Annotated in this window: 104 protein-coding genes and 1 pseudogene; 46 read left to right on the top strand and 59 right to left on the bottom strand. The window is 53.1% G+C overall.

What is annotated here, in order from left to right; genetic code table 11:
• A partial coding sequence (locus tag ACNKIB_RS13495) for a transposase (RefSeq protein WP_417911092.1) occupies positions 1-178 on the bottom strand: 178 nt, incomplete at its 3' end.
• Between the two features lie 20 nt (positions 179-198).
• Positions 199-666 carry a hypothetical protein gene (locus ACNKIB_RS13490; RefSeq protein WP_417911091.1) on the bottom strand — a complete coding sequence of 156 codons (468 nt, stop codon included), beginning with the start codon at positions 664-666 and terminating at the stop codon, positions 199-201.
• Positions 667-770: 104 nt separating this feature from the next.
• On the opposite strand from ACNKIB_RS13490, the pseudogene ACNKIB_RS13485 reads away from it, so the two are divergent.
• From ACNKIB_RS13485 to ACNKIB_RS13455, 7 genes and pseudogenes are all read left to right on the top strand, one after another.
• Positions 771-860: pseudogene (locus tag ACNKIB_RS13485) on the top strand (3-isopropylmalate dehydratase small subunit); the annotation flags it as partial.
• Positions 861-997: 137 nt separating this feature from the next.
• Positions 998-1,984: a biotin synthase BioB gene (bioB, locus tag ACNKIB_RS13480; RefSeq protein WP_417911090.1), complete on the top strand. Its 987-nt coding sequence runs from the start codon at positions 998-1,000 to the stop codon at positions 1,982-1,984.
• Entirely contained in the window at positions 1,971-2,828 is an 858-nt protein-coding gene (locus ACNKIB_RS13475) for an SAM hydrolase/SAM-dependent halogenase family protein (RefSeq protein ID WP_417911089.1), read from the top strand. Before bioB ends, ACNKIB_RS13475 begins: the two co-directional genes overlap by 14 nt.
• Positions 2,825-4,870: a penicillin-binding protein 1C gene (pbpC, locus tag ACNKIB_RS13470; RefSeq protein WP_417911088.1), complete on the top strand. Its 2,046-nt coding sequence runs from the start codon at positions 2,825-2,827 to the stop codon at positions 4,868-4,870. The genes ACNKIB_RS13475 and pbpC overlap by 4 nt, the downstream gene beginning before the upstream one ends.
• A 564-nt stretch (positions 4,871-5,434) precedes the next feature.
• A complete protein-coding gene (locus ACNKIB_RS13465) occupies positions 5,435-6,349 on the top strand; it encodes an endonuclease (RefSeq protein ID WP_417911087.1) in 915 nt (304 codons plus the stop codon).
• A gap of 75 nt (positions 6,350-6,424) precedes the next feature.
• Entirely contained in the window at positions 6,425-7,717 is a 1,293-nt protein-coding gene (locus tag ACNKIB_RS13460; protein WP_417911086.1) for an MFS transporter, read from the top strand.
• A 183-nt stretch (positions 7,718-7,900) separates the two neighbouring features.
• Complete coding sequence (locus tag ACNKIB_RS13455; RefSeq protein WP_417911085.1) at positions 7,901-10,525, top strand: AMP-binding protein; 2,625 nt, start codon at positions 7,901-7,903, stop codon at positions 10,523-10,525.
• A gap of 217 nt (positions 10,526-10,742) precedes the next feature.
• Here ACNKIB_RS13455 and ACNKIB_RS13450 read toward each other — a convergent pair whose 3' ends face one another.
• From ACNKIB_RS13450 to ACNKIB_RS13375, 16 genes are all read right to left on the bottom strand, one after another.
• Complete coding sequence (locus tag ACNKIB_RS13450; protein WP_417911084.1) at positions 10,743-12,479, bottom strand: radical SAM protein; 1,737 nt, start codon at positions 12,477-12,479, stop codon at positions 10,743-10,745.
• A 30-nt stretch (positions 12,480-12,509) separates the two neighbouring features.
• Positions 12,510-13,718 (bottom strand): cell division protein FtsZ, encoded by a 1,209-nt coding sequence (ftsZ, locus tag ACNKIB_RS13445; RefSeq protein WP_417911083.1) that lies wholly within the window; start codon positions 13,716-13,718, stop codon positions 12,510-12,512.
• Between the two features lie 74 nt (positions 13,719-13,792).
• Positions 13,793-15,070: a cell division protein FtsA gene (ftsA, locus tag ACNKIB_RS13440; protein WP_417911082.1), complete on the bottom strand. Its 1,278-nt coding sequence runs from the start codon at positions 15,068-15,070 to the stop codon at positions 13,793-13,795.
• 12 nt (positions 15,071-15,082) lie between these two features.
• The gene (locus ACNKIB_RS13435; RefSeq protein WP_417911081.1) at positions 15,083-16,021 is read right to left on the bottom strand and encodes a cell division protein FtsQ/DivIB; all 939 of its coding nucleotides are present in this window, start codon (positions 16,019-16,021) and stop codon (positions 15,083-15,085) included.
• Positions 16,021-16,959, bottom strand: coding sequence for a UDP-N-acetylmuramate dehydrogenase (gene murB / locus ACNKIB_RS13430; protein WP_417911080.1), 939 nt, complete (start codon positions 16,957-16,959; stop codon positions 16,021-16,023). Before murB ends, ACNKIB_RS13435 begins: the two co-directional genes overlap by 1 nt.
• A 129-nt stretch (positions 16,960-17,088) precedes the next feature.
• On the bottom strand, positions 17,089-17,220 hold the full coding sequence (locus ACNKIB_RS13425) for a hypothetical protein (protein ID WP_417911079.1): 132 nt from the start codon (positions 17,218-17,220) through the stop codon (positions 17,089-17,091).
• A gap of 141 nt (positions 17,221-17,361) precedes the next feature.
• Positions 17,362-18,759 (bottom strand): UDP-N-acetylmuramate--L-alanine ligase, encoded by a 1,398-nt coding sequence (murC, locus tag ACNKIB_RS13420; RefSeq protein ID WP_417911078.1) that lies wholly within the window; start codon positions 18,757-18,759, stop codon positions 17,362-17,364.
• A gap of 42 nt (positions 18,760-18,801) precedes the next feature.
• On the bottom strand, positions 18,802-19,899 hold the full coding sequence (gene murG, locus ACNKIB_RS13415; RefSeq protein WP_417911077.1) for an undecaprenyldiphospho-muramoylpentapeptide beta-N-acetylglucosaminyltransferase: 1,098 nt from the start codon (positions 19,897-19,899) through the stop codon (positions 18,802-18,804).
• A 51-nt stretch (positions 19,900-19,950) separates the two neighbouring features.
• The gene (locus tag ACNKIB_RS13410; RefSeq protein ID WP_417911076.1) at positions 19,951-20,187 is read right to left on the bottom strand and encodes a DUF4911 domain-containing protein; all 237 of its coding nucleotides are present in this window, start codon (positions 20,185-20,187) and stop codon (positions 19,951-19,953) included.
• Between the two features lie 248 nt (positions 20,188-20,435).
• A complete protein-coding gene (locus ACNKIB_RS13405; protein ID WP_417911075.1) occupies positions 20,436-20,777 on the bottom strand; it encodes an IscA/HesB family protein in 342 nt (113 codons plus the stop codon).
• A gap of 357 nt (positions 20,778-21,134) precedes the next feature.
• The gene (locus ACNKIB_RS13400; protein ID WP_417911074.1) at positions 21,135-22,583 is read right to left on the bottom strand and encodes a TolC family protein; all 1,449 of its coding nucleotides are present in this window, start codon (positions 22,581-22,583) and stop codon (positions 21,135-21,137) included.
• A gap of 347 nt (positions 22,584-22,930) precedes the next feature.
• Positions 22,931-23,254 (bottom strand): hypothetical protein, encoded by a 324-nt coding sequence (locus ACNKIB_RS13395; RefSeq protein WP_417911073.1) that lies wholly within the window; start codon positions 23,252-23,254, stop codon positions 22,931-22,933.
• 527 nt (positions 23,255-23,781) lie between these two features.
• Positions 23,782-25,977 carry a DNA translocase FtsK 4TM domain-containing protein gene (locus tag ACNKIB_RS13390; protein ID WP_417911072.1) on the bottom strand — a complete coding sequence of 732 codons (2,196 nt, stop codon included), beginning with the start codon at positions 25,975-25,977 and terminating at the stop codon, positions 23,782-23,784.
• 51 nt (positions 25,978-26,028) lie between these two features.
• Entirely contained in the window at positions 26,029-26,964 is a 936-nt protein-coding gene (locus ACNKIB_RS13385) for a D-alanine--D-alanine ligase family protein (RefSeq protein ID WP_417911071.1), read from the bottom strand.
• A gap of 228 nt (positions 26,965-27,192) precedes the next feature.
• On the bottom strand, positions 27,193-28,146 hold the full coding sequence (locus tag ACNKIB_RS13380; RefSeq protein ID WP_417911070.1) for a GDP-mannose 4,6-dehydratase: 954 nt from the start codon (positions 28,144-28,146) through the stop codon (positions 27,193-27,195).
• A 144-nt stretch (positions 28,147-28,290) separates the two neighbouring features.
• Entirely contained in the window at positions 28,291-29,436 is a 1,146-nt protein-coding gene (locus ACNKIB_RS13375) for a glycosyltransferase family 4 protein (RefSeq protein WP_417911069.1), read from the bottom strand.
• A gap of 117 nt (positions 29,437-29,553) precedes the next feature.
• On the opposite strand from ACNKIB_RS13375, the gene cmoA reads away from it, so the two are divergent.
• On the top strand, positions 29,554-30,285 hold the full coding sequence (gene cmoA, locus ACNKIB_RS13370) for a carboxy-S-adenosyl-L-methionine synthase CmoA (RefSeq protein WP_417911068.1): 732 nt from the start codon (positions 29,554-29,556) through the stop codon (positions 30,283-30,285).
• 60 nt (positions 30,286-30,345) lie between these two features.
• Here the strand turns inward: cmoA and ACNKIB_RS13365 are convergent, their stop codons facing one another.
• A complete protein-coding gene (locus ACNKIB_RS13365; RefSeq protein WP_417911067.1) occupies positions 30,346-30,537 on the bottom strand; it encodes a hypothetical protein in 192 nt (63 codons plus the stop codon).
• A 33-nt stretch (positions 30,538-30,570) separates the two neighbouring features.
• On the opposite strand from ACNKIB_RS13365, the gene ACNKIB_RS13360 reads away from it, so the two are divergent.
• Positions 30,571-31,284 carry a pseudouridine synthase gene (locus ACNKIB_RS13360; protein WP_417911066.1) on the top strand — a complete coding sequence of 238 codons (714 nt, stop codon included), beginning with the start codon at positions 30,571-30,573 and terminating at the stop codon, positions 31,282-31,284.
• A 150-nt stretch (positions 31,285-31,434) separates the two neighbouring features.
• Positions 31,435-31,737: an HU family DNA-binding protein gene (locus ACNKIB_RS13355; protein ID WP_417911065.1), complete on the top strand. Its 303-nt coding sequence runs from the start codon at positions 31,435-31,437 to the stop codon at positions 31,735-31,737.
• 24 nt (positions 31,738-31,761) lie between these two features.
• Here ACNKIB_RS13355 and rimO read toward each other — a convergent pair whose 3' ends face one another.
• The 19 genes from rimO to ACNKIB_RS13260 form a co-directional block, all read right to left on the bottom strand.
• A complete protein-coding gene (gene rimO / locus ACNKIB_RS13350) occupies positions 31,762-33,090 on the bottom strand; it encodes a 30S ribosomal protein S12 methylthiotransferase RimO (RefSeq protein WP_417911064.1) in 1,329 nt (442 codons plus the stop codon).
• Positions 33,091-33,333: 243 nt separating this feature from the next.
• Positions 33,334-34,719 (bottom strand): chemotaxis protein CheB, encoded by a 1,386-nt coding sequence (locus tag ACNKIB_RS13345; protein WP_417911063.1) that lies wholly within the window; start codon positions 34,717-34,719, stop codon positions 33,334-33,336.
• Between the two features lie 6 nt (positions 34,720-34,725).
• The gene (locus tag ACNKIB_RS13340; protein WP_417911062.1) at positions 34,726-35,481 is read right to left on the bottom strand and encodes a sulfite exporter TauE/SafE family protein; all 756 of its coding nucleotides are present in this window, start codon (positions 35,479-35,481) and stop codon (positions 34,726-34,728) included.
• Positions 35,481-35,990 (bottom strand): HAMP domain-containing protein, encoded by a 510-nt coding sequence (locus ACNKIB_RS13335; RefSeq protein ID WP_417911061.1) that lies wholly within the window; start codon positions 35,988-35,990, stop codon positions 35,481-35,483. The genes ACNKIB_RS13340 and ACNKIB_RS13335 overlap by 1 nt, the downstream gene beginning before the upstream one ends.
• Before the next feature lie 48 nt (positions 35,991-36,038).
• Positions 36,039-36,452, bottom strand: coding sequence for a PilZ domain-containing protein (locus ACNKIB_RS13330; RefSeq protein WP_417911060.1), 414 nt, complete (start codon positions 36,450-36,452; stop codon positions 36,039-36,041).
• A 135-nt stretch (positions 36,453-36,587) separates the two neighbouring features.
• Entirely contained in the window at positions 36,588-36,893 is a 306-nt protein-coding gene (locus ACNKIB_RS13325; protein ID WP_417911059.1) for a hypothetical protein, read from the bottom strand.
• 39 nt (positions 36,894-36,932) lie between these two features.
• Positions 36,933-37,946, bottom strand: a complete 1,014-nt coding sequence (locus ACNKIB_RS13320) for an ABC transporter substrate-binding protein (protein ID WP_417911058.1) — start codon at positions 37,944-37,946, stop codon at positions 36,933-36,935.
• Positions 37,936-38,730: an ABC transporter ATP-binding protein gene (locus ACNKIB_RS13315; RefSeq protein ID WP_417911057.1), complete on the bottom strand. Its 795-nt coding sequence runs from the start codon at positions 38,728-38,730 to the stop codon at positions 37,936-37,938. The genes ACNKIB_RS13320 and ACNKIB_RS13315 overlap by 11 nt, the downstream gene beginning before the upstream one ends.
• Positions 38,731-38,742: 12 nt before the next feature.
• The gene (locus ACNKIB_RS13310) at positions 38,743-39,510 is read right to left on the bottom strand and encodes an ABC transporter permease (protein WP_417911056.1); all 768 of its coding nucleotides are present in this window, start codon (positions 39,508-39,510) and stop codon (positions 38,743-38,745) included.
• A 21-nt stretch (positions 39,511-39,531) separates the two neighbouring features.
• Positions 39,532-40,446 (bottom strand): AAA family ATPase, encoded by a 915-nt coding sequence (locus tag ACNKIB_RS13305; RefSeq protein ID WP_417911055.1) that lies wholly within the window; start codon positions 40,444-40,446, stop codon positions 39,532-39,534.
• Between the two features lie 51 nt (positions 40,447-40,497).
• Complete coding sequence (locus tag ACNKIB_RS13300; RefSeq protein WP_417911054.1) at positions 40,498-41,529, bottom strand: chemotaxis protein CheB; 1,032 nt, start codon at positions 41,527-41,529, stop codon at positions 40,498-40,500.
• Positions 41,530-41,613: 84 nt separating this feature from the next.
• On the bottom strand, positions 41,614-44,997 hold the full coding sequence (locus ACNKIB_RS13295; protein WP_417911053.1) for a chemotaxis protein CheW: 3,384 nt from the start codon (positions 44,995-44,997) through the stop codon (positions 41,614-41,616).
• 90 nt (positions 44,998-45,087) lie between these two features.
• Entirely contained in the window at positions 45,088-45,675 is a 588-nt protein-coding gene (locus ACNKIB_RS13290) for a HAMP domain-containing protein (protein ID WP_417911052.1), read from the bottom strand.
• A gap of 114 nt (positions 45,676-45,789) precedes the next feature.
• Positions 45,790-46,179: a response regulator gene (locus tag ACNKIB_RS13285; protein ID WP_417911051.1), complete on the bottom strand. Its 390-nt coding sequence runs from the start codon at positions 46,177-46,179 to the stop codon at positions 45,790-45,792.
• Positions 46,180-46,182: 3 nt separating this feature from the next.
• Positions 46,183-46,698, bottom strand: coding sequence for a chemotaxis protein CheW (locus ACNKIB_RS13280; protein WP_417911050.1), 516 nt, complete (start codon positions 46,696-46,698; stop codon positions 46,183-46,185).
• Between the two features lie 111 nt (positions 46,699-46,809).
• Positions 46,810-50,007: a methyl-accepting chemotaxis protein gene (locus ACNKIB_RS13275; RefSeq protein ID WP_417911049.1), complete on the bottom strand. Its 3,198-nt coding sequence runs from the start codon at positions 50,005-50,007 to the stop codon at positions 46,810-46,812.
• A 485-nt stretch (positions 50,008-50,492) separates the two neighbouring features.
• On the bottom strand, positions 50,493-50,819 hold the full coding sequence (locus ACNKIB_RS13270) for a type II toxin-antitoxin system PemK/MazF family toxin (protein ID WP_417911048.1): 327 nt from the start codon (positions 50,817-50,819) through the stop codon (positions 50,493-50,495).
• Positions 50,816-51,079 carry an AbrB/MazE/SpoVT family DNA-binding domain-containing protein gene (locus ACNKIB_RS13265; protein ID WP_417911047.1) on the bottom strand — a complete coding sequence of 88 codons (264 nt, stop codon included), beginning with the start codon at positions 51,077-51,079 and terminating at the stop codon, positions 50,816-50,818. The genes ACNKIB_RS13270 and ACNKIB_RS13265 overlap by 4 nt, the downstream gene beginning before the upstream one ends.
• A 21-nt stretch (positions 51,080-51,100) precedes the next feature.
• Positions 51,101-52,864 carry a chemotaxis protein CheB gene (locus ACNKIB_RS13260; protein WP_417911046.1) on the bottom strand — a complete coding sequence of 588 codons (1,764 nt, stop codon included), beginning with the start codon at positions 52,862-52,864 and terminating at the stop codon, positions 51,101-51,103.
• Between the two features lie 408 nt (positions 52,865-53,272).
• On the opposite strand from ACNKIB_RS13260, the gene ACNKIB_RS13255 reads away from it, so the two are divergent.
• On the top strand, positions 53,273-54,175 hold the full coding sequence (locus ACNKIB_RS13255) for a phosphate/phosphite/phosphonate ABC transporter substrate-binding protein (protein WP_417911045.1): 903 nt from the start codon (positions 53,273-53,275) through the stop codon (positions 54,173-54,175).
• Positions 54,176-54,211: 36 nt separating this feature from the next.
• On the opposite strand, the gene rfaE2 is transcribed toward ACNKIB_RS13255, so the two are convergent.
• On the bottom strand, positions 54,212-55,495 hold the full coding sequence (gene rfaE2 / locus ACNKIB_RS13250; protein WP_417911044.1) for a D-glycero-beta-D-manno-heptose 1-phosphate adenylyltransferase: 1,284 nt from the start codon (positions 55,493-55,495) through the stop codon (positions 54,212-54,214).
• Between rfaE2 and ACNKIB_RS13245 the strand changes: the two genes are divergently transcribed.
• Positions 55,485-55,631, top strand: coding sequence for a hypothetical protein (locus ACNKIB_RS13245; RefSeq protein ID WP_417911043.1), 147 nt, complete (start codon positions 55,485-55,487; stop codon positions 55,629-55,631). The two genes, rfaE2 and ACNKIB_RS13245, sit on opposite strands and share 11 nt — an antisense overlap.
• Before the next feature lie 231 nt (positions 55,632-55,862).
• Here the strand turns inward: ACNKIB_RS13245 and ACNKIB_RS13240 are convergent, their stop codons facing one another.
• Together ACNKIB_RS13240 and ACNKIB_RS13235 are read right to left on the bottom strand one after the other, a co-directional pair.
• The gene (locus tag ACNKIB_RS13240) at positions 55,863-56,564 is read right to left on the bottom strand and encodes a DVU0298 family protein (RefSeq protein ID WP_417911042.1); all 702 of its coding nucleotides are present in this window, start codon (positions 56,562-56,564) and stop codon (positions 55,863-55,865) included.
• Positions 56,565-57,071 carry a ferritin gene (locus ACNKIB_RS13235; protein ID WP_417911041.1) on the bottom strand — a complete coding sequence of 169 codons (507 nt, stop codon included), beginning with the start codon at positions 57,069-57,071 and terminating at the stop codon, positions 56,565-56,567. It abuts the gene before it with no gap.
• Between the two features lie 177 nt (positions 57,072-57,248).
• Between ACNKIB_RS13235 and fabB the strand changes: the two genes are divergently transcribed.
• Complete coding sequence (fabB, locus tag ACNKIB_RS13230) at positions 57,249-58,457, top strand: beta-ketoacyl-ACP synthase I (protein WP_417911040.1); 1,209 nt, start codon at positions 57,249-57,251, stop codon at positions 58,455-58,457.
• A gap of 5 nt (positions 58,458-58,462) precedes the next feature.
• Here fabB and ACNKIB_RS13225 read toward each other — a convergent pair whose 3' ends face one another.
• From ACNKIB_RS13225 to ACNKIB_RS13210, 4 genes are all read right to left on the bottom strand, one after another.
• On the bottom strand, positions 58,463-59,548 hold the full coding sequence (locus ACNKIB_RS13225) for a cyclic nucleotide-binding domain-containing protein (RefSeq protein ID WP_417911039.1): 1,086 nt from the start codon (positions 59,546-59,548) through the stop codon (positions 58,463-58,465).
• A gap of 39 nt (positions 59,549-59,587) precedes the next feature.
• On the bottom strand, positions 59,588-60,721 hold the full coding sequence (locus ACNKIB_RS13220; protein ID WP_417911038.1) for a cyclic nucleotide-binding domain-containing protein: 1,134 nt from the start codon (positions 60,719-60,721) through the stop codon (positions 59,588-59,590).
• Positions 60,722-60,757: 36 nt separating this feature from the next.
• Positions 60,758-61,102 (bottom strand): hypothetical protein, encoded by a 345-nt coding sequence (locus ACNKIB_RS13215; protein WP_417911037.1) that lies wholly within the window; start codon positions 61,100-61,102, stop codon positions 60,758-60,760.
• Positions 61,103-61,258: 156 nt separating this feature from the next.
• On the bottom strand, positions 61,259-61,540 hold the full coding sequence (locus ACNKIB_RS13210; protein ID WP_417911036.1) for an FmdB family zinc ribbon protein: 282 nt from the start codon (positions 61,538-61,540) through the stop codon (positions 61,259-61,261).
• Between the two features lie 599 nt (positions 61,541-62,139).
• Between ACNKIB_RS13210 and ACNKIB_RS13205 the strand changes: the two genes are divergently transcribed.
• From ACNKIB_RS13205 to ACNKIB_RS13150, 12 genes are all read left to right on the top strand, one after another.
• On the top strand, positions 62,140-62,580 hold the full coding sequence (locus ACNKIB_RS13205; RefSeq protein WP_417911035.1) for a MucR family transcriptional regulator: 441 nt from the start codon (positions 62,140-62,142) through the stop codon (positions 62,578-62,580).
• A gap of 22 nt (positions 62,581-62,602) precedes the next feature.
• Entirely contained in the window at positions 62,603-63,391 is a 789-nt protein-coding gene (gene murI / locus ACNKIB_RS13200) for a glutamate racemase (protein ID WP_417911034.1), read from the top strand.
• On the top strand, positions 63,384-64,103 hold the full coding sequence (locus tag ACNKIB_RS13195) for a LolA family protein (RefSeq protein WP_417911033.1): 720 nt from the start codon (positions 63,384-63,386) through the stop codon (positions 64,101-64,103). Before murI ends, ACNKIB_RS13195 begins: the two co-directional genes overlap by 8 nt.
• A 4-nt stretch (positions 64,104-64,107) precedes the next feature.
• Positions 64,108-64,899 carry a S1 family peptidase gene (locus tag ACNKIB_RS13190; protein ID WP_417911032.1) on the top strand — a complete coding sequence of 264 codons (792 nt, stop codon included), beginning with the start codon at positions 64,108-64,110 and terminating at the stop codon, positions 64,897-64,899.
• A 42-nt stretch (positions 64,900-64,941) separates the two neighbouring features.
• Positions 64,942-66,099, top strand: a complete 1,158-nt coding sequence (gene rpsA / locus ACNKIB_RS13185) for a 30S ribosomal protein S1 (RefSeq protein WP_417911031.1) — start codon at positions 64,942-64,944, stop codon at positions 66,097-66,099.
• Between the two features lie 86 nt (positions 66,100-66,185).
• Positions 66,186-66,407, top strand: a complete 222-nt coding sequence (locus tag ACNKIB_RS13180) for a hypothetical protein (RefSeq protein ID WP_417911030.1) — start codon at positions 66,186-66,188, stop codon at positions 66,405-66,407.
• A gap of 4 nt (positions 66,408-66,411) precedes the next feature.
• Complete coding sequence (locus ACNKIB_RS13175) at positions 66,412-66,699, top strand: type II toxin-antitoxin system YafQ family toxin (RefSeq protein WP_417911029.1); 288 nt, start codon at positions 66,412-66,414, stop codon at positions 66,697-66,699.
• Positions 66,700-66,741: 42 nt separating this feature from the next.
• Entirely contained in the window at positions 66,742-66,864 is a 123-nt protein-coding gene (locus tag ACNKIB_RS13170) for a hypothetical protein (protein WP_417911028.1), read from the top strand.
• A 309-nt stretch (positions 66,865-67,173) separates the two neighbouring features.
• Positions 67,174-68,436, top strand: a complete 1,263-nt coding sequence (locus ACNKIB_RS13165; RefSeq protein ID WP_417911027.1) for an AAA family ATPase — start codon at positions 67,174-67,176, stop codon at positions 68,434-68,436.
• Positions 68,433-70,445, top strand: coding sequence for a formylglycine-generating enzyme family protein (locus ACNKIB_RS13160; RefSeq protein ID WP_417911026.1), 2,013 nt, complete (start codon positions 68,433-68,435; stop codon positions 70,443-70,445). The genes ACNKIB_RS13165 and ACNKIB_RS13160 overlap by 4 nt, the downstream gene beginning before the upstream one ends.
• A 2-nt stretch (positions 70,446-70,447) precedes the next feature.
• On the top strand, positions 70,448-71,239 hold the full coding sequence (locus ACNKIB_RS13155; RefSeq protein WP_417911025.1) for a formylglycine-generating enzyme family protein: 792 nt from the start codon (positions 70,448-70,450) through the stop codon (positions 71,237-71,239).
• Positions 71,240-71,405: 166 nt separating this feature from the next.
• The gene (locus tag ACNKIB_RS13150) at positions 71,406-72,857 is read left to right on the top strand and encodes a tetratricopeptide repeat protein (protein WP_417911024.1); all 1,452 of its coding nucleotides are present in this window, start codon (positions 71,406-71,408) and stop codon (positions 72,855-72,857) included.
• A gap of 76 nt (positions 72,858-72,933) precedes the next feature.
• Here the strand turns inward: ACNKIB_RS13150 and ACNKIB_RS13145 are convergent, their stop codons facing one another.
• Entirely contained in the window at positions 72,934-73,560 is a 627-nt protein-coding gene (locus ACNKIB_RS13145) for a DUF4145 domain-containing protein (protein WP_417911023.1), read from the bottom strand.
• 291 nt (positions 73,561-73,851) lie between these two features.
• Between ACNKIB_RS13145 and ACNKIB_RS13140 the strand changes: the two genes are divergently transcribed.
• The 7 genes from ACNKIB_RS13140 to secB all read left to right on the top strand — a co-directional run bounded on the left by ACNKIB_RS13140 (position 73,852) and on the right by secB (position 80,602).
• Positions 73,852-75,975, top strand: coding sequence for an HAD hydrolase-like protein (locus tag ACNKIB_RS13140; protein ID WP_417911022.1), 2,124 nt, complete (start codon positions 73,852-73,854; stop codon positions 75,973-75,975).
• A gap of 332 nt (positions 75,976-76,307) precedes the next feature.
• On the top strand, positions 76,308-76,700 hold the full coding sequence (locus ACNKIB_RS13135) for a DUF3892 domain-containing protein (protein WP_417911021.1): 393 nt from the start codon (positions 76,308-76,310) through the stop codon (positions 76,698-76,700).
• Between the two features lie 367 nt (positions 76,701-77,067).
• Positions 77,068-77,847 carry a TIGR04255 family protein gene (locus ACNKIB_RS13130; RefSeq protein WP_417911020.1) on the top strand — a complete coding sequence of 260 codons (780 nt, stop codon included), beginning with the start codon at positions 77,068-77,070 and terminating at the stop codon, positions 77,845-77,847.
• Complete coding sequence (locus tag ACNKIB_RS13125) at positions 77,840-78,226, top strand: hypothetical protein (protein ID WP_417911019.1); 387 nt, start codon at positions 77,840-77,842, stop codon at positions 78,224-78,226. The genes ACNKIB_RS13130 and ACNKIB_RS13125 overlap by 8 nt, the downstream gene beginning before the upstream one ends.
• Positions 78,223-78,849: a hypothetical protein gene (locus tag ACNKIB_RS13120; RefSeq protein ID WP_417911018.1), complete on the top strand. Its 627-nt coding sequence runs from the start codon at positions 78,223-78,225 to the stop codon at positions 78,847-78,849. Before ACNKIB_RS13125 ends, ACNKIB_RS13120 begins: the two co-directional genes overlap by 4 nt.
• A 101-nt stretch (positions 78,850-78,950) precedes the next feature.
• The gene (locus tag ACNKIB_RS13115) at positions 78,951-80,027 is read left to right on the top strand and encodes a hypothetical protein (protein ID WP_417911017.1); all 1,077 of its coding nucleotides are present in this window, start codon (positions 78,951-78,953) and stop codon (positions 80,025-80,027) included.
• A 113-nt stretch (positions 80,028-80,140) separates the two neighbouring features.
• Positions 80,141-80,602 carry a protein-export chaperone SecB gene (gene secB / locus ACNKIB_RS13110; protein ID WP_417911016.1) on the top strand — a complete coding sequence of 154 codons (462 nt, stop codon included), beginning with the start codon at positions 80,141-80,143 and terminating at the stop codon, positions 80,600-80,602.
• A gap of 61 nt (positions 80,603-80,663) precedes the next feature.
• Here the strand turns inward: secB and ACNKIB_RS13105 are convergent, their stop codons facing one another.
• The 12 genes from ACNKIB_RS13105 to ACNKIB_RS13050 form a co-directional block, all read right to left on the bottom strand.
• Entirely contained in the window at positions 80,664-81,713 is a 1,050-nt protein-coding gene (locus ACNKIB_RS13105) for a hypothetical protein (RefSeq protein ID WP_417911015.1), read from the bottom strand.
• 18 nt (positions 81,714-81,731) lie between these two features.
• Positions 81,732-83,726 carry a hypothetical protein gene (locus tag ACNKIB_RS13100; RefSeq protein WP_417911014.1) on the bottom strand — a complete coding sequence of 665 codons (1,995 nt, stop codon included), beginning with the start codon at positions 83,724-83,726 and terminating at the stop codon, positions 81,732-81,734.
• 20 nt (positions 83,727-83,746) lie between these two features.
• Positions 83,747-85,444: a hypothetical protein gene (locus tag ACNKIB_RS13095; protein ID WP_417911013.1), complete on the bottom strand. Its 1,698-nt coding sequence runs from the start codon at positions 85,442-85,444 to the stop codon at positions 83,747-83,749.
• Between the two features lie 4 nt (positions 85,445-85,448).
• Complete coding sequence (locus ACNKIB_RS13090; RefSeq protein WP_417911012.1) at positions 85,449-85,931, bottom strand: hypothetical protein; 483 nt, start codon at positions 85,929-85,931, stop codon at positions 85,449-85,451.
• Between the two features lie 42 nt (positions 85,932-85,973).
• Positions 85,974-86,504, bottom strand: coding sequence for a pilus assembly protein PilP (locus ACNKIB_RS13085; protein WP_417911011.1), 531 nt, complete (start codon positions 86,502-86,504; stop codon positions 85,974-85,976).
• A 9-nt stretch (positions 86,505-86,513) separates the two neighbouring features.
• Positions 86,514-87,167, bottom strand: coding sequence for a type 4a pilus biogenesis protein PilO (locus ACNKIB_RS13080; protein WP_417911010.1), 654 nt, complete (start codon positions 87,165-87,167; stop codon positions 86,514-86,516).
• A gap of 26 nt (positions 87,168-87,193) precedes the next feature.
• Positions 87,194-87,799, bottom strand: a complete 606-nt coding sequence (locus ACNKIB_RS13075; protein ID WP_417911009.1) for a PilN domain-containing protein — start codon at positions 87,797-87,799, stop codon at positions 87,194-87,196.
• A gap of 3 nt (positions 87,800-87,802) precedes the next feature.
• Positions 87,803-88,852, bottom strand: a complete 1,050-nt coding sequence (gene pilM / locus ACNKIB_RS13070) for a type IV pilus assembly protein PilM (RefSeq protein ID WP_417911008.1) — start codon at positions 88,850-88,852, stop codon at positions 87,803-87,805.
• 158 nt (positions 88,853-89,010) lie between these two features.
• A complete protein-coding gene (locus ACNKIB_RS13065; RefSeq protein WP_417911007.1) occupies positions 89,011-89,730 on the bottom strand; it encodes a transglycosylase SLT domain-containing protein in 720 nt (239 codons plus the stop codon).
• A 21-nt stretch (positions 89,731-89,751) separates the two neighbouring features.
• Positions 89,752-90,396, bottom strand: a complete 645-nt coding sequence (gene fsa / locus ACNKIB_RS13060; protein WP_417911006.1) for a fructose-6-phosphate aldolase — start codon at positions 90,394-90,396, stop codon at positions 89,752-89,754.
• On the bottom strand, positions 90,393-90,677 hold the full coding sequence (locus ACNKIB_RS13055; RefSeq protein WP_417911005.1) for a YHS domain-containing protein: 285 nt from the start codon (positions 90,675-90,677) through the stop codon (positions 90,393-90,395). Before ACNKIB_RS13055 ends, fsa begins: the two co-directional genes overlap by 4 nt.
• A 336-nt stretch (positions 90,678-91,013) precedes the next feature.
• Positions 91,014-91,184 carry a hypothetical protein gene (locus tag ACNKIB_RS13050; RefSeq protein WP_417911004.1) on the bottom strand — a complete coding sequence of 57 codons (171 nt, stop codon included), beginning with the start codon at positions 91,182-91,184 and terminating at the stop codon, positions 91,014-91,016.
• A 96-nt stretch (positions 91,185-91,280) separates the two neighbouring features.
• Between ACNKIB_RS13050 and ACNKIB_RS13045 the strand changes: the two genes are divergently transcribed.
• From ACNKIB_RS13045 to ACNKIB_RS12980, 14 genes are all read left to right on the top strand, one after another.
• A complete protein-coding gene (locus tag ACNKIB_RS13045) occupies positions 91,281-91,712 on the top strand; it encodes an ATP synthase F0 subunit B (protein WP_417911003.1) in 432 nt (143 codons plus the stop codon).
• Entirely contained in the window at positions 91,709-92,401 is a 693-nt protein-coding gene (locus ACNKIB_RS13040) for a hypothetical protein (RefSeq protein WP_417911002.1), read from the top strand. Before ACNKIB_RS13045 ends, ACNKIB_RS13040 begins: the two co-directional genes overlap by 4 nt.
• Complete coding sequence (locus ACNKIB_RS13035) at positions 92,401-92,949, top strand: F0F1 ATP synthase subunit delta (RefSeq protein WP_417911001.1); 549 nt, start codon at positions 92,401-92,403, stop codon at positions 92,947-92,949. Before ACNKIB_RS13040 ends, ACNKIB_RS13035 begins: the two co-directional genes overlap by 1 nt.
• Positions 92,950-92,954: 5 nt before the next feature.
• Entirely contained in the window at positions 92,955-94,478 is a 1,524-nt protein-coding gene (gene atpA, locus ACNKIB_RS13030; protein WP_417911000.1) for a F0F1 ATP synthase subunit alpha, read from the top strand.
• A 30-nt stretch (positions 94,479-94,508) separates the two neighbouring features.
• A complete protein-coding gene (gene atpG, locus ACNKIB_RS13025) occupies positions 94,509-95,375 on the top strand; it encodes an ATP synthase F1 subunit gamma (RefSeq protein WP_417910999.1) in 867 nt (288 codons plus the stop codon).
• 55 nt (positions 95,376-95,430) lie between these two features.
• Complete coding sequence (atpD, locus tag ACNKIB_RS13020) at positions 95,431-96,873, top strand: F0F1 ATP synthase subunit beta (protein WP_417910998.1); 1,443 nt, start codon at positions 95,431-95,433, stop codon at positions 96,871-96,873.
• A gap of 36 nt (positions 96,874-96,909) precedes the next feature.
• Entirely contained in the window at positions 96,910-97,332 is a 423-nt protein-coding gene (locus tag ACNKIB_RS13015; protein ID WP_417910997.1) for a F0F1 ATP synthase subunit epsilon, read from the top strand.
• Positions 97,333-97,424: 92 nt separating this feature from the next.
• On the top strand, positions 97,425-98,036 hold the full coding sequence (locus ACNKIB_RS13010) for a hypothetical protein (RefSeq protein ID WP_417910996.1): 612 nt from the start codon (positions 97,425-97,427) through the stop codon (positions 98,034-98,036).
• The gene (locus tag ACNKIB_RS13005) at positions 98,033-99,424 is read left to right on the top strand and encodes a DUF1566 domain-containing protein (RefSeq protein ID WP_417910995.1); all 1,392 of its coding nucleotides are present in this window, start codon (positions 98,033-98,035) and stop codon (positions 99,422-99,424) included. The genes ACNKIB_RS13010 and ACNKIB_RS13005 overlap by 4 nt, the downstream gene beginning before the upstream one ends.
• Positions 99,425-99,971: 547 nt before the next feature.
• Positions 99,972-100,880, top strand: a complete 909-nt coding sequence (locus ACNKIB_RS13000) for a rhomboid family intramembrane serine protease (protein WP_417910994.1) — start codon at positions 99,972-99,974, stop codon at positions 100,878-100,880.
• Between the two features lie 72 nt (positions 100,881-100,952).
• Positions 100,953-102,113, top strand: a complete 1,161-nt coding sequence (gene hflK, locus ACNKIB_RS12995; RefSeq protein ID WP_417910993.1) for an FtsH protease activity modulator HflK — start codon at positions 100,953-100,955, stop codon at positions 102,111-102,113.
• Complete coding sequence (gene hflC, locus ACNKIB_RS12990; protein WP_417910992.1) at positions 102,110-103,069, top strand: protease modulator HflC; 960 nt, start codon at positions 102,110-102,112, stop codon at positions 103,067-103,069. The genes hflK and hflC overlap by 4 nt, the downstream gene beginning before the upstream one ends.
• A gap of 27 nt (positions 103,070-103,096) precedes the next feature.
• Positions 103,097-104,074: a P-loop NTPase gene (locus ACNKIB_RS12985; protein ID WP_417910991.1), complete on the top strand. Its 978-nt coding sequence runs from the start codon at positions 103,097-103,099 to the stop codon at positions 104,072-104,074.
• A 63-nt stretch (positions 104,075-104,137) separates the two neighbouring features.
• On the top strand, positions 104,138-104,764 hold the full coding sequence (locus ACNKIB_RS12980) for an MBL fold metallo-hydrolase (protein ID WP_417910990.1): 627 nt from the start codon (positions 104,138-104,140) through the stop codon (positions 104,762-104,764).
• A 165-nt stretch (positions 104,765-104,929) separates the two neighbouring features.
• Here the strand turns inward: ACNKIB_RS12980 and ACNKIB_RS12975 are convergent, their stop codons facing one another.
• Positions 104,930-105,382: a hypothetical protein gene (locus ACNKIB_RS12975; protein WP_417910989.1), complete on the bottom strand. Its 453-nt coding sequence runs from the start codon at positions 105,380-105,382 to the stop codon at positions 104,930-104,932.
• Between the last annotated feature and the right edge of the window lie 107 nt (positions 105,383-105,489).

Here is a 105,489-nt window from a genome sequence, read left to right as displayed (position 1 = left end):
GAATAAGCCGCCCTGCAAACGCGGCATCCTGATGCTCTCGGTGCTTCTCCACCCAGCCCTTCAAGACTCCAAAGGTGATGCTGAGGCTTCGTTCAACCTCGCGAATACCAACTCCCTCTTCAACAACCATGCGCACGGCTTTTCGCTTGAAATCGGAATCGTACCTGCGATAGCCCATAAACACACCTCCTGTTCCTGTCAGGGTAATTGGTGTGTCCGGTAAAGTGAAGATAGCTCAAGCAACGCCTTCCTGCCTGCGAGGGCATCTTCCACGGCAATCTCAAGGCTCGGCTTTGCCTCAATGCCGAACGCCTTGGCAATGCGTTGCAGGGCTTGTTCTATTCTGGGATGTTCGTAGAATCTGTGGAGGATGATGCCGTCCGGGAAACGGGCTGACTCCAGCCGCGACACCGCCTGCGCCGCCAACGCGCTCTTGCCCATGCCACCCGGCCCGCATACCGCAACGACCTTGCCGGGATACAGTTTATCAAGCAGCCAGTCACACTCCCTGTCGCGGCCAAGGAAGCAGGTATCGAGGGAAGGGGGAAAGTGGGGGATGGGAGGCGGCGCAGGCGGCAGGCTGTTGTAGTAGTTGTTCTGCTGACCGATGGAGTGATCACCCTGCGCAATGTTCTGATCACCGCCCTTGCTGTTGAACTGGTTCATGACTCCTCCTCCTTCTGAATTTATGGTGCAAAAACAGAAGGCACTATGGTACTCTGCGTTTTCTGACAGAACAAGGGGAAAAGGGGCTGAAGCAATTCGGCGGCCACGCGGTCTGGGCCTTGGAAGTCAACGGCATCAATGTGGTGATCGGCGAGAGCTTCGCCCGCATCTTCCGCCAGAACATGTTCCTATGTAGCTCTACCAACTGAATGCGCATTCCTTTCCCAGAGGGATTGTACTTCCTTTAGGAAAGGGATTAGAATACCTTTCACCTAGCTTTTCTCCTCTCCCCTGCCAAGGATCAAATATGCCACCTCGTGGAGGATAGATTATGGCCGATTTGCTCAGAGATACCTTCAGTATGATCACTGAGGGCACGGTACTCAGCCGGGAAACCGCCTTGCTGCTTGCCCGCTACCCTGATCAGCCTAAGCTTTGGTCTGCGGCTGACCGCCTACGCCGACGCTTTCTCGGGGATCATTTCCACCTCTGTTCGATCATCAACGCGCGCAGTGGCGGCTGCACTGAGGATTGCCGTTTCTGTGCCCAGTCAGCTCACCATGCTACAGCTAACGTACCAGAGTACAGCATGATCGACTACGAGGAGGCTATGCGTATTGCTCGGAGTAATGAAGCGCATGGCGTACATCGGATCTCGCTCGTGACCAGTGGTCGTGCTGTTGATACGCGGGCCTTGAATCAGTTCAGTGCCCTTTATAGTGAAATCCAGCGAGAAACCACTATGCAACTCTGTGCCTCCATGGGGTTGCTGGAGCAGAAGCACGCCGAGCAACTGAAGGCGATGAACGTAAGCCGTTACCACTGCAACCTGGAAACCAATGCCCGCCGCTTTCCAGAGGTTTGCACTACCCATACCTGGCAGGAAAAGGTCGCCACCCTTAAGGTCGCCGCAGCAGCAGGTCTGTCTGTCTGCTCTGGTGGTATTATTGGCATGGGTGAGACTATGGAAGATCGGATTGATCTGGCCTTAGAACTGCGACAGCTCGGCATCGTTGGTTCCATTCCCATTAATATCCTTACGCCGTTACCAGGGACACCTTTAGGGCACCTAACACCCCTGCCTCTTGAGGAAGTATTAACTACCATAGCCCTGTTCCGCTTCCTGCATCCCACAGCGGTGATTCGCATTGCTGGTGGCCGTCAGCAATTTGGGAGTAATCAATACCGCTGCTTTGCTGCTGGGGCGAACGGGGCCATAGTCGGTGACTATCTGACCACCACTGGGTCGCAGATTGAGGAGGATTTAGCACGGCTGCGGGAGATGGACTTTATTGTTAGATGGAATGGCCCCAACTGAGATCACTGTGTTCCAAGCCAATAACCTCGTCACCCTGCTTACTGATTTCGGCCTGGACGATCCCTATGTCGGCCAGCTTAAGGGTGCTATGCTCTGCCGAAATCCAACGGTACGGATCCTTGACCTCTGTCATAGTCTGCCAGTCCAAGATATTCTCGCTGCTGCCCGGACCCTTCATGCCAGTTATTCCTACTTCCCCCCTGGTAGCATTCATCTGACCATTGTCGATCCAGGGGTGGGCAGTCAGAGACGACTGTTGGCTGCCCGCTCTGACGCGCAGCTGTTTATTGCCCCGGACAACGGTATACTCTCACTGCTCCTCAGAGAGCAGGTAATTAAGAGCGTTCGCCTGCTGGGAAATCCGTCCCTCTTTGCTCAGAACATTAGTCCAACCTTTCATGGTAGGGATATTATGGCCCCTGCGGCTGCGGCCTTGGCAGGCGGCTTTCCTTATAAGGATATCGGACGACAAATGGAGATGGCTTCTTGTCTCCAGTTACCTTTGCCCAGACCAACCTTTACAGCAAGTCATATTAAGGGACAGGTTGTCCAGATTGATCACTTCGGTAATCTCCAGACCAATATTACCCGGGCAGATGTGGAATGGCTTGTTCACTCAGGTAATGTTACGGTGGGTATCCGAGACCAGAAGGTAAGCCTGGGCCGAATTTATGCGGAAGCTGATCCGGGTTGTCTGCTGGCCTTGATTGACAGTGCAGGGTATTTGGAACTGGCCGTGAACCAGGGTAGTGCAGCCAAGTTTCTTGGTTGCGCAGTGGGTGAACCAGTACTAGTCTCGTGCATAGGCTGGAGTAAAGGATACCCGAAGAGCACCTCTGCATGAAGCTCAAGAGCCTTGCAATCCTGATCGCTGCTGCGGTCAGTATGGGATGCGGTGCGCTGTTCTTCCTGCTTATCCCCTCGCTGGCAGACAAGTTGCCAGTCCCCTGTTCAACCCAAGTGCTTGACCGCCAGGGTAGGCTACTCCATCTCTTCACCACCAGCAAGGGCAGCTACTGGCGATTGCCTGCCCAGCTTGAGCGCATAGACCATGAGTTCATCCGTCTCCTCCTAGCTTGCGAAGACCGGCGCTTCTGGTCGCATCATGGCGTTGATCCTTTAGCCCTGGGCCGCGCCTTGGTACAGTTGCTTGGCCAGGGCAAGATTGTCTCTGGTGCCTCAACCATTACGATGCAGACCGCGCGTTTGCTTCAGCCGCATCCTCGCACTGTTGTTGGTAAGCTGGTGGAAATGGCCCAAGCCCTGCGCTTGGAATGGTATCTGAGTAAGCAGGAGATCCTCGAAACCTATCTCACCTTAGCTCCTTATGGCGGGAATATTGAAGGGATTGAGGCTGCCTGCCGCTTCTATTTTCAGAAAGGCCCGGCGCAACTCACGCCTTCTGAGGCGGCATTGCTGATCAGCCTGCCTCAGTCACCAGAAAGGCGGCGGCCTGATCGTCATACTGCGCAGGCAGTCCTAGCTCGGAACCGAGTGCTGGCCCGCCTGGTTGAGAACGGCCTGCTGAGTGCGGAACAAGCAGCCCTAGCACGGTTACAGCCGGTTCCCAACAAACGGTACTCCAGGCCATTCCTTGCCCCACATCTCAGCCGTCAGCTCCATGCTGCCGACCCTGAGCAGAAGCTGATTATCACCTCCCTAGATCGCCCACTCCAGGAGAAGCTGGAAGCTATTGCGACCCAAGCCCAGCAGCGGTTACGTGAAGAGGGCAAAAGAACATTGGCCCTGCTGGCGGTTGATAACCGCAGCCGCCAGGTAGTAGCCCATGTCGGTTCAGGCGATTACAGGATCAGTAGCCTCGATCTTACTAAGGCCCGACGGTCTCCAGGCTCGGCACTCAAGCCCTTTATCTATGGCTTGGCCTTTGAGCAGGGTATCCTTCACCCTGAAACCCTGATCCTCGACCGCCCAGAGCGGTTTGGGAGTTATGGCCCAGATAACTTTGACCGCACCCACCACGGTTGGGTCTCGGTACGCGAGGCCCTGCAACGGTCGTTGAACCTGCCTGCGGTCCAGGTATTGGAGCGGGTTGGCCCACAGCAGCTGCTGACTCGCTTTGCCTATGTTGGGATCTTCATGGGCCGTAATCCAGAAGAGCAAGGGTTATCCTTAGCCTTGGGCGGCACCGCCGTCAATCTGCGCGATCTGCTCACCCTCTATGCTGCTCTGGCTGATAGAGGACAGTGCCGCCCGATTTCCTTTCAGCCGAGCAGCTCTCCCTCTAGCGCGAACAAGCTCCTCTCTTCAGCCGCAGCCTGGCAAGTCGATGATATCCTCCGGGCCATGCCCTTAACCGCTGGCTCCACAGCAGTGAGTAGAAGTGGCATCCGCTATAAGACTGGCACCTCCTATGGCTTCCGGGATGCGTGGGCCTTAGGCTATACTCGACAGCATACTGTCGGCGTTTGGGTAGGGCGGCCTGATGGTGGTTACGGTAAGCGCACCACTGGTGCAGAGCTGGCTGTGCCTGTGCTGCTCCAAGCCTTTGCTGCCTTACCTGCGCCAGCAGGAGAGAGTACAGAAGGCCCGCCCGCTGGCGTAAGGCGGCTGAGTCACAGCCAGTTACCACCGCATCTCCAGTACTTCACCCGCTCGGCAGAGCCAGGTCAGCAGGCAAAGCCCCGCATCTATTTCCCTGTCGATAGCAGCAGTCTTGATCTAGGCAGTAATCCTGTCCTTGTCCTCAAAGCCTATGGCGGTACTCCACCCTTTCATTGGCTGATCAATGGTCAGCCTCTAGGCCGTGAGCAGCAGAATGCCATTGCCTCATGCGCTCCACCAGGGCCAGGCTTACATGAGATCGTCCTGGTGGATAGCCGTGGTCAGCGAGACAGGGTTTCGGTATGGGTGGAGCAAGGTAACTAAGGCGAGAATGCAGGCTAAAAAGCAGATGCGCCCTTTGCAAGCCCAGGACAGATCGAGTAGTATTCTCTTATCCGCTGCTGCGGCAGCGTACTTGTTTCTTACTCGCTGATAAAGGAGTTGGGCCGAGTACCTCATGGAGGTATTGACTTTCCCGCAATATACATTAGGGTTCAGTCTCAGTATGTATCAGGGGTTGGTCTCAATACTGATTGAGGGTTGGCAACAGTATGTACTGTTGGTTGGCAACAGTACTGTTAGTTGATTGGCAACAGTATGTACTGTTGGTTGGCAACAGTACTGTTAGTTGATTGGCAACAGTACTGTTAGATGATTGGCCTCAATATGGATTGGGATTTAACAGGAAAGAAGTTGAGCCAAGCCGAACGCTTCTTATGCCGAGTAGAGCTGGGCCATCATACAATGATTCCCTTACCCTGCGCCAGGTTGTCCATCTCGTAGGGGCGAACCCCTGTGTTCGCCCTGGAATGAGAAGGGCAGATTATCAGCGTGATCGCCAGGTGCGATCATTAACGCCTAACCGTATCTACTAGGAGAAACCCTATTATGGCCGCCCGGAAGAAGAACGCCCCTCCGTTGAAGAAACTCGTTACCGTGCTCGTCATAGCTGCTGCGGCGGGCTTCTTGGTCTTCACTGGCAGTGCGCCAGCTTTACTCCGGGAGCACATTCCAGCATCGCTGCGCTCTCTCTTGTATCCTGAAGACAAGGGTGCGCCTAAACCGAGTAAGAGCAAAACTACGCCTACAGATAAAGCTGTTGACCTGCCCAGGACTGAGGGGAATACCCAAATCACGTCCTTTGATAAAGCCAAAAACCTGCTGGAGAAGATGTATATCTCTGCCCAGCACTTCACCACCTTCTATTGCGGCAGTACCTTTGATGAGGACTTCAAGCTCGATCATAGCAAGAGCGGTTTTCATTTCCGTAAGAATGAAGCCAGGGCTAATCGTATCGAATGGGAGCATATCGTGGCCGCAGAGTCCTTTGGCCAGAGTTTCCCTGAATGGCGCGATGGGCATCCTGACTGTGTCGATAGCAAGGGCAAGGCCTACAAGGGACGGAAATGCGCGGCCAAGGCCAGTCCGCAGTTTGAGCTGATGGAAGCAGATATGTACAACCTCGTACCGGCAATTGGCGAGGTCAATGGCGATCGGAGTAACTACAGCTTCGGGATGCTTGAGGGAGAGAAGCGCGAGTACGGGGCCTGTAACATGGAGATCGAGGATCAGAAGGCCGAGCCGCCCGATGATAAGTTCGGTGACATAGCCAGAACATATATGTACATGGAAGCGGCTTACGGGCGCGGTGTGATTGCGGAGAAGAACATCAAACTCTTCGAAGCATGGAACAAGCTGGATCCGGTTGATAAGTGGGAGTGCAAGCGTGCCCGGCTGATCGAGAAACTCCAAGGCAACAAGAACATGATCTTAGAAAAGGCCTGCAAGCAGGCAGGACTGTGAGCATGGAGACCACTGTGCTGCCTGATGCCATCCGCTCATCAACACCAACCCACGTTCTCCCTACCGGTGACAGACATGGACAACAAGCCTGATTACGACCGCAAGAAGGTCATCTCCTGGGCCTTGTATGACTGGGCCAACTCCGCCTTTGCGACCACGGTGATGGCCGGTTTCTTTCCGGTCTTCTTCAAGCAATACTGGAGCGCAGGTAGCTCTGCCGTGGAGAGCACCTTCCGGCTAGGCGCAGCCAACTCCATTTCCAGCCTGCTTATCGTGGTTGCCGCTCCAGTGCTGGGGGCCATCGCCGATCGGGGCAGCGCGAAGAAACGCTTCCTGTTCTTCTTCTCCTTCCTTGGTATTGTGATGACCGCCGCGCTGTATCTGGTCAGCAAGGGCGACTGGCAGTTGGCCGCCTGCCTCTATGTGCTCGCGACAATCGGCTTCTCTGGTGGTAACATCTTCTACGACGCGCTTTTGGTTGATGTGGCCGGGCCAAGGAAGGTAGATCTCGTCTCCGCTTTGGGCTTTGCCTTCGGCTATCTGGGCGGTGGCATCCTCTTCGCCTTCAACATCTTCATGACACAGCAGCCGCAGCTCTTCGGCCTCACCGACGCGGCAGAGGCGGTGCGCTGGTCATATGTGGTCGTCGCTCTCTGGTGGGCGGTCTTCTCGCTGCCGGTACTGCTCTTTGTGGATGAAGCTCAAGGCCAGCAAGAGCGGCCCGGCTTGGGCATGGTCACGGATGGCTTCAGGCAGCTGGCCCGCTCCTTTGCAGAGATCCGCAAGCTGAAGGAGGTGCTGCTGTTCCTCGCAGGCTACTGGCTGTACATCGATGCTCTGGACACCATTGTCCGCATGGCAGTGGATTACGGCATGGCCATAGGCTTGAAGCCGACCGGTTTGATGACTGCGCTGCTGATCACTCAGTTTGTTGGCTTTCCAGCGGCCATCGCCTTTGGCAAGCTCGGTGAGCGGCTGGGCGCGAAGACTGGCATCCTGATCGGCATAGGGGTGTACATCCTGATCACGTTCTGGGCCTACTTCATGCGGCAGCAGAGCGAATTCTACATCCTCGCTGTGGGCATCGGCCTAGTACAGGGCGGTGTGCAATCCCTCAGTCGCTCCCTCTACACCCGTATCATCCCGCAGAACAAGGCCGCAGAGTTCTTCGGCTTCTACAACATGCTCGGCAAGTTCGCCGCCGTCATCGGCCCGCTGCTGATGGGCTGGGTGGGTGTGATCTCAGGCGACCCGCGCACGGGCATCCTGTCCCTGATTGCGCTGTTCATCATCGGAGCCGGGCTGCTCTTCTATGTCGATGTGGCGCAAGGAATGCGGATGGCCCAGGAGCTGGAGCAGAATCATTGAGGTGGACAGCCCCACTCCAAGAGGCCAGCGTTTTTGCCGCTGTTCAGCTTGATCACGGCGTTCCTACCTGGTGCGAAGGCGCGATTGACATTGCGCCAGAGAAACTGTGTCAGGACGGTGTGCTAGAAGACTGTGCTGACGGAGATCAACCACTCTGTTCCCACTTTTCCTTGAGGACATACAATGAAGATCCTGCTTAATCTCCTCTTTGCCCTCTTACTTCGTCTCCGTTACCGCATCCGCGTGGAGGGTATGGCTGCCATCAAGCAGAAGAGCCGCGACGATCATCGCCCGATTCTCTTCCTGCCCAATCATCAGGCCTTGATTGATCCGGTGATCATCATGAGCCTGCTTTATAACCGCTATGCCCCGCGCCCGCTGGCCGATGCCGACCAAACGTCCCATCCTCTGTTTCGCTGGTTGATGGACGAAATGCGGGTGATCCGCATCCCTGACCTGAATACCAGTGGCCAACAGGTCAAGGAGCAGGTTTATGCAGGCTTGGAGGAAATCATTGCCTCCTTGAAGCGAGGTGACAACGTCCTTCTTTATCCCTCAGGCCGGATTAGCCGAGGCCAGCTTGAGGTGATTGGCGGCAACAGCGGTGCGGTCTCAATTATTCATGCGGTGCCAGAAGTGCGCATCGTCTTGCTGCGCGTTCGCGGCCTGTGGGGTAGTCATTACAGCCGGGCGCGGGGCATTCCCGCGCTGTTGAAGGATGTGGGCAAGCTGACCTTGGCTGTGCTTGCCAACGGGATCTTCTTCATGCCTCGGCGGAAGGTGGTAATTGAGCTGGTCGAGCCAGATAAATTCCCGCGCCGGGCAGAAAAGAAGGAGCTGAACCGCTGGTTGGAGGAGTTCTACAATCGCCATCCTGACCGGAACACCGAAGTGCCGCTCTATTGGTGGCAAGGTTACAGCCCGATCTACCACGATGAAGCGCAGCCAGAATTTGCCGAAACAGACCTAGCCAAAATCCCTGCGTCCACGCACAAACTGGTTCTGGATAAACTGCAAGAGCTGGCTGGGGCAGCCATAGTTCATGAACAGGATAGTTTAGCCGCTGATCTTGGCTTAGACAGCTTAGTGCTGGCAGAGTTTGGCGCATGGCTTCAGCAGGAATTTGGGGTGGCAGCGGATAATCTCGAAGCCCTGAAGACGGTCGCGGATTGCATCCTGGCCGCAGGCGGAATCATGCCGACCTTAGCTGGGGTAGAGCTGAAACCAGTTTCCGCGCAATGGTTCAAGACTGTGCAGCAAAGGCCCCTGATCTTCCCGGAAGGCGCAACCATTGCGGAACTGTTTCTCCAGCAAGCAAAGCAAGCTCCTGATCAGGTGATTCTGTCTGATCAACTCAGGGGCGATAAAACCTGGCGGCAGTTGATTATGTCGATCTACGCGCTGCTGCCAGAAATCGAACAATTGCCTGGCAAGCGCGTCGGAATCATGCTCCCAGGCTCAGTGAGCGCGGTTATCACCTGGCTGACCGTCGTGTTCAGCGGCAAGGAGCCAGTAATGGTCAACTGGACGAGCGGTGTCGCCAATATGCAGCACTCGCTCAACGTAGTTGGCGCAAGTCAGGTGATCACGGCCAAGGCGTTGACCAGTAAGCTGACTGGCCAAGGCATCGATTTAGAGCAAGTAGGCGTGCAGTGGCTTTATTTAGAGGAAATGGCCGCGAATATCACCCCGAAACGCAAGCTCAGTGCCTTGCTGAAAAGCTATTTTTCCTGGCAGCAGCTCCGCGAAGCCAAGATTGCCAACAACGCCGCTATTCTGTTTACCTCTGGTTCTGAGGCGCGACCCAAAGCAGTGCCGCTGACGCACAGCAATTTCTTATCCAATCTCCGCGACTTTGCCCAGGTGCTGTCCTTGACCTCAAATGACCGGCTCTTAGGCATCCTGCCGATCTTTCATTCGCTGGGGTTGGCTGGCACCGTGATTCTGCCGCTCTGTTCTGGCCTGCGCACGGTCTATTGGCCCAATCCGACGGAAGGCGCAATGTTAGCGCGCATGACCGGGGCCTACGAGGCCACGACCTTAATTACTACGCCGACCTTTTTACAGGGAATGCTGCGGGCTGGTAAGCCAGAATTGCTGCAATCCTTGCGGCTGATTGGCTCTGGCGCGGAAAAGTGCCCAGAGCATGTCTTTACGGCCCTGCGCGAGAAGTGTCCACGGGCCGTCATCTGCGAAGGATATGGGGTTACTGAGTGTTCGCCGATGGTGTCGATCAATAATGCGCTTGCTGATCCTTGGCCAGGCTCAATTGGCAAGGTTCTGCCGTCCATGCAGTATGTTCTTCTCAATGTAGAAACCGGCCAGCCGGTAGAACCGGGCAAAAATGGCCGCTTGCTGGTGCGCGGGCCGAATGTCTTTGCCGGTTATCTTGGGGAAGCTAAGTCGCCGTTTGTCCAATTTAGGGGTGAGTCTTGGTATGATACCGGCGATCTGGTTTATGAACAGAATGGGGTGCTATTTTTTGCTGGACGGCTGAAGCGTTTTGTCAAACTGGGCGGGGAAATGATTTCTCTACCGGCTATTGAGCAGGTTTTGGAGACCCATTATCCAGCTGGAGACGGGCCAGTGCTGGCTGTGGCGGTTGCTGGTGAGGAACAGCACCCTGAATTGGTGCTGATGACGACCTTGGTTATTGACCGGCAAGAGGTCAACCAAGTGATTCGGGCCGCTGGCCTGTCGCCGCTGCATAATATCCGCGCGGTGCTGCGGGTAGAAGCCATTCCGCTGCTTGGCAGTGGCAAGACAGACTATACCAAGATCAACAAAATGGTGCGAGAAGCCTCTTAACGGTGCCCTGAAGTCAGTGTGCAGGAGGGAAAAACGTCTGTGCAGCTCTGTAGGATGACTTTTACCCGCTGCACGGTCATTTTTCCCCCTTGCAGAACGATTTTGCTCCGCTGCATTATGACTTTTCACTGCTGCATTGTCATTTTTCACCGTTGCAGAATGATTTTTCCTCGCTGCACGACCATTTTTCACCGCTGCACTATGATTTTTCCCCGTCTCAGCTGCCGCAAACCCCGCAGCGGCGGCAGTGCGCGGTCTCGCAGGGCGCAGTTGCTTCTGCCCGCAAGGCCTTTTCTAGCTCGCGCTGGAGATACTCCTTCTTGATCCCCTGATCCAGCACCTCCCAGCAGAACAGCTCATCCGTTGCTCTTGGTCTGACTGCATACTGCCAGGCCGTCAAACCCTGCGCCTTCATGGCCTGCTTCAACGAGGCCTTGCCGCTGCCCATTGCCAGCAGGACTGGGGCAATCCGGCGGTCTGCCCGGGCAAACACCGCCTGCGGCAACACGGTTTCAGGCCGATCTGCCTTAAACTGCACGTTGTCTATGCCTGCCAGCGCGATTTTGAGATACTTAATGCTGTTGCTCAGATGCAGCAAGGCGGTTTTTTCACTCTGATCGCGCCCTGCTGCGTCTGCATCTAAGCCGCCGAACGAGAGATATTGAAAAGGAGTCCACGGTTTGGGTACAAAACTGTTGACCGACAAGACGATTTCACAGACCCGCCCTTTTTTTCTGCCTATCGGCAGGATGCAGTCCCGCACCTTGCGCACCAAGTCGGCCAATTCAGCCAAATCGTCCTGGGTTTCTGTGGGCAAACCGATCATCACATACAGCTTGAGGGTAAAAATCCCAGCTTCAATCAACGCGCCAGCTGCCCGCAGCAGATCTTCTTCTGCTAACCCCTTGTTAATGACCTGGCGCAGGCGTTGCGAGCAGCCATCCGGGGCGATAGCTGCTGATTTCAGCTTGGAGTGGGCAAGCAACTCAAGAAGGCGCGGGGAAATCCGGTCAGCGCGCAAGGAAGAAAAAGAGAGCGAGCAGTTGCTGGCACTCAGAAAGGCCGCGATCTGATCCAGGGTGTCTGCGTCAGCCATTTCCATGCCGAGCAAGCCAGCCCGATCAACGCCATTAGGCCGCGCCGCCAAACCAGCTAAGACCGCCTCGGCATCCCAGAGCCGAGGTGGGCGATAGATGAAGCCGGCGGCGCAGAAACGACAGCCTCGGCTACAGCCCCGGCCTAGCTCGGTCATATACATGCCGAGTTCAGCGTCTGGCGAGAGTAATTCAGAATGCGCAGCCTGGTTGCTGGTCTGCAACACGGCGCGGCGGACGCGCTGCGGCAAACCCGGCGCGGCAACAATCTCCCGTACCCGGCCTACATCATCATACGTGAATTTGTAACCGCTCGGCACATAGCAGCCAGGCAGCGTTGCGCCAATGCGGTGCAGCAGGGCGTGGCGGTCGTTGGTTTCAGCAAGTTCTGCCAGCAGCTGCGGCAGGATTGCCTCTGCCTCACCGATCACCATCAGGTCGGCAAAAAGGGCGAGCGGCTCCGGGTTCATAAACACCCCTACCCCGCCGAAAATGACTAGCGGATTGCCAGCAGCAACTAGCTTACTGCGGTCAGCCGCATAAGGCGCAATCCCGCCCGCAGCCAGCATTGCTGCGAGCCGGGGATAATCGTGTTCAAAACTAATGGAAGCAAAGACGAGGGGGAAATCAGACAGGGGGCGACCAGATTCCAGCGAGCGGAACACCTGCTCCTCAGCCTGCGGATACACAAAACGTTCGCAGACAAGGTGGTCAACTTGGTTCAGCAAGCGGTACACCAGCTGAAAACCAAGGTTAGAAACAGCTACGGCATAGGTATGCGGATACAGCAAAGCAGCCGCCAGGCGGCCCTTCCACTTTTTGCGGACAGTGCCGGTCTCTGCTGCGAGCAGGGCGTGCAAAAGGAAATCGTTGCGCCAGCGAACAGCGGCTTAGTTGGCCTTTTTGCGGATATAGGCCGGTTCATCCCATTCTGCCAAATCGTTCTGATCGTCAAAGACTGGCGTAGGCATGGGCCGCATCATGCCCTTGGGGGTTGGGTTGGGGCGAGCAAAGCTGACTGCGCGGTGTTCCAGGGGCCGCTCTGGCTCCTGGAGGATTTTCTCCTGCTCTAACTTGGCAGTAGCACCCTTTCTGCCTGCCCGTCCCACTGCATCCAGCTCTGAGATGGTGTCCGATTCCTCTTTTTTAGAGATACCTGTGGCAATTACCGTTACCCGCAGCTCATCGCCCATGTTCTCGTCAAAGAGCGCACCAATGATGATGTTAGCATCCTCGTGTGCCTTGTCTTGAATCAAGGCCGAAGCCTCCATGAACTCGTTCATAGTCATCGAGCTGGTGGCCGAGATGTTGATCAAGATACCCAGTGCACCATCAATGCCCACGTCTTCGAGCAGTTGGTTGTCAATGGCCCGCTTGGCGGCCTCCGCAGCTCGGTTTTCCCCAGACGCAGAGCCAGAACCCATGATCGCTGGGCCGACTTCCTTCATCACCGTTTTCAGGTCGGCAAAATCAACGTTGATGTGACCGGGCAGGTTGATCAGGTCCGTGATTCCCTTGACAGCCTGGAGGAGCACATCGTCAACCATCTTCATCATCTCCACCAAAGTGGAGTTCTTCTGCATCAGACCAAGGAGTCGGTCATTCGGCACCGTGATGATGGTGTCGGCGTTCTTCTTCAGCTCTTCCCAGCCAGCCTCAGCATTGCGCATCCGCTTCTTGGCTTCAAAGTAAAAAGGCTTTGTGACCACCGCGACGGTCAGCGCACCTTTTTCCTTGCTCAGTTTAGCAATCACTGGTGCCGCCCCGGTGCCTGTGCCACCGCCCAACCCGGCAGTAACAAACACCATGTCAGCATCGGCAATGGCATTACTCAAATCTTCCAGGCTTTCCTCAGCGGCCTTCCGCCCAACTTCAGGTTCAGCCCCAGCCCCCATGCCTTTGGTCACAGTCGGCCCGAGCTGGATGCGGATATCCGCCCTGGACTTCTCCAGTGCCTGCATGTCGGTGTTGGCAACAATAAATTGCACCCCGGCCAGTCGATGTTCGACCATCGTATTGATGGCATTGCCACCGCCGCCGCCGACTCCAATCACCTTGATTGTCGCCACTGCCTTTTCTTCCGCCATTCTGTATGACATACTTCCCTCTTTAAGCATTTTCGCCTACATCAGCCCGATCCATTGTACAGCTGCGCAGTCCGCCGCTCAATGCTTTAAATGATATTTTTCAAAAAATTTTTCACTCTACTGATCACGCTGCTGCTTTCCGGCAGCTGGATACTACGGGCGGTGCTGCCGTACAGCACCAGTCCGACTGCGGTAGTACAACGCGGGGATTCAATATCCTCCACCCTGCCGCCTACGCCTTGCGGGCAGCTAATTCGTACTGGCATGTCAAAGACCTGCTCGGCCAGCTCGACAATGTTGGCCAGCAGAGCTGTACCGCCAGTGATGACCATGCCCGCGTTAATCCGATTCCGGTAACCGGAACCGCACAGCTTCTTGTTCACCACCTGCAAAATTTCTTCAATCCGGGCCTCCAGGATTTCCACCAGCACCCGCTGAGAAACCTTGCGGGCCTTGCGATCACCCACGGTCGGCACTTCGATGATGTGGTTTTCCTTGATGAGAGAAGAAAGTGCGCCGCCATAGCGGTACTTGAGCAATTCAGCTTCCTGGAGCGGCGTGCGCAGGCCAACCGAGAGATCATTGGTCAGGTTATTACCACCAAGGGCCAGCTCCCAGGTATATTTGATCGTGCCGTTACAAAACACGGCCAAGTCAGTAGTACCGCCGCCAATATCGAGCAGAGCCACGCCCAATTCCATCTCATCTGGGGTAAGCACGGCCTTGGAAGAGGCTACAGACTCCAGCACCACTTCAGCTACATTTAGCCCGGCCCGGTTGCAGCTGGTGATCAGATTATGCAACGAGGTGATGTCAGCAGTAACGATATGAACATTAGTGGCCAGCCGCACCCCAGTCATGCCCATCGGATTCTGAATGCCGGTGTGGTCGTCAACCATGTATTCCTGGGGCAGGACATGGATGATTTGCTGGTTGTCAGAAACTTTGACGGTCTGCGCAGCCTGAATAACTGCGTCGATCTCGCGCTGGCGGATCTGCTGGTTGTTGATGGCGATAATGCCAGGCGAGTTGAAGCCCTTGACATGGGTGCCGGCAATGCCCACATAGACGGTTTCGATGTCACAGCCGGCCATGTCTGAGGCACTATCAATGGCCTGCCGGATCGCTCGGACTGTGGATTCAATATTGACCACCACGCCCTTCTTCATGCCTGAAGAAGCAGCTGTACCTACGCCGATGATGTTCAGGCAGCCGTCTGGAAAGACTTCCCCGATCACCGCGCAAATCTTGGTCGTACCGATATCCAGCCCAGCGACCAACTCGCCAGAACCGGTTTCCCGGACCACTGGCGTGACCGCTTCGGTTACCTCAGGTACCGCCTCTTTTATCTCCAGCTCTTCCATTTCGCACTCCGCCTATGGCTCCAAGCTGGCCACCAGAATGCGGCCAAGCTGGTAATCCATGCGAATTTCTCTGATATGATCAATCTTCTCTTTGCGATACAACCGCTCGAGCAGCCTGACGAGCTGATAATATCTGGGTTTGATATTACCACATCCTATATAAATAGGAAAGGGCCGTTCGGCAAGATAGGCAATAATTCCCTGCTCCCTGCTCACTCGTACCTCAGAAAGAGCCTGCATCGGCAGGATAGGATTACCCTGGGCAGTCAGTTGGAGAAACTGCACTGCGTCCGCTGCTGCGCCCTCGCGCAGGCTAAAGCCGGGCGGTATTCTAGGCAAGCTGATACCGGTGATCACGGGAAAATCCAAATCTTGGCCTGCCTCGACCGGAGCAAAGACAATGCCGTTCTGATCTACATAATGCAGTCCCTGCCCGCCCTCTAAATTGATCAGGGCCAGAGGTCGCCGCTCCTGAACCTTAATCAGAAGGGTATCCGGCCAGGATCGCTGAATGTTGACCCGGTCGATCCACGGATGCTGCCGGATGCGCTGCTTTGCCTCAGATAAATTAAAGCCAAGCAACGGCGCACCCTGCCGGATTTCGGCCAGGGCCAGCAGCTGCTCTTCGCGCACCGTTCGGCAGCCCTGCACCGTAATCTGTCGCACTCGGAACGCCCCTGAGTTTTCCAGCACCTGATAGCCGCGCAAGGCAGTCACGCCGAGCAGCACTGCCAATAACCCAGCAAGTAGTGCTGACCTGGACAAATATTCCCGCGCACTGCCGCGTTCTGTGCTATCCTTTCGATACGGGCCATTGTTGACTGGCGGTACAGACCATTTGGAACCAGCAATTGTTGCCCGGAAATTACGAAAGGTGCTGGAATGCCCTGGTCGGTGCCGCCGGTACCGCCGCCGGTTCGAGCCAAGCAGCGGGCTTTGCGATTTTGCCACTACGCATTCGCCTCCTGAATGATCTGCACTTCCGGCTCCAGCCAGATGCCGAAGCGGGCGAAAACCTCAGCCCGCGCCTGTTCGGCTAGGGCGAGGATGTCGGTCGCTGTCGCGCCGCCGGTGTTGACAAGGAAGTTGGCATGAACCGGCGAGATCATCGCCCTGCCGCAGCTCGCGCCTTTGAGACCAGCTGCCTCAATCAGCCTGCCCGCGAAATCGCCAGGTGGATTTTTGAAGAACGAGCCTGCCGAAGCTGCACCTGCTGGCTGCTTGCCTTTTCTCTGTACCAGATAAGCGGCACAGCGGCTACGGATTTTCTCTTCTTGATCATAATTCAGACCAAACCAAGCTGCCGTGATGGCTGTCTTGCCGATCTCTCCTTCCACAAGGGCCAAGTTGCGATAGCTCAGACGCAACTCCGCTGCCGAACTGTGCCGGATATTTCCCTCTTTGTCAACAAATTCTATGGCCAGTAGTCTCTCACCGACCTCACTGCCCCAGGCACCAGCGTTCATCCGCACTGCGCCACCGACAGAACCAGGGATGCCGACTAAAAATTCCAGCCCGGCCAAGCCTTGACCGCTGCACCAAGAAACCAATTTGCCCAAGGCGCAGCCTGCCCCAGCCTTGACGACAGTAAAATCCGGGCCGCGTTCCTGCACAGCAAAGGCGTTGAATTCTCCTTTAAGGCGGATGATGACACCAGAATACCCACTATCGGTCACGAGGAGATTGGAGCCGCGCCCGATGACGAAAAATTTAATTTCCTCTTCGGCGAGTAATACCAACAGGCGGCGCAGTTCTTCCGTCGATTGGACATCAACCAAAGCCGCTGCGTTGCCGCCTGCCCGCAAGGTGCAGTATTCGGCCATCGGCGCATCAAAGCGAAGTTGAGCCAAACCCGCTGTTGCCAGCAGCCTGCGCTGTTGCTCGTTCATAAGATCTCCTGCATAAATCAACAAGCCAGGGAAGAATACTGCTCATTTGCCAAGGAGTTTGACTCGGTAAGAAAGGAGTTCGGCTTGGCCAAACTGCTTTCCTAGTCGGCAATAAAGGAGTTTTGCCGATTAAAACTCCTTTCCTAGTCGGCAGAACTCCTCTACAGCCCACTCAAACTCCTTTGCTCCTCGGCCAGACTCCTTTTCTGTTGAGCAAAACTCCTTTCCTAGTCGACAAAACTCCTCTGCTGCCGAGTACAACTCCTTTGCAAATCGCTAGAACTCCTCTTTTGCCAAGCCGAACTGCTTTGCCAGCGAGCAAGAAAGGAACAATAATTCAGAGGGATGAAAAAAATACCGCCACAAAAGAAGCCGGTTCGCTCTCTGCTGCAATCTGATTGGTTAGGGCTTTGCGAGATCTTTTCGCTCCAGCAGCTCCAAGAGCTGCTCGCCGATCTGGACGATATTGCCTGCGCCCAAAGTCAGCACCAGATCGCCCGGCTCAATGAAATCACAGAGATCAGCCGAGAGCGTGGTCAGATTGCTGTGATGATGCGCCTGCCGCTGGCCGTGCCGCTTGATTGCCTCCAGCAAAGACGCGCTGCTCACGCCCTCGATGGGCTGTTCGCTGGCCGCGTAAATGTCGGTTAAGATGAGCACATCGGCCCGATAGAAGGCCGTGGCGAATTCATTGAACAAGCCCTTGGTGCGGGTGTAGCGGTGCGGCTGAAAAACCACCACCAAACGGCGATCAGGCCAGCCGTCACGGATGGCATCGAGCGTGGCGCGGATTTCGGTTGGATGATGACCGTAGTCATCGACCACGAGAATGCCCTGTTTCTCGCCCTTGATTTGCAGCCGCCGCTGCACACCCTCGAATTTCTCCAAGGCATGGGCGATAACCGGAAATTCAATCTCCAGCTCCAATGCCACGGCGATGGCGGCAAGCGAGTTGAGAATCACATGCCGACCTGGTGAATTGCGCCGCACCCGGCCCAGCTCTTTGCCCCGGAAATAGACGGAGAACTCGCTGCTCAGGCCCTTGCGCTCGATCTTGGCAGCGTGCAAATCCGCCTGCTCAGTGAGTCCATAGGTGATTTTACGCCGTTGAATGCGCGGCAGCAGGCTGGCAATGTTGGCATCGTCCAAGCAGAGCACCACCGCGCCGTAAAAAGGAATGCGGCTGATGAATTCGAGAAAGGTCTCTTTGATGTGGTCGAGATCGCGGTAGTAATCAACGTGCTCCAGATCAATGTTGGTCACGACCTCAATCACTGGCGAGAGCTTGAGGAAGGAGCCATCGCTCTCGTCCGCCTCAGCCACAAGGAATTCTCCCTCGCCAAGGTGCGCGTTACTGCCGCCAAAGCAGTCCACTTTGCCGCCAACGGCCACAGTCGGGTCAAGACCTGCCTCGTGCAGCACGGCTGCGGTCAGCGAGGAGGTCGAAGTCTTGCCATGACTGCCTGCAATGGCGATGCCATACTTTTTCAGGCGCATTAGCTCGGCTAGCATCTCGGCCCGCTGAATCACCGGAATCTGCTGCTCGCGGGCAGCCTGCACTTCAGGGTTATCTGCCGCCACTGCTGAGGAGACCACCACCACGTCCGCGCCCTCGACCCAGTCTGCCTGATGACCTTGGTGGATAATACCGCCGATAAGCTGGAGGCGGCGGGTGATATCTGAGCCGCGCAGGTCGGAACCGCTGACTTTACAGCCGAGATAGAGCAACAACTCGGCGATGCCAGACATGCCGATGCCGCCAATGCCGACGAAATGAATGTGCTTGTTCTTTTTGTACATGAAATCTTGCTGTCAAGAAAGGGCAGGCACAGCGACCTGTTCCTATGGGTTCTTTTCCATCAATGCCATGCAGTCAGCGAGAATCCGCTCCGCTGCGTCCGGGACAGCCATGCGCCGCATCTTCGCACCGAGCTGCGCCCGCTTGCTGCTGTCTTCCGCCAACTCCACAACTACCGAGGCCAGCTGCGCGGCAGTTAGTCCTGCTTCCCTATACATCAGCGCGCCACCGCCTGCAACATAATAGCTTGCGTTGGCCGCTTGATGATCATCTGCTGCGTGGGGATAGGGGATGAGAATGGCAGGCAAACCCATGACCGCCAGCTCGGCCAGCGAGGTTGCCCCGGCCCGCGCTACGGCCAAATCTGCTTGAGCGTAAATTGCTGCCATGTCTTTGATGAAAGGAAAAACTTCGGCTTCTTTAACACCTGCGGCAGCATAGTCTGCCCGCACCTGCTCGGCATCAGCTACCCCGGTCTGGTGAATTAGCCGGAAGGGTCGGTTCAGTTTTTCCTTGATGATGACCGCTGCCTCGATCATCAATACATTGATTCGATGCGCACCGAGACTGCCACCCATGACCAACAGGGTGAAAGGCTGGTTGCTTTCCTGCTGGCTCTGCTTTTTTTCCGCAGCAGCGAGAATTTCTTCCCGCACCGGATTGCCAGAGACCACGGTTTTCTGTAGCGGAAAAGGATAATCCCCAGGAATAGAGACGAAAACCTTGTTGACAAAACGGGCGGTCAGGCGGTTGGCGAGACCAGGGATGGCATTCTGCTCGTGGATGCAGGCCGGAATGCCGAGCAGCTTGGCTGCGAGCAGCACTGGCCCGGTAACATAGCCGCCCACACCAAAGACCAGCACAGGCTGAAACTGCCGAATCAGGCGGGCCGCCTCTAACACGGCCTTGGGTAGGCTGGCCAGGCTTCGCAGTCGGTGCGCCAAGCCCATACCTTTGAGGCCCATGCAGCTAATGGCCTTCTGCTGGAAATTCAGTCCGGCCAGTGCGTCGCGGTCGAGCTGCCGCTGCGTGCCAATGAACATAATCTCGCAGCTAGGAAACCGCCGCCGCAATGCGGCGGCCAAGGCGATGCCGGGAAAAAGGTGGCCACCGGTGCCGCCGCCAGTGATGATAATACGCATGGACTTTTTATCTCAAAATCAGCAGTTCAGCAGGAGAACTCTCTGGCTTGTTCAATCATGTTCCTGCGCAGGCAGGCCAAGTGCCTTTGTGCTTTTCTGGGTCAACTCATCGCATATCGCTGCCAGCAGCTGCCACAGTTCTGTATATCTGGATTTCGGCACGATGAGTCTGACCAATCCCTGCTGAACATCAACGGTGGAGAGGACAGCCAGGCCGTCATACCCTTCGAGGAGGAAGCGGAAGAGACTGATGCGGTCGGTTCTGATTTTTAGGAAAAAGGTGTGCATGGTAGTAGGACTTCCGCAATGAACTGATACATACGCCTCGATGATGCGCTAGATACTTTCCAGCAGTGCTGTCGTTTTTTCCTCTCTGCCAATATACACGATCCAAAAATTATGAACAGACTCTTGTAAGGCAATTTTGCGGCCCATTGTAAGCGACCATTTCTCGTCTTTTTCTCGGCAGCAGAAAACAAAAAGCCCCTGCCCTAAGAGCAGAGGCTTGCATAGAACAACCGCTATTGCTTTCTCAATCAATGGCCGCAGCCACCAGTGCTGCACGAGCCAGAACTGCATCCACCGCCTTTACCACCAAGCGGCTTGGCGGAGGTGACAGAGAAACCAGAGCGATAACCTGCATCCATAAAGTCCACCTTAATTGCTCCGCAGGTGGTCAGCAGGCTTTGTTCGACCAAAAACTGCACGCCGTCTTCCTCAAAGGTCTTGTCGTTGTCCTTTGGCTCATCCAGAGCCAATCCCAATGAAGGGCCTGCTCAACCGCCCTGCATCAGCGCGATGCGGACAGCCGAGTCAATGTTGTTCTGCGCGAGATATGACTTCAGATTCTCGACCGCAGAGATTGTTACCTCTAGCATGATAACCTCCTGTTGTTAATAAACCGATCTGATGTCCGGGCAGGATATCAGAGAATGTTTTTTGCAGAAACCGCAAATGCCTCGTGATAAAAAATTCCCCCTGCTTGGCTAGAACAGGGGGAACGGTCAAAGGAGGATTTGTGGCTTAACTATATGGTATGCGAGCGAGCCAGGGAAGTCAATGGTGCGCAGTACCTTTTTAATGAGATTTATTCCTACTGCCTCAAGTGCAGGCCAAACTAAGGCGTTGCGGATTAAGGGCGAAGCCACTGCTACGCCCCTCGCTGCAACTGCACCTACCTCATTTTCATCTGCTCAGTTCAGCGCGTGCAGCCCGCGTCCGTATCCAAGAAAAATTTACTTCCCCTGCTCTACCTTGGGTTCCTTCACTTCTGCGGCCAGCAGATCGGCAAACGGTTCCAGGTTCTTACCAGCTGCTGCGAGTAACTGGTGCTGGGCCTGATGGTAGCCGACAATGGCTTGGGCCAGCCGCCCATAGGTGGCAGTTAAATCGCGCTGGGCTTCATTGAGCCGGGTAAGCGAGGCAGCCCCGGCCTCATACTCGCTTTCTGCCAGCTTACGGTTCTCTTTGACCAAATCAACGCTTTCTTGTTGCAAGCGGACTTGTCTGGCCGCTGCCGCCAGCAAAGCAGCATCCTGCCGGATCTCTGCGGCAATGCTGTTACGCAGATCAGCGTAGCCGTAAGCGGCTTCTCGCTTCATTTGCCGGGCTTCTGTGGCTGCGGCTTCAATTGCGCCACCCGAATACAGGTTCCAGCTCAGATTCAGAGCAAGTGATGCGCCAATGTCATCGCTTTCCGGGAACAATTTTTTTTGGTTGGCCAACCCAGCCTGGCCGGTAAGTCGCGCTTTGGGGGAATTCTGCGCCTCAGCGACCTGAATCCCAGCCTCTGCAACCTTCATCTGCAAGGCCAACCGCTTGGCATCTGGCCGATTCTTCAAGGCTGCTTTGATCAGGGCCTCGGTGTCTGAAGCCGCGTTCTCGTCTGACGGCACAAAATCTTTTTCTAACTCGGCCAACTCCGGCAGAGCTGAATTCTCAAGGCCAAGCAGCGCGGCCAAACCATAACGAACCGCCTCGTGCTGCCGTTGGGCGACAATCGCGCTGTTTTTTGCCGAATTGACCTGCACTTTAATGTTCAATACATCGCCCCAAGAGCCAGTGCCAGCCTCAAAACGGTGCTGCGCATCCTTGAGTTGTTGATCGTAAAACTCCTGATCGCCAGCCGCAATGTCTATAGAGGCTTTGGCAAGCTGGGCATTAAAGAAGGCATCGGCCACAGCCGCGACTAACAGCCGTTGACTGTTCCGCTTGGCTTCTGCGGAAGACTTCTCGCCGTATTCTGCTTGATCTTGCTGAAATTGGCGGGCATAGCCATCAAACAGGAGCCAAGCACCTTGCAGACCAAGGGCACTGTTTTCGGTCAGCTCGCCCTCGTTATCCCCTGATACGCCAAAATTAGCCAGGGCATCAACGCTCGGCTGCTGTGTCGCCATGATCTGTTTGATTTTGGCCTTGGCCTGCTCAATTCTGGCTTGGGCTGCGCCGATGCCTGGATTCCCCTTCAAGGCCAGCCGCTGGGCAGTCTCCAAATCTAAGGCTTTGGCTTTGACTTCAACAACAGCAGGCACGGGTGCAGGGGCCTCTGGTGCGGCCACAACTTCTTTTTTCTCTGCCACAATCTCTTTTTTTTCCTCAGCAGGCTTCTGCGTTTTTTCTTCAGCCCAAGCAGAGGTGATGGTTAAACAAACCGCAAGGGCTGTCAGTAACATCTGGTTCTTCATGAAGTTCTCCTGTTGGAATCCTATTCATCGTCGAGAGAGAGCAAGGTGCTTCGTGACGACAGAAGCACTGGTGAAATCCTGGCTTGCTCTCCAGCAGAGAAATAAAGAGACGACGACAAGCATTCTCCTTTCTTCCCCACTCGCCAAGAATACCTCTCCTTCCTCTTCCTGTCTATCCAGTTTTTCCCCGCTCTCCCCTCCTTCCTGTTCTATTTCAGGAGGCTGCGTGGGTCGCAAATAAAAATAAATGAGGCGTTACCCAGAGCTGTTGGATAACGCCTTCCATATATTTATGCAGGACGCAGCCAGAGAGCCACGCCTGCTTGTTGTCCTTTTGCGGTACTAAATCATGAACGTTGCGGCATCGGGGATAAAATCCCAGCTAATGCCCCAATAGCTGCGGAACCCAGAGCTGTAACGACATCTGGCACATCACTTTCCAGATATATTGCACCAAGAACAGAGAAGAGTGCAATTGCGCCTAAGAAGCCCACCACTGTTCGATAGATACACTTATCTTGTTCCAAAGCACGGGGAGATAGATTCTGCTTAGTTTGCGCAAGCATCTTTTTAAGAACTTCTTCAGGATGATCTCGGAATTCATCCAGGACACCTGGTGTTTCCATGATAGTTTTCACCAGCACATCTGCTGATCTGAGCTTCTCTTCCATGATAATCTCCTCCTTAGGGTTTGGATGTCGTACACCATCCTTTCCTGTATCGCGGAATGCAACGATCTGTCAAGGAAATAGCTCATGGCTTCGTGCCACTAAGTTGCGCCCGACTAGGAGTTGGTTGCGGCGAAATGGCCAGGGCTGCTTGCTTGCTCGCACAAGGTTGCTGGCGAATTACCAAGAAGTTTGACTGGGTAACAGAAGGTTCTTGCTCGGCAACAAAAGGTTTCTGCCGAGCAAGAGAAGGTTGTTGTTAAGCAGAAGAAGGTTGTGGCCAAACAACAACTCTTTGTTGCCGAGCCAGAGAATGTTCTTGTTAAGCAAGAACTCTCTTCTGCTCGGCCAGAACCTTGTGTTGTTAAGCAAGAGAATGTTGTTGCTTGGCCACAACTCTTTGTTACTCGACAACAACCTTTTGTTACCAAGCCAGAACCTTGTATTACTCGGCAAGAGAAGGTTGTTACTCAGCCAAAAATCTTTGTTGCTCGGCAAGAACCTTTTGTTATTCGGCAAAAAAAGGTGTTTCAGTCCTGCGGGGCGAGCACTTCTCGAGGCCGAGAGCCATCAGATGGGCCAACAAGCCCGTCACGCTCCATCATCTCGATCATCCGGGCCGCGCGATTGTAGCCAACCCGCAATTTACGCTGAAGCATCGAGATCGAAGCCTGGCGAGTTTCCTTGACCACGGCCACTGCCTGATCATAAAACTCGTCATAGTCCTCCTCACCGTTTTCGCCGCCATCTGCATCCTCTTCAGCAATCTTCAGCATGGATTCATCGTACTCTGCCCCGCCTTGTTCTTTGAGGAAATTGATGATTCGCTCCGTTTCTACCTCGGAAATATAGGCCCCATGAATGCGTTTGAGCTTGGCTGCGCCGGGTGGGAGGAAGAGCATGTCGCCAAGCCCCAATAAATGCTCGGCCCCTGAGCTATCGAGAATGGTGCGCGAATCCACCTTCGATGAAACCTTGAAGGAAATCCGGGTGGGGAAGTTGGATTTAATCAGACCGGTTAGCACATCGACCGAAGGCCGCTGGGTAGCGAGAATAATGTGCATTCCAGCGGCTCGCGCCATCTGCGCCAAGCGAGCAATCGAGGTTTCTACGTCTTTGGAGGCCACCATCATCAAATCAGCCAGCTCATCCACAATGATGACAATGTAGGGGAGCGGGTCTTCGGCAGTTTCGTTGTAGGTAGCAAACGATTTAACCCGTGCTTCCTCGAGCAACTTGTAGCGCCGCTCCATTTCTCGCACTGCCCAGAGCAGAGCACGGCTGGCCATCTTCGGCTCAACCACTACCGGGTGCAACAAATGGGGAATACCCTCATACACAGACAGTTCAATCCGCTTGGGATCGATCATCAGCAGGCGCACTTTGTCGGGCGTGGCTTTATACAGGATTGAGCAGATAAAGGCATTGATCGCCACGGACTTACCTGCGCCTGTGGCTCCGGCAATCAGCAGATGCGGCATCCGCGCTAGGTCTGCAACGGTCGGATGCCCGACTGAATCAAAGCCCAAGGCAATGGTGAGGAAGGAAAATGAGTTGAGATATGCACCATCAAGCAGAATATCGCGGAGAAAAACCGTCTTGCGCTTGGGATTAGGGATTTCAATGCCGATAGCAGCCTTGCCAGGTATCGAACCCACGACCCGCACCCGATCTACCTTCAAAACCATGGCCAGATCATCGGCCAGATTAACGATCTTATTGATTTTGATCCCGGCAGCAGGGGCGAATTCGTAGGTCGTAACCACTGGCCCTGGCGAAACCCCGATTACTTCCCCTTCCACAGCAAAGTCAAGCAGCTTGGCCACCAGAATTTCACTGACCTCATAGTAGTGCTGCCGGTCAATGGCAATGTCTTCCTGCTTATTCTCCTCTAACAAGGTCAAGGGCGGCAGTTGAAAGTCCTTTTTCATGACCGGCTTTTTCTTGGGAAGAGGTTCTGGCTTTTCTGGCTTGACAGGCGGGGGCGTTGTCTCTGCTTTTACTGGCTCACGGACAAAGGGCAGCTTTTGCACAATGACCGATAAGCCGGGCAATTGTTTGCTGGTTGCGGCTGGTTCAGCGGGCAGCGGCGGCGGCAAGGCTTTGCGCTGCTCGCGTTCGTCCTTCCAGGTGGCCAGCTTTTCCCGCAGCGGCTCCTCTAGCTCAGAGACCTTCTCGCCAGCGGCCAGCAGTTGCTGCCACAGCCAAAGAGCAAAGGCAAAAGGGGAAAAACGCACCGCTGCCATCAGCGAAACCACGAGCAGCAGGAGCAGCAGTAGGGCCGAGCCAACTGCTCCCAGCGCATTTTCGAGGAGACTGTGGATCAGGTGGCCGAGAAAGCCGCCGGGCTGGATGAATTGAGACGGAAAAAGCAGCTGGCCTGCGCCTGCCAGCAGTCCAGCTGCCGCGAGAAGAATACCTGTCAGGCCAACAACTAGAAACGGCAGGCGGTCAAAGATACGCCGCGCAGCCAAGATAGCCGTCGCAAGATAGAAAAGCAGCAGGGTGAGAAAAAACGGGATGATGCCGAGAAAGGAAAGTAGGTAGCGGGCGGTGTAATAGCCAAAATGGCCGCACCAGTTCTCTGCTGGGAGTTGGAGAACGGGTGCTGGGCCAAGTAAAGGCAGGCTATAGCTGATTAGACTGAGGAGAAGGACAAGGCCGAGGAAGAGACAGGTGACAGCAACGGCTTCTTGCGGCAAACGGGCATGTTTTTGCTGGGGCATAAGGAAGAGGGCCAAAGCTGTTCGGTTGCACAAAACTGTTGGGCAAAGCTTTTACCGCTCCGCTGCCAGTGCCAGCTCAATCAGCCGATCAAGAAGAGCAGGAAAATCCAATCCTGCCTGCGCCGCAGCTTGCGGCAGGAGGCTGGTTGGTGTCATGCCAGGGATGGTATTGGTTTCCAAGAGATAAATTTCCTCCCCTTGGATGATCATGTCGGTGCGACTGCACCCCCGCAGCTGTAAAGCCTGGTGCGCCCGGATCGCATAGTCCTGCGCTTTCTCGCGGATGCGGTCATCGACCTCTGCTGGGCAGACCTCACGGGTTGCGCCGGGCGTGTATTTGGCTTCATAGTCAAAGAAATCGTAGCGACTGTCCGGGATGATCTCGACCAGCGGCAAGGCAATGAGTTGTTTGTTGCCCAATACGCCGACCGTGATTTCCCGGCCTTTGATAAACTCTTCGACCATAACTTGGCTATCGTGTGCAAAGGCTTGCGCCAGAGCCGCAGCCAGCTGCTCTGCTTGGCGAACAATCGACATGCCCAATGAAGAACCTTGCCGCACTGGTTTGACCACTAATGGCAGCTTGAGTTTGGCCAGCAACGGCGCAGGCTCGCTGATATGCTCCTTGGTTGCCATTTCCCAGGCTGCTACGGGCAAACCGTGCAGTCGGTACATGGTTTTGGCCAGATGCTTGTCCATTGCCAGGGCACTACCCAGCACTCCAGACCCCTGATAGGGAATGCCAAGCAGCTCCAGCAGCCCCTGAACTGTGCCGTCCTCGCCATGAATGCCGTGCAGCAGGATGAAGGCTACGTCTATCTGCTTTGCATCAGCGACCAACTGGGCAAGGTCTGTGGCCGGATCGTAGCGCACAACCTCGTATTTCTCCTTATTCAAGGCCTGTTCCACCCCTACCGCGCCGCGCAGGGAGACTTCTCGTTCCCCGGACGTGCCGCCAGCGATTAAGGCGAGTCGTAGTTTGTTCATTATGTTGGTTCTCTGGGTTATTTCAACCTACCAGACCTCCCAGAAAATCTGGGGTCTTGGCAGCTCTTAGCGTCCCGTCATCATAGCGCACATTTCGATCTGTTTCATCTTTTTCATGGCTGGCAGAACCTGTTGATCGGCTTTGACGGAAGGTTGGGCAGAGTTTATAACCTGCGGTATGCCAGCTGGCTAAAAAATACCCGGTAGATTTTCCAGGTACTCCTGGTGTTACCGCAGCATCTCCTTCATCATCTCCCGCACCACGTCTTCCAGCTGAAAACCAGCCTTCCAGCCCAGCTCGCGTTCGGCTTTAGCTGGATTGCCACAGCCTTTGCGGATGTCAGTCGGGCGCAAGAGCTTTTTATCTGCCACTACATGCTCGTGCCAGTCAAGGCCAAGCTCCTGAAAGGCCAGGGCAACAAACTCCTCCAACGAGCGACTGCGGCCTGTAGCGATGACGTAATCCTGTGGCCTTTCCTGTTGGAGCATCAGGTGCATGGCTTGCACGTATTCTGGTGCCCAACCCCAGTCGCGGCGGATGTCCATGTTGCCTAAATACAGCTTTTCCTGGCTGCCGCTGGCAATCCGACAGGCAGCAGCGATAATTTTAGCGGTGACAAAGCGTTCAGGCCGCAGGGGAGATTCGTGGTTAAAGAGAATTCCGGTGCAGGCAAAAAGATTGTAGGCTTCGCGGTAGTTGGCCACAAGCCAGTGGGCAGATGCTTTGGCCACAGCATAGGGGCTACGGGGCCGAAAGGGAGTTTCTTCGTCTGCCTTTACGCCACCAGTATCGCCAAAACATTCGCTGGAGCCAGCATTGTAGAACTTGATCTTTCTGCCGATAAAACGGATGGCTTCGAGAAAATTGAGGGCAGCTGTACTGATGCTCTCTAGTGTCTCTACTGGCTGCTCAAAAGACAAACCAACCGAACTTTGCCCTGCCAGATTATAGACCTCATCCGGCTCAACCTCCTGCAAGGTGTGGAGTACGCTGCGAAAATCGTTGACTGCTAAGGATAGCGTATGCACCTGCTCCCGGATGCCAAGCCGCTGGAGATTGGCAAAAGAACAGGTCTGGGCATCGCGGGATGCACCATAGACTCCATAGCCTTTTGCCAGCAGGAGCTGGGCAAGATAGGCCCCGTCCTGACCAGAAGCTCCGCTAATCAACACTTTTTTCATGAGACCTGTTGCGTAAGATTTAACGGTAGTAGTTTAGACAAAAGTACTACCGTAGTTTAGATCACTTTACGAGCGTACTTTTAAAAAAGAACGGTAGTACTTTTTTCGGGGCAGCAGCCTGAACAGTTGTGATTGCGGACTGTCCTAGCTTTGCGGCTTGGCGATAGAGCGAAGCACCTGGAGAGTCTGCGCGGCTGTCCGCACCCATGTGAAGGTGCTTGCCCATTTCTGGCCTTGCTCGGCAAGGCGGCGGAGTTCTTGTTGAGGAAGACGCAGCACCTCGCTGATCTTCTCAGCCAACAGTTTTGGTTCCGGTTCAGGTACGTAAAAGGCCGCCTTGCCGCCTACTTCGGGCAAAGAAGCTGCCTGTACCGTCACTACCGGCAAGCCGACTTGCAGAGCCTCGATCACTGGCAGGCCAAAACCTTCGTAGGTGGAGGGTAAAACAAACATCTCCGCTGCTTGATAGAGCGTTCGTAACTCCTGCTCCGACAAACCTTGCAGGCGCAGCACCCGCTCTGGTTGGGTGATCTTGAGGAGGCTTTTCCTGACAGCCTCCTCGCCCCGGCGGCCCTTGCCTACCAAGACTAACTGATGTGGGATTTCCCCTTGCAGCAAGGCAAAGGCCTCAATCAGCTTGTCGATATTTTTATGCGGATAGCTGTGGGCAACGCAGAGCAGAAAAGGTCTGTGCACACCCAGTCTACGCAGGATGTTCTCGGCCTGATCCTCTGGCCAGTTCTGGGCAAAATCATTGCTCACGCCCAGAAGCGTGGCGTGAACCTTTGCTGCTTTGGCAAAGTCGTAGCGGATGACTTCTTGCCGGGAAAACTCTGAGATAGTCAGCACAGCCTGACAGCAACGGCAGGCGATTTGGACGAGCACATCGAGTGCAGTGCGCTCTAGCCAGCCCATGTCTTCGGGATAGCTTTTATATTGCAAATCACAGACGGTCACGGCCTGCGGCGAAAAGCAGACTGCCGGAGCGGTGTAGCCAGGCGACCACAGCACGTCAACGCGCACGTTCCTAGCAGTGAAGGGCAGCAGGCACTGTTCGACGAGAATCCGCAGCGGACGTGTTGCTGCTTGGCAGGGCAGCTGGTGAAATTCCACCTGCGGAAAGGCAGCTAGATCAGCTCGCAGTAGATCGTCATTCTCGCGGTTGGTGAACACGACTAAGGTGTCGCCACTGGCAAGCGCGGCCATTGCCTTCAGTGTCTCACGCAGATAGACCTCGGTGCCGCCCACATCAGAGGGTACAAGGAAAAGGGTATTAATGCCTATACGCATAGGCGCGCTCCTTTTTTTATTTACAAAGAGATATAGCCCTTGTATATATACATATTTTATATCTTTAGCAACAAAAACAGTCTGTCACAGGAGCATAATATTCTTCTCGGAGTGACGATGAGCAGCGACAAACTGTACAGCAGCGGTCGCGTGACAGAAGATTTCTCCTTCAACGAACAGGTGGCGGAAGTCTTTGACGACATGCTCGACCGTTCTGTCCCCTTGTATCGCACGGTGATTAAAACCACGGCCTCGCTGATCCGGCAGTTGGCTGTGCCTGGCAGCACGATCTTTGACCTTGGTTGTTCTACCGGTTCCACCTTGCTGGAGCTTTCCCGTCTGCTACCGGACATGCAGCTGCGTTTCGTTGGCTTGGACAGCGCGTCTGCCATGCTCGATAAGGCCCGGCGCAAGGCAGAGATGTTCAGCAAGAACATCGAATTCCGGCAGCAGGATATCACCGCGCCTGATCTGGCCGACCAGCTGGCCGAAGGCGCGGATATTATCCTCTGTAACTACACCATGCAGTTTATCCGGCCTCTACTTCGGCAGGAATTTATCAGCAGGCTTTACCAGGCGTTGCCAGAGGGTGGGCTGTTGTTTCTCAGCGAGAAGATTGTTGGCAGCCATAGCCGCATGAACCGGCATTTTATCAACGTCTATCATGAATTTAAACGGGAGCAAGGGTATTCTGAGCTGGAGATTGCAGCCAAGCGCGAGGCTTTGGAGAATATCCTCATCCCTTTCACGGCAGAAGAGAACCTCAGTCTTCTGCAACAGAGCGGCTTTGACTGGGCAGAGATGTATTTTCGTTGGATCAACTTTGCCTCATTCATTGCGCTGAAATAAGCGAAGGACGAGTACAGCTCGTTTGTAAAGGAGTTTGGCTTGGCCAGAAAGGAGTTCTACTTAGCCGCAGAGGAGTTCAGCTTGGCCAAACTGCTTTCCTAGTCGGCCAGAAAGGAGTTTTGCCGACTCAAACTCCTTTGCAAGTCGGCAAAACTCCTCTGCAGCTAAGTAGAACTCCTTTGGTACTCGGCCAGACTCCTTTTTTGCCGAGTACAACTCCTTTGCAAGTCGGCAGAATTCCTTTCTGGCCAAGCCAAACTCCTTTACAAACGAGCAAGAAATCTCATGGAACGTCTGCAAAAAATCATTGCCCAGGCAGGCATCTGTTCGCGTCGCCGGGCAGAACAGCTCATCGTTGCTGGTCGGGTGACGGTGGACGGTCAGATCGTCACAGAGCTGGGCAGTAAGATTGACCCGGCCCAGGCGGTCATCACTGTTGATGGTAAACTGCTCCGGCGGGAGGAAAAAAAGATCTGCCTCCTGCTGAATAAGCCGCGCGGTTATGTTACCACGCTGTCTGATCCCCAAGGCCGCCCGATTGTCACCGATTTACTGCCACCGGACATGAAAGTGCGCTTGTTTCCGGTAGGCCGTCTTGATTTGGACAGCGAGGGCGCGCTGCTTATGACCAATGACGGCGAACTAGCCAACAAAATTCTTCATCCCAAATTTGAGGTGAACAAGACCTACGAGGCGACAGTCCGAGACCTGCCCAAAGAGAGCGAGCTGCGGAGGTTGGCGCAAGGCATTATCGTGGATGGTCAGAAGACCTGGCCCGCTCAAGTCCGGGTGCTGCGCCAGGAACAAGATCGGACGACTGTTGTGGAAATTGTCATCCATGAAGGGAAAAAACGACAGGTGCGCAAGATGTTTCAAGCTGTCGGCCACCCGGTGTTGCGGCTGAAACGGACGGCTTATGGCGGCCTCCGGCTAGGTGAGCAGGGCTTAGGCAGCTGCCGTTTTTTAGGAGAAAATGATCTTGCCAAGATATTTTCCTAAATACTTCCGAAAACCCCTTTACAATCAGAACTATACCTGCTTTAATAGTATTGATGATGATTATTCGCCCAGTCTGCCATGTTATCATAATCAGGCGACTGCAAACACAAAAGAAGACCGGTCCAGTTCCGGGAACGAGAGAGCTGATACATGAATAAATCAGAACTGATTGAAACGTTGGCCGAAAAGGTTAACCTACCGGTGCGCGAGACTGCGTCGGTCGCCAAGACCATCATCGACACTATGAGCGAGGCTTTGGTCAAGGGCGACTCCATCGAAATCCGTGGCTTTGGCAGCTTTACAGTCAAAAAGTATGGCTCCTACACGGGTCGTAACCCCAAATCCGGGGAGAAGATTGACGTGGCCCCGAAAAAGCTGCCTTTCTTCAAAGTGGGCAAAGACCTGCGCGAACGGGTGGATGAGGCAGCACAGCCAAAACTGGGCAAAAAGTAACGCTAGCCTGAAAATTGGCTGGGATCAGCTCATGATGCCACCCACTAAATCGTAGGTATGGGCCTCGGCGATGCGGACTTTGACGATATCGCCGGGGCTGGCTGTGCCTTCGTTAATATACACGCAGCCGTCGATCTCTGGGGCCTGAAAGCGGGTGCGCCCCTCGAGCAGGAGATCGGTCTCATTGCTCAAACCTTCCACGAGCACCTCCTCTTTCCTGCCCACATGGCGTTGCAGCTGCTCGCTACTGATTTTTGCTTGCAACTCCATCACCCGTTCAAAACGTGCCTGCTTCTCCTCCTCCGGTACCTTGGGCATGAAGTCCGCCGCTGGTGCGCCATCCTCATCCTCATAGGGAAACACGCCAACATGATCAAGCTGCCAGCGTTCCAGGCAGTCCAGCAGCACCTGTACATCCTGCTCGGTCTCGCCAGGAAAACCGATCATCATTGTTGTACGCAAAGCACAATCAGGCAACAGGCTGCGGATCCGACTGATCAGCTGGTCCAAATCCTTTTGCCCATAGCGGCGGTTCATCCGTTGCAGCACCCGGTCGCTGACATGCTGAAAAGGGATGTCGAGATACGGCACGATGCGCGGCTGGGCTGCCATCAGTTCCAGTAACTCGTTGCTAACTGAGGTAGGATAAAGATAGAGCAGGCGCAGCCAGGGTATGCTGGTCTCAGTCAGCAGCAAGCGGAGCAAGCTCGCCAGATTAGCCGCATCTAAATCGCTGCCATAGGCTGTCAAGTCCTGGGCAATCAGCGACAGTTCCTTGACTCCGGCTTGTTCTAAGGCCCTGGCCTCTGTGGCCAGGTCAGCGGCAGGCCTACTACGCAGGTCGCCTCGGATGGAGGGAATCATACAATACGTGCAACGGTTGTTGCAGCCCTCAGTGATCTTCAGCCAGCTGCGGAAAGGCGGTGTAGAAAGGCGGCGCGGCATTGCGCTGCTGATCAGCGAACGAGAAGGCTGGCTAAGGACAAGCTCGCCGCTGTTGCCCGGCAGGTGGCTGATCAGCTCTGGCAACCGCTGCTGGTCGTCAATACCGATAAAAAGATCAACTTCTGGCAGCTCCTTTTGTAGTTCTGCGCCGTATCGCTGCACCAAACAGCCAGTCACGACCAATTTTTTCGCGGGATCGGCGTGCTTGTATTCGGCCAAGCGGAGGATTTCATCCACTGCCTCTTCCACTGCTGGACGGATGAAGCCACAGGTGTTGACTAACAGCAGGTCTGCCTCTCCAGGGTCTTCAATCGCCTGCCAGCCGCAGAGTTCTAGAGAGCCGAGCATCATCTCGGAATCAACCAAATTTTTGGCACAACCGAGACTGATGAGGCGAAGTGTTTTCATGAGGTACTCAAGGTGTATTTTGTAAACAACGCCTCGTTCCTCGTTGTCCTTAAGGCCAAGTCGATTTGATTTGAGGTAGGTCAAGCTTCACCTGAGGCGAGTCTTGTTTGACATGAGGAAAGTAAAGATTAACTTGAGGCGAGTTAGGTGTGACTTGAGGTAGGTAAAGCATAACCTGAAGCATGTCAACATTCACCTGTGTCAGGGAAAGCGTGACTTGTCTCAGGATAAACTGTACATGCGTCAAATATGCCCGGCCAGATAGAGCGGAATGTCTTCTGGTTTTAGGCAGCATTCCTCTAACGCCAGCGACTTGATGCCTTCCAGCGGGCCAGGCAGGAGGCAGGATTCCGGTTCCTGGATAATAACCCGACCTCCTTTGCGCACCACGGCTTCCATGCCGATTTTCAAATCCACATCTACGCCGCTCAACAGCACCACCGACAGCTTAGAGCCAAAAACCTCAGCTGCGGAATGGAGCAGATTGTCAGCATCCAAGGACATCTTGTTCAGCTCGTCCTCGCGGCCTGAGATGAGGGCTGTTCCTTCACGAAGAACAATCTGCCGCTTGCCGTGGCAGTTGCCAATCCGGCACTGGCCGCCGAGCAGCCCTTCGCCGAGATCAAGACAGGTGACAGAGTACGGTGTAAAGGCATCAAAATAGGAGGCTAAATATTTGGCAATACCAGGATACATGTTCTGGAGGACCATCACGGCCATGTCTTCCTTGTATTCGAGGGCAGGGATGATTTTTTGCAGCTCCAGCATTCCGCCTAACCCACCAAGAATCAGCAGTAGGCTTTCCGCAGGCTTGAGCAGCGCAGGTTTCTTCTCCGCAGGCTTAGGCGACTTAGCCCGGCTGACATTATCAACGCAGAACTCATGCACGTTCATCAAAATGTACTGAAGACGCTCGCTAATCAGCTTCCAGGACTCTGGGTTAACCGGCTTGGCCACCACATCGACTGCCCCGTAGCGCATGAAGTCCATCATTTTGAAGTACATCTGCTCGTTGAAGTTGCTGACCAGGACTACTGGTGCAGGTGAGCGGATCATAATGTGCTTAAGTGCCACATCGCCGCTCATTACTGGCATGGTCATGTCCAACGTGACGAGATCAGGTACCTGCACTTCGAGAAACTTCACTGCTTCCTTGCCGTTGGTGGCTGTACCAACCACTTTTGCCTTGATCTGGTCTTCAAAGAGTTTAACAAAGGCCTTGGTAAAGAAGCGGGAGTCATCAACCACCAGGATCTTGGGCAGGCCTGGCTCATCGCTCTCAACAGGTTGGGCCGCAGGCCGGTTTTGTTCGTCGATGCGACGGGCTGCTTCTAAGAGGAGAAAATTCCACGAGGCATCAATGGTACGTTGGTTGGTCTTGGCAAAAAGCATACTAAAGGTGCCAGAAGGCCAACTCATAATCCGATAAAAAGCCTCTTCGCCGATCAGCTCACCAAACTCAGCATGAATGATCTCGTTGTCGGAAAAATACAGCACCCCGAGATTGTCCTCGCTGAGAACGCTCAACTTCCGATTGTCGCCGGAGAGACAGGCAAACTGCACGATATCGACCAGGCCGAGGCCTTCGATTTCGCCGACAAAACCGTTCTTGCCGCCGTTTTTTTTCATGGCCAATTAGACGGCGTTGAAGGTGACATGGGTGGCGATAAAGACCAGCATGAGGACAAACAGCTCCTTAAAGCGGGTCTCTGGCATCCGCTGCAGCAGCCGTGAACCAAACTGCGCACCGAGCAGCACACCGATGACCGCAGGCAGGGCTACCTGCCAGGCTACAGCCCGACCAAAAAAGAGGAGCTGGGCAGAAACAGCAGTTACAGAAAGGAGGAGCATTAAAGCAATGCAGGTAGCCACAGCCCGGGTCATGGCCAAGCCACAGCGCATGTTGAGAAAGGGTACTAGCCAGTCACCCACGCCCACACCGAGAAAACCGGTCAATACACTGGCAGCCGCAGCGATAGGCCGACCCCGGCGACGGGCGATATCCAGGTCTGCTTGGTCTGAGCCTTTGACAAAGAAGTCGTCGCCGCGCATGAAGGCATAGGCAATGAAGAAGATCACTAAACCGAGGAACAATTTGATAAACACCGGGTGGAGGACAAAAGACAGCATCGAGCCGACAAGCACCCCAATAAAACCGAGCGGCACCAGCATCTTGACCAAAGGCCAGCTAATCAACCCAGCCCGGTTGTTGCTTACCGTGGCACTGAATTGACCGAAGGTTTGGATGACAATGGTACAGAGCAGGGCCTCGTCTGGGCGCAGCGTGGTGGCTGTAAGTAACACCGGCATCCAAAGCACGCCGCCACCCAGCCCAAAAAACAGGGCCACCGTGGCGATTATCATGCCCAAAGGGAGCATTAGCCAATTCATCAGCGATAAAAGCTCCTGCCAAACTCGGCTAAGGTCTCTTCCAGCTCGTCAATGAGCTGCACAGCTTCTTCAATTTTCGTTGCCTCGTCGCCTTCCGTCAAGGTCTGCCGCAGCTGTTCCGCCATGTTTTTTGCCAACAGGATTAATTCCTGCTCATTGGCGTTCAGGTCGTTGATGTGGCGGGCCAGCTCGCCCAGCTCATCCTTACTCTCCTCAGATAGGGCGACAGAAAAGTCACCGGCACTCATTGCCCGCGTTCGCTCAATGATTTGCTCCAACGGAAACATAATCCGTTTGATAAAGAGCATCATCACTAAGCCAATGGCGAGCAACAGGGTGCTCAACATCACTCTGAATTTCACGAGAATGCGGCCAACAAGGTCTATGGGCAGCGTGCCGCCAAGCTGCTCCCGCAGCAGGCCCAATACTTCCTTGCCCCGCAGGAAAAGCTCCATCTCCACCGCCATAGTCAGGAAGACAATGCCGATAAAAACGATATAAAAACCCATTTGGCGCTGAAGGCCACTCTTTGGTAGGAAACGCATAACTAGCACTGTTCAGGGAGTTCTGAACAGTTTTTCCAAATATTTCTTGAAGGCCCGCAGGTCATCCACGTAGATATCCTTGAAGCGCACGCCAATGTCATACTTTTCCTCATCTTGCAGCTGCTGCGCCCAGACTACCTCGGCAATTGCGGTCAGCGGCTTAGATGCCGTGCCTGCGTCAAGGATCGCGATGATGTTGTTCAGATAATGCTGCCAACCATGCAGATGCACTGAGAGTTGGAGGATGGTGCCTGGCTCGTACAGTTCCTCAGCCGTGAAGCAAAGGCCGTTCTCAGCCAGATTTTTCGTGGTTGCGGGCTTGGCCTCCAGATTAGTCATCGGATACTGGAGCTTCGTCACCATGAGAGCTGCCTGCCGATCAAGTCTCGGGCATTCCCGCCTACAGTGTGCTGTTGCCTCTACCATGTTCTGAGCGTTCCTTCGATTCGGTTACTCGACCTCTTGCAGAGGTCAACAAGTCAATAAGAAGCGTTGCGTGCCAGGTTGCAGCGGAGAGCGAACCGTTTGCTCCGGCTGTGGTACTTTTTGCCTAACTCCTAGTTAATATTCCTTTCTTGCTCGCTTGTCAAGCAGTTTAGCTTGGTAACAGAGGAGTTTTGCCGACTTGGAGAGGAGTTCTACTCGGTAGAAAAGGAGTCTGGCCGAGTATGAAAGGAGTTTTGCCAAGCCACAGAGGAGTTTTGCCGACTCAAACTCCTTTGCAAGTCGGCAAAACTCCTCTGTGGCTAAACAGGAAAGGAGTTCGGCCAAGCCAAACTCCTCTGCTGCCGACTCCAACTCCTTTCTGGCCGAGCCAAACTCCTTGGCAAGCGAGCCACACTTTTGCCTGGCGGAGTTGAACTGCAACCTGGATTACTCCCCTTCTTGTTGACTTAAGCAGAAGAACTATTGCAAAATATCCGTTACTTCTTGGATGGGTTCAACTTTCACTGCTGCGGCAAACTGATCGTCCACCAGCCCTTCAATTTTGTTATCAACAATCAGGCCATGCTTGGCCATCAGGTCGGCGATATGCTGCATCTCTTCCTGTTTGGGAAGAAACTGGTCAAAGACCACCTTGCGGCTACTGAGGGCAAATTTTGCTACATCAGGTGGCTGCGACCAGTACTTGGCCGCAATTTCGACGGCCTGCACCTGATGCGTTTTTGCCCAGAGACTGGCGCGAGCTGCGCCTTGGACAAATTTCCGCACAGTTTTTGGGTCTTGCGCAATGGTGTTCTGCTTGACAATGACCAAGTTGCAGATGAAATTCGGCCACACATCCTCGACATGTAACACCAGATCAGCAGAACCGCCCTTCAGACTCTTGGCGGCAAAAGGCTCGCCAACATAATAGGCATCCAAGGAGCCTGCGGCCAAAGCTGAAGCCATGTCCGGCGGATTCAGCTCAACAATGTTCACCCGGCCCTGCATTCCTTTTTGGTCCATCAGCTCGAGCAGGCTCAGGTTATGGCCGGAATAGCGGATCGGCACGGCCACAGTCTTGCCGCCGAGATCCTCGAACGAGCGGATATTGAGGCTTTTCTTGGCCACCAAGGTGCTTTCATGCCGGTTGCCGATATAAACCACCTTGACATCAACACCTTGTTGCCGCAAAACGACAGACAGCGGCGCAATAATAAAGGCCGCCTGAATCTTGTCGCTGCGCAGTGCCGAGGCCATCTCAGCAAAGGAGCTGAACTTCAGGGCCTTGAAATAGACATCGTTGCTGTCTTTACTCACATGATCGAGCAGCGGGGCAGACATGTTGGTGATCACCGGCATATAGCCCATTGTGAACACTTTTTTCTGGCCGTAATCAAAGTTCAACCAAAGATGCAGGCCAGAAATCAAGACTAACCAGCTCGCCACGCCTATCGCCAGCTGCCAACTTTTCGACAATTTGAGATCAAACCGCATAGTTCACTCCCAACATGAAGAACAACTCGTCCCGGAGTTTGGCCAGCTCGGTGTCCTTTTTGAAAAAGTTGCGCGGATGGGAGAAATCAAGTTTGCGGTTGAGTTTGATCTGCGAGGGTCTGCGACTAAAGACGACGATCCGGTCGCCCATAACCAAGGCATCGTCAATATCGTGGGTGACAATCAGAATGGTCTTGCCGAGGAACTGGTGCATGTTGACCACTTCCTCGCGCAGCTTCATGTGGGTGAGGAAGTCTAAGCCGCTGAACGGTTCATCCATGATCAGGATGTCTGGATTGACCACCAAGGCGCGGGCTAACTCGGCGCGCCGCAGCATTCCACCGGACAGCTGGTGAGGATAGTGATCCTCAAAGCCTTCCAGCTCGACCATTTCGATGTATTCTTGGATTTTTTCGCACTTCTCATCCTGATTCTCCATCTTGCGCAGGCCTAGCTCGACATTCTGCCAGACGGTCATCCACGGCAGCAGGCCGCTGTGCTGAAAAACAAAGATGTTATCCGAACTTGGCCCGGTAATTTCCTTGTGATCGATCATCACAGAGCCGGAACTCTGCTTGTCAAAGCCTGCAACGATGCGCATCAGGGTTGATTTGCCGCAGCCAGAAGGTCCGAGGAAGCAGACCATCTCGCCATCCTCGATATCGATATTAATATCCTCCAGCACCGGCACTACTTGGCCAAAAGGAGCAAGGTCGTCCTCCCGCCTGGTTTTCCGGCGATTGACAAACTCCTTGTTTAGGCCGCTGATCTGAATATGCCCCATGGTATCTCTCTCCTATGGCTGGCGGATGCCCCAGGCAGCCGAATCAATTCGGCCCAGCCGCCGCATGATGGAGTCGAGCAGGATGCCGATCAGCCCGATAACGATCATGCCATCCATAACTTGATCCAAGCGCAGACCGTTCCGGGCATCCAGAATCAGATAGCCTAGCCCAGACTGGACAGCAATCATCTCAGCAGCCACGACAACGATCCAGGCAATGGTTACGGTCAAACGCAGGGCGGTGATGATCGCGGGAATAATCGCCGGAACAACGATCTTCTGGATTACTTCCACCCGACTGAAATTAAAGTTGGCCGCAACATGAAAAAAGGTTGGGTTAATTGACTGTACCGCCACCATTGTTGCGACGACAATGGGGAAAAAACTGGCCAGGAAAATCAGGAACACCGCTGGTTTGTCGCCAATACCAAACCAAAGCATGGCCAAAGGGATCCAGGCCAAGGGCGAAATAGGTCGCAGAAAGCTGATGATCGGATGAAACAGGAGGGCGGCAATTTGGCTGCGCCCCAGAATAATCCCTAATGGAATACCCAGGATGGCAGCCAAATAAAAGCCGACTGTGACTCGAAACAGGCTGGCTACGGTGTGTTTGAAGATGGCCCCGTTCCTGATCAACTCGATCATACTGAAGAAAACCTGGCTGGGGCCAGGTAGTACATGCGCGTCCAACCCGACCACGCGCACTGCGGCCTCCCAGATCAGCACCAAGACGGTGAAGGACAAAAAAGGTGCAAGCTTATGGAGAAGAGCAGAATTCATGCGATATTTACCTCGTTGAGATCATCCAGCGATCTCGTCGGCCAGCTGCATATACTGCACCGCTGCCCGGCTCTTTTCGTCGTAGTAATTGATCGGCGCGTTGACAATGTGCGACTCTTGCATCTTGTCGTCCTTGTCAATCACCGTTCTGAACAGATTGTCTCGGTAGGTTTGCCGCAGTTTGTCGTAGATTACCTTTTCTGAAGTGTTTTTGGCATCGTACATGGTGATCAACACCTTGCACTCCACCTCCCGATTGATGTTTTTTTTCAGCACATTGATGATATCGTGAATTTGGCTGACCCCGTGCATGGAAAGATATTCACAGGTCGATGGGATCACGACGAGATTGGCAGACACCAAGGCATTCAGGGTGAAAAATTCTATCGACGGCGGGGTGTCAATGATCACGTGGTCGTAGTTATCCTGAATAGCCTTGAGCTTGTCCCGCAGCAGGTACTCAAAATTATGCTGACTCAGGTATTTCTTCTTAAGCAGGGCCATTTTGCTGCTCGACGGTAACAGTGAGAGATTGGCATATTTGGTCTTCACCACTGCCTCGCCAATGCTTTTCACCCCGCCGGTCAGCACCTCGTAAAAAGATCTGGTCTTGCGAAATCCAAGGAGGATGGTCAGGTTGGCCTGTACGTCAAAGTCTATCAGCAGTACCCGCTTGCCCATCTTGGCCAAGGCTGCGCCGAGATTGAGGCAGGTTGTGGTCTTGGCCACCCCGCCTTTCTGGTTGCTCACCGCGATCACCCGGCTGTAGTCGGGATGCAGCTCGTCCTGAAGTAGAAAAGCATCCTCTACTGCCGTCGCCCTACGCACGATAAACCGGTGGCTGCATTTGTGACACCGGACCTTTAGCTCCGGCTTGTCCAGAATCTCGTCAGCAATCCTGTATTTGGTTCTACATTTTTCACATGTGATAATCATAGGATTCTTCTCTGCTGTCTCAGATTGTTGTCGTCAGCCGGGGAGCTGGGATCATCTTTTTATCAGCGAGGCAATGGCCTCGGCAAGATTGCTTTCATCTGCAATCATGTCCACCCGTTTCCGTTTGATGGCCGAGTCGGTCAGATTGGGATAGACGCAGCTCTCTACGCTCTGGGCGATAGTTTTTCCACCCCGCTCTTGAATTCTGGCAAAGCCCTCTGAACCGTCATCGCCGTAGCCGGTAAGCAGCACACCCACTGTCCTTTCCCGGAAGGCTTCAGCCGCAGAAATGAACAGGGTGTTGAGCGGGTTGTCAGTTGGCTCGCCCATCTTAAAGCAGGGTTCACCGTACTCGCTGAAATCGACGGTCACGGACAACATATTCGACTGGATGTAACAGACTCCCTGCTCCAGCACTTTGCCGTCTTCGGCGATGGCAATCTTCCAGCTAGCAAACTCATTAAATTTCTCGACAAAGGCGGGTAGTATTTTGGGCGAGATTTCCAGTAGGATTACCGCTGCCGCGTGCAGACCAGACTCGAGCCGGGTCATCAGGCGGATGAAGGAGTTTGGCCCGGTAAGCGAGGTGCCGATGACCACCAGAGAACTCGGTGTACTTGCGTTCAGATGCCCTGCCCTGCCCTGTCCCCTCTTGACCCTGACCCGACGGATGTTTTGAAAATTGACAGCGGTAGCCAGCTTGATCCGATCTACGATCTGCTGTTTGGCCACGTGGATGTCGCTGGAGATCGCACCAGAAGGCTTGGCAACAAAATCAACCACGCCTAGACGCAAGGCCTCAAAGGTGATGGAGCCATCGCTGAATAGGGAGCTAAGAACAACGATAGGCACTGGGGCCTCGATCATGATGTGTCGGATGGCCTGGAGACCGTCCATCACTGGCATGTCGATGTCGAGCGTGATTACGTCCGGGTGCAGCTCCTTAATCTTCTTCAGGCCTTCCAATCCGTTGCGTGCCACGCCAATCACCTCAATCTCAGCATCTGACTCCAGCAGATCGCTGATCGCCTTGGTCATGAAGGTGGCATCGTCAACTACAAGAACCTTATATTTTTTGTCCATGCCTACTGTTCAGCCTCCGTGCTGGAATAGCCCCCTAAGCCTGGGTTGGAAATGTTGCCCCTTTTCCCTCTTCCTTTGCCACGCTCAGTGGACAACCTGCGGCTGCTCTTCCTCTGTACCGCGCCGCCGTTTCCGCTTGAAGCTCAAGGTCCGTCGAGCCTGCTTTTCAGCCTGATCTTCCCCTGCGATCTTGACCAACTCTGGAATATCGAGAATCAACGAGATACCTCCGTCGCCGAGGATGGTGGCTCCGCCAAAGCCACTACCTGCCCGTAGATAGTCGGCCAAGGGTTTGATAACGACCTCCTCCTGGCCAAGCAGCTCATCAACCACCAGTCCTACCTCCTGAGTGCCGGTACTGACCACGACCACGAACATCTTTTCCTCGTCCTCCATTGAGCGGTCGATGCTGTAAATTTTTGCCAGCCGGAAGATAGGCATGGTGGTATCGCGAATGTAGATGACATCTACGCCCTCAATCTGGGAGATATCATGACGGAAGATGCGCAGGGTTTCCTCCACCGAAGTTAACGGAATGGTGAATTTCTCTTTGCCTACCCGCACCATCAAAGCCTGAATAATGGCCATCGTCAATGGAATCTTGATCCGCATCCGAGTGCCTTGCCCTACTTTCGAGCTAATCTCAATCATGCCGTTCAGGCGTTCGACATTCTTGCGCACCACGTCCATGCCCACGCCACGGCCTGAAGTCTCGGTGGTTTTTTCGGCGGTACTAAAGCCCGGCTCCATAATAATGCGGATAATGTCCTCCTCGGACATCCGGTCTAGCTCCTCTTTATCGAACAGATCCTTTTCCAACGCCTTGGCCCGGATGCGCTTGGGATCAATGCCCCTGCCGTCATCAGTGATCTCCACCACGATATGGTCGCTCTCATGGTAGGCTTCCAAGGTGAGTGAACCCTGCGGCACTTTGCCAAGACGTTTTCGCTCTGAGATGGTCTCAATGCCGTGATCAACCGCATTGCGGATGATGTGGATGAGCGGGTCAGAGATGGATTCAATAACCATCTTGTCCAGCTCGGTCTCCTCGCCTTTGGTGATCAGACGGATATCTTTGTCAGTGCGATGCGTTAGGTCACGCACTAAGCGGGGATAGCGTTTGAAGAGCTGATCAATCGGCAGCATCCTGATCTTCATCACGCCTTCTTGCAGCTCGTTGGAAACGCGGCCCAGATGTACGCCTGCCTCGCTCAGGCGGAAGGCGAACTCGTGCAGCGGCTTCATCTCTGCCTTGGTCAGCTTGGCCCGCTCCTGAAGAAGAAGCTGGAGGCCGCGCATCTCGTTGACCAGCTGGGCAAAATAAGCGCGGCTGACGACCAGCTCTCCGACCTGATTCATCAGATAGTCGATCTTTTCCGCATCCACCCGGATGCTGCTGCGGGCGGCGGGCTTTTTTACCTCGGTCTTTCTTGGCGCGTCAGTATCCTCATCCTCAGCAATTTCCTGCGAAGGCTCTTCCTCGGTGATAGGCAGCGATTCTGCCGCGTTCTGCATCTCTATAGGTGAAGGCTGAGGCTCGGCAGACCACTCTGGCTCTACTGCGGCGATGACTACGGGTTTTTCCGCATAGCTTTTCTTCTCAGAGGCCGCAACAAACGCAGGCTTGGGCGGTTCCTCATCTAGGGTGACTTCAGTTTTTTCCGCCTCCGGCTTGTCCATGATCCTTTCGATCACATTGTCCATCTGATACTCAGCAGCATCATCCTGCGGGGACATGGACAATTCAAGCGCATTGCTGAGGCGAGTAAACAACTCACTGTCATCTACTTTTTCCTCCACTTCGACAGTGGCGGTTGGCAGCGGTGGTTCTGGCGCGGCCTCCTTGATAATCAGGGCCGTAGGCTTTGGCAACGCGGTTGTTTTTTTCTCCTCAACGACAGACGGCGGACTCAAGAAGGATTCAATAATGTCTGCCGCGCCATCAAATTCCGCTGCATCGGCAGCAGCAGTAACTGCCGCAGGCGCAGAGGGCTGCGGTGGAGCCTGAGTCTGTCCCGCTTCCACCTCAACGGCTTGAGGATAAATTTTGACTATTTCCTCCATAAAACGGCGCAGAGCACTATCGGCATCCGGGCTACGGCCAGCAACCAGCGCATCAGCATGTTCTTGGAGTACCTGCTGCCATTCTCGACAGAAGGCGGCCAGACTGTGATACTCCATGTAGTTGGCCGAAGAGGCCAGCCGTGCCACTGCCTCGCGGCAGCGTTCAAGCACCTCCTTTTTATCAGCGGCGACAGACATCTCTTCGGCCTGCTCGCGCAAGAACCGCATATCGGTCTGGAGTTTTTTTAGGAAGATGGCGACCAGCTCCTGGTCGTACTCATCCTCAGACAACTCATATTCGAGCTGGAGCGACTTCTTCCGCTCCGGTGCGGCAAAGGTTGCTGCTGCAACTAGCTGCGGCTTTTCTTCTTCCTCTGGTTCCTCATCGTCCTCGTCAACAGCAGCCGAACCCTGGGCAGCCACTGGTCCGTCTTCCTCCTCGTCATCATCGGAGAAAATGTCGTTCAGCACATCGTCCAGATCATTGACCTGGGTCGTCTCTTTTCGCTTCTCCTCCTCATGCGGCCCAGCGGAGAAGATGTCATCCAACACGGCGGCATTGGATTTCTGTTTTTTCGCTACCTGCGCCGCGTCCTCTTGGGAGTAGCCTTCCATCGCCTGAGGAAAGGAGCGGATGATCTCGTCGATGTAATTCTGCATGAAGCCGAGATTTGGCATCTTGCCTGCTGAGAGCTGCTCGACAGCAGTGCTAATCTCTTTCTGCCAGTCAGTGTAATGCTTGGTCAGCTTCTCGTACCCCATGTAGTTGGCCGAGGATTTCAGGCTTTTGATCGAGTCGCTGCACCGGTAAAGCACGTCCTGCTTGTCAACCGAGATGGACAACTCGACCGTCTGGGCGTAAAGGAACGGAATGTTTTCTTTAAGTTGCTGAAGGAAGATACTGTACAGCTCCTCGTCATACTCTTCCGTCATGCTCTCTTCGGCCAGACTGCCTTTGCGCGGTTCCTCATAGGGCTGCGGCACTTCGGTCTGGGGCGGAGCAGCACTTTCCTCGCCGCCACCTTCAACGATATTTTTTATCCGGGCCAGTAGATCATCAACCTCGGATTCCTCAGCTTGCGAACGCTCCAGCTCCTCGACCAGCAGAGCGAGACGATCCTTGCCCTCGATGAGCAAGTCAGTAACTGCTGGCGTGAGCGGCTGACTGCCCTTACGGATGAGGTCAAGCAGGTTCTCTAATTTATGGGACAGCCCGGCTACTCGGTCAATGCCAACGAACTGGGCTGCACCTTTGATGGTATGGACGGCACGAAACAGCTCGTCCATGACCTCCCTGTTCTCTTTGCCCTTGCCCTGCTCCAGTTTAAGCAGGCTGTTCTCTAATTCTTCAAGATGTTCCGCCGCTTCAACGATGAAATCCGGCAGCATGGATGTATCTATCATATTGCTCACCCTGGCGCAGTCTGATCAAGCAGGCTGTCAAGTTGTTGCAGCTTTTCCGGCCCTTCCGCCGGACATGTTCCCTTGTTTCGTTCAGGCGGTCGGATACTTGCAGGCAGCTCCCCCGCCGCAGCAACGTCCGTTTTTGCCGCAGTCTGATTCGGCCAGCATCCGCTCGTGCTCCAGTCTGATTTCAAAATAGCTGAACGACGTGACAATGTCCTTCAGACTCTCATTTTCTTCCCGCATTTTCTCAATATCCTCGCTGAGTCCAGAGTCAGGCAGCGCGTTCACCTGCTCCGCGACCCGCTCCAGGATCTCACGGCTCTCCTGGCTGTGGTTCCAGACAAAAAGGAGTACCTCTTGCATGTTGACCGCCAGATCGTTGATGGTCTCGCCCAGCCGTCCGATCTCGTCAGCCCTGCTGATCCGGTTGAGATGGTCAAAATGACCGTCGGTCATCTGCCGGGTGGCGACCTGGACATCCGTCAGTGGTTTCAGCACCTGCGCCTGAAAGATAAACCAAGCAGCAATCTGGGCGCAGAGCAACAAACCCAGCACGGTAAGAGCGGCGACCGACGACAGCCCCTTGCCGCCTCCGCACATAACCAAGGCGATGGCAAGTAGGGTGAGGAGAACGGTCAGAGCAAAGAAAGACAAGGCCTTGCTTTTTAGGCTCATGCCTTCCGCTTCCTGGGACGAGGTTGACATAGGCGACAAATCCGTGTTGAAGATATTCTGTGCGGCAATGCCCGCATTACCGGACTGCTCCCCGAGGACATAGCCGCCGCACGGTCAGACGGCGGAATCCTGGCCTTCGTCCTGCTGCTTTTCCTCCTCCTCGATCATATCCAGAATCTCCTTGGCCTTGTGCTTGCTGGCAAAGCCGCGCGCACCGAGCTTCTCCACCTCGGCCCGATACACTTCCTCATCGAGGTTGGAGAGAAAGATAATATGGGCGGACTTGTCGTAGCGCAGGATCTCCTTGGCCGCAGCCAGCCCGTCCATATCGCGCATGGTAATGTCCATGGTGACGATGTCGGGCTTCAGCTCCTTGTACAGCTCGATGGCCTCAAGGCCGTTCTTGGCCTGCCCCACTACGATGTGTCCCGGCGGCTGAAGCAGCTTGACGATCATCTTGCGCATCATAGAGGAGTCATCGACAACCAGAACCCGTTTACTCATCTGTTATTCTCCGCTGATTGAACTGAGCTGCTTCAGCTCATCCGCCATCAGGATACGGTTGAAGTCAAGCAGGATGAGCAAGGTACCACCGATATCGCAAACCCCTTTGATATAGCGGTTGGCCAGTCCGGCCATAACCACGTCTGGCGGCGGCTCAATGGTGCTTTCCATAATTTTAAGAACTTTGGTAACTGAATCGACGATGAAGCCAGTGACGCGGCCTCCAATATCGAGGATCAGGATCCAGGCATCTTTGGCAGCACTTTCTTTCCGATACAAGTTCAGGCGCTTGCGCAGCTCGATGACTGGAATGATGTTGCCGCGCAGGTTGATGACTCCTTCGATGAAGTCTGGCGAGTTAGGCACGGAGGTGATCGGTGCCGAGCGAATAATCTCCTGCACCATGAGTATGTCCACGCCGAACTGCTCCTTGCCGATGGTGAAGCCGACCAGCTGCATGAGCTGCTCTTTTTCTTCCTGGCTAGCGAACCTCCTTTCGGCTGCAAATCCTTCTGCCATGAATGGTCTCCTTGTTGCGCGCGGTCTCCCGCGTTGTCATTGAAAGCGGACTGCTCTGCGTCTGCCAGAGAGCACAGACGCAGAGCAGCGGACAGGAGGCTGTCCGGCGGATTACAGCTTGAACTGCTCAACCTGCTCCCGCAGCCTTGCGGAAGCGGCGGTCAACTCGTTGGTGATCGACACAACCGTACCAGCTCCCTCCACGGTCTTCTTCGCGCCTTCAAAGGACTGTTGGGCGATCTTGACCGCGTTCTGGGAACGCTGGCCCTGGGCAGCAACCAGCTCGTTGAGTACTTCAGTACGGCGCACAATCTCGCGCATCTCGCCGTCGATGGTGGTCGAACCAGCGGTAGCTTCGGCAACCAGGGCACTGATGATCTGAGACTGCTGAACCATGGACGCGAGGGCATCCTCCGCAGCTTTACGGCGGACACCCTGCTCACCGGCCATTGTCGCGATCTGCTGGGCCAGTTTGTTCAGCTCTTGAACTAGGTGCTGGACGCTCTGGATGTCTTTCTCGACAACCTGGGCAACCGACGCGATTTCCTCAATCGACTTCATGTTGTTACGACCGCTCGCGTCAATCAACGCGAGCGCGCTCTGGAGCTGCTCGGAGTACCGCGCACCCTCGTCCACTTTGGCGGTGGAGTCTTTGATCAGCTGGGTGATCTCCTTAGCAGCTTCAGAGGAACGCTGGGCCAGCTTACCAACCTCGTCGGCAACGACCGCGAAACCTTTACCGTGCGCACCGGCACGGGCAGCCTCGATTGCGGCGTTCAGAGCCAGCAAGTTGGTCTGTTCCGCGATTTCGGTGATAACGCTGATGATTTCCGAGATCTGGCCTGAAGACTCAGCAATGGCGCGCATACCGGCAACCGTGTTCTCAACAGCGGTACGACCGGCGTTAGCAGCCTTCAGAGATTCTTGACCTTGCTGGGTGGCGTTGCTGATCGCCTGACCCATGTTCCGTACAGCGGCGGTGATCTCGTTCATCGAGGCCGTCACCTGCATAACCATCTTACCTTGTTCGTTCGACGTGGCCACAACCATTGCACCGGTCTGACCCATGTCGCCTACGCGGTTGGTAACGGTTTCAGCTTCTTTTGATTGCTTGATAACCGCGCTACTAACCGTGTTCATCGACTGGAGCAGCTCGGCAATGGTACGCTGGGATTTCAGAGCGGAGTCCTGCTGGGCTTTTGCGCCCTCAGCGACCTGACCAGCGGTCGCACCCATGGTCTCCAGCAGCTCCTGGGTCTTTTCTGACTGCTTTACCTCGATCTCAGCACGGTCACGGTTCGCAGAAGCGCGGCCTGCCACGTCTTTCGCGTTGGTCGCAACCTTCTGGGAAACCTGCTCAACCTCTTTAAACGATCTGTTTAACTCGACGAGCATCGAGTTAAACTCGGCGGCCATCTGTCCTACCTCATCACCCGAAGCAACCGGCACGTTCAGGGTTAGATCCCGCTCCGAAGCAACCTGGCGGACAACCTCGGCGATGGATACAATCGGTTTCGCGAACACACCTCCGACGATCCAGGCCATGATAGCAATGGCGATCAAGATGCCGATACCGATGAGGATAGCGCGGTTACGAATCTCGGTTACAGCGGTAAGAGCCTCAGCACGGTGGATCTTGGAGATCAACACCCATTCAAAATCTGCGCCCAGCTCTTTCTGCAAACCAACCTTAACGCCTGTACCGATGATCACGTTCTGCTTATAGTCGAGAGCTTGGGCAACCAGTACCGCCTTGTCCTCAGCGAAGGTTCTTTTTACCAGCTCGGTTTCCAGCTTGGAGTCCTGATCGAACAGCTTCAAACCAAGACGGGAGTTGGTGCGGGGCAGATAGTCAGCACCTACGAGGAAGGTCTCACCGGTGTCACCGAGACCTGTTTTCTCATCCATCAGGGCCTGGAGAGAGGCGTTAGTGATACGCACCACAACCATGAACTTCAGCTCGCCCTTTTCCATAACCGGGGCACCAAGGAAGGAGACCGGCTTATTCTCATCCGCCGAATACTCGGCGTGGTCAACCATCGCGGCTTCCTTGCGGTCAGCAACCCGGCGGGCTAAACGGGCGATGTTGGTGTCCTTGTATGGACCATTGAACAGGTTGGTGTGATAGGACTTACCTTTTTTAACCGTGTGGAAGACATAGCCGTCCGGGGCAATCAGGTAAATGTCGTAATGGCCGTAGGCTTTCTGGTACTTGCTCAACAGGTCGTCGGTCTCGCCTGCGGCCTGCGGAACCAGTACGTCCGTCAGGGTACCGGTGGTGATCAAACCCCAGTTAACGCCTGGCACAGCAAGGGGCTGGAAGGTGGTCAACTCGAACAGACCCGTCGGGCCGACCTGGAAGAAGTCACCGCTCTGGCCGGAAAGCACCAACTCAGAGTTCTTACCAGGCTTGGCCTCGCCGATTTTACCTTCTTTAACAGTACGGTCAGAAGCCAGCTTAGGATTGTCTTTCGTACCTGTGACCATGAAGGACTCGAACGAAGCAGCCAGACCTTCGCGCTCCTGCACGATGTCGTTGATCTCTTTTGAGGACAGCTGGGTGATGGATACGCCGATTACCTTGTTGTCAGACTTAATCGGGGTGCCGATGAACAGGGCCTGCTGGTTGTTGGAGGGTGCGTAGGGGGCATAGTCCTCCAAGGCAGTCTCTTTCAGGGCCTTGGCGAACACGCGGCCTGCAGCACTGTCTTTCAGCGAGCCTCTTACCACGTTCTGGCCTAAGTCAGACTCCTCGCTCGAGGAGTACACGATATCGCCTTCCAGCGAGACCAACATGGTGTCGTAATAGCCGTACTCTTTAACGTAGTTGGTCAGCATCGGGCCATATTTCTCCTTGTGGCCGTTCCAGATGCTGCCGCCAACCTTTTGCCCTTCCTCATTAAAGGCTGCCGCGAAATCCTGCATGGCACTGACCGTACCCAAGTTACTGGCCAACGCCCTGATATCTGCGAAACGCTTGCCCAGGAAGCGCTCAATAGCTTGCTTCTTGGCCGCCTCGAAGCCTTTCATCTTGTCGAGGGCCTCGGAGTGCAGTGACTGCATGATCTCGGCCAGCATCTGCACGTCGCTGTAACGCTCGCGGACGTAACCGAGTACCTGGTTCTTTTTCAGCTCGCGGATGGACTCGAGCTGGAACTGAGCGCGGTCCTCAAGAGCCTGGGAGGCGTAATACTGGTCAAGCAACGCGTTGGCCAGATAGGGGATAAGACCAACCAGGAGTAGCAGAGCCATCAGCTTCCACCGGAGTCCCCAGCTCTTTTTGTAGGTTTTGACCTCTTGTTTTCTCATTCCCTTTTCCCCTCCTGTCTCTGTTCGGATTCCGGGACTGCGGGTTGGCAAAACCGCCAGCCCGCTGCCTCTTGCCTGCGGTTTCCTGCGGAAACCGGGTTCAGCCACGCTCTAAGGATGATGCCCATGTCTTCACAACCCTCCTGTTGAAAAAAATTACCGCGCTCTTTTGTTTATATGGATATATTTCTTCTTTTGCAACCTTTATCCTGCTGTGCTCTTGATTTTTTTTATATCAGGTCGCGCTTTCCCCGCCACAGGTGAAGCCTACTTTGCCTCGTATCAGGCTTAACATGCGGCAGAGAAGACCAGCTTTACTGCATGTTAGGTTGAATATGGCTCATGTCGGGCCGCACATGCCTCATATACGACCTGCTTTGCCTCATGTCAGGCCTTACCTGGCACATATACGGCCTGACATACGGCATGTGAGACCCGCTTTGCCGCGCATGTCGGGCTTGCTTTGCCTGAGAGTAAGGACACCTCTACTCGCCATACATTTCAGTGATAAGCTGCCGCAGCTGAGAGGCATCCAATTCGGACAGCCGGTCGATTTTCTGTTTCAGTCGGCTTTTGCTGATCGTCCGTATCTGATCGACAGCTATTTCAGCCCGCTTGTCAGCGCACTGAATTTGTAGCCGGGTTCTCCAGGTTGGATGCAGCTTGGAGGTCAGCGGACAGACAACAATTGTTTCGAGATATTTGTTCACTTCATCCAAACTGACCACAACTACAGGTCGCGTCTTGCATATCTCGCTGCCGACAGTCGGGTCGAGATCAGCGCAGTAAATTTCGTACCGTCTGACGTTCAACCGTTTTCCTCCAGCCCGTCTGAGATAACCGAATCAAAATCGCTCCAGTCCTCGCCCTCTTCCGCCATTGCCTTGCACGTGTCAGCCCAAGACAGCTTTTCATCTTTCTGCTTTCTCAGGAGCAAACCCGCAGCTGTTTCTTCCAAGATGAGCGAATCAGCAAAACCATATCGCTGTAAAACCGCTTTCGGTAGCCGGATTCCGAGCGAATTACCCATCGGAACAATTTTAATCTGCTGCGTCTTGATCTGTTTTTCCATAACGCCTTTTCCTTTTCTCTCTCACGCCGACAAAATCCCGTGAATGGTCTCTGGGATATCCGCGTCAGGCAGCACTGCTGCTTCGCGACAATGCGCAGACACGGACCAAGGCATGTCACGATACAGACAGCCTGCTGGATCTTGCACAATACCTGCCCCGCCAACGCGGAGGATCTCTGCCATGCCCTCAGTGCCATCCTCGCCAACACCGGAAAGAATGACCGCAACTGCGTCATCCTGCATCAACTCGGCCACTGAGAAGAACATCATGTTGATTGAGCCGCGCTGGGTGGCAAAAGGCGCGGTGGACAGATGCAAGGCCAAGCCTTCTTCGCGTTCATGTACGGTCAGATATTCTTCGCCGGAAGCGAAATAGCAATAGCCCGGCTCTATCGGGGCATTGTTCACTGCACGCATGATCTTGAGCGGCGAGAACCGATCTAAATATTCGACAAAGGAGTCGAGATGCTTGGAGGGAGCGTAAAACATGACCAGATATGCGGCAGGATGTTCAGAGGAAAGATGCGGGAGGAGTTTGAGCAAGGCCCCATAGCCGCCCTCGGCGGCCCCAATGGCCACGATTTTCTCGCAGCGGGCACCGGTCGGAAATTTAGCCTGCTTGTCTTTGCTCACTGACCGGACATAGCGCACCGCATCCAACTCCACCTCAGCAGCAAGATGCACCTTGCGGGCGATTTCCCTGGTCTGTTCCTGAAGATCCGTGTCTGCATTGCGGGAAGGCTTGGCAACGAAATCTACGGCTCCGTATTTCAGCGCGTCAAAGGTCACTTGCGCGCCGTCCTGGGTCATAGAACTGAGCATAACCGTCGGTGTAGGGGCCTGAATCATCAAATGCTTGATGGTTTTCAGGCCGTCCATCACGGGCATCTCCACGTCCAGGGTAATCACATCCGGCTTGAGCTGAGGAATCAGCTGGAGGGCCTCTTCGCCGTTCTCAGCCTCGCCTACCACTTGGACAAAGGGGTCGTCTTTGAAGATGCTCGCGATTACCTTGCGCATCATCTTGGAATCATCGACTATGAACAGGCTGATTTTCTGTTCCGCAGTTTGGTTGCCGCCATTAATCACGTTCTTCGCTGCCTCCCTTTTCAGCCGTGAGGTCACGCGGATGGTCTCCAGATCATTCGCATTGATGGTGCGCTCCGCTGCAAGCTCCTCGGATTCGATGAGGAAGCCCAGCGGTGGCCAGTCAAAGATTTCTAACGCTGCCTCAGTGCCCTGTTTTTTCTCGCAAGCGGCATTGATCAGCACACCTTTGTCAAAATCAAGCAGACCATGCTTCTTGCTGCCGAAGCGGACGGAAATTCTCGCTGTCCTATGGGCTGCCTCGAAGAAAGCCACGATTTTGGCCACAGAGATGCCTGGTTCGTAGTCGTTCTCATCCAACCGCTGGAGGCTTTCGAGAATCGCGCAGCCAATGACTTCCAAATTTGAGGGTTTAACCAGATAGCGATACACCGAATCCTTGCAGGGGCAATTGGTCACAGCCTTGAGCGAGGGGTGCTCACCGCTGATCATGACAATGCACTGGATGTGGCGGTAGGAGGTGGAGACTAAAGACAGCATCTCCAGGCCGTCAAAACTCCCTGCATGGAGGTTGACCACCAGCACGGCGATCTTTTCCTGCTTCAGATGGAACAGCTCTTCCCCCCGGCTGGTGGCGGTCAGCACCTTGTACTGGCGGAAGTTGTCTAAAACTTCAAAAAGATCGTTAACGAAGAGCAGATCGTCGTCAGCGATGAGGATTTTCGATATATCAGACATGGATGACCGCTCGTCTGATGCTCATAACATTCAAAGGATAAATGAAAAGTTCTGCTTAAGGCTGCTTACTAGCCGGACAAACCATACCACAGGCGGCTTAACTTTCGCCATTACCAAGAATAGCACATTTGGGGGTGAAATCAAAATTTTTCTTTTAACCCCCTGCCTCGCTTGCCGTTTTTCTGTCTTGATGGATTGAGTGCAGCGGATTGCCGCTTGACTCCTCTGGTAAGCGGTAATCCGCCTTGACATTGCTGCTCTATATGCGATAATTCTTTTAATACCTTCAAGTTGAAAGACTCAGTCCAATTTCTTGATGGCGAAATTATATACCACTGTGTTGCGCTCTTGCAAGCAATGACTGCGGAGAAAAGCAGATTCTCCGCTGCAAAAAAGGGGGGAGAGAAAATGAAAGGAAGATTTTTGTTCATAGCTGGTGTTTTTTGGCTTGCATTTGCCGCTTCTTGCCAGGCGGCTGAGGATAAATTTGCTAAGATCACTCTTGGTTTCCTTACCTGGAACGGACCGTTCAAGGGCCAGCAGCAGTGGGAGGCCACTGGCGAGTATCTTGCGAAAAAATTAGAGCGGCCAGTGGAAGTGCTGCCTTTGGAATTCAAGGAGGTACTGCCTGCGGTAGAGGCGGGTAAGGTTGATTTCTTCACTGCTGACCCCTCGATGTTTGCTGCGGCCAAAGTCAACTACGGCGCAGTGGCTGTAGCAACGATGAAGAACGCTGTCACTGGTACTGACCTCATCGGCGGAGTCATTTTTACCACAGCGAACAACAAGAGCATCAATGGGCTGACCAATTTAAAAGGCAAAAAGTTCGGTGCTGTGCGGCGCTGGTCGTTTGCTGGCTGGCAGATGACGGAAAAAGAGTTCCAAGATGCGGGGATTGATGCCTACACCTTTGTGTCAACGCTTCGCTTCTTTGAAACACCCCAGGCCGTGATCAAGGCAGTGCTTGCCAAGCAGGTTGATGCAGGCACGGTGCCCACTGGCTTTCTGGAGCAGGCAGAAGCCAACGGAGAAATCAAAATGGATGATGTCAAAATCTTAGAAAAAAAACACCACCGCGACTTCCCCTATCTCTGTTCGACCGTGCTGTATCCTGGTTTCCCTTTAGCCAAGACCGCCAGCGTGGATAAAAAGCTGGCTGCCCAAGTAACTGCCGCACTCAAGGCCCTGACACCTGAAGACCAGGCACTTAAGGATTCTGGGCTGTTGGGCTGGATTAATCCGCTCGACTATTCAGGCATAGAAATCGTGCGAACACAGCTCAGAGGCGGGGGATACGCAAGCAACAAGTGAGGAAACCATCCTCCAAACCTTTCACGGTGCGTTCTCTCAGCTCGGTTTTTTCTGTGAAGCCAAGGGATACTGCTGGATATTCTCGATGATCGCGCTGGTGGAGCAGTTGCGGCGGAAAGCTATCCGCTGCACCTCGCCGCCAGCGGCCTTCACTTCCACTGCGCCGACAATCTGCTCTTCCGACCAGTCCGCGCCTTTAACCAGCACATCCGGCAACAGGGCGGTGATCAACTTGAGCGGGGTTTCTTCGGCAAAGACAACGACAAAATCCACGCAGCCCAGGGCCGCCAACACCCTTGCTCGCTCTTGCTCGCAGTTTACAGGGCGAGAAGGCCCTTTCAATTGCCGTACTGAGCTGTCCGCATTCAGGCCAACCACCAGGCAATCGCCGCAAGCGCGGGCCTGCTCCAAATAATCGACATGCCCAGCGTGCAGCAGGTCAAAGCAGCCGTTGGTAAAGACGATTTTGCTCTTTTGTTGTCGGATCAAGGCCAGCCGCTCTTGCAAGGTCTCCAAATCAACGATCTTGCTTGCATCGCGACGTAACCAAGGCTGCTCGCCGCCCGTGCAGAAGCGGTTGCGCACGGCCTCCAAATCTTCCTCATTGAGCGCAGACTGAATGCACGCGGTCTCCTCCCCGGTTTCGGCCAAAATCCGCCCGGTCGGATCAACGATCAGCGAATGTCCGGCCAACTTGCCTTCCTTGACCAGGCCGCAACCATTGCAGGCCACCACAAAGGCCTGATTCTCCACCGCCCTGGCCTGCACGAGCAGCCGCCAGTGATCAAGCCGCAGCAGCGGCCATTGCGCGGCAATCGCAATCAGCTTGCTGCCCGCAAAGACCTGTTGGCGGCAAAGCTCCGGGAAACGGAGATCATAGCAGATCAGCCCGCCGAGCAGTCCAAAAGGTGTGTTGATTGGCAGCGGTTCTTGCCCAGCTTGCAGATACTGCTCTTCTTGCCAGAAACGGAACAGATGCTGCTTCTGATATTTGCCAAGCACACCCTCTGGCCCGACCAGAAAAAGGGTGTTATACGGTTTGCCGCCTGCTTGTGGTTCGAGCAAAGAGCCTGCAAACCAGAGGCCATGTTCCGCTGCCTCGCGCTGAAGCAGTTTCAGAATGGTTGGAGTTTGCTCGGCAAAAAACGCAGCCTGGGGCAAAGCAAAACCAGAGGCCCAGAGTTCCGGTAGCACTACCAGGGTATTCTTTGGCAACTGTGCAGTAGCCAACAGAGCCTGGAACCGCTGCAAATTGATCTCGATCTCACCCGGACAAACTTCAATTTGGAGGCAGGCAGCAAAGGGAAACATGTTATTCATCAATGTTGGCGAGCAAGCACGCCTCTTCTGCGATATTGGGCAGCTTCCGCAGTGCTTGGCAGAGGAGTCCGGCTCGTTTATCAAGGAGTTTGGCTCGGCAACAGAGGAGTTCTGCCGACTAGGAAAGGAGTTGTAGTCGGCAACAAAGGAGTTTGGCCAAGCCAGACTCCTTTGCGGCTTAACAGGAAAGGAGTTCTGCCGAGCTAAACTCCTTTCCTAGTCGGCAGAACTCCTCTGCAAGTCGGCAAAACTCCTTTCTGGCCAAACAGAACTCCTTTGTTGCCGACTACAACTCCTTTCTTGCCGAGCCAAACTCCTTTGCCAGCGAGCAAGAAAGCAGTCCTGTCCACAAATTTTCGCCAAGAAATCACTGCAAATTGGCTACAGCTTGGCTCGCCAGTTCCCCTACCGTGACGGTGTTGAGACAGCCTTGGTCATACACACGCAAGGTTGCCTGATCTGCGGTTAATTGGCGCAATTTTTCGAGGCAGGGGCAGCTGCCCAGCAAGCCTATTGCCCTGGCTGCCAAGCCGCGCACTGTCGCGTCCGGCGAATCTAAATACTGCGGCAGATCATCGGCCATGCCTTTGGCCAAAACTAAGTCCTGCTGGCCTTGCGCCAACCGCCCAGCCGCCCAAAGCAGGCCGCGTTGCAGGGCTTCGTGCTCCAAGAAATTACCATCCTGATGCGCTTCTTCGCCATCGGGCCGCATGTAGGAAAGCAGCATGTGGACATACTCCTCGGCAAGGCCGTGATGCTGGCAGAGGATTTCTGCCAAGGCCTCGGGCGCACCCCAACCAATGCCGCCCGACTCCTCATTCAGGCTCCAGAGTAAGCGACGGATGATAATCCGCGCTTCTTCCCTGTCTTGCTCGGCCAACTGGCTGACTGTCCAGCCCATAGCTGCGATGGCGTGCCAGCGCAGCTGTTCTTCGCTCCGGCAGATCGCGGCAAACAGGGTGTTAACGACTTCTTTGGCGGCAAATTTGGCCAGGGCCTGCTGCATCTCCGCCAGATTGTCGTTGTGCAGCAGATCAAGGATCTGTTGCTTATCTTTGCGGGCACTCATTTACGGCGCAGGCGGGACAAAAACCCGCTTTCCCAGCTCGGCATCCAGCATAAACAGGCCAGAAGAATCGCTGCGGATCAGGCGCAGCTTGCTGAGGATCTCACTCACGCCTGCCTCTTCCTCAACCTGCTCAGAAACAAACCACTGGAGGAAAATTTTGGTCGCGTGATCCTGCTCGCTCGCCGCAATATCCATCAGATTGTTGATCCGGGCGGTGATGCCCTCTTCGTGCCGAAGTACGTGCGCAAAGGCAGCGAGTGGACTTTCCCAATCTGCATCTGGCTTGGCAATGGCCTCCAACACCACCCGGCCACCCCGGCTGCCAACAAAGTCGTACAGCTTCATGGCATGAAGCAGCTCTTCTTGTACCTGCACGCGCATCCAGGTGGCAAAACCAGATAGGCTGACGGAGTGAAAATACGACTCCATCGAGAGATACAGACAGCTTGAATACAGCTCGGCATTGATCTGACTGTTGAGAGACTCAGCGACTTTGGTTTTCAGCATCTTGGTTCTCCGGGTTGATTCTCCGCGCGTTCCAGGCTCAGGAAGGGAAATGAAACCGATAAGTTTGGCATCTGCTGAGAAATTGATTGTTCTTTCTGAAAAAATCTGCTTTTCTTAGCGTGCGGGCAGATCCCGCGCCTCATTCTTACAAAAAAACACGGAAAACAGCAAGAAGGAATGCGTAGAGCGGTCATCACAGGCATGGGCATCGTCTCGCCACTAGGTAACAACCTGGCAGAAGTACTAGAGTCGTTGCAAAAAGACAAATCCGGGATCCGATACTGGCCGCCCTACGAGGAGATGGGCTTTCGCGCGCGAATTGGTGCGTTTACTCAAATTCGCTGCGAGCAGTTGATTGACAAAAAGAGCCTTCGTTTTATGGGCAAGGCCGCTGCCTATGCGTACATCGCCATGCAACAGGCTATCACTGATAGCGGGCTGCATGAGAACGAGGTTTCCTCGCCTCGTACTGGCCTGATCATCGGTTCTGGCGGCACTTCAGCGGAGAATGTAGTCATTACTGCCGATATCATCCGCAGTAAAGGGCTACGCCGCCTGAGTCCCTTCATGGTACCCCGAACTATGGCCAGTACAGTCTCAGCTGGACTGACCGCGCCATTCAAAATTCTCGGTACCTGCTACTCTCTCTCCTCTGCCTGCGCCACTGGTGCGCATTGCATTGGCGCAGCCTTCGAGCAGATTCTCCTTGGCAAGCAGGATATCGTCTTTGCCGGCGGCAGCGACGAGGAACATTGGACGCAGACAGCGATGTTTGACGCGATGGGCGCGCTGTCCACCGGTTTTAACGACCGGCCCGAACAGGCCTCCCGCCCCTGGGACAAGAATAGGGACGGTTTTGTCGTGGCCAACGGTGCTGGCGTGGTTGTGGTGGAAGAGCTGGAACATGCTCGCCAGCGGGGAGCACAAATTTATGCGGAACTCATTGGTTATGGAGCTACTGCCGATGGTTTTGACATGGTTTTCCCTTCAGGTGAAGGAGCGGCCCGTTGTATGCAAATGGCTTTAACTATGGCTGACTGTCCGGTTGATTATATCAATGCGCATGGCACTTCAACTCCTGTTGGTGACATGATAGAGCTGCGGGCAGTGCGACAAGCCTTTGGCACTGCGAGACCACCGATAAGTTCGACCAAATCCTTGTCAGGTCATTCGTTAGGCGCAGCAGGGGTGCATGAAACGATCTATAGTCTGCTGATGCTGAAACACGGCTTCATCACTGCCACGGCTAACCTTGACAACTTGGAGCCAGAAGCCGAACAGATGAATATTATCCGGGAAACCAGGTCAGCCAGCCTGCAAACTGTGATGTCAAACAGCTACGGCTTTGGCGGCACCAATGCCTGCTTGATCTTCCGCAGGCTTTAAAAGACTTACTCCTCGCCGATGTCTTGTTCCTCGTCAATGCGTTGCAATCCTTCCATGACTAGACCCATGAAACCGCCGAGCACCTGCAATTTCTTCTCCTCCACGGTCAGTCCTTTGATATAGGTAAAGCGGCCATTTTGTTGCACGAGAAGATCGAAGAAGGCATCTTTGCCTTCTAGTCCGCGATAGTTACAGGCGACTATCTCTCCTTCGTTGAACAAGGCTATGCCCTCACCCCCATCCAAGGTAAAGATGACCCGGCCTGACTTACCACCAGAGTTGATCATCTGAAACAAATCCACTGGATTGATTTCAGTCAGATCACCGCTCATGCCAGAGCTGATTTGGCCCGCCCGCAGCGTGTTTTCCTGGGCGCGACTGACTAAGACTCGATAGAAGAAAATCTGCAGGATAGGATACTTGGAAAGAACGTGTTTGAAATCCTTCGCGTTCAGGGTAGCAAGCTGGCAGGCAGTGCGGGAATAGACTGAAGGATAGGTCAGCTCACCGGAAAGCAAGCTCATCTCGCCGAACATGCCACCTGGCCCGATTTCGGCGATGATCTCGCTGTCCTTCCGTACCACGGCCACCTTGCCAGACAGCACCACATAAAAGGCAGTACCCCGCTCTCCTTCCTCAATGATAATTTTGTTCGGCGGATAGCTCTTCATCTTCATCAGAAGAGCCAAGTCCTGAAGGTCAAAATCGCTCAATGGCTCAAACAGGTCCATTTCGCGGAGGATACCAAAAAACTGCGAAATGATCTGCTGTTTCGCGCGCTGTTCTGCTGCCTTGAGCAGATTCATCTGGAGGGTGGAGTAGGCTTTTTCCTTCTTGTACTCGAAGCGGATCAGCCCGGTACAGCCACCGCATTCAAATTTGGCGCGCTGTACCCCTTGGCGGGTGATTCGCTGCTCCAGCGGCCTGGTGTCAGCCAGGACTTTAAGCAGCTCTCGGACTAAGAGCAAGCAGATATGCTTGTCCCTTTCCACAGTGAGGGCGGAATTCTGCACAGCGAACTCCTCTCCCACATTATACAGAGGACAAGAGCATTCTTCAGTCACCACAAAGACAGCGTTGCGGAATTCCATTTACTCAAGTCCTGGAGCACTGCGGAAAATCAGAGAGGGTTATTCGTCTTCGTCCATGTCGAATTCTGGATCTGCTGAAGCCGGATCAGCGGCTGTCCCTCCGCTAGCCTGTTGCTCATCCAAATGCTGGAGGCCTTCCATCAGGAGGCCCATGAAGCCGCCCAGCGGTTGGAGTTTGTGATACTTGCCTGCAAGATGCGTGTTGTAGGAAAAGGAGCCTTTTTTCTTGCCCATCACTGAGAACAAAGCCTCTTTCCCCTCCAGCTCGCCAAAGGAGGCGTAAACGATCTCGCCCTCGTTGAACAGGATGACGGCATGGCCGTCAGGAAAGATGAGATCCACCTTGCCTGACTTGCCGCCAGAGTTGATCAGCTGGAACAACTCCACTGGGCTGATATAGATCAGTTCGCCGCTCATCCCAGAGCTAATTTTGCCGGAACGGGCCATGTTCATCTGTGCCCGGTTCACCAAGAGGCGGTAGAAGAAGATCTGGAGAACTGGATAGCGATTCAGGATGAACTTGAGATCCTTGCCATTGATGGTCCCGAATTTAACTACCGTGCGCGAATAGACCGAACTGCTGGCAGGCTCGCCAGAGAGTAGGCTCATCTCGCCGAAGATTTCGCCCCGACCGATCTCAGCAATCACCTCTTTCTCGCCTTTGATAATCGCCACTTTGCCAGACAGGATGATGTACAGGTGTGTACCTCTAGTGCCTTCGGCGATGATCACTTTATTGGGGTCGAACTGTTTCAGCTTGAGCATGGAAATCAGATCGAGCAGATCGTGGTCTTCTAGCAGCTCGAAAACTTCCATCGTGCGCAGATGTTTAAACAAAGCCTCAACATGCCGTTTGCGGGCCTTTTTGTCCGCAATGCGCAGGAGATTCATCTGGAGCGTAGAAAAGCCCTTCTCCTTTTTGTACTCAAAGCGCATTGAGCCAGTACAGCCCGGGCATTTGAACGAGGCCCGCTGCATGGACATCTGGGTGAAACGCTGTTCACCTGGTTTTTTGATCAGAGCCTTGTGCAGCTCCTGCACTAAGAGCATACAAACCGGCTTCTCAAAATCAGCACTGACAGCTCCATCCTGCACCTGGAGTTCCTCGCCTGTGTTGTAGATGGGGCAGGAATCCTCCGAGGTGACGACAAAAACAGCGTTACGGTAATCCATGCTGGTCGGCCCGGTTTAATAAAAGAAGTAAATTGGTCATGACCGACCAAAAAAAAGATAAATAATGAAGCCAAGGATGGCCGAGGCACCGGCCAGCACCGGCAGAATCTTTTTGATTTGCACATGGCCGTCCACGACTAAGGTCTGCATGTACTCGGTTCCCGACACCCACCAGAGACCAATGAAAATTACAACGATGATCAGCTCGTTGAAGGACTGCTTCCAGATCAAGTAACCGACCAAGGCGACAAAAGGCACCATGAACCACGGGTTGGTGAAGAGACCGGCAAAATCAACATCCTTGATCTGCGTCGGAACATTGGTGCTCTGGAGCCAAGTCACTATTTTGGTGAAAAAACCGTCCGCTGCTGCGCTCGCCATTTTTCCGCTCCTTCTTGGGACATTCCGCCGTTCGGCAGAGCTGCCCCTGCCGCATGATTAATTATAGTTTCAGAGTACCAGCAGAGACAAAAGCCTGTCAATTAAAAAACTTGTCCGCCGCCTGCGATAACCCTTCAGGCGGCGGACATAACGCTGTCAGGAAACTACCGGACAGCTTGCACAACCGCCTCCTTCGCCGCCCCCTGTACAGGCCTGACCTGTCTTGCTTTCCCCGGCCTTAGTCTTGTTGCTACAGCCGCCAGAGCTGTAACCGTCCGCATACCAGCCCCCACCTTTCAGATGAAAAGCACTTGCGGAGACTAGCTTTTTCATCGCACCACCGCACTCAGAGCAGACAGTCAGTGGCGGGTCGCTGATTTTTTGCTGCATTTCAAACACCCTGTCACAGGTTGAACACTTGTACTCGTATACAGGCATTTGTCACCTCGTCATTTAGCATCAACTGATTAGTATCATTGCCGCAATCTGTATTCTACTTTGTTGGCCGACACAGTAATGCTGCTTCGGCGAGCTGTCAACAGCGAAAGAGCGGAACTTCAGGACGAGGGCGTTTAGCCCATTTGCCCGATCATGTCCTGCATGAGCTGACATGGCAGCTTCATCCCCCTGTTTTTTACAGAAATCCATGCGTATCCTTTTCCGTTTCCATGTTATATCTGGTAGGAGAAATTCAAAATATTTTTCTTTTCTGCGTAATACTATTGCCATGAAAAAATAAATCAGATACATTAAACATCATCTGACTGATATATCATCGGCAGCGGATAACAGGCTGGTCACACATGGCCAGATGGTAGCTGTTACAGATTTCATCCTGTCAACGCCAGGAAAACAAAAACTTAGATTAAGACATCTGCGCCACTGCTTTTTTGAGAAAAAAAACAGTGGTTATGAGTAGTACGACAGTCGTCGATTGCTACTATTTTTTGTCTTTTTCCGCGAGCAAGACAGGCTATACGGTACTTCTGTTTTCATCCGCAGCCAGCTCTTAACCATCCATTTACAAGGAGTGCAGCATGAGCAAGACCTTAGTTGAAATGACCGCAGAAATCATCCAATCCCAGATCAGCGGCTCCAACATGAATACGGACGAGATTAAAGCCGCCCTCCATCACACCTATCAGACCCTGAAAGAATTACAGGAAGCTGAGGCCGTGGGTGGAGGTATTGAGGAGAAAGAGGCCGTCCCCTCTGTGGATCCCAAACGCTCAATTCGTAAGAACGAAATCGTCTGCTTAGAGTGCGGCCAGGCCTTTAAGATGCTGACCAAGCATCTGAAGTCCCACAACATGACTGCCCGTGAGTACCGTAAGAAGTACGGTTTCACTAGCCGTCAGTCTCTCTGCGCCAAGGCTCTGTCTGACGAGCGTTCGGCAGCGAGCAAGGAGCGCGGTATCCATCCTAACCTGCGCAAGTCTATCGCGGAACGGGCAGGAAAGAGCAAAAAGAACAAATAGTCGTTGCTCGTTGTTTTTGTCTATGATTGGCATTTTTGACTCCGGGGTCGGCGGGATGACTGTAGCCAAGGCGATTGAGGATATCTGTCCTGATTTGCCGCTACTGTATTTCGGCGACATTGCCCGCAGCCCCTACGGCTCTAAAAGCCCCGAAGTCATCACCGATTGCTGCCGCCGCAACACCGACTTCCTGCTGAGTCAGGGAGCGGCGGCAGTGGTGATCGCCTGCAACTCAGCGGCGGCCACCGCTGCCGAAACCCTGCGGCAGCAGTATTCGGTGCCAATTATTGACGTGGTCGCTGCCACTGTGGAAAAAGCGGCGGCAGTGACTATCAGCGGCAGAATCGGCATCATTGGCACCAGAGCCACCGTGCGTTCGCAGGTTTACGAGCAGCGGCTGGAAGTAGTGCAGCCTGGCTGCAAGATTTTCAGCCAAGCCTGCCCGCTGCTGGTTCCTCTTGTCGAGGAAGATTGGCTCGATCAGCGCGAGACCAAAATGATCCTGCGCCGTTATTTGCAACCGCTGCGCCAGCAGCAAGTTGACACCCTGATTCTTGGCTGTACGCACTATCCCTTACTCGGCAAGTTGATTCAGACTCGGATTGGCAGGCGAGTGCGGCTGATTGACTCTTCAGCAGAAGCAGCCCGGCACCTGAAAGAATTTCTTGATAAACATCCCGATATCGCTTTAAATAGGGCGGAGCGCGGGCGGCAGAGCCGCTTTTTTGTTTCTGACTCCACCGGCCCGGTACAGCAGCTCGCTGATCGCATCTTTGGCCGACCTATTCATTTGGAAAAAGTAGATGTCTAATCTGGCATTCCGCAATTTTTTTATCCTACCCCTCCTGCTTCTTGTTCTGCTGGCCGCCGATTTGCGCGGAGTCAGAGCCGCCTCCGAGACGGGGCTACTCCAGCAGGTCGAAAAAATTCAGCAGCTGTACCGCAGCCAAACCAGCTTCAGCTTCGATTTCCGGCAAATCGTCCGCAGCGGCAGACGCGACCGACACGGCACAGGCAGTAGCGTGTTTTACCGGCCCGGCAACGGCAAGCCGGGCATTATGCGTTGGAATTACACTGAACCGGACAAGCAAATTATTCTTAATGACGGCAAGCAGCTTTCTGTCTATACGGAAAAAGACAAGCAGGTGCTTGTTTCCTCAGCAGCAGAGCTGGAATCTGACATCACCGCCTCGCTTTTTGCAGGCAGCCGCAATCTAACCGATGATTTCAACGTCCAGCCTGCGGAGAGCCGCTTTGCTTCCGGCATTGGTGCGGCTGGCCAGGATGTTCAGATCGTGCAACTTGTGCCCAAAAAGCCGCACGGGCAGATTAAAACGGTGCATGTCTGGTTTGACAACAAGTCCATGATCCGCAAGCTGGTTATGGAAGACCATTTCGACACGCTGACCGAGCTGGTGTTCAACAACATCAAGTTTAACGAGCTGCCTGCCGGTTCTTCCAAGGTCACTGAGGAGCTTGTCCGGCTGAATTTGCCGCCGGGAACGGAAATTGTGAAGCAGTAAAAATATGAATGAAGTAAAGATGATAAACCATTTTAGCGTATCTTCGCTTTTTGTTGAGATAATGTTCAATGAGGTGATTCTTGCATGTGGAACCGCCTTTTATTACTGTTGTGACGGTACAATTTATCTAGTATCAAACTGGCACAATTTTTCTGGCCGTCATCCAGAAACAAAAAAACCGCTTCATTCGCAGTTAGCTGTCCCAAATAAAATTAAAGTCTACGGACATAATCTAACCGATCTTAGTATTCCAGAACTTCATATATATAACCTGTTAGATGATGAGAATGGCTGTACTTGGTTTGAACATCCGATATTTAAAAGTTTAATAGATGTTGCTGTCCTTCCTGTTCCAAAAAGTAATCTTAACACCTTTGATATTTCCTCAGCAATCAATGCGATAGATCCATACGGAAATTCACCAGTCGAAGTTGGTGATAGCTTGTTTGTTTTAGGATTTCCGTTTGGAATATCAGGAACGTATAATTTTCCAATATGGAAGGCTGCTAGCCTTGCAAGTGAACCTGCCCTTGATCAAGAGAATTTACCATTACTCTATATTGACACTGCTACGCGACAAGGCATGTCTGGCTCTCCAGTTATATCTTACCGAAGAAGAACTATTATGTGTGGAGATGGACAGCGTTGTTGGAGTAAATTTCATTCAACTTTTGTTGGGGTGTATTCTGGACGTATAACTCCAAAGGATCAACTCGAAGCACAACTTGGAAAAGTCTGGAAGGCGCATTGCATTGAAGAAATTATTAAGGGTGCTTCTTCTCCTGTTTTTCTATGAGATATAATTTACTGTTATAACCAACAAGAAATTTCCATAACCATGACCCAAGAATTATTTGCAGACCTGTTCCAGGAAAAAACCGTCACTGGCCAGCAGCTCCGGCCTGGCGACAAGATAGAGGCAATCATTGCCGACATCAGCGGCGAGAACATATTCCTTGATCTCGGCGGCAAAAGCGAAGGTCTTCTCAGTGCCGCTGAATGCCGCAATGAGAATGGCGAGCTGACTGTCAGTGTTGGCGATAAAGTCACCGTCTTTTTTCTGGCCCAACGCGGCGGCGAGCTGGTTTTCACCACCCGCATCGGCTCTGGCCGGGTAGGCAGCGCAGAGCTGGAGCAGGCCTTCGCGTCAGGCATTCCGGTCAAGGGCAAGGTGGTCGGCGAAATCAAAGGCGGCTTTCAGGTGACGGTTGCCGGACAGCGTGCCTTCTGCCCCTACTCGCAGATGGGCCTGCACCGCACCGAGTCAGCAGAGGCCTATCTGAATCAGGAGATGGTCTTCAAGATCATCGAGTTTGGCAAAAAAGGCCGCAATATCATTCTCTCCGCCCGCGCCTTGCTGGAAGAGGAACGCGAGCAGCGCAGACAGCAGCTTCGCGAGAACCTGCACGAGGGCGACCAGGTGGAAGGCACAGTTAGCTCCATCCGGGAGTTCGGGGCCTTTGTTGATCTTGGCGGCGCAGACGGCCTGATTCCAATCTCCGAGCTGGCTTGGGGTCAAACAGCGAAAGTCGAGGATGTTCTCAGCATTGGCCAGCAGGTGGTCGTGATCGTCAAAAAGATCGACTGGGACAAGGAGCGCATCTCCCTCAGTCTGCGCGATACGCTGGAAAATCCTTGGGATCGGGTCGAGGAAAAGTACGCGCCCGACAGTGTTCACAACGGTACGGTCTCGCGCCTGACCGCTTTCGGGGCGTTTGTCACCTTGGAGCCAGGCGTTGACGGCCTGTTGCACATCTCCAAACTCGGCTCAGGCCGCCGCATCAACCATCCCCGCGAGGTACTGGCTGAAGGCCAGGCAGTGACGGTAAAGGTGGACAGCCTGGACAAGAGCCAGCAGCGCATTTCTCTCGTACCAGAGGACTACGTGCCCAAAGTTGAGGAGGACAAAAACTGGACTCCGCCGCCCAAAGACGCTACGCCCAAGTCAATGGGCACTTTCGCGGACTTGTTGAATAAGGCAAAGAAGAAGCGGTAACTCAGGCAGGGGGCAAAAAGAGTCTCCGGGGTATCCGCTGGATTATGACTGGATAGGCAAAAAATGCGCAAAGGAGAACAGGCTCAATGAGTATGACTTTTGAGCAGGTGGTAGAAACAGCCAAGCGATTTCCAGTTCAGCAGCAGGAAATGCTGGCGGATCTGATTCGGGGGTGGCTTCTTGATGCGCGCCGCAAGGAAATTGCCCATGATGCCAAAAAATCCCTGGCAGACTTCCGCTGCGGACAATTTGCAGCCCAGTCAGCAGAGAGCGTTATCGCCGAACTTCGGGCATTGTCAGTAGATTGACACAATGCAGCGACAGCTGATTTTAACCGAAAAATTCAAGCGAGCTTTCCGCAAGTTTGTCCGTCGCGACGCAAGGTTGCGAAAACACATCGAAGACACCTTGATGCAGATGCAGGAAGATGTGTTTTCCGCATCATTGGGCACACATAAGTTGAGCGGCATTCTCGAAGGACTCCGTGCGTGTAGCTGCGGTTATGATTGCCGGATTGTTTTTTCGCTTGAGCCGAAACCTGACAATGAAGGTGAACTTATCGTGCTGCTCGACATCGGCACCCACAGGGAAGTTTATTAGACCTCTTGCGTAAGCCCCCTGACACGAGGAGAGTTAAACCTCTTGCGATTCCTTTCTTACTCGCTGGCAAAGGAGTTTGGCTTGGCAACAGAGGAGTTATACCTACCTGAAAAGGAGTCTGGCTCGGCAGAAGAGGAGTTCGGCTTGGCCAAACTCCTTTGCTAGTCGGCCACAAACGAGTTTGGCAGACTAAAACTCCTTTGTAAGTCGGCAAAACTCCTCTGTTGCCTAGCCAAACTGCTTTGCTACTTGGCCAGACTCCTTTCCTGGCGAGTACAACTCCTTTGCCAGCGAATTGCTCTCTTCATTACCGGCTGCGCAGTTTTCCTTCCTCTGCCACTCTTCCTCCCAGCGCAGGCGTTTTCCCTGCCCTTTCCTTTGATAAACCTGCGGCGGCGTGCTACAATCTTTTTTCAGGCAGCTGCACAGACAGCGCAGCCCTGCCCTTAGGAAGATTTTTAATCACGACTAGATATGAACAGCAGTCAGCAGAATCTGCGGAAAATCCGGGTTGAGCAGCGGCTTAAACTGGAGCGGTACCAGGCATGGGAGGAGAGTTTCCACGTCTTTGATGAGGAGTCTGCCTTAGCCGTGGAGATGGCTTTGGCCGCAGGCAGGCCTTTGTTGGTACGAGGCGAGCCAGGCAGCGGCAAAAGTCAGCTTGCCCGGGCGGCTGCCCAAGAGCTGAACCGGACGTTTATCGCTGAGGTCATCACTGCCACCACCGACGGCCAGGATTTGCTCTGGCATTACGATCCCGTGGCGCGCTTGTACGATGCCCAAACTTTGGCAGCAGAGGCAGCAGCGCGGGCGTATCAGCAAGAGCTTGAGGAAGAGGAGGCGAACTTACTCCTAGAGGACGAGCAACAGTCTGCTTCGCCGCCGGTACTCCAGACCGATGCGGCGAGCCGCAAGAAAAATGCCCGTTACCGCAAGAAAAAGGTTCTTCAGCAGAAGCGGCAGCATTTGTTCAAGGCGATTGGCCTGAGTATTGCCCAGCAAAACGGTTTACCAGGCAAAACCAGCGAGGAACTCCAGCCAAGCAACTACATCAGTCCCGGCCCGCTCTGGTGGGCTTTGGATTGGGTCTCTGCTTTGCGCCAACATGAGCGGTGCCGTTGCCCATTTTACCACCCCCCCTGCTTCACCCTGAATAGGTCAGAGGAAACAACCGGGCGCGGTACGGTTCTCTTGCTGGACGAAATCGATAAGGCTGAGCCTTCTCTGCCCAATGCCCTGCTGGAAGTGCTGGGGAACGGCGGTTTCCAGGTGCCGTTGCTCAACCAGACGATCATGGCCCAGCCAAGCAACCCCAGACCGCTGGTCATCATCACCACCAACGAGGAACGCGAGCTGCCGCCTGCTTTTATCCGCCGTTGCTTAGTACTCAATCTCCGCCTTGACGACGAGCAACGGCTACGAACTTGGTGGAGCAGACAGATAAACCGCACCGAACCGTTCAACCAGGAGCGCGCTTTGGTCAAATGGCTGGCTGAACGCGGTGAAGTGCATTTTGAGAACATCTTTGCCGTTAGGATCCGGGAAAAGGCCGCTGAGTTATTGGTGCGTGACCGGCGTGAAGCCAAGCAAGCAGGCCTGATCAAGCCAGGCCAGGCAGAATATTTGGATATGCTCCGCGCCTTGCAGGTGATGACTGAGCCAGGCAGCAATGAGCAGCAGCTGGCCTTGCTGGAGCGGATCAGTTCCTACGCCTTGATCAAGTATCCGCAGGAATGAACAGACTGGGGACAGTCAGCCGGGCTGATCTGCTTCGTCTGCTGGCCACCTGCCCGGATGCTCCGTTGATTACAGTTGCCCGCCTAACCGGTTTTCAAGAGCAAGCTCCAGCAGCAGTACCAATAGAGGAGGCGGTGTATGAGACCGAGCCTGCTGAATCTCCTCGGCCTTGTCCGCTGGAACGTTTCTGGCATCTGCACAGCCGGGAGCCGCTTCAGACCCGACTTGGTCGGCCACGCCTGCGACCGCAGGATATCTCTCCTCTACCAGCAGAACTAAGGCATGTCCATCCATTACAAGCCAAAGACCTGCATTGGGCTGATTGTCCTGCCTCGCCTCGCCTGAACAAACAGCCGTCAATCCCCCAATTACTTGCGGTAGCTGTCCGCCAGCGGCCTTTGCCTCGACGCTTTGCGGCGATGGGTAGTGAATCTGATCGGCAAACCAGCCATCCTCCTGCTGCTCTCGCCTTGGAATTACTTCGAGCTGGCCAACTTACTGACCGCAGTCAGGCTGATTGGCTGGAACACTTCATACTTCGTCTTGTCCGTACCTGGTTTGACCGCCGCAAGGACGCTGAACTCCTCGACTATGCTCACCAGATTTTAGAGCTACTGCCAGAGCAGTTCCGCAGACAACACCACAGTGCAGCCTTGCTGTATGGCATTGTGCATCGAGATAGCCTCCGGCAAGGCATGGTGATTCCGCCTGAATACCGACCTGAAGTGGTACTGACAGTTGTTCAAGAGCCACTGCCGCCTGCTGAATGGCTGCTGATTCAAGAAGGTGAGGACATCTTTCTCGTCAACAGCCCAGAACGCGGCATCTGCCTGCTCAAGGGCAGCCGGATCGCTGGCTTGGACCTGACCAGCGACATTATCCTCCTCCATCGACAAGGACGAACCGAAACCGCACCCGTCCAGACTCGCCTGCCGCTCTGTACCTTAAGCAGTCTGGATCTGGAACAGTTCTGGCTGCAAACCCGAACAGAACGGCTCCACCTTACAACCTGCACTCGACCGCTCTGGGCATCCCTAATCGGTCGCAATAGCCGAGATCTCTTTGTCGAGATCCCTTGGCTGGGCAAAGGATACCGCCTTTGCTGGCAGGTGCCGGTGACTGGCGGTGTAGGCTGTTGGAGTAGTAGCCACGGCCCGGTCAGTACGGATCGCTTTGGCCTCTCTGCCTACATAGGCTTTTATGGCAGAGTGATGCAACGGTTCCGCTGGCTAGAACCAGGTCGTTTCCTGATGGGTTCACCGCTGGATGAGCCAGAGCGGGAAGCCTGGGGTAAAGAGACCCAGCATGAAGTACGATTGACCAAGGGCTTCTGGTTGGCTGACACCACCGTAAGCCAAGAGCTGTGGCAGTTTGTCATGCACAGCAATCCCTCTCGCTTTCAGGGCCGAGCACTGCCCGTTGAAAACGTGAGCTGGCACGATACGCAGGTCTTTCTTGAGCGGCTTAATGCCATGGTTCCAGGTTTGGCTGCCCGTCTCCCCACCGAAGCTGAATGGGAATACGCCTGTCGGGCAGGAACTACCACGCCTTTTGCCTTTGGCAAACAGATCACGCCGGAACAGGTGAATTACAACGGCAACTATCCTTATCAGAGCAAACAGAAAGGCCAATGCCGCAGGCAGACGGTTGCGGTTGGTAGCTTGCCTGCTAACCCTTGGGGGCTTTACGAGATGCACGGTAATCTCTGGGAATGGTGCCAGGACTGGTGGCAGGAGGATTTGGGCTATGATGCGGCTCTTGATCCCCAAGGCTTAGAGAGCAGCGAATTCCGTGTGGTGCGCGGTGGTTCCTGGTTTCTCAGCGGCAAGGGAGTACGTTCGGCAGTGCGGGGCCGTTTTGCTGCGGAGTTCCGCAATGACCGGATTGGTTTCCGCATTGCCCGCGATAACGAGCTAGTGCCAGACCAAGACAAGGCAGCTGCCCCTGCTCTTGTGCCAGAGCCTACGCCATCTCCTTCCTTTCTCCGCTGGCTCTTTGGCAGAAAATAACCATGCTCCGTCGTTCTGTCGCGCCTGTTTCGTTCCCTCCTTCCTGGGCCTCAAGCTGGGGCGAGGATGCCTACGGTCTTTGGTTGACCCTCAGTCTCAACGGCATCCGTCAGCTCTTCCGTTGGATAAGGCCAGGCAGCTTCTTCATGGGTGCGCCAGCGGAAGAATCGGCAGGCTATGTTCTGCCAGGTAAAGAAACCCAGCATGAGGTGATCCTGAGTAAGGGCTTTTGGCTGGCCGAGACAGTCGTCTCCCAAGAACTCTGGCAGGCAGTCATGAAGAACAATCCTAGCGGCTTTGCTGGACTCCAGCAGCCAGTTGAGCGGGTAAGTTGGCTGAATGCGCAGCAGTTTCTCCGACGCTTGAACGCGCTCATTCCCGGTCTAAGTGCGCGCCTACCCACAGAAGCGGAATGGGAATACGCCTGTCGGGCCGGAAGCGTAACGCCTTTCTCGTTTGGCGAGGAAATCACGACTGAGCAGGTCAATTACAACGCTGCGGAGGAAGAGGGAGGGCTTTGTCGCAGACAGACGATAGAGGTAAAAAGCCTGCCTGCTAATGCCTGGGGATTATACGAGATGCACGGTAATGTTTGGGAATGGTGCCAGGATAGTTGGCAGGATGATCTGGGAAACACGAGCGTCATTGATCCGCAAGCGCAGGGCAGCCGCAACCTGCGCGTGGTCAAAGGCGGTTCCTGGGTTTGCACAGCTGGATATGTCCGTTCAGCCAGCCGCGACCGCTATTATGCAGAGTACAACGGCAGCAGTATTGGCTTCAGGCTTGCCGTGTAAGGCTGATGAAAAAGGTTTAGTAACCCAGGAGGAATTCATCGGGCGATGAAATCGAAAAAGGTTACTCATCCTTTTTGGAATTCTACGCTCGATGAATTGCAGCTGGGTTTAGTAACCCAGTTTGAAAGCGACGGCAGCAGCGACTTATCCGCAAGGAGGGCAGAGCATGGGCGATCAGTTCCACAGCGGTGGCGGTGAACAGAACATTGCGCAGGGCCAGAATGCCATTGGCAAGCAGGTCAATAACTACGGCATTCCGCCGGAGCTGTTTGCGCAGTATGTGCGTGACCTTGGCGTTACCGACTCCGCCCTTACGAGCTTCTTCAAAATACTGGAACAAGAAAAGGTGCCGTCATGGGAGCTGGCCAGCAAGCTGCGGGAAATAGCCTTCCGCTATAAGGAATTGCTGCTGCGCTTTGAGGCCGTCACGTCCGATGATCCGCAGGTGCAAGCACTGAAAGATCAGGCCAAGCAAGCGATTGAGAACGGCGAATATGACAGGGCGGATGAGCTGCTCAATCAGGCGAAGGAGCGCGACCGGGCCGCTGTTGCCACGCTGAAAGCAAGCCTGGCTGAACAGCAGGCCGCACTGGAAAAGCGGCAGCTTTCTGAAGCGCAAAGCTGTGTGGAACAAGCCAAGTTGCAAGAAATGCAATATCATTATGAGAAGGCTGCCGAATATTACCAAGAGGCTGCTGCGGCCTTACCTGAAGGACATAAGCGGGAACGAGTAGACTATCTTGGTTCGGCAGGAGAAAACCTTTATCGTATCGCCCACTATGCGGAGGCTCTGCGTTTATTTGAGCAGGGTTTATCTATTGAGCGTGAAATTGGTGCCCGAAAGGAAGAAGCCAGGTCACTGAATAACATCAGTCAGATTTACGATGCGCAGGGTGAGTACAGCAAGGCCTTGGACTATTTGGAGCAGAGTTTACCAATATGCCAAGAAATTGGCGACAACGAAGGGATAGGTATAGCACTGAACAATATCAGCCAAATCTATCATGCCAAGGGCGATTATCCGAAGGCATTAACGTATCTGGAACAAAGCTTGGTACTGTGGAGAGAGATAAACCACAAGGAAGGCAAAGGCCGAACTCTGAGCAATATCGGCGCGATTTACGATGTGCAGGGTGATCATGCTGCTGCCCTGAAATACTATGAGCAGGCTTTGGCTGTCAGCCGAGAGATCAAGGATAAGCAGGGAGAAAGCACGTATCTGAACAACATCAGCGCGGTTTATTATGCCCAAGATAAGCACGATGCTGCCTTAGAGCATTTAGAACAGAGCATGGCGATCAAACACCAAATCGGCGACCGACGAAACGAGGGTAGAACCCTGAACAATATGGGCATGATTTATGAGGACAAAGGAGATTGCACCGCCGCACTGAAACAGTATGAACAAGCTCTGGCAATAGCTAAGGAGATTGGCGACAAAGCTGGTGAGGCAGATGCTAGCGGAAAGATAGGTCTGCTTTACGCAAAACAAGGAGAGCTGGCCAAGGCCGAGCCATACATCAGTAGGGCTGTGGAGCTAATGGAGCAGATGGAACACCCTGATCTGAAAGCAGCCCGCGAGGTATTGGCGGCAATTCGCGCCAAGCTGCAACCGTAGCTCATATTCCCCTAAAAGTGCCTAAGAGGTCAGCAGAAGAGGTCAGGAGCTTGGCTGCTGCCTGGCCTCTTGGTACTCAGGATCGTTTCAGCATCTGAGTCATATCCGGCAGGATGTACACCGTTTTCAGCAGATTCTCGGCAATATCCAAGGCCGCGATCAGAGATTGCGGTTTGGGAGCCACGACCTCTGATGCTGCCTGGTTGCCCATAAAGCGGTGTATATGCAGGAACTCAGCCTGTTTCTTAGAGAGCAGCCCCATTTCTACCAGCTCATCAATGCCCTCCGTTAGCTTGTCCGCCTTTGTCTTTTGCTCAAGACAGATCGATTCAATAAGAATCCTTAGTCCTATGGCGGCAAGTATCGGGGTCTGATTGTTTACCGCATTAAGGGTCTCCATATAAATGCGGGCGATCTTCAAGGGAAAGGCTTCATGCCCGTTCATCGGTTGCCGACCAACCGCAGGATCAGGATAGAGCTGGACAGATTCTATGGGTTGACCAGTGCTGGGATCATGATCCTCTGTGAACATCGAGGCACATCGGAAAACAATGTCATCGCAGCCAAGACACTGGATGATTTGGTAGGTTCCACGCCACTGAATCTCGCCATCGCTAGAATCTCTAATCAGTCTATGCTGCGCCAGCACAGCATGATTTGTCGTATTCCTGCATTTACTGCATAAGGATTTGATGTTCTCCATTACTTCTCTTCCTATAATATCCTGCCTCAGATGTTTGTTCCCCAATCCACCCCTGACAGCCTAGATCGTTGTCGCTGCTAAACGGTTTAGCAAGGATAATCGCTTCTTCTCTTTACTGCGCTGGCAAAATATGTCAACTGAAAATCACCCAAAATCACCAAACAAGAGCTAAAAGAATTCTCTTCGCCCCCCTAGCCTTTCCCTTCGAGTCAATAGCAATCTCCAGACTGAGACGGTATAATGAACCGCTGCTCCGAACCAGTCACCTTTGCAAAAAATACCAGATTGCCCATGCAGCTTTTACCCAGCACCATCCCAACTTGGACGATTGGCAAAGACTCTCCTAGCCGTATCTGTAAACTCCTCCAGCGGCAGGCTGAGGCAGGGGTTAAGTTCTTCTGCTTTGACTACTTTGACACCCTGGCTGTTCGTGAGATCCAGCCAGAGTACACCAAGCAATTGGCAGCCCGACTGCACAGCCTTCTTCTTGGTCGCCGATTATCGCCGGAACAGCTCTACGCCCTTCGTCAGCAGCTGGAACGTGAGCTGTGTGAACAGAATGCTGCATCGGGCGGGGAGCTGGAATTCTATCTCCCTGGCTTTGCCCCGATCTACCGCCTGCGACTGCGGGAGATATTGGGCAATCTTGAACCGCTGCGGCATGTGGAGCAGTTTTGCGAGAGCATTATAGCCATTGAGACCGCAGTGGAAATGGCTGTGCAGCAGCCTTGTAGCGACACGATCAAGGTCTTGGCCTGGTTGAAACAGCAAGGTTTGAGCACAGTCCTGGTCTCGGATTTCTACTTGCCGCGTCGTTCCTTTAAGCAAATGCTGGAGAACCTAGGCCTGCTTGGCCAGTTCGACCGTATGTATATCTCTGCCGACTACGGCATAGCTAAGAGTTCAGGCCGATTATACTGGAAAGTCTGCCGCGATTTAAATCTCAACGCCAAACAATTACTCATGATTGGTGACAACCCTCATTCAGATGTCTTGCGGGCCAAGGAAAAAGGGATGCCCTGTATTCACCTGCGTAATCCGCAGCAGCAAGACTATTATGCCAAGTGGCAGCCTGAGCAAATGGATGCACCAGATAGGGTGCAGCGACTCTTCAACGAAGCAGCAGCCCAGTCAGGCTTGTTCAAGGAAATCGGCACCAGTCTTTGGTACTTTACCTGGAAGCTGCTTCTCGAATTGCAGCAGCGGCAGATCCGCGATGTCTTCTTCTTTTCTAAAGAGGGAGAGTTTCTGAAGAAGCTGTTTGATTTGCTCCATGCAGAGCTGTTTGGCGGCCTCTTGATTCGCAGTCATTATCTGATGGTCTCGCGGAAAGCCACCTTCCTGGCCTCGCTCAATCCCTTGTCTGAGGAAGACTTTATCCGCCTCTTCTACCAGTATCGAGACATCTCGCCGCGTGACTTCCTGCTCAGTCTCAACATTGAGGAAAGAGAAGCAACCGCAATCTGCGCTGAGGCGGGGATAGATTTCCAGACTCGCCTGCCCCGCCTTTCTACGCAGCCGGTTTTCCGCCAGCTGCTTGACTCTCCCCGTTTCAGGAAGGTCTATGAGACCCGGCGAACTAGTCAGCGGCGCAACTTCATCCTGTATCTGAACTCCTTTGAGGCGGAGAACCTCGAAGATGGCATAACCATTGTCGATGTGGGTTGGAAAGGGACTATCCAGGACAATCTTCGCCATATTCTCAGTCAGTGCGTACCAGTACAGGGCTTCTACGTCGGCCACTTAACTGCTGCGCCGCAACAAGAAGGCAACCGCAAGCAGGGCTTACTTTTTGACAGCTCTTGTCCGCATCTGCCCTATTTCAACGTCTATAACAACAACCGCTCGCTCTTTGAGATGATGCTCGGTGCTTCGCACGGCAGTGCTGATGGCTATTTTACAACCGAGGAGTTTGCCTGCCTCCAAAATGATCACCGCCGAGAAATCCGGCAACGCATCCCGATCAAACCTGATCCGCTGCTGATCACGGCCCTGGATATGCCGGAAGAACGCGCCCTGTTTGAAGCCAAGATCCGTCCTATTCAGGAGCAGGTTTACCAAGAGGCAAAGCGGCTCAATCGTGCCCTGTTACGAGCAGGCTGCGTAGCCCCAGATGCCGAGTGGTTTGCTCGCCGGCACGCGCGCATGGTCTTTACGCCTACGCGCAAAGAGGTTAACTTCTTTGAAAGCCTGTATCATTTAGAGAACTTTGGCGTGTTTGAATATACTGACTTCCGCACGCAGACCAAGCTGTCTCTGCTCCAGCGATGGCGGAACTTTGTCAAGATGCGCCAGAATCCGGCCATGCTGGAAATGGGTATCTGGCCACCGATCATACTCCGGCGGCTAGGCCTTGACTTCTACCGGCACATCAACGGCAAAAGGCGGCATTGGCGGGAGTTCAAACAAAAATAGCCAAGGCTCCCCTTCCCTGCTCTGCCCGTACCGGCAATTTCCCTTCCCGCTAGGCAGCCATCGTGCTGCCCTTTTAAGACCTACCCTAATAGGAGCTGAACTCCTACCCTAATAGGAACCTCCCTTCTACCTTAATAGGAGTCACCCTCCTATTAGGGTAGGAGATTGCCTCCTTGCCTCATGGGTTTGCAGAACCCAACCTGATACGTTGGTGGAAGCAATGAGGGTTACGAGGGGAAATAGGCCAAGAATCGGAAGTAATTCCATTTTTCTTGACAAAGGTCTTGCTCGGTTTTATGGTTGGTTAAGCAAATGCACCTCTGAGAGTTAAGATGGCATTCCTCATAAGAAAGGCGATAAAGACAACGCATCTTCAAAGGAGAAAGCTTATGTATAGTGTAAAAATTTACCATGTAGTCTGTGTTAATAAATCAGACAGTGATAACCACCATGAACGAATCACCCACCTTGGGATGAGGGCGGAGAATGGTACGTATTCAGAATACAATCAACAAATAGTCATTAAAAATATAGCTTCAGGAAAATGGCGATGTTATCTTGGGAGTGCGAGTAGAACAGTCTTGGTCCATGTTGCAGAAAGCATATCCGGTAACAAATACCTTAAGACAGAGCATAGCCGAGACTATGCCAATAACCTTTTAAGTCTTCCCTCATGCCGCTTGTTTTACGCTTTAAGTGCCCAAGCTAGTTCCAGGTTAAAGTGACTTTGTAGTCCTGCGTAACCGCAATCGCCCTTCTCTCTCAGCGGCATCGTAGCTGCCTTTTCAACTCCACCCTTGGCGTTTTCTCAAACCTACCCTAATAGGAACCTCCCTCCTATTAATGTAGGAGATTGCCTCCTTGCGTAATAGGTTTGCAAAACCTAACCTGGCAGGTTGCCGGGGCCTATGCTGGTGGGTTGAAAGAGGCAATTTTTGGTTGGAGCTAGCTGTAAACTTCTTGACAAAGGGAGGGCTGCGTTTTAGGGTGGTTGAGAGAGACAGACATAGTCTTTTTAGCTTCAGATGGTTTCATTGCGTTCATGCAATGGAAGGCAACATCTATTGAACTGCATAGATCATGGGGGATGCGATGCTCAAAAAAAACCTGAAAAACAAACCGCTGGTTGAGGCAATCCTCGAACTTAAATGGGGGCTTTCGCTGCAAGCAGTTCAAGGAAGCGATGCAGGGCATCATTACAGGCTGCTGCTTGGTCGTTTCTCAGAGAGAGTGGAGAAAAGTTATCCATTCTATGAGCCGCTTCAAACAGCTCAGATTCCAGATGAGATGATAGCGCATATGGTGCAGCATCGATTCAGAATCAAAGAAAAATCATGGCCTCTGATTCAGATTGGACCAGGAATTATGACGGTGAACGAAACCGATACATATACTTGGCCTGACTTCAAAGTTCACTGCGAAACCGCAGTGAACTATCTCCATGACGCGCATCCAGCCAAGCAAAATTTCAAGATTCAGGAATTGATCTTGCGCTATATCAATGCCGTGGAATTGAATGAGGAGGAAAAAAATGTTTTTTCTTTTCTCCAGAACAAGATGGGAACTGTCATTCAGCTTCCAGAGGTTTTGTTTGCAGAAAAAACTGTAAAGGCCGATCCTGTTGTTTTTAATTGGCAGGCATCTTTTCCCTGTGATGAGCACGGTGGCCTGCTGACGTTACGATTTGCGCTTGGCAAGCGCGGAAATAAACCAGTGTTGGTTTTTGAGACATTGGTGCAGGCATCAGGAGAACAGATGCCGCAAATTCCAGATGGATTCTCTGACTGGATTGACAAGGCTCACGATCTCGCTGAAGACTGGTTCTTCAAGTTGATTCATGGTGATTTGGAAAGGAGGTTCTCAGGTGAATAACTGCATTGCCACTGTTGATCTCCAAACCGGCACAGAAAGTGTATATCTTTCTGCACTTGATTTGCAGAGAGAAAACATCGGCAGCGGCCTTGAATCGATGATTGCTGGAACCATAACATCAGCTATTGCAAAAGTTGGAATAATCCTTGCGATAGCCGTCTCGCCTTCTACCGCAACTCCTGATATTTGGTTCTTTGAGAAAAGGAGGCGCGATACAGCAACTGTTGCTTTAGTTTTTGAAGGAATGATTGGCAGGAGAATTTCTCGTGCCGAAGCACTTCGGATAGCAGAAAAGATTCTTAAAGAGGCTGAAAGAAAGCGTATTGAATTTGCTGAATGGGAGGCAAGTCGAGGCATTCAATGGGGAGATGAATTATGATCTACGATTTCCCTGACCCAACCGCTCCGATTCGCCAAGGAGATATCTTCATTGGTATTCCCAGAATCGACCTTTCTCTCAAAGAAGTTTTAGTGGCCGATGAAGATGGTGATCGAGTTACCAACTGGGAAGAATTGGCGAATCAGGGCCCAGTTAAAATCATTGTTCCGGTTAGGCCAGTTGCTGCTATTGTTGCCACTCAGGACTGCGACGCGATACGAAGCCCGGACATAACGCTGTGTGAGATTCGAGAGTTTCGGGAAATTGAACGGAAGAGTAAGGATACAGCATCTGCCAAGGGATGGAAAAGCATCCTTACTCAACATGCACGGATTAACCAGAAATGGTTCTATCTCCCTCCAAATGAGCAACTGGGATTTTCTAAAAAGATGGGAGTTGACTTTTTGGTTACACTTCGTGTACCGCGTGAAGATTTAGAAAATCTGCGTTTATTTCGCCGTGGACGACTCAACGACACTGCGGACGAACACTTTCGAGAACGGATTGGAGAATTTTTTCGTCGTTATCCATATGATGAATGGTATATTTTGGACAGCGACGAATTTCTTGAATACAAGAAAGAATACAAAGATGTTGAACCATTTCCTTGGCAAGCCTCCTAAGTAGGCATGGCAAGCATTGTTATAGGAAGCGCGTCTTAAAGAGGATTTAGCATATCCTGTTTGTTCTACCCCTCCTTTTCCCTTTCCAATGGAGAACGATCATGGCAACCATTCAATGGCGGCCCGAAGTTAACGCCCTCACCACGCCCCAGTCCTACCGCGCCCGCGTCCTGCCAAGAAACGTAGTCGGTTACGATGAGCTGGCCGCCGAGATTGCGGCGGAGCTGGATATCATCAGCCCAGATGTGGCCCGCCTGGTCTTGGTCACGCGGAACAAGCTCATTGCCAGACACCTGAGTAACGGCCATCAAGTGACAGAGGAGGATGCCATCACCTACAGCACCTCCCTGACCGCCAAATTGGATAGCCCTGACGACTTGCTGCCAGATGATGCTGATATACTCAAGGTGCGCATCTATGCCTCTAAGCCTTTTATTAACGAGGTGCGGCAACCGGCCAAGCTGGAAAAGCGACCGCTGGCCGAGAAGGTGCCGGTGATCGCCTCTGCCGAGGACAACCGTCTCAAGCTCAGTGACGTGCTGTTTGCCAAGGGAATCTTAAAGTTAACCGGCTCAAATCTCTTCTTTGATGAAACCGATGAGAGCGGCGAATGCGTGATCGAGGGCACACAGAGCGGGAGGGCAGTGCAGAACCAATACGCCATGATTTCAAATACCTCCATCCGGCTGGTGCCGGACATCCCGGCGCAGGCCCATCCGTGGAACAATGAGTACACAGTCTCAGTCAGTACCCACTACACCGAGCATGGCACGCCGCGCACCGGCACTTACCGCCGCCATCTGCGCACGCCTCTGACGTTGACGGGCTTCGGCCATCCTGCACCGCCGCCTGTTGGTATCCTCACCGGTAATGCAGACACTGCCTACGTCACGGTGATTGGCGGCGGAGCTAGTGCCGATGAAATGATACGGATTCAAGCCGTCGTGCAGCTCCCGGAAGAGCACCTACTCTTCAGTCTTATTGACATGACCGAAAACGGTAAAGCAGGCCAGGTGGTATCGATTACAGCGAATGGTACGTATGCCCTCAGCAGCTTTGACGGCTCTAAGGTGATTAACCTAGAAATTAAGGTGGATAACTATGCTGGGTTGGTACAACTGGTGCGGAATGCCTACACAGGTCGGTTGGTAGATATTTTGGATGTGCGGGTGGACTAGAACTGGAATCGGAAAGAAAAAAGATGTTGAGTTCGGCTGCGGTCAATGGTTAATTAGGGCCGTAGAAGCAATACGGTTTTCTCAGAAGAATCTTAACCAGAGGCGAAGCGCACATGACAGAGGAGAACAAGGTCAACCATCAGGAACTGCCAGTGTTCAGGATGCAGAAGATGTACATCAAGGATTTGTCCTTTGAGAATCCCCATGCTCCCCAGGTCTTTCTGCCACAGGAGCAGGAAGCGAAGGTAGATTTCAACCTGCGTCTCAACCACCGCAATGTGGAAGATGACCACTATGAGGTTTCGATTGCCGTCACCGCTAAAGTGATGAATCAGAAGGCCAACGATGCGGTTATGTTTGTGATTGAGTTGGAACATGCAGCGGTGTTCCTGCTGAAAAACATTCCAGCAGAGCATGTGCCAAGGGTGCTGGCAGTTGACTGCCCTCTCATGCTTTTCCCTTTTACCCGCCAGATCGCCTCCCAGCTGGCTGTGGACGGCGGCTTCATGCCTTTCCTGATGGAGCCGATTAACTTTGTTGCGCTCTACGAGCGTTCCCAACAGAAGCAAGCCTGAACAATAAAAAATCCCGGACAGGATCACTGTCCGGGATTGCGCGTCATCACTCCAGCCAGAGCTACGGCTTATTTAAACCGGTCTGGACGAAATCATTCATCAGCGAGCTGGTTGCTTTTCTAATTGCCTGATCAAAGAGATCATCATATTGGTTATCTGCTAATACAGATTCCGGGGCAACGCGCACCTCAATCTGATTAGTCCAGACTACCTGGGCATCGTAGGCATTCTGTATCCAGATGCGGAGCCGTACTACTGCCTGATCAGTCCGACCCCCATGATTGGCCATCTGTCCGGCTTGCCCACCTAGAACCGACCAGGCAATGGTATTAGCATCTGCACCGCTGCTTATACCGAAGAAGCCATGCGCACTATCAGGATCCCAGGGGCCATTTGCATTACTGCCGATAATTCCTCCCCAGGTAGCTCCTGCAACTACATTACCAATGTTGTCGTACTGGGTTGAGTCAGCAAACCCAAAGGCCATGCGGCTGGTCGTACCCGTGACAAAGGGAATAAGGCCTCGTTTGCGTGGATCCCACGTATGCTCTTGACGGGTTCTGAATTCCAGTATCCTGCCTCGGATGATGTAGTCGGCTCCGAACCTACGTCCAACCTTGACTATCTCCTGATCGGTCAGGCCATGTGTACCAGGACCGTCAGCAGCATTTTTGCCAGAAGCCAGCTGGGCCTGCTCAAGCTTCATATAGCCTTTAAGCTTACCCTGCATCACTTCAGACCAATCTGGGTCCTCTAGCTCTTCGGCAAGCGATGAGGCGGCATGGTGACCGCTTTCGCTATAAGAAGCCACATTGATGATTTTCTGCTCAACTAAGTACTGAAACACATCCTCCGGTACCGGCGCACCGAAACCTCTACTGACCAAGCTGTTCGTCAGGGATTCAGTAATCAGCAGGTGACGACGAAAGGCTGAAGCGACACTGTCGCCCTCACTATAGTCTGCAAAAGGCAGAATAACCGCCGTCCTTCCTTTGCCGCTGTTGTCCGAATATTCATCCGGGGTCATCACGGTCTCGACAGTGGTTTGACCACACCCGGCCAGCAGCCCTGTCAGTAGTATCCCCACGGATACAAATTTCAGCAGGCTCATGGTTGCTCCTTATTCTGCCTAATTAATTATGCGCGGTCTCAGTAGCATGATCAGTTCACGCTTTGTTTTCTTTTTCTCTTCATAACCAAATAAATATTTCAAGTAAGGAACATCCTTAGCACCAGGGAGATAACTGCCATCTTTGGATTCCACTTCGCTGATCAGCCCGCCGACTACCAGCATGGAGCCATCTTTAACCTTGACCCATGTATTCATCTCCCGTTTATTGATTACCGGAAGACCTATTTTCCCTGCGAAACCCACGGTCTCATAAAAAATCGTTTCTCCAACGAGTTCAGATGTGACTGGTGATAAGTTCATAACTATTTCATTATTATCTCGCGCAACAGCTGACAATGCCATGCCTATTCCAGACAGTAAAGTTGATGTTTTGACAGTATAATCAATGCCACCCCCCTCAGCTCTTTTTGATTCTAGGGCACTGATGTAGGTTATATCTTTGCCAACTTTAATTAACGCAGGTTGTCCATTCAGTACACTGATCTTGGGATTAGAAAGAATGGAAGTCTGCCCTTGTTCCTGCAAAGCTTTGATGAACGAAGTGAAATTAAACCCTTCTAAGGTAACTCCTGTAGCGATGCTTTCCGCCATTGTCCCGCCGCTACCGATGAAGGTTGCAGCTGTGGTTCCCATAGACAGCGCATCAGTAATACTGCGGGCCACTGATTTAGAACTGATATCATCACTAAGTGTGTTCGTAGTTAACTCGCCCGCTGAAGATGTCCCAGATATATTCTCTGTTGTGTGGTTGGTGAGATTATCAAGATTTTTACCATCCCCGGTGACAAAAGTGCTTGTGTTATCTTTTAAACGTCCATCTTTCTTCGACTTAGAATCCTTCAGAGTTCTAGCCCCCAGCGTCTTGTTCTCATTGTATGATGAGTCTAGACGGTCATCTGTAGTTACATCATCATATGATACGGAGGATGTTGTTGTCTTATCATCGCTATTCTCCCTCGTAGTTGACTTCGACTTGGAATAACCAAGGCCATGAAAGCTTATTTTTTCTAATAGCATATTCCAATTTATGCCAAGAGAAGAGCTATCATTCAACTGCACTTCAATAATTTTTGCCTCAATAATGATCTGCTTATAGAGTTCCTTTTCTAGATTCTCTAGATAATTTTTAATTTTATTTTGTAGAGATTTAGGTGCATTTACGGTAATCAAGCCAACTGGCTTGTCGATTGTATAAGTTGAATCAGTCGATGAAACCCGACGGGACGCAACGGCTGTTTTATCCTCAGCCGTTTTTCCAGCCTCAGCTTTTCCCTCAGCTCCTGGTTGAGGAGCAGGCTGCGCTTCAGGGGCAGCAGCAGGAGTCGCAGCCGTAGAACTCCAAGTTGCTACAATCTTGTCAATATTATTTTGGATAATCTCCCACTGATCGAATTTATTCTCCCAAGGTTTGTTTTGAAGAGATCCACTTGTAGAACCAGTAAACGAATCATAATACTGTCTAACAAATGGCATAGCAATATGATATTTTTTTGTTTCACGGTACTTAACAACAATCGTTGAGCCTTCCATTTCATGGAAATAGTCTAGCTGACGAAGAATATTGTCAATAGCTTCATAAAAATTGTCATTGGCCGTAATACCTATATCTACCAACAATTCTTGATCTACATCTGGTGCCCAGCTTAGGCTCATGTTTTTAGTTTTGGCGATAGCTTTCATCGCCTCTCGCAGTGGGATTGGCTCGTTGGTCGAAATATTAGCACCGACTTTCAACTGGAGTCCGTCCAGCCCAGCAGCATTGCTACCTCCAGATGAGGAATCTGTACTCTCCTCGCGAATCATATAACCTGTCTGCTGGAAACGGTTTGGCAACAAGGACGGTTCAACCACTGTACGATGCTGTTGAGCTGTTTCTAAAGCTGCTGCCGCCTTTGGCGGTTCAAATTTCTTGTTTTCCACACAGGAACAAAACAAAAACAGCGGAAGAGCTGCCGCAAGACAGCTAGGCAGCAGATGTATATGGTTTTTCATTCCAGTTTTCCTGAGATTGGTTAATTGGATCGGGTTCTATTCAATATGAACGCTCTTAAATCCTGCGGAACGCTGAAGCCAGCATGAAGAATTGCTGTATACACTTTGTCTGCATCATTCTTCAGCCCCTGCTGATCTAGTATCCGAGCGCGGGATACCATTGAGTCTAAATCTTCACCATACAACTCACTATATTTATCTAGCAACCGTAGAGCAGCATCATACTGCTTTTGTCGCTCGCTGAACACGGCATAATTAAACAGTGCTTCTCGGCTCGGCTTACCAATACTGATGCTCTGATCAAAATACTGCTGCGCCTGACTACTTTCCTCCATATTGGCATGCCCAATGGCTGCATTAAGTGCGGCACTATTGTTTTTCTTATCCACAGTAAGTGCCTTTTTGGCATAATAGACTGCCTTGGCGTTCTGATTGAGTCCGGCAAGATAGATCGAGGCTATTTTATTAGCCAGCTTGCTTTTCTCTTTCTTCTCTACCTTGTCCGGCCAAATATCTAAAGCCTTTTCATACAGATGGATAGCAGCTTCTAAATTGCCTTCCTTTTCCACCTTAACCGCTTGGGCAACGATTTTTTTAGCTTCAGTAACTTCTGGCTGCTGGTGCTGTTCGTCAGGTCTGATGGTGATAGTTCCATCGGGATTCTTCCCTGCTGCCATGCCAGGATCAATGTTGATGTCTGCCGCCTTAGTGGGCCAGACAAACTCTTTATCTTTCGGGTAAATAACAATAGTGTTATGCCGTTGCTCTTTGGCCAGATCTTTCAGATTTATGATGATGTCTAAAACAAAATCCCACGGTACTTCATGCAGGGCCAACGTCAGCGTGCCGGAGACACCTTCAGCAACAATAATGTTATAACCGCTGATTTCACCGAGCAGACGGAAAACATTGTGTAGATCAACTTTGTAAAAATCAACCGTGATTGGCTGGCTGTTCATTCCTCCAAGAGAAGTCAAAACAGGAGGAGTAGCTTCTGTCGTCGGTACGGAGACATTCTTGTTGCTGCCAGGACTTTTAATGGCCGGATTTACGGTTGGCAGATGAGCGTCAACGGATTCACTGCCTGGGGTTGCCGGTGCACTTTTTTTAACATCCTCTTTACCCGCAGTAACGGCAGCAGCCGACGGAACAGACAGTGGTGCCGAATCTACAGCAGCCGGAGCTACGGATTCGTCTTTGAAAAAATTCTCAATTAATAGAATTATACTGTTATCCTTCAGGCTGGCGGTATAGGAAGTATATGGTTCAGGTAGATTGAATTCCAGACGTAACGTGTCGCTCGCCTTCGCGCTGTCGTTAAGGGTTACCTTAAAGGCTGCTAGCGAACTCGAATCTACAGATTCCTGCATCTCCGCATCCGCGATATCAACAATAATGGCCTGAGGAGGCAACTTATATATATTTGGCTCCGGTTTCGGCGATCTTGCGCAGAGGATGGTGATCTCCAATTTTTTTTCTGTTCGCTGCGCAGTAATTTTGACGATACTATTTTTTTCCGCTGTAGTAGGTTTGCTTTCTTCTTTAGGAACATCTTGCGGTTGTGATGCTTGAGCTGCTACTCCAGTCTCCTGCGCACCAGCAGGCGGCATATAGAAGACCAACAACAATCCGGTGACTGTTATCGCAGTGAATAAACAATAGATGCAGCTGAATCCAGGGGTACTTTTCTCAGAAACTGGCGGAATACGATACGACATTTTATTATTCCCCCTCTTTTTTCAGGCGCATAACGATTTCCTTAGTAATAAGTCTTCCAGACGAGGTTTGGTAAACTTCTTCGACTATCACCCGACCGTTTTCGATCTTTTTGACAATTCCATAGTTACCTAATGGCATACCCTCATACAAAAAATATCCTTGTCCACTGACATCTTCGGCCACAGCCCGCCATCCACCCTGAGCAAAAATCACTGCCGCCAATTTGAGCTGTCCTGGTTCAATCCTTAACCAACCCTTTCCTCTATCTTTTGCTGGTTCAACTATAAACTCAGGCGGCCCCCCGGTCTTTTTTTGAGAAAGGAAAGGTAGAAAGGGATCAGATCGACCATCTAACTGATAAATATACATAGTCGGTTTGTACACTTGGTCAGTCTTCTTAGCTACTTCTGCTTGAATATGTCTTGCACTCAACGATAAAATCGTCAATAAAAAATATCCTACTAAAATGATGCGCATATCAAACATATTTTTTCAACAGCTTATTAGAAAATTTGATGACCAAAATTATCATTTTCCTTTTTTATCATCTTCCTTCTTTAAACTCATAATCACTTCATTGTTTATTTCTCGCCCAGCTCTAGTTTTTGCAGTTTCTTTAATAATAATCTTACCATCTTGAATTTGCATTATCTGGCCTCGCCTTCCTATAAGCATGCCTTCACGTAAAATATATCCTTTACCCGTAACATCTTCCGCCATAGCTATCTTGCTTCCCTGTGTACCCATAACTGCGACTAACCTGAGTTGTCCCGGTTCAAAAACACGCATACCAGTTAGTGTATCACCGCTTTCTTCGTCTATAATCTCATCATCATCCTTTTTTTGAGCTGCCTCCTTGGAAATAAAAGGATAGAAAGGATCAGGCCGATTATCTAACTGATATTCAAATTTATCTTTTTTCTCCTCTTCCCCTTTTTTGACTTCAGTTTCTGCACTGCTCTTGACTTCTTCAGCTACCAAAGCTGATTCATTACAAAATAATTCCGCACTAAACAGCGTTATTATCACAAGAAGATATTTTTTAGAGCTAAACCACATATACCCCACCTATTTCCCTTTTCCCTTTTCAGGCTTATTATTGGATTTTTGAGGCGGAGCTGCGGCTTGGCCAGTGAAACGGTAGGTAAGTAGATTACATGAAGAATCTAGCAGCATCTCACCTTCGATTTCTTTTGGAGAACCCATCTTTATGTTGTCAACTGTGACTAGACGTTCTAATCCGCTAACTTCACCAAGAAAATATCCCATGTTATGATAAGGACCATTAATTTTAATACTGATTGGTATCTCGGCATAAAAATCCTTTGGAGACTCGGAGCCTGGTTTGAATTCAATAAAGTCTAGACCCGCTCTTTTGCCAATATCGGATATATTACGCAAGAGGTCAGGAATTTCGTGTTCCTTCGGAAGGACAATAGAAATTTCTTCAAATTTTTTTTTGGAACTTTCAAGCTCTTCCTTATGGTAGGATAGATTATCTGCTGCCTTTTGAGCTTCGTTAACTTTGTTAGTCAGCTCATTTTTTTGGTTTTGTAATGTGCCGATTTCCTCTTGTTTCGAGCTAAAAAAAAGAAAATAAAAAGCTGTTATCAACAGTACAGGTATTCCTAGAGCTAAACCAAGCTTAATATTCTTATTTAGAGGAATATACTTTTCATTGATAAATTTATCAAGCTTTGCTGCAATTTTTTCGGAAGCCATAATTAATTTTCCAAGACTGTTAGTTCCTATTTTTTAGCTTCGGTCGATCCAGGAGGCACTTCAGAAGCCGCCGCTTTTTCTTGTGCGTCTGGCATAGCGACAGTACAGGAAAGAACAAATTTTTTAAGATTTCTTCCTGCATATTTAGCCAAAGAAGAACTGGTCAAAGTCACATTGGATATATATTTAGATTCTTCAAGTTTTTTGAGATATTCTGCCACAGTCTGATTGTCCAAGGCTGTTCCGGTTAATTTCATTGTACCACCACTCTGGTCAAGAGCAGTAAGCCACATCCGCTCATTAGGCGTAAGGTTAGCAACCTCATTCAGGACATGGGCCGTAAGCACAGCAGTCTTTTTAAGCTGCTTCACAAGCTCTGTTTGCTTTTCGATCATTTCTTTAGTCTTTTTAAGTTCTTCAATCTGCTTCGATATCTCGGCAAGTTTTGTTTTTTTCTGTTCGAGCTCGGCAATCTCACCATTCAGTCCGCTGACCTGGTTGTTCAGATAGAGAAGAGTAAATACGAGAACAGCCAGCAATGCGGCGAAAACGATACTAAAGACCTTGAGCTGTAGCCCAGCTTCAGCCCGCTGCTTGATTTTTTTAACAGGAAGGAGGTTGATCCGCAGCATGACTCAAAACTCCGCTGGACGGATAGCCAGCCCAGTGGCTATGGACATTTCAGGAGCCGCCACCTTGAGGTATTCCATGTCGATCTTCTTATGGATTTTCATACCTTCAAAAGGATTGAAAGCGATGACCTCCAACCCTGTCTCCTTGGTCAGATAATCCCGCAGTCCTCGGACTTTCGAACCACCACCGCTGAGGACGAGAGAGACCAATGGTCTGCCCGGATTATTATTACCATACAGATCAATAGCCTTTTTGATCTCTAGTACCCAACGAGTGCAGATGCGAGTGAAGATGTCGTGCAACGCCTCCATCTCCTCTTCCTTGACTTGCTGGCGGCCTAGTTTGATCTTTTCCGCCACCTCGTAGTCGATATCCAGCGTGTCAGCAATTTCCTGGCTAATCTTGTCGCTGCCTGTTGCCACGTCCCGCGCCAGCACCGAGGTGCCACCCGCGATGATGTTGATATTCATCTTGGATGCTCCAATATCAACTAGACAGACATTCTTCTCGCTGCCCGCTATGGTGTTCCAAATGTTCTCCAAGGCAAAGCCATCGACATCGACCAATACAGGCAGGAGCTTCAGTGCCTGGAGCATCTCCAGATAGCTATCAACCACCTCTTTCTTGGCTGCCACCAGCATGACCTCGCTACGTTCCGTTTCGCTCTTAGCAACTTTGATCACCTGATGATCAATATATACCTCGTTAATGTCAAAGGGAATGTATTGCTCGGCTTCCTGATGTAACCGCTCTTCAAGGGCCTCTTCGCTTTCCATGTCTATATTGATCTTTTTGACGATCACCGAGTAGCCAGAAATGGAAAGACCCACCCGTTTATTTTTGATTTTTAGATTCTTGAGAAGCTCAGAAATAGCTGCTGATACGTCTTCAGTATCTTGAAGTACCCCATCATCAACCGCACCTGGGGAAAGAGCGGCAGCTCCCAGTGCCAAGAGCTGATAGCCATTCTTGCCAGCTCGCTCCACCTGGCATATTTTTACCGCATGGGAGCCGATGTCGATGCCGACTATGGGGATTTCCTTTTTTGCCATGTTTAGGTCGTCATTTTTTCTATTTCAGACTGCTCCCGACTCGCACCACATAAACTATGTAAATATATATAGCGCAGAAGGTGAAAAAAAAGCAAGGACGGTTTCAACTTTTTGATTCAGCTTGTCCAAAAAAAAAGCTGCTTCCATTCCTCTGGCATTCAGTTGACCGTCACTAACTGCCGCACTCGGATGCTGTTCTTCAGCGGTGCATAGGAATAGTAGCCGCCACCTTGGTAACTGCGGTACTCTCGGATTACCTTACCCACATAGTCAATTGTCTCTGGTATCCGGGGCATGCCACCACTCCGCAACACCCTGTTTGGACCAGCATTGTAGGCTGCCAAGCTGAGATTGATATCGCCATTGAAGTTGTCGAGCATCTCCCGGAGGTAGCGAGTGCCACCGTAGATATTCTGCCAAGGGTCAAAGGGGTCATTGACATTGAGATACCGAGCAGTGCCGGGCATTAGTTGCATCAGCCCTTGAGCACCTTTGGAGGAAACCGCATAGCGGTTAAAGCCAGATTCTGTCTTGATGACCGCTTTAATCAGCATCGGGTCAACTTGATACACCCGGGCAGCTTGCTGAATATGATAGTCGAAGCTGCTTCGCTGCGCCTGAGCAGGTCTGCCAAAGCGGAGCATCCGGCGGTCGATGCTGCGCACGCCAGGCGCAGAGGTGATCATAAGTCGGGGCAAGGGCTGCTTTTGAGAAAAGATAGCGTAATCTAAAGGCTTGCAGCGTTTTTCTCCAGGCACGTTGGTGTAATGCACCACACCCCGCGCATCGGTGTATTTGCAAATTTCGCCCTGCGCCTGTCCCGCGTGGGAGAGCAGGCTCGACACGGCAACAATGCAGCACAATATACAGGTTCGCATGGACGGAACGCCTCTCTTCGGTTATTTTTGCCGTTTCTCCCAATCGGCAAGAAATTGCTCCATGCCGATGTCAGTTAACGGATGCTTGGCCAGCTGGGCAATGACTTTATAGGGGATTGTGGCGATATCCGCTCCGATCAGTGCGGACTGGATGACGTGCATAGGGCTGCGCACTGAGGCAACAATGACCTCTGTTCTCATACTATAGTTACGGAAAATAGTCATGATGTCGCTGACCAAGGTCATGCCATCTTGAGAAATATCGTCCAGGCGACCAACAAAGGGGCTGACATAAGCTGCTCCTGCCTTGGCTGCCAGCAAAGCCTGAGCAGCTGAAAAGATCAAGGTGACGTTGGTTCTAATGCCTTCCGCTGCCAGTCGCCTAACTGCCTTGAGGCCGTCTGTAGTCATTGGCACTTTAATCACGATATTTTTGTGCAGTTTGGCCAGCTCGCGGGCCTCAGTTATCATGCCATCAGCATCTAAGCTGATTACCTCAGCACTGATCGGCCCATCAACTAAGGCACATATATCGGCAAGAATATCGGCGAACGGACGTTGTTCTTTCGAGATGAGAGAGGGATTAGTGGTCACGCCATCAACCATCCCCATATCCAGCCCTTTTTTAATTTCGTCGATATTGGCTGTGTCGATAAAAAATTTCATTGCTGTGCTCCTTCCTTCTTGCTAATAAATGTATCGCAGCAGGCATCGCTGCAAAAATAATACGTTTCACCGTTATGACGCAGCCGAACAGACTGCCGCTTGGGAATCAGTACACGGCAGACCGGATCTTCCACTAGCACGTCCTCGGCGGTCTCGTTCTTTTCCTGTTCTTGCTGCTGCTGAAAAAGTTCCGCCTGAATCTTGTCGCGGAGCTGACGGCGCAGCAGCAGCCAGGCGATATAAATCAGCCCGGCAAGAATGATCAGCCGCAGCGGAGTCATGCCGCGCCGCTGTTTGAGCGAGGTTGACAATTCATAAGACCATTATAGTCGTGTGGCTGCAAAAGTTGAACCTTTTTTTCTTTTTCCACTGCTTAAACCATAGTAGATCTCTTGCAGAAGTCAAGAATCAGGTTGCAGCGGAGAGCAAACCGTTTTCTTCTGTCGCGGTTTTTCTAACGTAACTATCAGTTAATATTCCTTTCTTGCTCGTTTGCAAAGGAGTTCTACTCGGCAAAAGAGGAGTTCTGCCGAGTTGGAAAGGAGTTCTACTCGGCAGAAAAGGAGTCTGGCCGAGTAGCAAAGGAGTTCTGGTTAGCCGCAAAGGAGTCTTGCCGACTAAGAAAGGAGTTGAAGTCGGCCAAACTCCTTTGCGGCTCGGCAGGAAAGCAGTTTGGCCAAGCCACACTCCTCTTTTGCCGACTCCAACTCCTTTCTGGTCGAGCCAAATTCCTTGGCAAACGAGCTGTATTCTTCCCTTGCCGCTGATCGGTAAAAAAGATTTGACATAGCCCTGCATTTCTTGGTAGTAAGTGACAATCAAATTAATCAAAGCAGCCACCGGGTTAGGCTGCGATTTTTTCGGCGCACTAGGAGCTGTTACATATGATCTCCATCGACAGTACAGTCTTTATCCACATCATCAATATGATCGTGCTGATGGTCGTCCTGAACCGGGTTCTGTATAAGCCTATTCTGGCGATTATGGATAAGCGACAGGAAAACAAGGATGCCATGACCGGTGACGTGGAACATTTCGAGCAGCAGGCCCGTGACCATCAAGCACTGGTGGACAAAAAAATGCACGAAGCCAGCATCAAGGCTAAAAAAGCCTTAGATACAGCGAAAAGTGAGGCCGAGACGGTCGGAGCGGAGAAAATTGCCGCCATCCGCGCTGAGGCTGACAGCGAGAAAGAGCAGCAGCTTGCCGAGATTCGGGCGAGTTTTGATGTAGCCCGCCGGGAGTTGCTAGATGATATCAACAGCGTTGCCCAGGACATGGCGGCCAAAATTCTGGGAAGGAGCGTGCGGGCATGAAAGTTAAAAAAATTTTGCCGCTGCTCGCTGCGGTTTGGCTCTGCGCTGGAGCAGCAGGAGCGGTCCTCGCTGAAGAGCATGGGGCAGCAAGTCATGAGCAGGCTGCTGTTCAGGAAACACATCAGACTGATGGCGGTCATGATGCCCATGCGGGTGCTAAGGCTGCGCACAGAGAAGGTCACGGTGGCGGGCATGTGGCACCGATGATTACTGGCGAAAAATTAAAAGATCTTCTTTGGCGCACCCTGAACTTTGCCGCCTTAGTCTTTCTGCTGGTTAAATTTGCAGGCAAACCTATTGTCGAAGGCTTAGGCAGCCGCCGCAAGGCCATTGAGGCCGAGCTGCAAGAACTCCAGGCTAAACGCAACGAAGCCGAGCGTTCCTACAAGGAATTTTCAGCGCGATTGGAAGGCATGGAGGCAGAAATTGAGCTGACCGTTCAGCGAGCGATAGACTTGGCCAAAGAGGAGCGGCACCGTATTCTTGCCGAAGCTGAAGCGGCGGCGCGGGACATCCGGCGGCAAGCTGAGGCTGCGGTGGAAGCAGCGGCAGCAGCAGCCCGGAGCAATCTTCAGGATGAAGTGGCAGAGCAGGCAGCAGCAATGGCTGAACAACTGATCCTGAAAAATTTGACTCCAAAGGATCAGGTTATGATTATTGAACAGTATCTTACAAGGGCGGCGCAGTGATGAAACAGATCATTTTAGCCAAACGGTACGCTAGGGCGATCTTTGCCCTGGGTAAGGAGCACGGTACGGTAGATACCTATGCGCAAGCACTCAGAGCTATTGCCGATCTTTTTGTCAAACCCGAACTGGGAGTCGCTGACGCGCTAACTAATCCCTTGTATCCGATCGAGATCCGGCTGAAGGTTATGACCGGAATCGCGGAGTCAGCAGGCGCGGATTCCTTGCTGGGGGCCTTCCTTCATCTGCTGGTGGAGAAAAAGCGGGTGTCCGTGCTGCCGGAAGTCGCGGATCAAGTGCGGGAAATGATGGAGCGGGAGGAGAACATCAGCCACGGCTGGGTTACGTCTGCTGTCAAATTAGACAAAGCTCTGTTGGCGAAAATTCGGGCCACGCTGGAGAAAATTACAGGTCATAAGATACTTCTTGAAACGCAGGTCGATCCCTCAATTATCGGCGGCATGGTGGCCAGGGTCGGCGATCTGGTGCTCGACGGAAGCATCCGCACACAGCTTAATGGATTAAAAGAATCTATCAAGGGGAGAGAATAGTCAAGATGCAGATTAAAGCCTCAGAAATCAGCCGGATCATCAAGGATCAGATCGCTGGCTACAAGAGCGGCATAGACCTGAAGGAAACCGGCACGGTTATCTCGGTGGGCGACGGTATTGCCCGCGTGTATGGTGTGGAAAATTGCCAAGCCATGGAGCTACTTGAGTTTCCTGGTAAGATCATGGGGCTGGCTCTCAACCTTGAGCAGGACAACGTCGGCGTGGCGGTCATGGGCGACGTGCGCAACATTAAAGAGGGCGACATTGTGCGCCGTACTGGCAGAATCGCTGAAGTGCCGGTCGGGCCGGAGCTGGAAGGCCGCGTAGTTGACGGCATTGGTCAGCCTATTGACGGCAAAGGGCCGCTCAACGCCAAGCTGACCCGCAAGATGGAGGTTGTTGCCCCTGGTGTTATCGCCCGCAAAAGCGTGCATGAGCCGTGCTACACCGGCTACAAGGCGATTGACGCGATGACCCCGGTCGGGCGCGGCCAGCGCGAGCTGGTCATCGGCGACCGCCAGATCGGTAAGACCGCGCTTTGCGTGGATGCGATCATCGCCCAGAAAGGCACGGGTGTGCATTGCGTCTATGTCGCTACCGGCCAGAAAAAATCTACCGTTGCGCTGGTGGTCGAGGCTCTGCGCAGGCACGGGGCGATGGAGTACACCACTGTGGTTGCCGCCTGCGCCTCGGATCCCGCGCCGATGCAGTATGTCTCGGCCATGACCGGCTGCGCGATGGCTGAATATTTCCGCGATAAAGGCCAGCACTCGCTGATTGTTTACGACGATCTGTCCAAGCAGGCGGTTGCTTACCGCGAGCTGTCCCTGCTGCTCCGCCGTCCGCCCGGACGCGAGGCCTATCCTGGCGACATCTTTTTCAACCATTCCCGCCTGCTGGAGCGGGCCGCCAAATTGAGCGATGCGCTCGGCGCAGGCTCGATGACTGCCCTGCCGATCATTGAGACCCAGGCTGGCGACGTGTCCGCCTTCATCCCGACCAACGTTATTTCGATCACCGACGGCCAAGTTTTCTTGGAGCCAAGCCTCTTTTTCGCCGGTGTTCGTCCGGCCATCAACGTTGGTATTTCGGTATCCCGCGTCGGCGGTGCAGCGCAGGTCAAAGCCATGAAGCAGGTGGCTGGCACCCTGCGACTTGATCTTGCCCAGTACCGCGAACTGGCGGCTTTTGCTGGTTTCGGTTCTGACTTGGATGCAGCAACCCAGGCCAAGCTGACGCGCGGCGCGCGGTTAGTGGAAATCCTCAAGCAGCCGCAGTATCAGCCTCTGCCGATGGAGAAGCAGGTCACGATCATCTTTGCAGGCACCAAGGGATTCTTGGATGAACTACCAGTCAATCTGCTCGCCAACTACGAGCAGGAGCTGTATGGCTACATTGAGCTGAACGAGCCTGCGATTTTTGCTGAACTGCAGGAAAAGAAGGCGATTTCTCCTGAGCTGGAGCATAAGATCAGAGCCACGCTGAAGACTTTTGGCAGCACCTTCAAAACAGCTAACGGTCTGAACTGAGGCCTGGATTAACCCAGGATACGGATCACCATGCCAGGATTAAAGGAAGTCAAGAACAAGATAGAAGGCGTTTCCAAGACTTCGCAGATCACCAAGGCGATGAACATGGTTGCCTCGGCCAAGCTGCGTGGTGCTCAGCTGCGGATGGAGGCGTTTCGGCCTTATGCAGGCAAGTTTGCCGAAGCCATGCAGAAGCTCTCCGGCGGCGCAGGTAGCGGCCAGCCACTGATGGAAGCCCACGAGGTGAAGAACATCGAGTTGGTGGTTATCACCTCTGACCGGGGGCTGTGCGGCAGCTTCAACGCCAACGTCATCAGCAAGACCCAAAAGCTGATCGCCCAGTATGAGAGCGAGGGCAAAAAGGTTACGCTGGTGACGGTCGGCAACAAGGCAACGCGGGCCTTCAAACGGTCAGGTAAAGTTCGGCGGTCAGTCATGGATATCATGGGCACCTTCCAAATGTTTAACGCCCGTGAAATCGCTGAAGACGCGGCCCAGCAATTTCTCAGCAAGACGGTTGATCAAGTAGAGTTGGTTTATGCCCGCTTTAAGTCGCTGGCCGCGCAGGTGCCGACGCAGGAAACTCTGCTGCCGATTAGTCCGGCAGAAAAAGACGAAGCGGAGGAGGCCAATCCGGTTGAGTACATTTTTGAGCCGACTCCTGCCGAGATCATGGAGACCCTGCTGCCCCTGTATCTGAATGTGCAGGTCTTTCACGCCATGCTGGAGGTCGGCGCAGGCGAGCAGGCAGCTCGGATGACAGCGATGGATAACGCAACCACAGCCTGCGGCGATATGATCAAGGAGCTGAAGCAGCTATACAACAAGGCCCGCCAGGCAGCCATCACCGGCGACCTGATGGATATCGTCGGCGGTGCCGAGGCACTGAAAGGCTGACAGAACAGATAAAATTACGCAGAGACTGCTGAAGATATTGGGAGGCTGGTAGAAAATGGGAGCTGGCAAAATTATACAGGTGATTGGGCCTGTCGTTGACGTGGAATTCAAGGCGAACGAGCTGCCTGACATTATGAGTGCCCTGTTTGTAACCAATCCGGGCATCGACGACACCAAGGAAAATCTGGTCATTGAAGTGGCCCAACATCTGGGCGATAACGTGGTGCGCTGCATCGCCATGGATCAGACTGACGGCTTGGTGCGGGGCATGGCCTGCCGCGACTCCGGCAAGCCGATCTCCATTCCGGTCGGCGCGCCTGCCTTGGGCCGGATCATGAACGTGGTGGGCCGCCCGGTTGACGGCCTCGGCGTGATTGATAATTCAAAAACCATGCCGATTCACCGCGCCGCACCGGAGTTCACTGAGCAGGACACCGAGGTCAACGTGCTGGAAACCGGCATCAAGGTGCTTGACTTGCTCGTGCCCTTCCCGCGCGGCGGCAAGATGGGCCTCTTTGGCGGCGCAGGCTGCGGCAAGACGGTCATCATGATGGAGATGGTCAACAATATCGCCATGCAGCACGGCGGCATTTCGGTCTTCTGCGGCGTGGGCGAGCGCACCCGCGAGGGCAACGACCTGTATATGGAGATGAAGGAGTCTGGCGTTCTGCCCAAGGCCGCGCTGGTTTACGGTCAGATGACTGAGCCGCCGGGAGCGCGTGCCCGCGTCGCCCTGACTGGCCTCACTGCCGCCGAGTATTTCCGCGACGAGGAGGGCCAAGACGTGCTCTTCTTTGTGGACAACATTTTCCGCTTCACCCAGGCCGGAGCGGAGGTTTCCGCCCTGTTGGGCCGCATTCCGTCCGCAGTTGGTTATCAGCCGACGCTGGCAACAGACCTCGGTGCCTTGCAGGAGCGCATCACCTCGACCACCAAAGGGTCGATCACTGCGGTGCAGTGCGTCTATGTACCTGCCGACGACCTCACCGACCCGGCTCCGGCCACCACTTTCGCTCATCTCGACGGCACGGTTGTTCTTTCCCGCCAGATCGCGGCACTGGGCATTTACCCGGCAGTTGATCCGCTCGACTCCACCTCGCGCATTCTTGACCCGAACGTGGTCGGCCAGGAGCATTACCAGACCGCTCGTCGGGTACAGGTTACGCTTCAGAAGTATAAAGAATTACAGGATATCATCGCCATTCTCGGTATGGATGAGCTGTCTGAGGACGATCAGCTTTTGGTTGGTCGCGCCCGCAAAATCCAGCGTTTCCTCTCCCAGCCTTTCCATGTTGCCGAGGTGTTCACCGGCATGGATGGTAAATATGTGAAAGTTGAAGACACGGTGCGTGGCTTCAAGGAAATCCTTGACGGCAAGCACGACGATCTGCCAGAAAACGCCTTTTACATGGTAGGCAGCATTGAGGAGGCGGTGGAGAAAGCCGCAGCAGAAAAAGCAGCAGCCAAGCAGGATGCAGCAGAAAAAGCAGCAGCCTGATCCGTGCAGGATAATTCCAGGCAGAGGTAACGAACAATGGCACAGATTCATCTGGAAGTAGTGACACCCGCCGGGCCAGTGGTCAGCGAGGATGTGGATATTGTTACTGCGCCCGGCACCAACGGCGAATTCGGTGTTCTGGCAAATCACGCTCCTTTTCTGACCACGGTCAAAACCGGTGTCCTGCACTACAAAAAGGACAAAGAACTGAAGTATCTGATGGTCAGCGGCGGTTTTGCCGAGGTCTCGGACAACACCGTCACGTTCTTGGTGGAGATTGCCGAATACGGCCATGATATTGACGTGCCCCGCGCTCTGCTGGCCAAGGAGCGGGCGGAAAAAAGTCTGGCGCAGCAGCAGGCGCACGACGAGAACGTCAGCCGCGTCCAAGCTGCGTCGGCCTTGCAGCGGGCGATGGCCAGAATCGCGGCGGCGGAGCGGTGTTCGAGGCAGCTGTAGCACTCAGCCGGAGCAGCGATGAGCAAGGGCCGTCCCTCAAGGGGCGGCTTTTTTTGTTTCTCTCCCTTCTCGTTTAACTTGTGAAAACGATTATGACTGTTCCCGCCGGATTTCTGATTTATGCCGCCCTGTATCGCCTGACTGTGCTGACGGTCGGTGCGCTGTCCATCTGGCTGGGGTTCCGGCTGTTTAGCAATGCTAGTGGAAGCAAGGGCAAAACTGTGGACAACGCAGGTTCAGCCAGCGCGGAAGCAGGCAGAGTGAAGCTGGCCTTCACGAACCTGCTACCCGGAACCTATTTTGCCCTCTTCGGCACGGCGATCATCGGCATCATGCTATGGAGGGGCGAGCCGCAGTTTCTTCAGCAAGAACTCAAGGAGTTGACCGGCAATAGCGACAGCAGAACAGTCGAGACGACCGTCATGCGCGGCATCATTGAATTTGAATGGAAAAAGCTGGACAAGCCAGGCATTACGCTGGCGGAAGCAGCCGAGACAATGGGAAACATCGCCAAGCTGCTGCGGCAGGAACATCGCATCGGCGAGGCTCTCTCAATGGCAAAGCTGGCGGTTTTGTACGGCAAGGAGGAAGACAAGGCAAAGCACCTTGATCTGCTGGCCGAGCTGCTGCGGAAAAATGGCCATGAAGAGGAGGCTGTGAAAACTGAGCAGGCTGCTGAATCGTTGCGGAGGCCAGAGAAATGAAGCTGTGCGGAAGACGCTTGCTGCTGTTGATTGCGCTGGCCATGCTGCCTGCGGCGGCGCAGGCGGATTCCGGCTTTGGCCGCTTTCGCGCCTTGGTGATCGGCAATCAAAATTATCGCCATCTCAGCAAGCTGGAGACCCCGCTGGCTGATGCGAAAGATGTTGCCGAGGTGTTGGAGCAGCAGTACGGCTTTTCGGTGAAGCTGCTTTTGGACAAGGACCGGGACGAAATCAAGCTGGCCCTGTCTGAGCTGCGCAAAACCATGACTGACGAGCGCGACAGCCTGTTGATTTACTACGCCGGACACGGCTATTTGGACAACGTGACCGGCACCGGCTACTGGCAGCCGGTGGATGCGGAGAAGGATAACGATGTCTATTGGCTTCCGACCGACGAAATTTCCCGGCTGCTCAAGGCTGTCTGCTCCCGGCACGTGCTGATTGTCGCGGACTCCTGCTATTCCGGCAGCCTGCTGATGCGGGATTCCGGCGCAAGGCTTCCTGCCGCAGCCAGTCGCGATGAATGGCTGAAGCGGATGCAGGCGAAGCGGTCGCGTACCGCGTTGACTTCAGGTGGCGAGGAGCCGGTTGCGGACGGCGGCGGCAGCGGTCATTCGGTCTTTGCCAAGGCGTTGCTGGAGGTGCTGCGGGAAAACAAGGAGATTCTGGACGGCGACAGCCTCTTTGACCGGATCAAGCGGCCAGTTATCTTGAATGCGGAACAGACCCCGCTTTACGGCGACATCAAGATGACCGGGCATGAGATGGGCGATTTTCTGCTCGTGCCGAAAGCGTTGCAGGAAAACGGCGTTCAGCAGATTGAGAGCAGTGCCAAAACGGATTTGAGTTTTCTGCAACGCGATGGCGGTGATAAGCAATTGCAGCCTATAGAAAAACCGCGCCAAGATGCCGACTCGAAAAAAGAAAAAACTATCGGGCACTATATTGATCATGGCGATGGCACGATCACCGACACGAAAAGTGGTTTGATGTGGAAACGCTGTTCAGAAGGTTTGTCCGGCGTGAACTGTGAAAAAGGTGAGACGGAAAAATATACATGGGATGAGGCGTTTCAGCACTTCAAAAATTTTAAATACTCAAGATATTCTGACTGGCGGCTGCCAAACATTGTCGAGCTGAAAACGTTGGTATATTGTAGCACCGGGAAAGATAAAAATGACGAATGTCACGATGGGACGGAGAAACCGACAATCAACCATCAGGCTTTTCCGAATACTAAAGCAATTCCTTTCTGGTCTTCGTCACCATCTATTGACAGATTAAATGGCGCGTGGGGTGTCAGTTTTAACCTCGGCCATTTCTACGACTTCTACCGCGGCGGCAGAGGCAACGGCTTCGCGGTACGTTTGGTACGCGGCGGACGGTAGGAATAGGGGGATCCTTGTTCAGACTCATGCGAGCGAGGGTACGCTTTATGCACACGCCAGGCGACCGCCGCGACGACTTGGGCTTTCGCCTCGTTCTCCCCTTTCAGGCAGGACGCTGAAGCGGCTGTTCATGTGAGCAAAAAAGCATGACGGAAGGATGAATGTAACCCATCGGTGCCTTGCGGTAAAAAATCAGCGGTGCGGTTTGTTGTCGCAAGCTGTTGCAGGAAAAAATCGAGGAGCCGAGGTTTTATCGCGGCGACTTGCGATGAAATCGCAGGCTATTGTTTTTTCATCTCAGGCTCCCGCAGGAAGAAATCAGGCCGTTGCAGGAAAGAATCAACGACGCACAAGACCGCTTCCGCCTGCTGATTTTTCATGTCGAGTTAAGGATAGTTGGCAGGTTTAGATGAATGCAATGAACTGCCTCCCTGCGACTGGAATGACAACCCGTAATCATTTTAGATGCTTCTGCACTAATCCCTCTCGTAGTAGTAAGTAGCTCTCCCTCTTGACTCCTCCCTGGCGCACGCTTACTGTGTGTCGCATGAACTTAAGTCCTCTCTCTGAGCCATCCGTTACCTGGGTACTAGCGGCCAAGATTGGCCCAGTAGAGCTGCGCGACTGCTCGCTGATGTTGAGCGCGATAGGCATCGCGCATCAGGTAGATCGACGCAGCGGCGTAATTCTGGTACACCGGAATAACAGTACGCGAGCAATCGCCGAACTCCAGGACTTTCGCGAAGAAAACCGCAATTGGCCACCACCTGCTGATCAGGTGCTCCCTTTTGTCCGCAGTAGCAACTGGCTCACTCTGCTGATGTTGAGCGGACTGATTCTGCTCCACACCATCAGCGGCCCCTGGCTGGCTGCCAGCCCTTGGTTTGCAGCCGGAGCCGTGAGCAGCCAGGCCATCATAGAGCAGGGCCAGTGGTGGCGGCTGATTACCGCCCTGACGCTTCATGCTGATCAAGGCCATCTCGTTGGCAACTGTGTGATTGGCGGCGTGATGGCCCATTTGCTCTGCAAGACCCTTGGCTCTGGCACAGCCTGGCTAGCCATGCTGCTCTCCGCCCTCCTTGCCAACTTCCTTAACATCGCCCTACGCACTGATCCCCATTACTCTGTCGGTTTTTCCACTGCTGTCTTCGCTGCTATTGGCATTTTCTGCGGACGACAGCTTTGGGGAGGTGGCTCATTGATCCGCCACCTCCTCTTACCGCTGGGAGCAGGAGCCAGTCTGCTGGCAATGCTCGGATCTGGCAACGAAGGTGGGCGTACTGACCTCGGCGCACACCTCTTTGGCCTCGCCTGCGGGTTGTTGTGCGGCTTCTTCCTGCGCGTCGCCGGTCTTGATCAGCAGGGCAGCCGCCGCAGTCTCCAAAACCTCTTTTTTTTCATCGCGCTGTCTCTGATTATCCTCTCCTGGCTACTGGCATTCCGAAAATGCTTGTAAGACTGGCCCGCACCGATTTAAATAGACCGAACCTATCCATCAACATCATACTACGCAAGGCATGTCATGCCCATGAACACATCGTCCCCCTGGGGCAAGAAGAAGAAACCAGCAGGGCCGGAAGACCTACTGGCTGATCTGATTCAAAAAATACGCGATTTTTTTGAAGAGCAGAACGACCAGAACAAGAACAAAAAGGAAGGCGAGGAACCGCCAAAAGAAACCGGCCCGGATAATAATCTCGGATATCAGGCTGCCGCTGGCAAAATCGCGCTGATCGTAGCAGCGATTGTGCTGCTACGCGGAGTTTTGGCCTGCTTCTACACCATTGAGCCGGAGCAGCAAGGCATAGTTGTCCGCTTTGGCAAATACAGCCGCACTGCCGAGCCAGGCCTTAACTTCAAGATTCCCTTTATGGAAGATGTCATCCGAGTGGATGTGACCAGTGTCCGTAAAGAAGAATTCGGTTTCCGTACCAAGACACCAGGGCAGAATTCGGTCTTTGACAAGAAGGGCTATGAGAATGAATCCCTGATGCTCACTGGCGATAAGAATGTAATTGAGGTAGCCTGGATTGTCCAATACAAAATAAATGATCCGGTCATGTTTCTATTCAAGGTGAGCGATGTGCCCCAGGCGGTGCGGGATAATTCGGAAACCGTTATCCGGCGCATTGTCGGCAACATGGATTTCGACTACGTACTCGGCAACCGGGCAACCCTGGCTGACATGGCCCGGCAGGAACTCCAGCGTGACCTTAATAAACTGGAAAGCGGGGTGGAACTTGTCACCCTTCAGCTTTTGGACATCACGCCGACCGATGCGGTCAAGCCTGCCTTCAATGAGGTCAACGAGGCGGATCAAGACATGAAGCGGCTGGTCAACGAGGCTGAGGAGCAGTACAACCGAGTCATTCCCAAGGCCCGTGGTTCGGCGAAACAGATGATTGAAGAGGCCCACGGCTATGCAGTACAGCGGCTCAATGATGCCAAAGGCGAAACTACCCGCTTCAAGGCTATTGCCACTGAATACGAGAAGGCCAAAGATGTCACCCGGCGGCGTATGTATTTAGAAACCATGCAGAGCATTCTGCCGCAGGTGAAGCAAGTCTATATTATGGACAATCCTGTGCTGCCTTTCCTCAATCTGAACGGCCCAGGCAGCAATGTCTTACCGCCGACCAGTCCAGCGACCCAGCCCCCCCTCATTCCCCAGGAGAGCACGACCAAATGAGCCAGCTCACGCAAAAAACACAAATTCTGAATGGACTGTACCTGCTCTTAGCAGGGCTGGCTATAGTCATGGTACTGGATGGCTTCTATATCCTTCCAGAAGGCAAGCAGGCGGTCATCACCCAGCTCGGCGCGCCAGTGGGTACGCCAGTCACCGAGGCTGGGCTGAAGATAAAAACACCATTTATTCAGCGGGTGCAGCTCTTTGAAAAACGGATTTTGATCTGGGACGGAGACCCAAATCAGATCCCAACCAATGACAAGACGTTTATTTATATGGATAACACGGCCCGCTGGCGGATTAAGGATGCGCTCCTCTTCCTCCAGGCCGTGGGCACGGAAATCCGTGCGCAAACCCTGCTGGATGACATTATTAACGGGGCAGTGCGCGATCTGGTCAATCAGCACGATCTGATTGAGATCATCCGTTCTTCAGACTGGAGTCAGCAATACACCGTTGAAACGACCTCTGCCGCTGATATGGTCAAGCCGCCCGAAAAGGGCCGGGACAAAATCAGCAAAATGGTGCTGGGTAAGGCCTCTGAGGCAGCGACCAAGTACGGCATTGAATTGATTGATGTCATGTTCAAGCGGGTCAACTATATTGACTCAGTGCGGGAAAAAGTCTATACCCGGATGATCTCCGAGCGGAAGCGGATTGCTGCTGAGAAACGCTCGCAAGGTGAAGGCCGTAAAGCAGAAATCCTCGGCAAAGTGGAGCGTGAGCTGAAGGAGATCACCTCTGAGGCCAAGCGGCAGTCCACGGAAATCCGAGGTAAGGCAGATGCTGAGGCAGCCAAGCTCTACGGCGAGACCTACAGCAGCGATGCGGAGTTCTACTTCTTCCTCAAAAGCCTGGAGAGCTATCAGAGCATCCTTGGTGGCAACACCTCACTGGTACTGCCACCGAATGCCGATCTGTTTAAATATCTGCAATCGCCAGCGGTTGCACAATGATGTTCAACTAACCGAGGGGGACAGAACATGAGTTCATGCAAAAGTGGTTCTTGCAGCAGCAAAAGCAAGTCCAGCTGTGGATCGCAACCTTCTGATGCGCAGGCGCATCTTGCCCAGCAGGATATTGCCATCACCAAATCGCTCGGTAAAATCAAGCATAAGATACTGGTGATGAGTGGCAAGGGTGGGGTCGGCAAGTCCACAGTGGCGGTCAATCTCGCCCTTGGGCTAGCCGAGCGCGGCTGGAAGGTCGGCCTAATGGACGTTGATCTACACGGCCCGGATGTCTGCCGGATGCTCAACCTCACAGGCAGTTTGGAGCCAGTGCAGAAGGTAAATGACCTCGTGGCACCGCTGCTCTATAACGGCAAGGTCAAGGTGGTCTCGCTCGAATATATGATGAAAGACCGCGACGAGGCGATCATCTGGCGCGGGCCGCTGAAAATCCAGGCCATCCGCCAGTTTGTTGCGGACATGGATTGGGGCGAGCTGGATTACCTGGTGGTTGATGCGCCTCCAGGTACTGGCGATGAACCACTCTCAGTGGCCCAAACCATGCCCAATGTCCAGGCTTTGGTCGTGACTACCCCTCAAGCCGTGGCCTTAGCAGACGTGCGCAAGTCGATCAATTTCTGCAAGACCGTGAAGATGCCTATCGTCGGGCTGGTGGAAAATATGTCGGGCTTTGTTTGCCCGCATTGCAGCGAGACTGTGGATATCTTCAGCACTGGTGGCGGCGAAAAAACAGCCCGCGACTTTGATCTAGCCTTCCTTGGCAGAATACCGATGGATCCCCGCGTGGTTGTTGGCGGCGATAGCGGCCAGCCTTACCTCTCTTCCAACGCCGACAGCCCAGCAATCAAAGCCTTTGCCGCTGTAGTGTCTGCTGTCGAGCAACGAATGCCCGCCAAAGGTCTCGGTCTCAACATGGCCAGCTCTTCTGCCTGCGGTTGTGGCTGCGGTAGCAGCTGTGCGCCGGAGAAAAGCTCCACCTGCGCCTGCTGAATTTTGCCTAGTCAGGAGCGAGCAGCTCCTGACTCTCTTCTCTGAAATCTCCCGGATCGTGTTATGAAGATACAGCAATTGATTGTCGGCATGATGGATGTCTGCTGCTACCTTGTCTCCTGCGAAAAAACCGGCAAGGCCGCGATTATTGATCCTGGTGGGGACGAGGCCGACATCTTGGCCGCCTGTAAAAAGAGTGGGCTGGAAGTGCTCTATCTCATCAACACCCACGGCCATCCTGATCACGTCTGCGGCAATGGGCCGCTCAAGCAGGCAACCGGGGCAAAGATCGTTATGCACCGAGCTGATGTCCTCTTCTTCAACAGTTCAGAGGCGCGTAGCTATTTTGCCCAGCTCGGTTTGCCTGAGTCACCGCCAGCAGACATCTTAGTCGAGGATGGCGATCTGATCAGCATCGGCGAAGAGAGTTTGACCGTGATTCACACGCCTGGCCACACGCCGGGCGGCATCTGCTTGTACCACGCACCGGATTGCTTCACCGGTGACACCCTTTTTGTCGGCGGCGTAGGCCGAACAGATTTCCCTGGCGGCTCTATGCGCGAGCTTTCACACTCCATCAGCGAACGGCTGCTGACCTTGCCGCCGGAAACCACGGTTTGGCCAGGACACGGCTACGGTGGCTCGAAATCTACCATTGGCAAAGAGGGGCGGAGCAATCCGTATTTGTGAGAAGGAAGCGGCAATGGGGTCTATGATAGAGCTATAGACCTCTTGCTTAAGAGTCATTATCACCTGCCCGTTCTTGGGATGCTGATCGCCGATCAGGGCAAGTGTTGCGCTCTTAGCGGTAGCACTTGCCCTGGCAGTGAGGCCGGGGTGGAGGCAGGTTGTAATTTAATCTTTGATGCAGCGGACGCTGCCTCCCTTTGCCCTGTTCCACCTATCCATCACTGCATCAGACCCACTGTTAATCATTAAAAATAGACCGTAGGCATAGCTGCCGTTGGCCGTGCCGCTCCAGTAGAAAGCGGTGCTGCCTGTGTAAGCAGGCATGGAGGGAGAACCTGTTACTTCAACCCGATAGCCTCCTAATGGCAGTTTCAAAGGTGACGCAAAAGCACCGGAAGGATCCTTTGATATCCAAGAATCTATTTCCTCCTGCCATTCGTCAGTCGTTGGCACTCTGAAGCCCGCCGGACAAGGATTGTTCACTCCGCCGACGCCCTGCCACAAATTTTCATTCTGCGGATTTCTCCAGTCGTAAGGCTCCGAAGATGCTGTTATGAATTGGGCATGTCCAGGATTATCTGAAGAACTAGGGCCTGTTAACACTGCCTGCTTAGTCAAGCACCTCCGGTAAAACCGGAGGCTTGGTAAGGTGAACCGCCCAAGGCGGTTTAAGTTGCGGCCTGTTTTATGCAATTACTGCGGCTTATTGACATCTTCATACGGGG

The organism is Candidatus Electronema sp. PJ, from assembly GCF_048287395.1.
Taxonomy (GTDB): domain Bacteria; phylum Desulfobacterota; class Desulfobulbia; order Desulfobulbales; family Desulfobulbaceae; genus Electronema.
Note: the sequence above shows the minus strand (reverse complement) of the source record. Positions and strands in the feature narration are given on the sequence as shown.

What these genes read in the sequence shown, in the direction of transcription:
- ACNKIB_RS13490 (WP_417911091.1), bottom strand. Translation starts at nt 666, where the DNA reads ATGAACCAGTTCAACAGCAAGGGCGGTGATCAGAACATTGCGCAGGGT.
- bioB (WP_417911090.1), top strand. Translation starts at nt 998, where the DNA reads ATGGCCGATTTGCTCAGAGATACCTTCAGTATGATCACTGAGGGCACG.
- ACNKIB_RS13475 (WP_417911089.1), top strand. Translation starts at nt 1,971, where the DNA reads ATGGCCCCAACTGAGATCACTGTGTTCCAAGCCAATAACCTCGTCACC.
- pbpC (WP_417911088.1), top strand. Translation starts at nt 2,825, where the DNA reads ATGAAGCTCAAGAGCCTTGCAATCCTGATCGCTGCTGCGGTCAGTATG.
- ACNKIB_RS13465 (WP_417911087.1), top strand. Translation starts at nt 5,435, where the DNA reads ATGGCCGCCCGGAAGAAGAACGCCCCTCCGTTGAAGAAACTCGTTACC.
- ACNKIB_RS13460 (WP_417911086.1), top strand. Translation starts at nt 6,425, where the DNA reads ATGGACAACAAGCCTGATTACGACCGCAAGAAGGTCATCTCCTGGGCC.
- ACNKIB_RS13455 (WP_417911085.1), top strand. Translation starts at nt 7,901, where the DNA reads ATGAAGATCCTGCTTAATCTCCTCTTTGCCCTCTTACTTCGTCTCCGT.
- ftsZ (WP_417911083.1), bottom strand. Translation starts at nt 13,718, where the DNA reads ATGTCATACAGAATGGCGGAAGAAAAGGCAGTGGCGACAATCAAGGTG.
- ftsA (WP_417911082.1), bottom strand. Translation starts at nt 15,070, where the DNA reads ATGGAAGAGCTGGAGATAAAAGAGGCGGTACCTGAGGTAACCGAAGCG.
- murB (WP_417911080.1), bottom strand. Translation starts at nt 16,959, where the DNA reads ATGAACGAGCAACAGCGCAGGCTGCTGGCAACAGCGGGTTTGGCTCAA.
- murC (WP_417911078.1), bottom strand. Translation starts at nt 18,759, where the DNA reads ATGTACAAAAAGAACAAGCACATTCATTTCGTCGGCATTGGCGGCATC.
- murG (WP_417911077.1), bottom strand. Translation starts at nt 19,899, where the DNA reads ATGCGTATTATCATCACTGGCGGCGGCACCGGTGGCCACCTTTTTCCC.
- ACNKIB_RS13410 (WP_417911076.1), bottom strand. Translation starts at nt 20,187, where the DNA reads ATGCACACCTTTTTCCTAAAAATCAGAACCGACCGCATCAGTCTCTTC.
- ACNKIB_RS13400 (WP_417911074.1), bottom strand. Translation starts at nt 22,583, where the DNA reads ATGAAGAACCAGATGTTACTGACAGCCCTTGCGGTTTGTTTAACCATC.
- ACNKIB_RS13395 (WP_417911073.1), bottom strand. Translation starts at nt 23,254, where the DNA reads ATGGAAGAGAAGCTCAGATCAGCAGATGTGCTGGTGAAAACTATCATG.
- ACNKIB_RS13390 (WP_417911072.1), bottom strand. Translation starts at nt 25,977, where the DNA reads ATGCCCCAGCAAAAACATGCCCGTTTGCCGCAAGAAGCCGTTGCTGTC.
- ACNKIB_RS13385 (WP_417911071.1), bottom strand. Translation starts at nt 26,964, where the DNA reads ATGAACAAACTACGACTCGCCTTAATCGCTGGCGGCACGTCCGGGGAA.
- ACNKIB_RS13380 (WP_417911070.1), bottom strand. Translation starts at nt 28,146, where the DNA reads ATGAAAAAAGTGTTGATTAGCGGAGCTTCTGGTCAGGACGGGGCCTAT.
- ACNKIB_RS13375 (WP_417911069.1), bottom strand. Translation starts at nt 29,436, where the DNA reads ATGCGTATAGGCATTAATACCCTTTTCCTTGTACCCTCTGATGTGGGC.
- cmoA (WP_417911068.1), top strand. Translation starts at nt 29,554, where the DNA reads ATGAGCAGCGACAAACTGTACAGCAGCGGTCGCGTGACAGAAGATTTC.
- ACNKIB_RS13360 (WP_417911066.1), top strand. Translation starts at nt 30,571, where the DNA reads ATGGAACGTCTGCAAAAAATCATTGCCCAGGCAGGCATCTGTTCGCGT.
- ACNKIB_RS13355 (WP_417911065.1), top strand. Translation starts at nt 31,435, where the DNA reads ATGAATAAATCAGAACTGATTGAAACGTTGGCCGAAAAGGTTAACCTA.
- rimO (WP_417911064.1), bottom strand. Translation starts at nt 33,090, where the DNA reads ATGAAAACACTTCGCCTCATCAGTCTCGGTTGTGCCAAAAATTTGGTT.
- ACNKIB_RS13345 (WP_417911063.1), bottom strand. Translation starts at nt 34,719, where the DNA reads ATGAAAAAAAACGGCGGCAAGAACGGTTTTGTCGGCGAAATCGAAGGC.
- ACNKIB_RS13340 (WP_417911062.1), bottom strand. Translation starts at nt 35,481, where the DNA reads ATGAATTGGCTAATGCTCCCTTTGGGCATGATAATCGCCACGGTGGCC.
- ACNKIB_RS13335 (WP_417911061.1), bottom strand. Translation starts at nt 35,990, where the DNA reads ATGGGTTTTTATATCGTTTTTATCGGCATTGTCTTCCTGACTATGGCG.
- ACNKIB_RS13330 (WP_417911060.1), bottom strand. Translation starts at nt 36,452, where the DNA reads ATGGTAGAGGCAACAGCACACTGTAGGCGGGAATGCCCGAGACTTGAT.
- ACNKIB_RS13320 (WP_417911058.1), bottom strand. Translation starts at nt 37,946, where the DNA reads ATGCGGTTTGATCTCAAATTGTCGAAAAGTTGGCAGCTGGCGATAGGC.
- ACNKIB_RS13315 (WP_417911057.1), bottom strand. Translation starts at nt 38,730, where the DNA reads ATGGGGCATATTCAGATCAGCGGCCTAAACAAGGAGTTTGTCAATCGC.
- ACNKIB_RS13310 (WP_417911056.1), bottom strand. Translation starts at nt 39,510, where the DNA reads ATGAATTCTGCTCTTCTCCATAAGCTTGCACCTTTTTTGTCCTTCACC.
- ACNKIB_RS13305 (WP_417911055.1), bottom strand. Translation starts at nt 40,446, where the DNA reads ATGATTATCACATGTGAAAAATGTAGAACCAAATACAGGATTGCTGAC.
- ACNKIB_RS13300 (WP_417911054.1), bottom strand. Translation starts at nt 41,529, where the DNA reads ATGGACAAAAAATATAAGGTTCTTGTAGTTGACGATGCCACCTTCATG.
- ACNKIB_RS13295 (WP_417911053.1), bottom strand. Translation starts at nt 44,997, where the DNA reads ATGATAGATACATCCATGCTGCCGGATTTCATCGTTGAAGCGGCGGAA.
- ACNKIB_RS13290 (WP_417911052.1), bottom strand. Translation starts at nt 45,675, where the DNA reads ATGAGCCTAAAAAGCAAGGCCTTGTCTTTCTTTGCTCTGACCGTTCTC.
- ACNKIB_RS13285 (WP_417911051.1), bottom strand. Translation starts at nt 46,179, where the DNA reads ATGAGTAAACGGGTTCTGGTTGTCGATGACTCCTCTATGATGCGCAAG.
- ACNKIB_RS13280 (WP_417911050.1), bottom strand. Translation starts at nt 46,698, where the DNA reads ATGGCAGAAGGATTTGCAGCCGAAAGGAGGTTCGCTAGCCAGGAAGAA.
- ACNKIB_RS13275 (WP_417911049.1), bottom strand. Translation starts at nt 50,007, where the DNA reads ATGAGAAAACAAGAGGTCAAAACCTACAAAAAGAGCTGGGGACTCCGG.
- ACNKIB_RS13265 (WP_417911047.1), bottom strand. Translation starts at nt 51,079, where the DNA reads ATGGAAAAACAGATCAAGACGCAGCAGATTAAAATTGTTCCGATGGGT.
- ACNKIB_RS13260 (WP_417911046.1), bottom strand. Translation starts at nt 52,864, where the DNA reads ATGTCTGATATATCGAAAATCCTCATCGCTGACGACGATCTGCTCTTC.
- ACNKIB_RS13255 (WP_417911045.1), top strand. Translation starts at nt 53,273, where the DNA reads ATGAAAGGAAGATTTTTGTTCATAGCTGGTGTTTTTTGGCTTGCATTT.
- ACNKIB_RS13245 (WP_417911043.1), top strand. Translation starts at nt 55,485, where the DNA reads ATGTTATTCATCAATGTTGGCGAGCAAGCACGCCTCTTCTGCGATATT.
- rfaE2 (WP_417911044.1), bottom strand. Translation starts at nt 55,495, where the DNA reads ATGAATAACATGTTTCCCTTTGCTGCCTGCCTCCAAATTGAAGTTTGT.
- ACNKIB_RS13240 (WP_417911042.1), bottom strand. Translation starts at nt 56,564, where the DNA reads ATGAGTGCCCGCAAAGATAAGCAACAGATCCTTGATCTGCTGCACAAC.
- ACNKIB_RS13235 (WP_417911041.1), bottom strand. Translation starts at nt 57,071, where the DNA reads ATGCTGAAAACCAAAGTCGCTGAGTCTCTCAACAGTCAGATCAATGCC.
- fabB (WP_417911040.1), top strand. Translation starts at nt 57,249, where the DNA reads ATGCGTAGAGCGGTCATCACAGGCATGGGCATCGTCTCGCCACTAGGT.
- ACNKIB_RS13225 (WP_417911039.1), bottom strand. Translation starts at nt 59,548, where the DNA reads ATGGAATTCCGCAACGCTGTCTTTGTGGTGACTGAAGAATGCTCTTGT.
- ACNKIB_RS13220 (WP_417911038.1), bottom strand. Translation starts at nt 60,721, where the DNA reads ATGGATTACCGTAACGCTGTTTTTGTCGTCACCTCGGAGGATTCCTGC.
- ACNKIB_RS13215 (WP_417911037.1), bottom strand. Translation starts at nt 61,102, where the DNA reads ATGGCGAGCGCAGCAGCGGACGGTTTTTTCACCAAAATAGTGACTTGG.
- ACNKIB_RS13210 (WP_417911036.1), bottom strand. Translation starts at nt 61,540, where the DNA reads ATGCCTGTATACGAGTACAAGTGTTCAACCTGTGACAGGGTGTTTGAA.
- ACNKIB_RS13205 (WP_417911035.1), top strand. Translation starts at nt 62,140, where the DNA reads ATGAGCAAGACCTTAGTTGAAATGACCGCAGAAATCATCCAATCCCAG.
- murI (WP_417911034.1), top strand. Translation starts at nt 62,603, where the DNA reads ATGATTGGCATTTTTGACTCCGGGGTCGGCGGGATGACTGTAGCCAAG.
- ACNKIB_RS13195 (WP_417911033.1), top strand. Translation starts at nt 63,384, where the DNA reads ATGTCTAATCTGGCATTCCGCAATTTTTTTATCCTACCCCTCCTGCTT.
- ACNKIB_RS13190 (WP_417911032.1), top strand. Translation starts at nt 64,108, where the DNA reads ATGAATGAAGTAAAGATGATAAACCATTTTAGCGTATCTTCGCTTTTT.
- rpsA (WP_417911031.1), top strand. Translation starts at nt 64,942, where the DNA reads ATGACCCAAGAATTATTTGCAGACCTGTTCCAGGAAAAAACCGTCACT.
- ACNKIB_RS13180 (WP_417911030.1), top strand. Translation starts at nt 66,186, where the DNA reads ATGAGTATGACTTTTGAGCAGGTGGTAGAAACAGCCAAGCGATTTCCA.
- ACNKIB_RS13175 (WP_417911029.1), top strand. Translation starts at nt 66,412, where the DNA reads ATGCAGCGACAGCTGATTTTAACCGAAAAATTCAAGCGAGCTTTCCGC.
- ACNKIB_RS13165 (WP_417911027.1), top strand. Translation starts at nt 67,174, where the DNA reads ATGAACAGCAGTCAGCAGAATCTGCGGAAAATCCGGGTTGAGCAGCGG.
- ACNKIB_RS13160 (WP_417911026.1), top strand. Translation starts at nt 68,433, where the DNA reads ATGAACAGACTGGGGACAGTCAGCCGGGCTGATCTGCTTCGTCTGCTG.
- ACNKIB_RS13155 (WP_417911025.1), top strand. Translation starts at nt 70,448, where the DNA reads ATGCTCCGTCGTTCTGTCGCGCCTGTTTCGTTCCCTCCTTCCTGGGCC.
- ACNKIB_RS13150 (WP_417911024.1), top strand. Translation starts at nt 71,406, where the DNA reads ATGGGCGATCAGTTCCACAGCGGTGGCGGTGAACAGAACATTGCGCAG.
- ACNKIB_RS13145 (WP_417911023.1), bottom strand. Translation starts at nt 73,560, where the DNA reads ATGGAGAACATCAAATCCTTATGCAGTAAATGCAGGAATACGACAAAT.
- ACNKIB_RS13140 (WP_417911022.1), top strand. Translation starts at nt 73,852, where the DNA reads ATGCAGCTTTTACCCAGCACCATCCCAACTTGGACGATTGGCAAAGAC.
- ACNKIB_RS13135 (WP_417911021.1), top strand. Translation starts at nt 76,308, where the DNA reads ATGGCATTCCTCATAAGAAAGGCGATAAAGACAACGCATCTTCAAAGG.
- ACNKIB_RS13130 (WP_417911020.1), top strand. Translation starts at nt 77,068, where the DNA reads ATGCTCAAAAAAAACCTGAAAAACAAACCGCTGGTTGAGGCAATCCTC.
- ACNKIB_RS13120 (WP_417911018.1), top strand. Translation starts at nt 78,223, where the DNA reads ATGATCTACGATTTCCCTGACCCAACCGCTCCGATTCGCCAAGGAGAT.
- ACNKIB_RS13115 (WP_417911017.1), top strand. Translation starts at nt 78,951, where the DNA reads ATGGCAACCATTCAATGGCGGCCCGAAGTTAACGCCCTCACCACGCCC.
- secB (WP_417911016.1), top strand. Translation starts at nt 80,141, where the DNA reads ATGACAGAGGAGAACAAGGTCAACCATCAGGAACTGCCAGTGTTCAGG.
- ACNKIB_RS13105 (WP_417911015.1), bottom strand. Translation starts at nt 81,713, where the DNA reads ATGAGCCTGCTGAAATTTGTATCCGTGGGGATACTACTGACAGGGCTG.
- ACNKIB_RS13100 (WP_417911014.1), bottom strand. Translation starts at nt 83,726, where the DNA reads ATGAAAAACCATATACATCTGCTGCCTAGCTGTCTTGCGGCAGCTCTT.
- ACNKIB_RS13095 (WP_417911013.1), bottom strand. Translation starts at nt 85,444, where the DNA reads ATGTCGTATCGTATTCCGCCAGTTTCTGAGAAAAGTACCCCTGGATTC.
- ACNKIB_RS13090 (WP_417911012.1), bottom strand. Translation starts at nt 85,931, where the DNA reads ATGTTTGATATGCGCATCATTTTAGTAGGATATTTTTTATTGACGATT.
- ACNKIB_RS13085 (WP_417911011.1), bottom strand. Translation starts at nt 86,504, where the DNA reads ATGTGGTTTAGCTCTAAAAAATATCTTCTTGTGATAATAACGCTGTTT.
- ACNKIB_RS13080 (WP_417911010.1), bottom strand. Translation starts at nt 87,167, where the DNA reads ATGGCTTCCGAAAAAATTGCAGCAAAGCTTGATAAATTTATCAATGAA.
- ACNKIB_RS13075 (WP_417911009.1), bottom strand. Translation starts at nt 87,799, where the DNA reads ATGCTGCGGATCAACCTCCTTCCTGTTAAAAAAATCAAGCAGCGGGCT.
- pilM (WP_417911008.1), bottom strand. Translation starts at nt 88,852, where the DNA reads ATGGCAAAAAAGGAAATCCCCATAGTCGGCATCGACATCGGCTCCCAT.
- ACNKIB_RS13065 (WP_417911007.1), bottom strand. Translation starts at nt 89,730, where the DNA reads ATGCGAACCTGTATATTGTGCTGCATTGTTGCCGTGTCGAGCCTGCTC.
- fsa (WP_417911006.1), bottom strand. Translation starts at nt 90,396, where the DNA reads ATGAAATTTTTTATCGACACAGCCAATATCGACGAAATTAAAAAAGGG.
- ACNKIB_RS13055 (WP_417911005.1), bottom strand. Translation starts at nt 90,677, where the DNA reads ATGACTCCGCTGCGGCTGATCATTCTTGCCGGGCTGATTTATATCGCC.
- ACNKIB_RS13050 (WP_417911004.1), bottom strand. Translation starts at nt 91,184, where the DNA reads ATGTCAAATCTTTTTTACCGATCAGCGGCAAGGGAAGAATACAGCTCG.
- ACNKIB_RS13045 (WP_417911003.1), top strand. Translation starts at nt 91,281, where the DNA reads ATGATCTCCATCGACAGTACAGTCTTTATCCACATCATCAATATGATC.
- ACNKIB_RS13040 (WP_417911002.1), top strand. Translation starts at nt 91,709, where the DNA reads ATGAAAGTTAAAAAAATTTTGCCGCTGCTCGCTGCGGTTTGGCTCTGC.
- ACNKIB_RS13035 (WP_417911001.1), top strand. Translation starts at nt 92,401, where the DNA reads ATGAAACAGATCATTTTAGCCAAACGGTACGCTAGGGCGATCTTTGCC.
- atpA (WP_417911000.1), top strand. Translation starts at nt 92,955, where the DNA reads ATGCAGATTAAAGCCTCAGAAATCAGCCGGATCATCAAGGATCAGATC.
- atpG (WP_417910999.1), top strand. Translation starts at nt 94,509, where the DNA reads ATGCCAGGATTAAAGGAAGTCAAGAACAAGATAGAAGGCGTTTCCAAG.
- atpD (WP_417910998.1), top strand. Translation starts at nt 95,431, where the DNA reads ATGGGAGCTGGCAAAATTATACAGGTGATTGGGCCTGTCGTTGACGTG.
- ACNKIB_RS13015 (WP_417910997.1), top strand. Translation starts at nt 96,910, where the DNA reads ATGGCACAGATTCATCTGGAAGTAGTGACACCCGCCGGGCCAGTGGTC.
- ACNKIB_RS13010 (WP_417910996.1), top strand. Translation starts at nt 97,425, where the DNA reads ATGACTGTTCCCGCCGGATTTCTGATTTATGCCGCCCTGTATCGCCTG.
- ACNKIB_RS13005 (WP_417910995.1), top strand. Translation starts at nt 98,033, where the DNA reads ATGAAGCTGTGCGGAAGACGCTTGCTGCTGTTGATTGCGCTGGCCATG.
- ACNKIB_RS13000 (WP_417910994.1), top strand. Translation starts at nt 99,972, where the DNA reads ATGAACTTAAGTCCTCTCTCTGAGCCATCCGTTACCTGGGTACTAGCG.
- hflK (WP_417910993.1), top strand. Translation starts at nt 100,953, where the DNA reads ATGAACACATCGTCCCCCTGGGGCAAGAAGAAGAAACCAGCAGGGCCG.
- hflC (WP_417910992.1), top strand. Translation starts at nt 102,110, where the DNA reads ATGAGCCAGCTCACGCAAAAAACACAAATTCTGAATGGACTGTACCTG.
- ACNKIB_RS12985 (WP_417910991.1), top strand. Translation starts at nt 103,097, where the DNA reads ATGAGTTCATGCAAAAGTGGTTCTTGCAGCAGCAAAAGCAAGTCCAGC.
- ACNKIB_RS12980 (WP_417910990.1), top strand. Translation starts at nt 104,138, where the DNA reads ATGAAGATACAGCAATTGATTGTCGGCATGATGGATGTCTGCTGCTAC.